Source organism: Blastococcus tunisiensis (assembly GCF_900112815.1).
Lineage (GTDB): Bacteria > Actinomycetota > Actinomycetes > Mycobacteriales > Geodermatophilaceae > Blastococcus_B > Blastococcus_B tunisiensis.
In genome coordinates, this window is sequence record NZ_FOND01000005.1 from 113062 (window position 1) to 228404 (window position 115343).

General features: G+C 74.1%; 97 protein-coding genes and 3 tRNA genes (2 of these 100 only partly in view). 68 read left to right on the forward strand and 32 right to left on the reverse strand.

Going from position 1 to position 115343, the window contains the following annotated elements:
- The 3 genes from BM142_RS08260 to BM142_RS08270 all read left to right on the forward strand — a co-directional run.
- On the forward strand, positions 1-329 hold the end of the coding sequence (locus BM142_RS08260) for a protein meaA (protein WP_092196302.1). 1687 nt of this gene lie to the left of the window's left edge; the window shows 329 of its 2016 coding nt (coding positions 1688-2016); its start codon lies off the left edge, out of view; its stop codon occupies positions 327-329.
- An 18-nt stretch (positions 330-347) separates the two neighbouring features.
- Positions 348-1130, forward strand: a complete 783-nt coding sequence (locus BM142_RS08265) for an enoyl-CoA hydratase-related protein (protein WP_092196303.1) — start codon at positions 348-350, stop codon at positions 1128-1130.
- A gap of 258 nt (positions 1131-1388) precedes the next feature.
- On the forward strand, positions 1389-2720 hold the full coding sequence (locus BM142_RS08270) for a dicarboxylate/amino acid:cation symporter (protein ID WP_254790663.1): 1332 nt from the start codon (positions 1389-1391) through the stop codon (positions 2718-2720).
- A gap of 52 nt (positions 2721-2772) precedes the next feature.
- Here the strand turns inward: BM142_RS08270 and BM142_RS08275 are convergent, their stop codons facing one another.
- Entirely contained in the window at positions 2773-3657 is an 885-nt protein-coding gene (locus tag BM142_RS08275) for a hypothetical protein (RefSeq protein ID WP_217640637.1), read from the reverse strand.
- 66 nt (positions 3658-3723) lie between these two features.
- Between BM142_RS08275 and nucS the strand changes: the two genes are divergently transcribed.
- The 3 genes from nucS to BM142_RS08290 all read left to right on the forward strand — a co-directional run bounded on the left by nucS (position 3724) and on the right by BM142_RS08290 (position 6632).
- A complete protein-coding gene (nucS, locus tag BM142_RS08280; RefSeq protein WP_092196306.1) occupies positions 3724-4395 on the forward strand; it encodes an endonuclease NucS in 672 nt (223 codons plus the stop codon).
- Positions 4396-4541: 146 nt separating this feature from the next.
- Positions 4542-6323 carry a 3-hydroxyacyl-CoA dehydrogenase family protein gene (locus BM142_RS08285; protein WP_092196307.1) on the forward strand — a complete coding sequence of 594 codons (1782 nt, stop codon included), beginning with the start codon at positions 4542-4544 and terminating at the stop codon, positions 6321-6323.
- Between the two features lie 99 nt (positions 6324-6422).
- The gene (locus tag BM142_RS08290; protein ID WP_254790665.1) at positions 6423-6632 is read left to right on the forward strand and encodes a hypothetical protein; all 210 of its coding nucleotides are present in this window, start codon (positions 6423-6425) and stop codon (positions 6630-6632) included.
- A 60-nt stretch (positions 6633-6692) separates the two neighbouring features.
- Here BM142_RS08290 and BM142_RS24455 read toward each other — a convergent pair whose 3' ends face one another.
- From BM142_RS24455 to mce, 4 genes are all read right to left on the reverse strand, one after another.
- The gene (locus BM142_RS24455) at positions 6693-8003 is read right to left on the reverse strand and encodes a class F sortase (RefSeq protein WP_175527162.1); all 1311 of its coding nucleotides are present in this window, start codon (positions 8001-8003) and stop codon (positions 6693-6695) included.
- Positions 8004-8050: 47 nt separating this feature from the next.
- A complete protein-coding gene (locus tag BM142_RS08305; RefSeq protein WP_092196309.1) occupies positions 8051-9418 on the reverse strand; it encodes a coiled-coil domain-containing protein in 1368 nt (455 codons plus the stop codon).
- Between the two features lie 197 nt (positions 9419-9615).
- The gene (ccrA, locus tag BM142_RS08310) at positions 9616-10947 is read right to left on the reverse strand and encodes a crotonyl-CoA carboxylase/reductase (protein WP_092196310.1); all 1332 of its coding nucleotides are present in this window, start codon (positions 10945-10947) and stop codon (positions 9616-9618) included.
- 81 nt (positions 10948-11028) lie between these two features.
- Positions 11029-11487, reverse strand: coding sequence for a methylmalonyl-CoA epimerase (gene mce / locus BM142_RS08315; RefSeq protein ID WP_092196311.1), 459 nt, complete (start codon positions 11485-11487; stop codon positions 11029-11031).
- A 196-nt stretch (positions 11488-11683) separates the two neighbouring features.
- On the opposite strand from mce, the gene BM142_RS08320 reads away from it, so the two are divergent.
- The 9 genes from BM142_RS08320 to BM142_RS08360 all read left to right on the forward strand — a co-directional run bounded on the left by BM142_RS08320 (position 11684) and on the right by BM142_RS08360 (position 23169).
- On the forward strand, positions 11684-12874 hold the full coding sequence (locus BM142_RS08320) for an acetyl-CoA C-acetyltransferase (RefSeq protein ID WP_092196312.1): 1191 nt from the start codon (positions 11684-11686) through the stop codon (positions 12872-12874).
- Positions 12875-12947: 73 nt separating this feature from the next.
- Positions 12948-13973 carry a methylmalonyl Co-A mutase-associated GTPase MeaB gene (meaB, locus tag BM142_RS08325; protein ID WP_092196313.1) on the forward strand — a complete coding sequence of 342 codons (1026 nt, stop codon included), beginning with the start codon at positions 12948-12950 and terminating at the stop codon, positions 13971-13973.
- Positions 13974-14043: 70 nt separating this feature from the next.
- Complete coding sequence (locus BM142_RS08330) at positions 14044-15513, forward strand: phytoene desaturase family protein (protein ID WP_092196314.1); 1470 nt, start codon at positions 14044-14046, stop codon at positions 15511-15513.
- 154 nt (positions 15514-15667) lie between these two features.
- On the forward strand, positions 15668-16555 hold the full coding sequence (locus tag BM142_RS08335) for a PDDEXK family nuclease (protein ID WP_092196315.1): 888 nt from the start codon (positions 15668-15670) through the stop codon (positions 16553-16555).
- A 98-nt stretch (positions 16556-16653) separates the two neighbouring features.
- On the forward strand, positions 16654-17175 hold the full coding sequence (locus BM142_RS08340) for a MarR family winged helix-turn-helix transcriptional regulator (RefSeq protein WP_092196316.1): 522 nt from the start codon (positions 16654-16656) through the stop codon (positions 17173-17175).
- A 36-nt stretch (positions 17176-17211) separates the two neighbouring features.
- Positions 17212-18891 carry an acyl-CoA mutase large subunit family protein gene (locus BM142_RS08345; RefSeq protein ID WP_092196317.1) on the forward strand — a complete coding sequence of 560 codons (1680 nt, stop codon included), beginning with the start codon at positions 17212-17214 and terminating at the stop codon, positions 18889-18891.
- Between the two features lie 26 nt (positions 18892-18917).
- Entirely contained in the window at positions 18918-19286 is a 369-nt protein-coding gene (locus tag BM142_RS08350) for a VOC family protein (RefSeq protein WP_092196465.1), read from the forward strand.
- Positions 19287-19388: 102 nt separating this feature from the next.
- A complete protein-coding gene (locus BM142_RS08355) occupies positions 19389-22163 on the forward strand; it encodes a penicillin acylase family protein (RefSeq protein WP_092196318.1) in 2775 nt (924 codons plus the stop codon).
- 34 nt (positions 22164-22197) lie between these two features.
- The gene (locus tag BM142_RS08360) at positions 22198-23169 is read left to right on the forward strand and encodes a tetratricopeptide repeat protein (RefSeq protein ID WP_254790666.1); all 972 of its coding nucleotides are present in this window, start codon (positions 22198-22200) and stop codon (positions 23167-23169) included.
- Between the two features lie 58 nt (positions 23170-23227).
- Here BM142_RS08360 and BM142_RS08365 read toward each other — a convergent pair whose 3' ends face one another.
- The 5 genes from BM142_RS08365 to BM142_RS08385 all read right to left on the reverse strand — a co-directional run bounded on the left by BM142_RS08365 (position 23228) and on the right by BM142_RS08385 (position 32873).
- Complete coding sequence (locus BM142_RS08365; protein WP_092196319.1) at positions 23228-24619, reverse strand: neutral zinc metallopeptidase; 1392 nt, start codon at positions 24617-24619, stop codon at positions 23228-23230.
- Positions 24620-24746: 127 nt separating this feature from the next.
- Positions 24747-27536, reverse strand: a complete 2790-nt coding sequence (glgB, locus tag BM142_RS08370; protein WP_217640639.1) for a 1,4-alpha-glucan branching protein GlgB — start codon at positions 27534-27536, stop codon at positions 24747-24749.
- 46 nt (positions 27537-27582) lie between these two features.
- Positions 27583-28953 (reverse strand): maltokinase N-terminal cap-like domain-containing protein, encoded by a 1371-nt coding sequence (locus BM142_RS08375; protein WP_092196320.1) that lies wholly within the window; start codon positions 28951-28953, stop codon positions 27583-27585.
- Complete coding sequence (gene treS / locus BM142_RS08380) at positions 28950-30797, reverse strand: maltose alpha-D-glucosyltransferase (RefSeq protein ID WP_175527163.1); 1848 nt, start codon at positions 30795-30797, stop codon at positions 28950-28952. The genes BM142_RS08375 and treS overlap by 4 nt, the downstream gene beginning before the upstream one ends.
- A 42-nt stretch (positions 30798-30839) precedes the next feature.
- Positions 30840-32873 (reverse strand): alpha-1,4-glucan--maltose-1-phosphate maltosyltransferase, encoded by a 2034-nt coding sequence (locus BM142_RS08385; protein ID WP_092196321.1) that lies wholly within the window; start codon positions 32871-32873, stop codon positions 30840-30842.
- Between the two features lie 149 nt (positions 32874-33022).
- Between BM142_RS08385 and glgP the strand changes: the two genes are divergently transcribed.
- The gene (gene glgP, locus BM142_RS08390; protein WP_092196322.1) at positions 33023-35572 is read left to right on the forward strand and encodes an alpha-glucan family phosphorylase; all 2550 of its coding nucleotides are present in this window, start codon (positions 33023-33025) and stop codon (positions 35570-35572) included.
- 122 nt (positions 35573-35694) lie between these two features.
- A complete protein-coding gene (locus BM142_RS08395; RefSeq protein ID WP_092196323.1) occupies positions 35695-36651 on the forward strand; it encodes an FHA domain-containing protein in 957 nt (318 codons plus the stop codon).
- A 69-nt stretch (positions 36652-36720) separates the two neighbouring features.
- On the opposite strand, the gene glgX is transcribed toward BM142_RS08395, so the two are convergent.
- Positions 36721-38880: a glycogen debranching protein GlgX gene (glgX, locus tag BM142_RS08400; protein ID WP_092196324.1), complete on the reverse strand. Its 2160-nt coding sequence runs from the start codon at positions 38878-38880 to the stop codon at positions 36721-36723.
- A gap of 62 nt (positions 38881-38942) precedes the next feature.
- On the opposite strand from glgX, the gene BM142_RS08405 reads away from it, so the two are divergent.
- The 14 genes from BM142_RS08405 (at position 38943) to ligA (ending at position 55054) form a co-directional block, all read left to right on the forward strand.
- The gene (locus BM142_RS08405) at positions 38943-39755 is read left to right on the forward strand and encodes an ABC transporter ATP-binding protein (protein ID WP_092196325.1); all 813 of its coding nucleotides are present in this window, start codon (positions 38943-38945) and stop codon (positions 39753-39755) included.
- A 73-nt stretch (positions 39756-39828) separates the two neighbouring features.
- Complete coding sequence (locus BM142_RS08410; protein ID WP_092196326.1) at positions 39829-40614, forward strand: enoyl-CoA hydratase/isomerase family protein; 786 nt, start codon at positions 39829-39831, stop codon at positions 40612-40614.
- Between the two features lie 137 nt (positions 40615-40751).
- Positions 40752-41897 carry an ABC transporter substrate-binding protein gene (locus tag BM142_RS08415; RefSeq protein ID WP_092196327.1) on the forward strand — a complete coding sequence of 382 codons (1146 nt, stop codon included), beginning with the start codon at positions 40752-40754 and terminating at the stop codon, positions 41895-41897.
- 80 nt (positions 41898-41977) lie between these two features.
- Complete coding sequence (locus BM142_RS08420) at positions 41978-42820, forward strand: ABC transporter permease (protein ID WP_175527164.1); 843 nt, start codon at positions 41978-41980, stop codon at positions 42818-42820.
- Complete coding sequence (locus BM142_RS08425; protein WP_217640640.1) at positions 42817-43695, forward strand: ABC transporter permease; 879 nt, start codon at positions 42817-42819, stop codon at positions 43693-43695. Before BM142_RS08420 ends, BM142_RS08425 begins: the two co-directional genes overlap by 4 nt.
- A complete protein-coding gene (locus BM142_RS08430; protein ID WP_092196328.1) occupies positions 43692-44786 on the forward strand; it encodes an ABC transporter ATP-binding protein in 1095 nt (364 codons plus the stop codon). The genes BM142_RS08425 and BM142_RS08430 overlap by 4 nt, the downstream gene beginning before the upstream one ends.
- Complete coding sequence (cds1, locus tag BM142_RS08435) at positions 44783-45889, forward strand: L-cysteine desulfhydrase Cds1 (protein ID WP_092196329.1); 1107 nt, start codon at positions 44783-44785, stop codon at positions 45887-45889. The genes BM142_RS08430 and cds1 overlap by 4 nt, the downstream gene beginning before the upstream one ends.
- A 129-nt stretch (positions 45890-46018) precedes the next feature.
- Positions 46019-46798, forward strand: coding sequence for an electron transfer flavoprotein subunit beta/FixA family protein (locus BM142_RS08440; protein WP_092196330.1), 780 nt, complete (start codon positions 46019-46021; stop codon positions 46796-46798).
- A 46-nt stretch (positions 46799-46844) separates the two neighbouring features.
- Complete coding sequence (locus BM142_RS08445; protein ID WP_092196331.1) at positions 46845-47807, forward strand: electron transfer flavoprotein subunit alpha/FixB family protein; 963 nt, start codon at positions 46845-46847, stop codon at positions 47805-47807.
- 205 nt (positions 47808-48012) lie between these two features.
- Positions 48013-49434: an MFS transporter gene (locus BM142_RS08450; protein ID WP_254790668.1), complete on the forward strand. Its 1422-nt coding sequence runs from the start codon at positions 48013-48015 to the stop codon at positions 49432-49434.
- A 38-nt stretch (positions 49435-49472) separates the two neighbouring features.
- Entirely contained in the window at positions 49473-50663 is a 1191-nt protein-coding gene (locus BM142_RS08455; protein ID WP_092196332.1) for a cysteine desulfurase family protein, read from the forward strand.
- Position 50664: 1 nt separating this feature from the next.
- Positions 50665-51762, forward strand: a complete 1098-nt coding sequence (gene mnmA / locus BM142_RS08460) for a tRNA 2-thiouridine(34) synthase MnmA (RefSeq protein WP_092196333.1) — start codon at positions 50665-50667, stop codon at positions 51760-51762.
- A gap of 48 nt (positions 51763-51810) precedes the next feature.
- On the forward strand, positions 51811-52848 hold the full coding sequence (locus BM142_RS08465) for a methionine synthase (protein WP_092196471.1): 1038 nt from the start codon (positions 51811-51813) through the stop codon (positions 52846-52848).
- Positions 52849-52903: 55 nt separating this feature from the next.
- Complete coding sequence (gene ligA / locus BM142_RS08470; protein WP_254790670.1) at positions 52904-55054, forward strand: NAD-dependent DNA ligase LigA; 2151 nt, start codon at positions 52904-52906, stop codon at positions 55052-55054.
- Between the two features lie 4 nt (positions 55055-55058).
- Here ligA and BM142_RS08475 read toward each other — a convergent pair whose 3' ends face one another.
- The 3 genes from BM142_RS08475 to BM142_RS08485 all read right to left on the reverse strand — a co-directional run bounded on the left by BM142_RS08475 (position 55059) and on the right by BM142_RS08485 (position 59382).
- Positions 55059-56477 (reverse strand): FAD-dependent oxidoreductase, encoded by a 1419-nt coding sequence (locus BM142_RS08475; RefSeq protein WP_092196335.1) that lies wholly within the window; start codon positions 56475-56477, stop codon positions 55059-55061.
- An 86-nt stretch (positions 56478-56563) separates the two neighbouring features.
- Positions 56564-58624 carry an AAA family ATPase gene (locus BM142_RS08480; protein ID WP_217640642.1) on the reverse strand — a complete coding sequence of 687 codons (2061 nt, stop codon included), beginning with the start codon at positions 58622-58624 and terminating at the stop codon, positions 56564-56566.
- A 74-nt stretch (positions 58625-58698) separates the two neighbouring features.
- Entirely contained in the window at positions 58699-59382 is a 684-nt protein-coding gene (locus tag BM142_RS08485) for an ACT domain-containing protein (protein WP_092196337.1), read from the reverse strand.
- Positions 59383-59611: 229 nt separating this feature from the next.
- Here BM142_RS08485 and gatC point away from each other — a divergent pair, with 229 nt between their 5' ends.
- The 4 genes from gatC to gatB are packed head-to-tail and all read left to right on the forward strand — an operon-like array spanning position 59612 to position 63127.
- Positions 59612-59911, forward strand: a complete 300-nt coding sequence (gene gatC / locus BM142_RS08490) for an Asp-tRNA(Asn)/Glu-tRNA(Gln) amidotransferase subunit GatC (protein WP_092196472.1) — start codon at positions 59612-59614, stop codon at positions 59909-59911.
- Positions 59908-61437, forward strand: a complete 1530-nt coding sequence (gatA, locus tag BM142_RS08495) for an Asp-tRNA(Asn)/Glu-tRNA(Gln) amidotransferase subunit GatA (RefSeq protein WP_092196338.1) — start codon at positions 59908-59910, stop codon at positions 61435-61437. The genes gatC and gatA overlap by 4 nt, the downstream gene beginning before the upstream one ends.
- Positions 61434-61628: a hypothetical protein gene (locus BM142_RS08500; protein ID WP_092196339.1), complete on the forward strand. Its 195-nt coding sequence runs from the start codon at positions 61434-61436 to the stop codon at positions 61626-61628. The genes gatA and BM142_RS08500 overlap by 4 nt, the downstream gene beginning before the upstream one ends.
- Positions 61625-63127, forward strand: coding sequence for an Asp-tRNA(Asn)/Glu-tRNA(Gln) amidotransferase subunit GatB (gatB, locus tag BM142_RS08505; protein ID WP_092196340.1), 1503 nt, complete (start codon positions 61625-61627; stop codon positions 63125-63127). Before BM142_RS08500 ends, gatB begins: the two co-directional genes overlap by 4 nt.
- 34 nt (positions 63128-63161) lie before the next feature.
- On the opposite strand, the gene BM142_RS08510 is transcribed toward gatB, so the two are convergent.
- Both BM142_RS08510 and BM142_RS08515 read right to left on the reverse strand, forming a co-directional pair.
- The gene (locus BM142_RS08510; RefSeq protein ID WP_175527165.1) at positions 63162-64823 is read right to left on the reverse strand and encodes an HNH endonuclease signature motif containing protein; all 1662 of its coding nucleotides are present in this window, start codon (positions 64821-64823) and stop codon (positions 63162-63164) included.
- 93 nt (positions 64824-64916) lie between these two features.
- Positions 64917-66086, reverse strand: a complete 1170-nt coding sequence (locus BM142_RS08515) for a PQQ-dependent sugar dehydrogenase (RefSeq protein ID WP_254790671.1) — start codon at positions 66084-66086, stop codon at positions 64917-64919.
- 48 nt (positions 66087-66134) lie between these two features.
- Between BM142_RS08515 and BM142_RS08520 the strand changes: the two genes are divergently transcribed.
- Positions 66135-67079 (forward strand): 2-hydroxyacid dehydrogenase, encoded by a 945-nt coding sequence (locus tag BM142_RS08520; protein WP_092196342.1) that lies wholly within the window; start codon positions 66135-66137, stop codon positions 67077-67079.
- Here the strand turns inward: BM142_RS08520 and BM142_RS08525 are convergent.
- Both BM142_RS08525 and BM142_RS08530 read right to left on the reverse strand, forming a co-directional pair.
- Positions 67073-67453, reverse strand: coding sequence for a PH domain-containing protein (locus tag BM142_RS08525; protein ID WP_254790672.1), 381 nt, complete (start codon positions 67451-67453; stop codon positions 67073-67075). The genes BM142_RS08520 and BM142_RS08525 overlap by 7 nt on opposite strands.
- Positions 67450-68295 (reverse strand): helix-turn-helix transcriptional regulator, encoded by an 846-nt coding sequence (locus BM142_RS08530; protein ID WP_092196343.1) that lies wholly within the window; start codon positions 68293-68295, stop codon positions 67450-67452. Before BM142_RS08530 ends, BM142_RS08525 begins: the two co-directional genes overlap by 4 nt.
- An 84-nt stretch (positions 68296-68379) precedes the next feature.
- Here BM142_RS08530 and ilvD point away from each other — a divergent pair, with 84 nt between their 5' ends.
- The 6 genes from ilvD to ilvC all read left to right on the forward strand — a co-directional run bounded on the left by ilvD (position 68380) and on the right by ilvC (position 79378).
- Positions 68380-70104, forward strand: a complete 1725-nt coding sequence (ilvD, locus tag BM142_RS08535) for a dihydroxy-acid dehydratase (protein WP_175527166.1) — start codon at positions 68380-68382, stop codon at positions 70102-70104.
- 116 nt (positions 70105-70220) lie between these two features.
- A complete protein-coding gene (locus tag BM142_RS08540) occupies positions 70221-72863 on the forward strand; it encodes a putative bifunctional diguanylate cyclase/phosphodiesterase (protein ID WP_092196344.1) in 2643 nt (880 codons plus the stop codon).
- A complete protein-coding gene (locus tag BM142_RS08545) occupies positions 72860-75568 on the forward strand; it encodes a putative bifunctional diguanylate cyclase/phosphodiesterase (protein WP_092196345.1) in 2709 nt (902 codons plus the stop codon). Before BM142_RS08540 ends, BM142_RS08545 begins: the two co-directional genes overlap by 4 nt.
- A 195-nt stretch (positions 75569-75763) precedes the next feature.
- Positions 75764-77719 (forward strand): acetolactate synthase large subunit, encoded by a 1956-nt coding sequence (locus BM142_RS08550; RefSeq protein WP_175527167.1) that lies wholly within the window; start codon positions 75764-75766, stop codon positions 77717-77719.
- Positions 77720-77721: 2 nt separating this feature from the next.
- Positions 77722-78249, forward strand: a complete 528-nt coding sequence (ilvN, locus tag BM142_RS08555; RefSeq protein ID WP_092196346.1) for an acetolactate synthase small subunit — start codon at positions 77722-77724, stop codon at positions 78247-78249.
- Positions 78250-78349: 100 nt separating this feature from the next.
- Entirely contained in the window at positions 78350-79378 is a 1029-nt protein-coding gene (ilvC, locus tag BM142_RS08560; protein WP_092196347.1) for a ketol-acid reductoisomerase, read from the forward strand.
- Positions 79379-79466: 88 nt separating this feature from the next.
- Here the strand turns inward: ilvC and BM142_RS08565 are convergent, their stop codons facing one another.
- Positions 79467-80048 carry a hypothetical protein gene (locus BM142_RS08565; RefSeq protein WP_092196348.1) on the reverse strand — a complete coding sequence of 194 codons (582 nt, stop codon included), beginning with the start codon at positions 80046-80048 and terminating at the stop codon, positions 79467-79469.
- 40 nt (positions 80049-80088) lie between these two features.
- Complete coding sequence (locus tag BM142_RS08570; RefSeq protein WP_092196349.1) at positions 80089-80895, reverse strand: ABC-2 transporter permease; 807 nt, start codon at positions 80893-80895, stop codon at positions 80089-80091.
- 157 nt (positions 80896-81052) lie between these two features.
- On the opposite strand from BM142_RS08570, the gene serA reads away from it, so the two are divergent.
- From serA to cimA, 3 genes are all read left to right on the forward strand, one after another.
- On the forward strand, positions 81053-82666 hold the full coding sequence (gene serA / locus BM142_RS08575) for a phosphoglycerate dehydrogenase (RefSeq protein ID WP_092196350.1): 1614 nt from the start codon (positions 81053-81055) through the stop codon (positions 82664-82666).
- 17 nt (positions 82667-82683) lie between these two features.
- Complete coding sequence (locus BM142_RS08580; RefSeq protein WP_092196351.1) at positions 82684-83706, forward strand: 3-isopropylmalate dehydrogenase; 1023 nt, start codon at positions 82684-82686, stop codon at positions 83704-83706.
- 212 nt (positions 83707-83918) lie between these two features.
- Positions 83919-85526 (forward strand): citramalate synthase, encoded by a 1608-nt coding sequence (cimA, locus tag BM142_RS08585; RefSeq protein WP_092196352.1) that lies wholly within the window; start codon positions 83919-83921, stop codon positions 85524-85526.
- A gap of 19 nt (positions 85527-85545) precedes the next feature.
- On the opposite strand, the gene BM142_RS08590 is transcribed toward cimA, so the two are convergent.
- Positions 85546-85926 (reverse strand): VOC family protein, encoded by a 381-nt coding sequence (locus BM142_RS08590; RefSeq protein WP_092196353.1) that lies wholly within the window; start codon positions 85924-85926, stop codon positions 85546-85548.
- A gap of 42 nt (positions 85927-85968) precedes the next feature.
- Here BM142_RS08590 and BM142_RS08595 point away from each other — a divergent pair, with 42 nt between their 5' ends.
- The 6 genes from BM142_RS08595 to BM142_RS08620 all read left to right on the forward strand — a co-directional run bounded on the left by BM142_RS08595 (position 85969) and on the right by BM142_RS08620 (position 90214).
- Positions 85969-86781 (forward strand): fumarylacetoacetate hydrolase family protein, encoded by an 813-nt coding sequence (locus BM142_RS08595; protein WP_092196354.1) that lies wholly within the window; start codon positions 85969-85971, stop codon positions 86779-86781.
- A complete protein-coding gene (gene gltX, locus BM142_RS08600; RefSeq protein ID WP_092196355.1) occupies positions 86778-88283 on the forward strand; it encodes a glutamate--tRNA ligase in 1506 nt (501 codons plus the stop codon). The genes BM142_RS08595 and gltX overlap by 4 nt, the downstream gene beginning before the upstream one ends.
- A gap of 314 nt (positions 88284-88597) precedes the next feature.
- On the forward strand, positions 88598-89515 hold the full coding sequence (locus BM142_RS08605) for a CPBP family intramembrane glutamic endopeptidase (RefSeq protein WP_092196356.1): 918 nt from the start codon (positions 88598-88600) through the stop codon (positions 89513-89515).
- Positions 89516-89659: 144 nt separating this feature from the next.
- Positions 89660-89731, forward strand: a tRNA-Gln gene (locus tag BM142_RS08610).
- Between the two features lie 48 nt (positions 89732-89779).
- Positions 89780-89852, forward strand: a tRNA-Glu gene (locus BM142_RS08615).
- 289 nt (positions 89853-90141) lie between these two features.
- Positions 90142-90214 (forward strand) — tRNA-Glu (locus tag BM142_RS08620).
- Between the two features lie 84 nt (positions 90215-90298).
- Here BM142_RS08620 and BM142_RS08625 read toward each other — a convergent pair.
- From BM142_RS08625 to BM142_RS08640, 4 genes are read right to left on the reverse strand one after another with little or no spacing between them, the layout of a single operon-like run.
- Positions 90299-91402, reverse strand: a complete 1104-nt coding sequence (locus tag BM142_RS08625; protein WP_092196357.1) for a sulfite oxidase — start codon at positions 91400-91402, stop codon at positions 90299-90301.
- A 3-nt stretch (positions 91403-91405) separates the two neighbouring features.
- Complete coding sequence (locus BM142_RS08630; protein WP_092196358.1) at positions 91406-92218, reverse strand: M23 family metallopeptidase; 813 nt, start codon at positions 92216-92218, stop codon at positions 91406-91408.
- Positions 92215-92727 carry an ArsR/SmtB family transcription factor gene (locus tag BM142_RS08635; protein WP_092196359.1) on the reverse strand — a complete coding sequence of 171 codons (513 nt, stop codon included), beginning with the start codon at positions 92725-92727 and terminating at the stop codon, positions 92215-92217. The genes BM142_RS08630 and BM142_RS08635 overlap by 4 nt, the downstream gene beginning before the upstream one ends.
- A 58-nt stretch (positions 92728-92785) precedes the next feature.
- Entirely contained in the window at positions 92786-93508 is a 723-nt protein-coding gene (locus BM142_RS08640) for an IclR family transcriptional regulator (RefSeq protein WP_470278184.1), read from the reverse strand.
- A 56-nt stretch (positions 93509-93564) separates the two neighbouring features.
- Here BM142_RS08640 and leuC point away from each other — a divergent pair, with 56 nt between their 5' ends.
- Together leuC and leuD are read left to right on the forward strand one after the other, a co-directional pair.
- Entirely contained in the window at positions 93565-94986 is a 1422-nt protein-coding gene (gene leuC / locus BM142_RS08645; RefSeq protein ID WP_092196361.1) for a 3-isopropylmalate dehydratase large subunit, read from the forward strand.
- 17 nt (positions 94987-95003) lie between these two features.
- Positions 95004-95603, forward strand: a complete 600-nt coding sequence (gene leuD / locus BM142_RS08650; protein WP_092196362.1) for a 3-isopropylmalate dehydratase small subunit — start codon at positions 95004-95006, stop codon at positions 95601-95603.
- A gap of 17 nt (positions 95604-95620) precedes the next feature.
- On the opposite strand, the gene BM142_RS08655 is transcribed toward leuD, so the two are convergent.
- From BM142_RS08655 to cofC, 3 genes are read right to left on the reverse strand one after another with little or no spacing between them, the layout of a single operon-like run.
- The gene (locus BM142_RS08655; RefSeq protein ID WP_092196363.1) at positions 95621-96550 is read right to left on the reverse strand and encodes an NUDIX hydrolase; all 930 of its coding nucleotides are present in this window, start codon (positions 96548-96550) and stop codon (positions 95621-95623) included.
- Positions 96534-98603: an RNA degradosome polyphosphate kinase gene (locus BM142_RS08660; protein ID WP_254790676.1), complete on the reverse strand. Its 2070-nt coding sequence runs from the start codon at positions 98601-98603 to the stop codon at positions 96534-96536. The genes BM142_RS08655 and BM142_RS08660 overlap by 17 nt, the downstream gene beginning before the upstream one ends.
- 60 nt (positions 98604-98663) lie before the next feature.
- On the reverse strand, positions 98664-99293 hold the full coding sequence (gene cofC / locus BM142_RS08665) for a 2-phospho-L-lactate guanylyltransferase (RefSeq protein WP_092196365.1): 630 nt from the start codon (positions 99291-99293) through the stop codon (positions 98664-98666).
- Positions 99294-99431: 138 nt separating this feature from the next.
- Between cofC and BM142_RS08670 the strand changes: the two genes are divergently transcribed.
- The 3 genes from BM142_RS08670 (at position 99432) to BM142_RS08680 (ending at position 102489) form a co-directional block, all read left to right on the forward strand.
- The gene (locus BM142_RS08670) at positions 99432-100256 is read left to right on the forward strand and encodes a lysophospholipid acyltransferase family protein (RefSeq protein WP_254790678.1); all 825 of its coding nucleotides are present in this window, start codon (positions 99432-99434) and stop codon (positions 100254-100256) included.
- Positions 100253-101248, forward strand: a complete 996-nt coding sequence (locus BM142_RS08675; RefSeq protein WP_092196367.1) for an NAD(P)H-dependent glycerol-3-phosphate dehydrogenase — start codon at positions 100253-100255, stop codon at positions 101246-101248. The genes BM142_RS08670 and BM142_RS08675 overlap by 4 nt, the downstream gene beginning before the upstream one ends.
- Before the next feature lie 74 nt (positions 101249-101322).
- A complete protein-coding gene (locus BM142_RS08680) occupies positions 101323-102489 on the forward strand; it encodes a cystathionine gamma-lyase (protein ID WP_092196368.1) in 1167 nt (388 codons plus the stop codon).
- On the opposite strand, the gene BM142_RS08685 is transcribed toward BM142_RS08680, so the two are convergent.
- Positions 102472-103236 carry a CDP-alcohol phosphatidyltransferase family protein gene (locus BM142_RS08685; RefSeq protein ID WP_217640643.1) on the reverse strand — a complete coding sequence of 255 codons (765 nt, stop codon included), beginning with the start codon at positions 103234-103236 and terminating at the stop codon, positions 102472-102474. The genes BM142_RS08680 and BM142_RS08685 overlap by 18 nt on opposite strands.
- A 40-nt stretch (positions 103237-103276) precedes the next feature.
- Between BM142_RS08685 and BM142_RS08690 the strand changes: the two genes are divergently transcribed.
- Together BM142_RS08690 and BM142_RS08695 are read left to right on the forward strand one after the other, a co-directional pair.
- Positions 103277-104425: a D-alanine--D-alanine ligase family protein gene (locus tag BM142_RS08690; RefSeq protein ID WP_092196370.1), complete on the forward strand. Its 1149-nt coding sequence runs from the start codon at positions 103277-103279 to the stop codon at positions 104423-104425.
- Complete coding sequence (locus tag BM142_RS08695) at positions 104422-105078, forward strand: DUF7373 family lipoprotein (RefSeq protein ID WP_092196371.1); 657 nt, start codon at positions 104422-104424, stop codon at positions 105076-105078. Before BM142_RS08690 ends, BM142_RS08695 begins: the two co-directional genes overlap by 4 nt.
- Positions 105079-105086: 8 nt before the next feature.
- Here BM142_RS08695 and BM142_RS08700 read toward each other — a convergent pair whose 3' ends face one another.
- Complete coding sequence (locus BM142_RS08700) at positions 105087-105707, reverse strand: DUF3515 domain-containing protein (RefSeq protein WP_092196372.1); 621 nt, start codon at positions 105705-105707, stop codon at positions 105087-105089.
- Positions 105708-105923: an Lrp/AsnC ligand binding domain-containing protein gene (locus tag BM142_RS08705; RefSeq protein WP_254790680.1), complete on the reverse strand. Its 216-nt coding sequence runs from the start codon at positions 105921-105923 to the stop codon at positions 105708-105710.
- A 125-nt stretch (positions 105924-106048) separates the two neighbouring features.
- On the opposite strand from BM142_RS08705, the gene BM142_RS08710 reads away from it, so the two are divergent.
- The 3 genes from BM142_RS08710 to BM142_RS08720 are packed head-to-tail and all read left to right on the forward strand — an operon-like array spanning position 106049 to position 108244.
- On the forward strand, positions 106049-107089 hold the full coding sequence (locus tag BM142_RS08710; protein ID WP_092196374.1) for a thiamine-phosphate kinase: 1041 nt from the start codon (positions 106049-106051) through the stop codon (positions 107087-107089).
- Positions 107073-107627 carry a GNAT family N-acetyltransferase gene (locus tag BM142_RS08715; RefSeq protein WP_092196375.1) on the forward strand — a complete coding sequence of 185 codons (555 nt, stop codon included), beginning with the start codon at positions 107073-107075 and terminating at the stop codon, positions 107625-107627. Before BM142_RS08710 ends, BM142_RS08715 begins: the two co-directional genes overlap by 17 nt.
- Positions 107615-108244, forward strand: coding sequence for a cytidylate kinase-like family protein (locus BM142_RS08720; RefSeq protein ID WP_092196376.1), 630 nt, complete (start codon positions 107615-107617; stop codon positions 108242-108244). The genes BM142_RS08715 and BM142_RS08720 overlap by 13 nt, the downstream gene beginning before the upstream one ends.
- 77 nt (positions 108245-108321) lie before the next feature.
- Here the strand turns inward: BM142_RS08720 and rpmB are convergent, their stop codons facing one another.
- Positions 108322-108597 carry a 50S ribosomal protein L28 gene (rpmB, locus tag BM142_RS08725; protein ID WP_470278204.1) on the reverse strand — a complete coding sequence of 92 codons (276 nt, stop codon included), beginning with the start codon at positions 108595-108597 and terminating at the stop codon, positions 108322-108324.
- 101 nt (positions 108598-108698) lie between these two features.
- Here rpmB and BM142_RS08730 point away from each other — a divergent pair, with 101 nt between their 5' ends.
- The 7 genes from BM142_RS08730 to rpmF all read left to right on the forward strand — a co-directional run.
- Entirely contained in the window at positions 108699-110315 is a 1617-nt protein-coding gene (locus BM142_RS08730; protein WP_092196377.1) for a DAK2 domain-containing protein, read from the forward strand.
- A gap of 19 nt (positions 110316-110334) precedes the next feature.
- On the forward strand, positions 110335-112524 hold the full coding sequence (gene recG, locus BM142_RS08735) for an ATP-dependent DNA helicase RecG (RefSeq protein WP_092196378.1): 2190 nt from the start codon (positions 110335-110337) through the stop codon (positions 112522-112524).
- 85 nt (positions 112525-112609) lie between these two features.
- Positions 112610-113164 carry a 16S rRNA (guanine(966)-N(2))-methyltransferase RsmD gene (gene rsmD / locus BM142_RS08740; RefSeq protein WP_092196379.1) on the forward strand — a complete coding sequence of 185 codons (555 nt, stop codon included), beginning with the start codon at positions 112610-112612 and terminating at the stop codon, positions 113162-113164.
- On the forward strand, positions 113161-113649 hold the full coding sequence (gene coaD / locus BM142_RS08745) for a pantetheine-phosphate adenylyltransferase (protein WP_092196380.1): 489 nt from the start codon (positions 113161-113163) through the stop codon (positions 113647-113649). Before rsmD ends, coaD begins: the two co-directional genes overlap by 4 nt.
- Before the next feature lie 73 nt (positions 113650-113722).
- Complete coding sequence (locus tag BM142_RS08750) at positions 113723-114409, forward strand: hypothetical protein (RefSeq protein ID WP_092196381.1); 687 nt, start codon at positions 113723-113725, stop codon at positions 114407-114409.
- A gap of 265 nt (positions 114410-114674) precedes the next feature.
- Positions 114675-115235 (forward strand): YceD family protein, encoded by a 561-nt coding sequence (locus BM142_RS08755; protein WP_254790682.1) that lies wholly within the window; start codon positions 114675-114677, stop codon positions 115233-115235.
- A 2-nt stretch (positions 115236-115237) separates the two neighbouring features.
- Positions 115238-115343, forward strand: partial view of a 50S ribosomal protein L32 gene (rpmF, locus tag BM142_RS08760; protein ID WP_092196382.1) — the 5' portion only. The gene runs 74 nt beyond the window's last position; only the first 106 of its 180 coding nucleotides appear in the window; the start codon lies at positions 115238-115240; its stop codon lies off the right edge, out of view.

The following is a 115343-nucleotide window of genomic DNA, read 5'->3' on the forward strand; positions in this document are numbered from 1 at the left end:
TCGTCTACCAGGGCATCCGGCTCACCCCGGCGCAGATCGTGTCCGCGGCGGTCGAGGAGGACGTGCACGTGGTCGGCCTGTCGGTGCTCTCCGGATCCCATCTCCAGGTCGTCCCCAGCGTGCTGCAGGGCCTCAAGGACGCCGGGCTCGACGACGTCCCGGTGGTCGTCGGCGGGATCATCCCCGACAGCGACGCCCGGCGGCTGCGCGAGCAGGGCGTCGCTCGCGTCTTCACGCCCAAGGACTTCGGGCTCACCGAGATCATGGGCGCCGTCGTCGACGTCATCCGAGATGCGAACGGCCTGCAGAAGGTGCCGGCTCCGGCCTGAGGCGGCTAGCGTCGGGGCATGGCTGACGGTGCACCCAGGGTCGAACGCGACGGCATGGACGGCGAGGGCGTCGTCCGCATCACCATGGTGCGGGCGGCCCGCCGCAACGCGCTGTCCCGGGAGCACCTGACCCAGCTGCTGGACGCCGTCACGGAGGTCGGCGACAGCGACGCCACCGGCATCGTGCTGGCAGCCGAGGGTCCGGTGTTCAGCGCCGGGCACGACTTCGCCGACGTGGCCGGGAAGCCGGTGGCCGAGGTGCGCAGCCTGCTGCGGCTGTGCACCGAGCTGATGCAGACCATCCAGGACGTGCCGCAGGTCGTCGTGGCGCGGGTGCACGCACTGGCGACGGCCGCCGGGTGCCAGCTGGTCGCCTCCTGCGATCTCGCCGTCGCCGCGGAATCGGCCGGCTTCGCCGCCCCCGGCGGGAAGGGCGGCTGGTTCTGCCACACCCCGATGGTGGCCATCGCCCGGAACGTCGGGCGCAAGCGGGCCATGGAGCTGGCGCTGACCGGGGACGTCATCGATGCCCGCACCGCGCTGGACTGGGGACTGGTCAACCGGGTGGTGCCCGACGCCGAACTGGACGCGGAGGTCGCCGACCTCATGTCCCGGGCCACCCGCGGTTCCCGGGCGAGCAAGGCCTGGGGGAAGCAGACGATGTACGCCCAGCTGGATCGTCCCGAGCGGGACGCGTACGCCACGGCGGTCGAGGTGATGGCCGCGGCGAGCCAGCTCGACGGCGCGCGCGAAGGGATGAGCGCGTTCCTGGAGAAGCGCCGGCCCGTCTGGACCGATTGAGGACCCCCGTTCCCCCCACCGCTCACAGGCTCGCGGCGGGACCCTGAACGGGGGCCTGGGTGACTCCGCGCACATGGGGGATGACTGCTGCCCCTCGCGGCATTGACCCTGCCGTGCAGAACCTGTGGGGCCTCACGCAGCGGCGTGCCCTGGACCTCGGACGGCGGACGACCACCGGCTGTTGACGCCGGCCGCGCCCGTCCTCCTCCGTCCGTTCCCCGAAAGGCCCTCCGTCCCGTGCTCTCCCGTCTCCGCCGCGTGCCGTTCGCGGCACAGGTCCTCTTCGCCCTCGTCGTCGGCGTCGCCCTCGGCTTCGTCGCCCGCGAGATGGGCACCGTCGCCGACGGCTCGCCCAACTGGCTCACCAGCACGCTGCAGACGATCGGCGGCACGTTCGTCACGCTGCTGAAGGCGCTGGTGCCGCCGCTGATCGTCACCGCCGTGATCGTCAGCATCGCCAACCTCAAGCAGGTCTCGAACGCCGCCCGCCTCGCGGGTCAGACCCTCCTGTGGTTCGCGATCACCGCGCTGATCGCCGTCGCGATCGGCATCGGCCTCGGCCTGCTCACCGAGCCCGGCCGCAACAGCTCGGTCGACGCCGCCGCGCAGACCGAGCCCGGCACCACGGGCTCGTGGTTCGGCTTCCTCGAGGGGCTGGTGCCGCAGAACATCCTCGGCCTGCAGGGCTCGGCCGAGGGCGCGCTCTCCTTCGACGTGCTGCAGCTGATCGTCATCGCGGTGGCCATCGGCATCGCCGCCCTGAAGGTCGGCGATGCGGCGGAGCCGTTCCTCGGGTTCGTCCGCTCGGCGCTGGCGATCGTCCAGAAGGTGCTGTGGTGGGTCATCCTGCTCGCGCCGCTGGGCACCGTCGGCCTGATCGGCAACGCGGTCGCCAGCTACGGCTGGGAGTCGCTGGGTTCGCTCGGGGTCTTCGCCGGTGCGGTGTACGCCGGGCTCGCCCTCGTGCTGTTCGTCGTCTACCCGGTGCTCCTGCGCCTGCACGGGCTCTCGCCGCTGCGGTACTTCGCGGGCGCCTGGCCGGCGATCCAGCTGGCCTTCGTGTCCCGGTCCTCCATCGGCACGCTCCCGGTCACCGAGCGGGTCACCGAGCAGAACCTGGGCGTCCCGCGGTCCTACGCCTCCTTCGCGGTCCCGCTCGGTGCGACGACCAAGATGGACGGCTGCGCGGCGATCTACCCGGCGCTGGCGGCGATCTTCGTGGCGCAGTTCTTCGGCGTCGACCTGGCGCTCACCGACTACCTGCTGATCGTCCTGGTCTCGGTCATCGGCTCGGCGGCCACCGCCGGGACGACGGGTGCGGTGGTCATGCTGACCCTGACGCTGTCGACGCTGGGCCTCCCGCTGGCCGGCGTCGGCCTGCTGCTGGCCGTCGACCCCATCCTCGACATGGGCCGCACCGCGGTGAACGTGGCCGGCCAGGCCCTCGTGCCGACCATCGTGGCCAAGCGGGAGGGGATCCTGGACGTCGACCGGTACCGGTCCACGTCCACCATCGACCCGCTGGCCCCGGTCGAGGAGCGCGACGGCGTCGACACCGACCTGCGGCGCCCCGAGCCCGCGACGGTCTGAGCGGACCGAACGACGACGGCCCGGTCCTCCCTGCGGAGGTCCGGGCCGTTCGTCACTCGAGGAGGTCGGCGCAGCCGGTCTCGTCGGGCAGCAGCGGCCGGAAGGACACCGACCAGCGCATGCCGTCGCTGGTGACCCACGGGGTGGCCGCGTTGCCCTCGCGGGCGGCCGCGAGCAGGGCCTGCGCCTCGGCGCCCGTGGCGGTCACGCAGCTGACGTCGCCGAGGCCGCCGACCGGCTCGCCCGGCAGCTCGGGGCCGGGCCAGGGCAGCTCCGGCTGCGTCAGGCCGTCCTCCGGATCCACCCAGGGAGACACGACGGCGGCGACCGCCTCGGGCTCGTAGGGCTCCGACGCCCTGCCGGGGTCGGTCACCGAGGCCAGGAACTCGCTGAGCTCCGCGCGGGCCGCGGCCTGCTCCGCGGTGATCCCGGCGCCGGCCGCATCGGCGGCTCCGGGCAGGCCGGCCGACATCCCGAGGGCGTAGATCTCGCGCACGTGGGTGTCGGTGGCGGTGACGAGCGTGAACCGGGTCGAGGGGGCGTCGGCGACCGGCGGACTGCCCAGGTCGCCGTCCTCGCCGACGCCGGCGGCCAGCGCCCGGTCGACGAGGTCCTGGACCTGCGCCGGACCGATCTCGGCCACCTGGACGTTGGGCAGGGCGGGGCCCGGGTAGATCGCCGGCACCGGGCCCTCGGTGATCACCCGGCCGTCGGCGTACACGCTGACCAGCGGCAGCCGCGCGGCCAGCATCGACGGCGTCACGTACCCGCCGGTGTGCTCGACCCGGAGCACCAGGCCCTCGGTCGCCGCGACGTCGGACGACGGGGCCGCGGTGGACGACGGTGCCGCCGAGGGGCTCCCGACGCCGGGGCTCTCGGCGCACGCCGACAGGGCCAGGACCAGGGCCAGGGCCGCGGCGGGCCTCGTCGCTCGCATGATCGTCATCTCCTGACGACGACGGGGCGGCGGCGAGGGTTCCCGCGCCCGGTAGCGTCGGCGCCCGTGCGTCTGGTCATCGCCCGCTGCTCCGTCGATTACATCGGGCGGCTCACCGCCCACCTGCCCATGGCGACCCGCCTGCTGCTGGTGAAGGCCGACGGCTCGGTCTCGATCCACGCCGACGACCGCGCCTACAAGCCGCTGAACTGGATGACGCCGCCGTGCCGGCTCGAGGACGAGCTGGCCGACGGGTCGGGCACGTGGACGGTGACGAACAAGGCCGGCGAGCAGCTGATCATCACGATCGAGGCCGTGGAGCACGACCACTCCCACGATCTCGGCGTCGACCCGGGCCTGCAGAAGGACGGCGTCGAGGCCGAGCTGCAGCGCCTGCTCGCCCTCCACGTGGAGACCTTCGGGGCCGGCTGGTCGCTGGTGCGCCGCGAGTACCCGACGGCGATCGGACCGGTCGACCTGCTGTGCCGCGATGCCTCGGGCACCACTGTCGCCGTGGAGATCAAGCGGCGCGGCGAGATCGACGGTGTCGAGCAGCTGACCCGCTACCTGGAGCTGCTCAACCGCGACCCGCTCCTCGCGCCGGTCAAGGGCGTGTTCGCCGCGCAGGAGATCAAGCCGCAGGCGCGGGTGCTCGCCGCCGATCGCGGCATCGACTGCCTGACCGTCGACTACGCCGTCCTCAAGGGCACCGACGACCCCACCCAGCGGCTGTTCTGAGTGCAGACCCCGTCCGCCCGCGAGCCGGGGGGGACCAGCCGCTCGGCCGGGCCGGGCGAAGTTACCGGGCGGTAGCCCGGCGCGGCGGCGGCGGCCGGGGAGTGAGAGACTGCCCGCGATCACCGGTGGTGGGAGGAGATGAGCTCGTGGCCAGGGAACTGAACGAGGTCGGCGTCGTGGGGCTGGGCACCATGGGTGCCGGCATCGCCGAGGTGCTCGCACGGGCGGGCCTGTCGGTCACCGCCGTCGAGATCAGCGAGGACGCGGTCGCCCGTGGGCGCGGGCACGTCGAGCAGTCCACCGACCGCGCCGTGGCCCGCGGCAAGCTCGACCCCGCCGACCGGGACAGCATCTTCGAGCGCATCCGGTTCAGCGACTCGCTGGAGGACCTCGCGCAGGCCGAGCTGGTCATCGAGGCCATCCCCGAGCGCATGGAGCTCAAGGCCGACGTCTTCGCGAAGCTGGACAAGATCTGCCCGCCGGACACCATCCTGGCGACCAACACCTCCAGCCTCTCGGTCACCGAGCTGTCGGTCGTGACCGGCCGGCCGAGCAAGGTCATCGGGATGCACTTCTTCAACCCGGCGCCGGTCATGAAGCTGGTCGAGGTCGTGCAGACGGTCGTCACCGAGCCGTCGGTGGTGGAGGACGTCGAGGCGCTGGCCGAGCGGCTGGGCAAGGTCGACGTCACGATCGGCGACCGCGCCGGCTTCATCGCCAACGCGCTGCTGTTCGGCTACCTCAACCACGCCGTCTCCATGTTCGAGAACCGCTACGCCAGCCGCGAGGACATCGACGCCGCCATGCGGCTGGGCTGCGGTCTGCCGATGGGCCCGCTGTCGCTGATGGACCTCATCGGCATCGACACCGCCTACGAGATCCTCGACACGATGTACAAGCAGTCGCGCAACCGGCTGCACGCCCCCAGCCCGATCATCAAGCAGATGATGACCGCGGGGCTGCTGGGCCGGAAGGTCGGGCGCGGCTTCTACACCTACGCCGAGCCCGGCTCCGCCCAGGTCGTCGACGACGCGCGGACCCCGGCCGCCGGCGGCGCCGCGGAGGGCGCCCGCGACGTCCGGACGGTCGGCGTCGTGGGGTCCGGCACGATGGCCACCGGCATCATCGAGGTCGTCGCCAAGGGCGGCTACGACGTGCGCTTCGTCGCCCGCTCGCCCGAGAAGGTGGAGGGTGTCACGACGGCGCTCACCAAGTCGCTCGACAAGCAGGTGGTCCGCGGCCGGCTCGAGGAGGCGGCGAAGGACGAGATCCTGGCCCGCGTCAGCGGCACGACGTCGCTCGACGAGCTCGCCGACCGCGACCTGATCATCGAGGCCGTCGTGGAGTCGCTCCCGGTCAAGGAGGCGCTGTTCGCCAACCTCGGGGAGATCGCCAAGCCCGGCGCCGTGCTGGCCACCACCACCTCCAGCCTGCCGGTCATCGAGTGCGCCAAGGCCAGCGGCCGCCCCGCCGACGTCGTCGGCATGCACTTCTTCAACCCCGCACAGGTCATGAAGCTGGTCGAGGTGGTCAGCACCATCTCCACCGCGCCCGACGTGGCCGCCACGGCACACGCGGTGAGCGCCCAGCTGGGGAAGCACGCGGTGTCCTGCACCGACCGGGCCGGCTTCATCGTCAACGCGCTGCTCTTCCCGTACCTGAACGACGCGGTGAAGATGCTCGAGGCGCACTACGCGACCGCGGACGACATCGACGCCGCGATGAAGGTCGGCTGCGGGTACCCGATGGGCCCGTTCGAGCTTCTGGACGTCGTGGGCCTCGACGTCTCGCTGGCGATCGAGAAGGAGCTCTACACCGAGTTCCGCGAGCCCGGCTTCGCCCCGGCACCGCTGCTCGAGCACCTGGTCACCGCCGGCTACCTGGGCCGCAAGTCCGGTCGCGGGTTCCGGGACTACGCCGGCCGCTGACCGGTGCCCCGTCGTCGGCCCCGGGCCGGGTCGAGGCCGTCGGGCCGTGAGCCGGCTCGCCGCGTCGATGCCGTCGAGGAGGCCGCGGACGGTGACTGGGTGGTCCGGCCGGTCACCGGCGCCACCACGGGCAAGAGCTACCGGTGCCCCGGCTGCGACCAGGAGATCCGGGTCGGGACGCCGCACGTGGTGACGTGGGCGGCGTACCCGCGGGACTCCGACCTCGACCCGTGGGACACCGAGTCGGCCGCCGACCTGCGCCGGCACTGGCACACCGCCTGCTGGCGGGCCCGCGACCGCCGTCGCTGACCGAGGACCTCCTGCCGCCGCTCGCTCGCGGCGGGCCGTGCAGGAGGCCGTTCCGTCCCGTCACCTGGCGAAGACGACGACGTTGTCGGTGTAGCTGCCGCGCGCGCGGTCGAAGGCGCCGCCGCAGGTGATCAGCCGCAGCTCGGCGCCCGGCGTCGGTGCGTAGACGTCGGTGGTGGGGAACGCGGCCTTGTCCGCGTGGACCACTCGCGTGACGGTGAACCGGACGGTGCTGCCGTCGGCCCGTGCCACCTCGACCTCCGCCCCCGGCTCGACGTCCGCGAGCCCGGCGAAGGCGCCCGGTGCGCCGGCCCAGTCGACGTGTGCGGTGATCACCCCGGGCCCGGGCGCACCCGGTAGCGGCCCGTCGGCGTACCAGCCTGCGAGGGCGGCGTCCGCGGGCGGGAGCAGGGCACCGGAGCCGTCCAGGCCGGTCCCGACCAGTGCGACGTCGATGCCGAGCGAGGGCACGGTGAGTCGGGTCGGCGCCGCCGGATCCGCGGGCGCGTCGGCCGGCGGGACCGGCCGCCCGGCCGGTGCGGCGGTGGCCGGTGCGGGCACGCCCGCGCCCAGCGCCACGAGCGCGATGGTCGTGAGCAGCACCCGTCCCCGCCGGCCGGCCAGGCCCAGCGCGGCCCCGGCCAGCGGCAGCAGCACCGAGACCGTGGGCAGGGGGCCGGAGCCGGCCTCGACCGGACCGGTGGGCACGACGGCCGGCCCGGCGGCGTCCACGACCGGCCGGACGACCAGGCCGCCGGCGGGATCGTCGAGCACCAGCAGCGTGACGACCGATCCGGCGGCGAACTCGACGGGCACCGCCGTCCGTGCGTCGCCGACCACGAGCGATGCGGGACCGGACGGCACCACCCGCGCCTGGCCACCGGCCCCGAACGGCAGCGCCGTGGCCAGCGACGGCCCGCCGCGGACGGCCACGTCCAGCGTCCCCGCCTCCGCGGCCGCGGCGACGACCCGCACCCGCGCCGACCCGGCCGGGGGAGCGGAGAGGTCGTCGGTCAGCGTGTGCAGGGCGAGGTCGGCGAACCGGCCGTCCAGGGTCACGGTCCGGGCGGCACCCGCCGGCAGCTCGACGCGCGTGGAGAGGACCGGCGCGGTGCCGGTGTCGGCACCGGCCGGCCGCAAGCTCACGGCGTAGCTGCCCGGAGCGAGATCGGCGAACCGGCTCAGCTCGCCGTACCCCAGCCCCGCGGCGAGGTCGGGGCCCGGATCGGTCACCGTCCCCCGGTCACCGGGCGGGAGCGGAGCGACGGCGACGTCGACGGCGGGCGTGTCGGGGGAGAGGTGGGCGACCCGGAGCCTGCCCGTCTCGTCGGCGATCGCGGTCGGTACCCCGAGAGAGCAGAGGACCGCCACCAGCAGGACGACGAGCAGCCCCCGCCGGCGCCGGGAGTGGTGCTCCGTCAGGAACGTCCCTGCCCGACCGGCTGGTCGATGGCCTGGGTCGGCGGGCCCTGGACCGGTGCCGGGCCGGCTCCGGGCCGCGGGGGCATCGGAAGCTGGCGGGTCGCCGGTTCGGGCCGGGCGGCCGGGCGGGCGCCCGTGTCGTCGTCGTCGCGGGACGCCGCCGGTTCCGCCGGTGCCGCCGCCGGTGCCGTGGTGGTGGAGTGCGGGGTGGGGGACGGACGGCGCTCGGTCTCCCGGGCGGGGTCGGTCTGCGGTGCGGTGCTCCGGCTCGCCGTCGCCGTGGTCGACGACGCGGCGGCGGGAGCGTCCGCCGGGGCGTGCCGGGGACCGGACTGCTGCGGCTGGTTCGGCTGCGGGGACGCGGACTGCGCCCTCTGCGGCGCGGCCTGCTGCGGGGCCGTGGACTGCTGCGGCGTCGACTGCTGGGGCGCGGACTGCTGGGGCGCGGACTGCTGGGGCGCGGACTGCTGCGGCGCGGACTGCTGCGGCGCGGACTGCTGGGCGGCGGGCCGCTGCGGCGTCGACTGCTGGGCGGCGGGCCGCTGCGGCGTCGACTGCTGGGGCCGGTCGCCCAGGTCCGGCAGGCTGCTGAGCAGCTGGCGGGCCTGGAGCAGCCGGCCGGTGAGCTCGTCGCGCACGTCGCGGATCGCCTCGGCCCGGGCCTCGGCCTCGGCGACGAGCTGGGCGGCGTGCTGCTCCGCGGCGGCGATGCGCTGGCGCGCGGCCTGGGTGGAGACGCGCTCGCGCTCGTCCTCCGCTGCGGCGGCCTCGGCGCGGCGGGCGCGCTGGGCGATGTCGAAGTCCTCCTCGACCTTGGCGCGGCGGGCCTGCGACTCGGCGTCGAGACGGGCCACCCGCTCCTGTGCCTTGGCGACCAGCTCGTCGGCGCGCTGCTGGGCCTTCTGCGCGATCTGCTCGGCGTTCTGCCGGGCCTCGGCCAGCATCCGCTCGACCTCGGCCTGCCCGGCGGCGTGCCGCTCGAGCAGGGCGCGCTCCTCGGCGGCGGTCTGCTCGCGGACGGCCTGGGCGTCCAGCTCGGCCGCGTGCCGGATCTCCCCGGCCTCCTCCTCGGCGAGCTGCAGCATGTGCTGGATGCGCTCGCTGATGTTCTCGAACGTCGGCGCCGACGCCGTCGCTGCCTTCCGGCGCAGCGACTCGATCTCGGCGTGCAGGGCCGAGAGCTGGCTCGCGAGGTCGGCCGACCGGCCCGCGGCGGCGTCCCGGTCGGCGAAGGCGACCCGCAGGTCCGCCTCGAGCCGCTCGATCGCCTCGGCCACCTGGTTGCGGTCGTAACCCCGCAGCTGTACGTCGAACGAGTGCTGGGCCTCGTGGTTCGGCAGCTGTTCGCGGCGGGGATCGTTCATGGGGTCCATCCTCGCAGAAGGTCCGAGGCTCGTCAGCGTGTCGGACGCACATCCGGTACCAGTGGGACAACTGAGCCGCAACCGGGAGCCCGGCTGGATCAGCAGCCCGGGCCCCCGGCGCCGGGCCCCCTGCGCCAGGCCCCCTCGCAGGGGCCCGGCGCGAGCCTGCGAGTGCTGGGGGGCGAGGGGGTCCTTGTTCAGACCCCGCGGAAGCGGTTGATCGCCTCGAGGTGCTGCGCGCGCTTCTCGGCGTTCCGCACTCCGAGCCCCTCCTCCGGGGCCAGGGTGAGCACGCCGACCTTCCCCTGGTGGGCGTTGCGGTGGACGTCGAGGGCGGCCTGGCCGACCTCGGCCATCGGGTAGACCTTCGACAGGGTGGGGTGGATGAGGCCCTTGTCGATGAGCCGGTTGGCCTCCCACGCCTCCTTGTAGTTGGCGAAGTGCGAGCTGACGATCCGCTTCAGGTTCATCCAGAGGTAGCGGTTGTCGTAGGAGTGCATGTAGCCGGTGGTCGAGGCGCAGGTGACGATCGTGCCGCCCTTCTTGGCGACGTAGACGCTCGCCCCGAAGGTCTCGCGGCCGGGGTGCTCGAAGACGATGTCGACGTCCTCGCCGCCGGTCAGCTCCCGGATCTTCTTGCCCAGGCGCTGCCATTCCTTCGGGTCCTGGGTGTTCTCGTCCTTCCAGAACGCGTACTGCTCGGCGGAGCGGTCGATGACCAGCTCGGCCCCCATCTTGCGGACGATCTCGGCCTTCTCCGGGCTGCTGACGACGCACACCGGGATGGCGCCGCCGTTGAGCGCCATCTGGGTGGCGTAGGAGCCGAGCCCGCCCGAGGCGCCCCAGATCAAGACCGTGTCGCCCTGCTTCATGTTCGCGCCGTGGTGGCTGACCAGCTGCCGGTAGGCGGTGGAGTTCACCAGTCCCGGCGCCGCGGCCTCCTCCCAGGAGAGGTGGCCGGGCTTGGGCATCAGCTGGTTGCTCTTGACCAGGGCCAGCTCGGCCAGGCCGCCGAAGTTGGTCTCGAAGCCCCAGATCCGCTGCTGCGGGTCCATCATCGTGTCGTCGTGGCCGGCCGGGTCCTCCAGCTCCACCGAGAGGCAGTGCGCGACGACCTCGTCGCCGGCCTTCCACTTGTTCACGCCCGGGCCCACCCGGAGCACGACGCCGGCGAGGTCGGAGCCGACCACGTGGTAGGGCAGGTCGTGCTTCTTGGTCAGCTCGGACACCCGGCCGTAGCGCTCCAGGAACCCGAAGGTGGAGACCGGCTCGAAGATCGACGTCCAGACGGTGTTGTAGTTCACCGACGACGCCATGACGGCGACGATCGCCTCGCCGGGGCCGAGCTCGGGGGTGGCCACCTCCTCGACGTGCAGCGACTTGCGCGGGTCCTTCTCCCTGGTTGCGAGGCCCTCGAACATGTCCTGCTCGTCCTTGCGGACGACGACGGCGCGGTAGGACTCGGGCACGGCCAGCCCTCCCACGGCGTCCAGCTCGTCGCTGAGGATGGCGTCCCTGATCTCGTTCACGCGTTCTCCCGGGTCTTCGTCGGCTCGGAGCAGTGCGGGTGGGGCGATGTTACCGGCGGGTAACCGTGCGGTCGAGCCCGGTCAGTGAGCGGGGCCGGCCGCGGGCTGGACGAGCTCGACCAGGACGCCGCCGGCGTCCTTCGGGTGGACGAAGTTGACGCGGCTGCCCGCGGTGCCGCGCCGCGGCTCGTCGTAGAGCAGCCGCAGCCCGCGCTCGCGCAGCGTCGCGCTCACCGCCTCGACGTCGTCGACCCGGAAGGCCAGCTGCTGCAGTCCGGGGCCGGAGCGGCCGATGAACTTCGCGATGGTCGACTCGGGGGTCAGCGGCGCGAGCAGCTGGATCCGGGTGTCCCCGTCGCCGACGGCGAGCATCGCCTCGCGGACGCCCTGCTCCTCGTTGGTCTCCTCGTGCACCGAGTGCACGCCGAACGCCTGCGCGTAGAAGGCGATCGCCTCGTCCAGGTCGGGGACGGCGATGCCCACGTGGTCGATCGTGGTGAACAGGCCGTCGGGGAGGCCCGTCTGCGTCTCGTTGGTCACGCGGGCATCCTGCCGTGCAGACGTCTCAGACGTCACATCGATGTGGCAGGCTTCACGGCCGGGTGACGAGAGCCGCCCGCTCGTCGCACCGCTGGAACTGCGCAGTCCTATCCTGAGGGCAGTCCGACCCGCTCCCTCGCGGGTTCTGTCCTGTTGACACGGTCGCCCGCGTCGGCGGCCCGGCACTGGAGGCCCCATGTCCCGCTCCGTCATCGTCAGCGGCGCCCGCACGCCGATGGGCCGCCTGCTCGGCTCGCTCAAGGACTTCTCCGCAGCCGACCTCGGCGGCATCGCCATCAAGGCGGCGCTCGAGCGGGCCGGCATCTCCGGCGAGCAGGTCGACTACGTGATCATGGGCCAGGTCATCCAGGCCGGCGCCGGCCAGAACCCGGCCCGCCCGGCCGCGGTCGCCGGCGGCATCCCGATGTCGGTGCCGTCGTTCACGCTGAACAAGGTCTGCCTGTCCGGCCTCGACGCCATCGCCTTGGCCGACCAGCTCATCCGCGCCGGGGAGTTCGACGTCGTGGTCGCCGGCGGCATGGAGTCGATGACCCAGGCGCCGCACCTGCTGGCCAACTCCCGCACCGGCACGAAGTACGGCGACACGACGCTCGTCGACTCCATGGCGCACGACGGCCTGTCCGACACCTTCGACCAGGTGGCGATGGGCGTGCTCACCGAGCAGGCCAACTCCCGCTACGACCTGACCCGCGAGGAGCAGGACCAGTTCGCCGCGGAGAGCCACCAGAAGGCCGCCCGCGCGGCGAAGAACGGCATCTTCGACGAGGAGATCACCCCGGTCCTCATCCCGCAGCGCAAGGGCGACCCGATCGAGTTCCGCGAGGACGAGGGCATCCGCCCCGACACGACGGCCGAGAGCCTGTCGAAGCTCAAGCCGGCCTTCGGCAAGGACGGGACGATCACCGCGGGCACCGCCTCGCAGATCTCCGACGGCGCCTGCGCGGTCGTGGTCATGAGCGCGGAGAAGGCCGCCGAGCTGGGCTGCACCGTGCTCGCCGAGATCGGCGCGCACGGCGTCGTCGCCGGCCCGGACGCGACCCTGCAGAGCCAGCCGTCGCGGGCCATCGAGAAGGCCTGCGCACGCGAGGGCATCGACCCGAAGGACCTCGACCTGGTCGAGCTCAACGAGGCGTTCGCCGCCGTGGGGATCGTCTCCACCCACGAACTCGGCATCGACCCCGAGAAGGTCAACCCCAACGGCGGGGCGATCGCGCTGGGCCACCCGGTCGGCATGAGCGGCGCCCGCATCGTGCTGGACCTGGCGCTCGAGCTGCGCCGCCGTGGCGGTGGCGTTGGTGCCGCGGCCCTGTGCGGTGGCGGCGGGCAGGGTGACGCCCTGGTCCTCCACGTGCCCGCCAAGAGTTGAGCGAGCGTGCGAGCTCGACCGGAGACGGAGCAGCTCAGCGCACGTGGCTGACGAGCGCCAGCGAGGAAGTCACGTGAGCCCGGAGGGGACCGCAGTCCAGACGCCGGCCCCCGCCGCCCCGACCGGGAGGCGGGGCCGGCGCGCTGCCGACGTCCCGGCGCTCGTCGAGCGGGCCCGCGAGGGGGACGCGCGCTCCGTGGCGCGGCTCATCTCGCTGGTCGAGGACGCCAGCCCCGCCCTGCGCGAGGTCGCGGCCGCCCTGGCCCCGCACACCGGACGGGCCCAGGTCCTGGGCCTGACCGGCTCCCCGGGGGTCGGCAAGTCGACGACCACGACCGCCCTGGTGCGGGCACTGCGCGCGCGCGAGCTGCGGGTCGGCGTGCTCGCCGTCGACCCGTCGTCCCCCTTCTCCGGTGGCGCGCTGCTGGGCGACCGGGTCCGGATGCAGGACCACGCCGGCGACAGCGGTGTCTACATCCGTTCCATGGCCTCCCGCGGGCACCTCGGCGGGCTGTCCTGGGCGACCCCGCAGGCGCTGCGCGTGCTCGACGCCGCCGGGTGCGACGTGGTGCTGATCGAGACCGTCGGCGTGGGGCAGTCGGAGCTGGAGATCGCGTCGCTGGCCGACACCACCCTGGTCCTCGTCGCGCCGGGGATGGGCGACGGCATCCAGGCGGCGAAGGCCGGGATCCTCGAGGTGGCCGACGTCTTCGTCGTCAACAAGGCCGACCGGGACGGCGCGGACACCACCGTCCGCGACCTCCGCTACATGCTGTCGCTGGGCGGCCGGCACTCCGAGGCCGGGCACTGGCGCCCGCCGATCGTGAAGACGGTGGCCAGCCGGGACGCCGACAACGGCATGGAGCAGGTGCTCGGGAAGATCGAGGAGCACCGCGCGTGGCTGGAGTCCTCCGGCGAGGCGCACCGGCGGCGCACCGAGCGGGCGGCCCGCGAGATCGAGGCGATCGCGCTGGCCTCGCTGCGCGAGCGGATGGGCGACGTGCACGGCTCGGCGGCGCTGGGCACCCTGGCCGACCGGGTCGTGGCGGGGGAGTCCGACCCGTTCACCGCCGCGGACGAGCTGCTCGAGCAGCTCTGACCTGCGCCGCCGTCGTCCGCCCCTGAGGATGGACGGATGAACGGGCCGGCGCAGTGAACGGGCTACGACAGTGAACGGCACACCGGACGCCGTCGTCGTCGGCGCCGGGCCGAACGGTCTGGCGGCCGCCCTGCGGCTGTCCGCGGCCGGCCTCCGCGTCCGTGTCGTGGAAGCGGCCGAACGGCCCGGCGGCGGGATGCGCACCGAGGAGCTGATGCGCCCCGGGTACCGCCACGACGTCTGCTCGATCGTGCAGCCGATGGCGGCGGCAGCGCCGTTCTTCCGGGAGTTCGACGCGGAGAGCCGCGGCGTACGGCTCGTGCACCCCGAGATCAACTTCGCCCATCCGCTGGACGGCGGGCGGGCGGCGCTGTCCCACCGGTCGCTCGACCGGACGGCCGACGGCCTCGGGGAGGACGCGGCCGCCTACCGCCGGCTGTTCGGCCCCCTGGTCGAGCACGGCACCGACGTCGTCGACTTCTTCCTCACCAGCAGGCTGCGCCGGCTGCCCACCCGCAGCGTGCCGCAGATCGCGTACTTCCTGCTCAACGGGCTGCCCGACGTGGGTTGGCTGGCGCACCGCTACTTCGACACGGAGGAGGCGCAGGCGCTCCTCGGGGGTGCCGCCGCGCACGGCATGCTCGACCTGCGCCAGCCCCTGACCTCGGCGCTGGGGATGCTGCTGACGATGCTGTCGCACCACGCCGGGTGGCCGTTGATCGAGGGCGGCTCGCAGCGGCTGGCCGACGCGATGGTCGCCGCGCTCGAGGAGCAGGGCGGGGAGGTCGTGACCGGCCACCGCGTCACGGACCTGCGCGAGTTCGACGGCGTCCCCGCCGTGCTGCTGGACACCACGCCCGAGGCGTTCGTGTCGATGGCCGGCGAGCGGGTGCACGAGGGCTACCGGCGCTGGGTGTCGCGGTACCGGCACGGCGCGGGGGTGTTCAAGATCGACTGGATCCTGTCCGAGCCGGTGCCGTGGACCAACCCCGACGTCCGCCGGGCGGGGACCGTGCACGTCGCTGGTGACCTGGACGAGACGATCGCCGGCGAGCGGGCGCCCAACGAGGGGCGGATCACCGACCGCCCGTACGTCCTCGCCGTCCAGCCGACGGTCCCCGACCCGACCCGCGCGCCCGACGGCGGGCACATCTTCTGGGCGTACGTGCACGTGCCGCACGGTTCCTACGTCGACATGACCGACGCCATCGAGAACCAGGTCGAGCGGTTCGCGCCCGGCTTCCGGGACACGGTGCTCGAGCGCAGCACGAAGACCGCCGTCGCCATGGAGGCGTGGAACCCGAGCTACGTCGGGGGGGACATCTCGAACGGGCAGGCGACGCTGCGCCAGATGCTGGCCCGGCCCGTACCGCGCTGGAACACCTACAAGACCCCGGTGCGAGGCGTCTACCTGGCCTCGGCCGCCACCCCGCCCGGACCGGCGGTGCACGGCGCCTGTGGTGACAACGCCGCCCAGGTGGCCCTGCGCGAGGTCTTCGGCGTCCGGCAGGTCCCCCCGCTGCGCCCCGCCCTCCACTGACCCGTCGCCTACTCGCCGATATGCGTACGAACGTGGTTGTCCGGCCCGCACAACCGCGCTCATGCGTATCGGCGCGCCGCCGCCCATCGGTGGAGCTGGTCCCGCCTGTGGAGAACGCCCGCACGGCGCCGGCCGGGCGCGGCAGAGTGCCCCGATGGCTCGAACCCCCGTACGACCGACGGCCCTGCGCGGCACGATCTTCCGTGGCTCCGAGCAGGTGGAACTGGGGCGCCTGACACCCGCGCAGCTGCGCAGCTCGGCGTGGCGGCGTCTCTTCCCCGACGTGTACGCCTGCGCATCCCTGCCCGTCACCCACCTGCGGCGGGCGAGAGCCGTTGCTGCCCTGCTGCTCCCGGGCGCCGTGCTGTGCGGGCGCAGCGCCGCGGTGGTGTGGGGAGTCGAGCTGGCCGAACCCGACGACCCCGTCGAGTGCACGCTGGCAGCGGGCCGGCGGGCGGGCGCGGTGCGAGGCATCCACGTGACCCGGCGCCGCCTGCCGGACGAGGGCGTCGTGCGGCGGGACGGCGTCCACGTCACGACCCCGCTGCGGACGGCGTTGGACCTGGCGCGCATCCATCCTCCGGACGAGGCGGTGGTGGCCCTCGACCGCTTCCTCCGCGCGCGCCTCCTCACCCTCGCCCAGCTGCGCGCCGCGGCCGCCGCGACGACCGGTCCGGGATGCCGGGCGATCCGGGTGGCGGCCGCGCGTGCCGACGGGCTCGCCCAGTCGCCGCCGGAGACCCGGCTGCGGCTGCTGGTGCACCGGTCCGCGCTGCCCCGGCCGGTCGCCCAGTACGAGGTCCGCGATGCAGCGGGTTTCGTCGCCGCCGTCGACTTCGGCTGGCCGGAGCACAAGGTCGCCGTCGAGTACGAGGGAATCTGGCACGGCGAGGCGCAACAGGTCGGAAAGGACCGGCGACGGCTCAACCGGCTGACCGCGGTGGGGTGGACGGTCATCTTCGTCACCGCCGCGGATCTCCGCGATCCCGTCGCGCTGATCGCCCGCATCGCGGCGGCGCTGAGTGCGTCGCGATACGTCTGAGCGTCGTCATTCCGGCAGGCATGACCGCATCGAGGCGCTTGGCGGCGGTATCCGCGGCGCAACGGGGCACGGAATGCGGCCCCGGTAGCGTTCGGTGCATGGTCCGACCGCTGGGGCTCCCCTTCGACCCCATCGAGCGGGCCGGGCAGACGTGGGAGAAGCGCTTCGGCCCCGCGTCGTCGATGCGTGCCGCGACGAGCGTCTTCCGGGTGCAGCAGATCCTGCTGGCCCGGTTCGACGACGCCCTCCGGCCGCACGCGCTGACCTTCGCCCGCTACGAGGTGCTCGTGCTGCTCACCTTCAGCCGGACCGGCGAGCTGCCGCTCAAGGTGATCGGCAGCCGGCTGATGGTGCACCCGACCAGCGTCACCAACGCGATCGACCGGCTCGTCGCGGCCGGGTACGTCCGCCGCCGGCCCAACCCGGACGACGGCCGGGGGGTGCTCGCCTGCATCACCGAGGACGGCCGGCAGGTCGTGACGGCCGCGACGTCGGCGCTCACCGACCTCGACTTCGGGCTCGCCGACGTGCCCGAGGACGAGCGCACCGCGCTGTTCGACATCCTCCGGCGGGTGCGCATGGGCGCGGGGGACGTCGACGAGAACACCGGCCCCGACTGATCGACGCCAGATAGTTGGACGTCCTACTATCGGACGATGGGACAGGACGCACGGCAGCGGTGGCAGCAGCGGTACGAGGCGGCTCTGGCGGGTGGCAAGGTCCGCGACGCGGACTTCACCACGCTGTCCGGCGTCGAGGTCGACCCGGTCTACGGCCCCGCTGACGAGGCGAGCGTCGAGAACTTCGAGCGGATCGGCTACCCGGGGGAGTTCCCGTTCACCCGCGGCCTGCACGCCACCGGCTACCGCGGCCGGGCCTGGACCATCCGGCAGTTCGCCGGCTTCGGCAACGCCCGGCAGACCAACGAGCGCTACAAGATGATCCTCGCCGAGGGCGGTGGCGGCCTGAGCGTCGCGTTCGACATGCCCACCCTCATGGGGCGCGACTCCGACGACCCGCGGGCGCTGGGCGAGGTCGGGCACTGCGGCGTCGCCATCGACACCGCGGCCGACATGGACGTCCTCTTCGACGGCATCGACCTCGAGGCGACGACGACGTCGATGACCATCAGCGGCCCCGCCGTCCCGGTGTTCTGCATGTACCTGGTGGCCGCCGAACGCCAGGGCGCCGACCTCGGGAAGCTCAACGGCACCCTGCAGACCGACATCTTCAAGGAGTACATCGCGCAGAAGGAGTGGCTCTTCGCCCCCGAGCCGCACCTGCGGCTGATCGGCGACCTCATGGAGTACTGCGCCGCGAACATCCCGGCGTACAAGCCGATCAGCGTCTCGGGCTACCACATCCGCGAGGCGGGCTCGACCGCCGCGCAGGAGCTCGCCTACACGCTGGCCGACGGGTTCGCGTACGTCGAGCTCGGCCTCTCGAGGGGCCTCGACATCGAGGCGTTCGCCCCCGGGCTGTCGTTCTTCTTCGACGCGCACGTGGACTTCTTCGAGGAGATCGCCAAGTTCCGGGCCGCCCGCCGGATCTGGGCCCGCTGGCTGCGCGACGTCTACGGCGCGCAGACGGAGAAGGCGCAGCAGCTGCGCTTCCACACCCAGACGGCCGGGGTCAGCCTCACCGCCCAGCAGCCGGACAACAACATCACCAGGACGGCGGTCGAGGCACTCGCCGCCATCCTCGGCGGCACCCAGAGCCTGCACACCAACGCCCTCGACGAGGTCCTCGCCCTGCCCAGCGCCAAGGCCGCCCACATCGCCCTGCGCACCCAGCAGGTGATCGCCGAGGAGACCGGCGTGCTGAACGTGGCCGACCCGCTGGGCGGTTCCTGGTACGTCGAGGCACTCACCGACGAGATGGAGCGGCAGGCGGAGGAGATCTTCACTCGCATCAAGGACATGAGCGCCGACGGGACCATGACCGCGGGGATCCTGCGCGGCATCGAGGACGGCTGGTTCACCGGCGAGATCGCCGAGGCGGCGTTCGTCTACCAGCGGGCGCTGGAGAAGGGCGACAAGAAGGTCGTCGGCGTCAACACCCTCACGGGCTCGGTCGAGGGCGAGGAGCCGCTCGAGATCCTGCGGGTGAGCCACGAGGTCGAGCGCGAGCAGAAGGCCGAGCTCACCGGGCGCCGGCAGGACCGGGACGACGAGGCCGCACGGGCGGCGGTGCAGCGGATGGTCGAGGTGGGGCGCACCGAGGCGAACATGCTCCCCGCCATGCTCGACGCCGTCCGCGCGGAGGCCACCCTGGGCGAGATCTGCGACGCGCTGCGCGCCGAGTGGGGCCAGTACACCGAGCCCGCCCGTTTCTGACGTACCTCCCGGGCACCATGCCCGGCATGGCCGACCACACGCACCACGCCATCGACTACGTCGAGCTGACCGTGCCCGACCTCGCCGCGGCGAGGCACTTCTACGCCGACGCCTTCGGCTGGGAGTTCACCGACTACGGGCCGCAGTACGCCGGCATCCGGAACACCGGGAGCTCCGGGCCGCCCGAGGTCGGTGGGCTGGCCCTGGGCGAGTCCCCGCCGGCTGCCGGCGGCCCGCTGGTCCTGCTCTTCTCCGCCGACCTCGACGCCACCGCGGCGGCGGTGCAGGCCGCCGGTGGTGAGGTCGTGCGGGGCCCGTACGCGTTCCCGGGGGGACGCCGGTTCCACTTCCACGACCCCGGTGGCAACGAGCTCGGGGTCTGGGCCGAGGCCTGACGAGGGTTCCGGCCTCTCTCGTTCCATCGTCCGCCGGTGACGTAACTCACCGGTAACTTCGCTCGTTCCGCACGACACCACTCCCCGAACCCGGAGGTCGTCGTGCGGTTGCCCGCCCTGCCCACTGCAGTCGTCCTGGTCACCGGCATGGCGGTCGCCGGGCTGTCGACGCCGGCGGGCGCCGCCCCCGTGGACCCGCCGGTGCACGCGGAGTACGGCGGCGTCATGAACGTCCTGCCGCCCGGGCAGCGCGGCTCGATGAACCTGCCGGGCACCGTGGGCGCGGTACTGGGGGACCCGCTGGGCCGCGCCGCGGTCGACGGGCGGAACGCGCCGGAGAACCTCGCCGACCAGCTCGAGATGTACGACGCGCTCAACGCGGCCGACCTCTCCGCACTGACCGAGGAGAACCTGCCCGCCTACTACAAGGACGCACCGCTTACGATCGGCGACGACGAGGCGGTCAGCGTCGAGCGGCCGAAGGACGGCGTGGTGATCCGCCGCGACGGGTTCGGGGTTCCCTACATCGAGGGGGAGACCCGGGAGGACGCCGCCTGGGGCTCGGGCTACGCGGGCACGCAGGACCGGATGTTCCTCATGGACGTCCTCCGCCACGTCGGTGCCGCCCGCGCCGCGGAGTTCCTCGGGCCCAGCCCCGAGAACGTCGCGATGGACCAGGAGCAGCTGCGCTCGGCCTTCTACACCGAGGAGGAGGCCGCCGCCCAGGTCCAGGAGGTCGCCGCCCGCTTCGGCGCGGAGGGGCAGCGGCTGCTCGCCGCCGCCGACGCGTTCATCGCCGGGATCAACGCCGCCCAGGAGCAGATGTGCCCGGGCCTGGTGCTGGGCCCCGACTGCCCGGCGGAGTACCTCGCGCTGCAGCGGGTCCCCGAGCCGTGGGACCGCGCCGACGTCGTCTCCATCGCCTCCCTGGTCGGCGGCATCTTCGGCAAGGGCGGGGGAGCGGAGTTCGCCAACGCCCGCTGGCTCCAGCAGCTCGAGGCCGAGTTCGGACCGGAGGAGGGCCGCCGGGTCTTCGACGACCTGCGCTCCGCCGACGACGCGCACGCCCCGACGACCTCCTCGATCGCCACCCCTTACGGGGGCGGACCGGTGGACCCGACCCGGCCCGGGGTGGCGCTGCCCGACCTGGACGGCGAGACCGCGCCCGGCACGGGGTCGGACGCCGGGGGTGGCGCGCTGCCCCTGCCGTCCCTCGGCTCGCTGTCCGGACGCCTGGACCCGGCGCCGATGGCGGTGACCACGCCCTTCGGCACCATCGACCTGGCCGCCGTCGCCGACGGGATGAGCAACGCGGCGCTGGTGTCGGGTGACCGCACCGCCGACGGCCACCCGGTGACCGTGTTCGGCCCGCAGACCGGCTACTACGCCCCGCAGCTGCTCACCGAGCAGGCCGTGGTCGCCCCCGGGATCCGCGCCCGTGGCGTGTCCTTCGCCGGCACCAACCTGGTCGTCCAGCTCGGTCGCGGCGTCGACTACGCCTGGTCGGCGACCAGCTCCAACAGCGACAACGTGGACACCGTCGTCGTCGAGCTGTGCGATCCGGACGGCGGGCCGGCCACCGTGGAGTCGGAGGGCTACGTCCGGACGTCGAGCGCTGACGGCGAGCGCTGCGTGCCGATGGACCGCCACGTGCACGAGGAGATCGCCACGCCGACCCTGGGCGGGGCGGGGGCACCGCAGGTGCTGCGCTTCCTGGTGCTGCGGACCGACCACGGCATCGTCCAGCTGCGGACCACCGTGGACGGCGAGCCGGTCGGCATCGTGACCCAGCGGTCCACCTACCACCGCGAGCTGGACTCGGTGATCGGCTTCGAGCGGTTCGGCAACCCGGACGCCGTGCACGACGCGGCGAGCTTCCAGGAGGCCGCCGCGGCCATCGACTACACGTTCAACTGGTTCTACGCCGACGACCGCGACATCGCCTACTACTCCTCCGGCCGCCTCCCGGTCCGGGCGGAGGGCACCGACCCGCACCTGCCGCGCTGGGCCGACGAGGCCTACGACTGGCAGGGCTGGCTGGGCGCCGACGAGCACCCGCAGGAGGTCAACCCGCCGTCGGGCTACCTCGTCTCCTGGAACAACAAGCCGGCGCCCGGCTGGGCCGCGGCCGACGACGGCTGGGGCTGGGGGCCGGTGCACCGCAGCCTGGCGCTGTCCGACCGGCTCGACGCGCTGACGGCACCCGGCGAGGTCACCACCGTGGACCTGGTCGCCGCCGTGCAGGACGCCGCCACCGTGGACTCCCGCGCGGTCCACACGCTGCCGCACCTGCTCGCCACGATCGGGGACGACCCGGCGCTGGCCGAGGCGACGGCGCTGCTGTCGGACTGGGTGGCCCGCGGTGGGCACCGGATCGACGCCGACCGCGACGGCGCCTACGAGGACCAGGCCGCGATCGCGCTCTTCGACGCCTGGTGGGAGTCTGCCGCCGCCGACGGGTCCGTGCGGTCGGTGGCCCACGAGCTGCTCCGGGGCACCCTGGGCGATCTGGTGACCGAGCTGCCGCAGCGGCTGGACGACCACCCGCGGCAGGGGCTGGGCTCGGCCTGGAACAACGTGGCCTGGTACGGGTACGTCGCCGAGGACCTCGGGAGCGAGGGCGACTGGTCGCGCTCCTACTGCGGGGGCGGGGATGCCACGCGGTGCCGGGCGGACCTGCGGGCCTCGCTGGCGACGACCGTCGAGCGGGTCCTGGAGCAGCAGGGGGTGTCCTCGGTGGGGGAGCTCGGCTACGACAAGCACCTCGACGACATCCGCGCGGTGGCCACCGGTGTGGTGGGCGTGCGACCCATCGACTGGCAGAACCGGCCGACCTTCCAGCAGGTCGTCGCGTTCGACGGACATCGTCCCCGCTGACCGCCCCGGACGCGGCGGACGGCGCGGTGGGATCATGGCTCCCATGCAGCCCACCCGTCCCGGACGTCCCGACCCGCGGCAGGCCCAGCTGGCGGCCGCCATGTCCGGCGCCGTCGACCTCGCCGCCGTCAAGGCGCGCTCCGAGGCCGCCGCCCGCGCCGCCACCGCCCCGCCGCCGAGCACCGAGGTACCGGTCGGTGCCCCGGGGGCGGCCGTCGTCGACGTCACCGAGGCGACGTTCCAGTCCGAGGTGCTCGACCGGTCGTTCCAGGTGCCCGTCGTGCTCGACCTGTGGGCCGAGTGGTGCCAGCCGTGCAAGCAGCTGTCCCCGGTGCTGGAGCGGCTGGCCGCCGAGGGCGCGGGCTCCTGGGTGCTGGCCAAGGTGGACGTCGACGCCAACCCGGCGCTCGCCCAGGGCCTGCGGGTCCAGGGCATCCCGGCGGTCAAGGCCGTCTGGCAGGGGCAGCTGGTGGCGGAGTTCAGCGGCGCGATCCCCGAGGAGCAGGCGCGGCAGTTCGTCACGGAGCTGGTCAAGGCCACGACCGGCGACGCGCTGCCCGGCGGTGAGCCCGGCGAGGCCGGCGAGGCAGGGCTGGAGGACCCGCGGCTGGACGCCGCGGAGGCGGCCCTCGAGCGGGGTGACCTGGCGGCGGCCGAGGCCGCCTACCGGTCGATCCTCGAGGCCGAACCGGAGCACCCGGAGGCGGCCCTGGCGCTGCGCCAGGTGCAGCTCTTCCGCCGCGCGGAGGAGGCCGGGCCGGATGCGCTGGCCACCGCCGACGCCGCCCCCGACGACGTCGCCGCGCAGACCCGCGCCGCCGACTTCCTGCTCGGCACCGGCAACATCGAGGCCGCCTTCGAGCGGCTGCTCGACGTCGTCCGTCGTACCGCCGGCGAGGAGCGCGACCAGGCGCGGACCCACCTGGTGGAGCTGTTCGCGGTCGTCGGTGACGAGGACCCGCGGGTGGGAGTGGCCCGGCGACAGCTCATGGCCGCGCTGTTCTGACGAAGGACCCCGTCCTCCCCACCCTTCGCAGGCTCAGGGCGGTGCCCGGGACGGGGCCTCAGCGCTGCAGCTCGCAGGCGGCGCCACCCTCGAGGAACCCGGTGCGGAAGGCGCCCACGAGCTCGAAGCCCGAGGCGTCGAGGTTCGGGAAGACCCGGTCCTCGACGCCGTAGGTGAGCAGGAACTGCACGGACTCGTCGATGTCCCCGGGGCTGATGGCGGCGTCGGGGAGGACGTCGGTGAAGGCGTCGTTGAACCACTGGGCCTGGTACCACCCGGTCAGGCAGACGGCGGAGCGGGTGGCCGCCCCGTCGTCGGTCGAGAGCCCCGCCTGGTCGCGGACGGCCAGCGAGTAGGGCAGCGAGATCGCCGTCGCGAGGGCGAAGTCGCCGATGTCGTCGTAGGCGGGGGTGGCCAGGTCGGTCTCGTCCACGTAGACGGTGTTGTCCTCGGGGCAGTAGCCCAGGTCGCGGTCCGACAGCCCCTCGCAGTCCGGGGAGCCCTCGAAGCCCTGGATCGTCGGCGGATCGAACTCGGCGCCGAAGGCGGCCGGGAAGACCTCGCCCCAGAAGTCCGGCAGCGTCACGTCCACGATCGTCACCAGGTCCTCGAACGGCGCGTTGCCCTGGTTGAGGTAGTCGACGTCGTCGGCGAACGCGGCGGCGGTGAAGAGGCGGTCGGGGCCGAAGTCGTCCCGGCACGGCGCCAGGCCGCCGTCGAAGCCCTCGTAGAAGGCCGACACCCGGTCGAAGTAGGAGCCGTGCGCCTGGGTGTCCTCGGGGTCGCTGCCGACGTCATCGCGGAGGAGCAGGAACCCGCGGACCACGTCGTCGAGCTCCGGCGTCCGGATGGACACGTGCTCGGCCTCGCCGGCGGCCACCCACGCCGTCCACGCGCCGGCCAGGCAGTCGGCCTGGGTCTCGTCCTGGATGCCGCGCTCGGCGAATCCGAACCGGCCCTGCATGGCGTGGCCGAACTCGTGCGCCATGACCACCGGCACGAGGAAGCGGCCGTAGTCCACGGCGAGCTCCTCCAGGAGGGCGCGGTCGTAGGCGATCAGGTCGCACGTCGGGTCGTAGAACGCGTTCCCGGCGACCGAGTCGGGGGAGGTGGGCGAGCCGGGGCAGCCGATGCCGTCCGCCGGGTAGGCGTCCTCGTCGATCGCCTCGGCGTCGACGGAGAAGTAGCCGCCCGCCAACGGCGCGTACTCCTCGCCGAAGAACTCGGGGTACGCGGAGGTCCAGAACGTCTCGATGTCGGCCAGCGCGTTGCGGGCGAACTGGTCGATGGGCTCGTCGCCCGCCCCGGTGATGGGGAACGCGTCCGCCGCGACGTCGACCGGCCCACCCGGACCGGGTGAGGCCTGGCCGCGCACCGTCTCCGTGCTGCAGCCCACCAGCAGCAGACCGACGACGGCAGCGGGCAGCGCACCGCGCAGGACCGACCTCATCGCAGACCCGTTCCCCCTGTGACTGGCCGGCCCCACCCGGAGCGGCCCGGTACGACCGCACCAGGATGCCTGGTCGGAGGATCCTGCGGGGCTCTCCGGCGCGCCGGAGAGCCCCCGATCCGGTGGGTCAGCCTTCGTGCACCAGCCAGACGGTGCCCAGCGGAGGCGCGGCCACGACGGCGGAGTACGGCTGGCCGTGCCAGGGCTCCGGCTCGGCCTCGACACCGCCCAGGTTGCCGACCCCGGACCCGCCGTAGCCCTCGGCGTCGGTGTTGAGCACCTCCCGCCAGTGCCCGCCGCGCGGCAGCCCGATCCGGTAGCCGTGGTGCGGGGACCCGGCGAAGTTGGCCACGCAGGCCAGCGCCGAGCCCTCGGCGTCGCCGTCCGGGTCGGTGCCGGCCGGCTTCCCGTAGCGGAGGAAGGACAGCACGTTCCCGGTGGCGTCGTTGGCGTCGATCCACTGGAACCCGGCCGGGTCGACGTCCTGCGACCAGAGGGCGTCGAGCTCCTTGTAGCGGCCGTTCAGGTCGGTCACCAGCTGGAGGATGCCGCGGTGCGCCGGGTCGTCGAGGTGCCACCAGTCCAGCGAGCGGCTCTCGGCCCACTCGGCGTCCTGCGCGAACTCCGACCCCATGAACAGCAGCTGCTTGCCGGGGTGCGCCCACATGTAGGCCAGGTACGCCCGCAGGTTGGCCAGCTGCTGCCAGCGGTCGCCGGGCATCTTCCGCAGCATCGAGCCCTTGCCGTAGACGACCTCGTCGTGGCTGATCGGCAGGACGTAGTTCTCCGAGTAGGCGTACATCATCGAGAACGTCAGCTGCCCGTGGTGGTAGCTGCGGTACACCGGCTCGCGCTCCACGTAGGCCAGCGAGTCGTGCATCCAGCCCATGTTCCACTTGAAGCCGAAGCCCAGGCCGCCCAGGTGCGTCGGGCGCGTGACACCCGGCCACGCGGTCGACTCCTCGGCGATCGTCACCACGCCGGGCACCTCGCGGTAGACGGTCGCGTTCATCTCCTGCAGGAACGCGACGGCCTCCAGGTTCTCGCGGCCGCCGTACTGGTTGGGCAGCCACTCCTCCCGCGAGTAGTCCAGGTAGAGCATCGAGGCCACCGCGTCCACCCGGACGCCGTCGACGTGGAACTCCTTGCACCAGTAGAGCGCGTTGGCGACGAGGAAGTTGCGCACCTCGGAGCGGCCGAAGTCGAAGACGTAGGTGCCCCAGTCGAGCTGCTCGCCGCGGCGGGGGTCGGCGTGCTCGTACAGCGGGGTGCCGTCGAAGCGGGCCAGGGCCCAGTCGTCCTTGGGGAAGTGCGCGGGCACCCAGTCGACGATGACCCCGATGCCCGCCTGGTGGGCGCGGTCGATCAGGTACCGCAGGTCGTCCGGGCTGCCGAAGCGCGAGGTCGGCGCGTAGTAGGAGGTGACCTGGTAGCCCCAGGACCCGCCGAAGGGGTGCTCGGCCAGGGGCATGAACTCGATGTGCGTGAAGCCCGCGGCCACCACGTAGTCGACGAGCTCGTCGGCGAGCTCGCGGTAGGACAGGCCCAGGCGCCACGAGCCGGCGTGCACCTCGTAGACGCTCATGGGCCGCTCGTGCCAGCCGGCCGTGGCCCGCTCGCTCAGCCAGGCGTCGTCGTTCCACTCGTAGCTGGACTCGGTGACCACCGAGGCGTTGAGCGGCGGGACCTCGGTGGCGAAGGCCATCGGGTCGGACTTCTCCCGCCAGGTGCCGTCGGCGCCCAGGATGTGGAAGCGGTAGCGGCTGCCCACCTGCACGCCCGGGACGAAGATCTCCCAGACGCCGGAGGAGCCGAGCGACCGCATGGGGTAGGCGCGGGCCTCCCAGTAGTCGAAGTCGCCGGTGACCTTCACGGCGCGGGCGGCGGGGGCCCACACGGCGAACGAGACGCCCTCGACCGTGCCGCGGGGGGTGTCGTAGCGGCGGACGTGGGCGCCGAGGACGTCGTACAGCCGCTCGTGCCGGCCCTCGCGGATGAGGTGCTCGTCCAGCGGCCCCAGCGTGGGCAGCCAGCGGAACGGGTCGTCGACGGTGAAGGTGTTCTGCCCGCCGTCGCCGTCGGGGTAGACGACCTCGATCCGGTAGTCGCCGGGCTGCCGGGGCAGGGACGCCTCGAAGATGCCGCCGTCGTGCAGCCGGCGGGCCTCGTAGCGGCTGCCGTCCTCGTCCAGGACGGCGACCGAGGCGGCGTCCGGGCGCAGCGTCCGGACCACCCAGCCGGTGCCGTCCTCGTGGGCACCGAGGATGCCGTGCGGGTCGTAGGACCAGCCCTCGACGATGGCGCGCAGCTCCTCCTCGGTGACCTCCCGGGTGGTGGCCGCGGGACCCTGGCCCCCCTCGACGGCGGTGCCCTCCGGCGCCCCCGAGGCCTCCGCGGCCGCGGGGACGACGATCGGCGCCGCGCCGGCGGTGCCGGCGGCGTCCCGGCTCTCGCCCTCGCCCGGGGCCTGCGGGGTGTCCGGCTCGGCCGGGTCCGGGCTCGGCGCCTCGGGCTGCGGCGCGGGGGCGCCCGTGCCGTCACCGGGCTCGGCGACCGGCGCCGGGGCGACCACCGGGTTCGCGGTGACCGGGCTCTCCTCGGAGCCGGGCTCCGGGGTCGCCTTCGACGCCGCGCGCTTGGCCGGTGCCCGCTTGGCCGGGGCCTTCGCGGCCGGGGCCTTCGCGGCCGCCTTCTTCGCCGGGGCCTTGGCCGGCGTCTTCGCCGGCGCGGCCTTCTTCGTCGTGGCGCGCTTGGCCGCCTTCGCGGGCGGTGCGGCGTTCACGACGTCGTCGGTGCCGGCGGCCGCCTCGACCGCGGCGACGCGCTCCTCGACGGCTCGCTGCAGGTCGTCCTTGTCGGCCACGCCGTCGGTACCGGGGCCGTTGTCGGGGCTGCTTGCTCGGTCGTCGGTCGTCATCGTCTCGCCGTCCTCTTCGCTGCTCGGGTCTCGTGCGGCGGGCGCATCACTCGGGGCTGGTCAACCGGCTCAGGGAGTTCAGCGGGATCATCAGCCAGTGCGGACGGTTCCGTGCCTCGTAGACGCACTCGTAAACCGCTTTGTCGGCCTCGAACGCCCGAAGGAGTGGTGATCCACCGCACGGGTCGAGGCCGCTGGCCGCGGAGTACCCGTCGCAGTACGCCGCCCGGTTGCGGGCTGCCCACTCCTGCGCCCGGTAGGCCCGCTGGGCGTCGTCGGGCTGCTCGACCAGCATGTGGCGGGCCGCGTAGTCGAAGCTGCGCAGCATGCCGGCGACGTCGCGGAGCGGGCTGTCGAGCTCGCGGCGGGAGGCCAGCGGCCGGGCCGGTTCCCCCTCGAAGTCCAGCACGATCCAGCCGGTGGCGGTGCGCAGCACCTGCCCCAGGTGCAGGTCGCCGTGGATCCGCTGGCGGACCACGGGCTCACGGCTGCGCGCCACCTCGGCGTACAGCGACCGCAGCCCGTCGGCCTGCTCTGCCAGCTGGGGAACGATCTCGATGGCGGCCGTCAGCCGCTCGTCCATCTGGGCGGCTGCCGCGGCGTACCAGTCGTCCCCGGCCGGCTCGGTCGGCAGCACCTGCGCCATGTCGGCGTGCACCGAGGCGGTGGCCGCGCCGAGCCGCTCGCTGTCGGCGGCGAAGTCGCCCCCGACCTCGTCGGCGTGCAGGTCGCCTTCCATGTAGAGGTCCCGCACGCTCGCGGTGGCCAGCCGCCACCCGTCGCTGGCGTTGGGCACGAAGGTCTGCAGCATCGCCACGGTCGCCGGCGGGTTGGCCGGGTCGGGGTCGTCGATCTCGATGTGGCCGAGCAGCGGCGCGATGTGCGGGTTCTCGGTGCGGCGCAGCGCGTCGTGGACCTCGACGTCGGGGTTGAGCCCGGGCTCCAGCCGGCGGAACAGTTTGAGGATCGCCTCGGAGCCGTAGATGAGCGACGTGTTGCTCTGCTCGCCGGAGACGATGTCGCCGGGCAGCCCCTCGGGGATGTAGGCCACCCCGGCCGGGTGGAAGTGCATGGGGCCGACGGTGGAGGCGTTGACCAGGTGGATCAGCCACGACGCCGTCGCGTCGCGGTCGCGCATGGCGTCGTAGGCGTAGGTCTCCCGGCCGTCACCGGCCACCGCGCCGACGAAGGCGGACTCCAGGTCCTCGGCCGGGTGGTCGCGCCACGACAGCGGGACGAGGTAGGTCTCGGAGGGGCCGTCGGCGTAGGTGACCCGGACCCGGTGCACCGACAGCACCGGGTCGCTCCGGTCGAGGAGGAAGCCGTCCTCGCTGATGTCGGTCCACTCCCGGCCCTTGCTGCCGAACCACCGCTGGTGCGGCATCCAGTCGCGGAGCAGGTCGGTCAGGGCGCTCATGAGGTCTCTCCCTGGTCGCGGGTGTCGCTGTCGCCCGGGATCTCCCTGCCCTCGGAGACCGGGGCGGCGCTGACCACGCCGGCGGCCAGCAGCGAGTCGGCGACCGAGCTGGACGTGGCGCTCTCCCAGTCCTCGTGCTCGTCGGCGGGTGCCTCGGCCGGCTTGGCCAGCTCGAACCAGTAGAAGCCGTGCCCGGCGAGCGTGAGCATGTAGGGCAGGACGCCGATCTGCGGGAACTCCACCCGCCCGGTGAGCTCGATCGGCGTGTAGCCCTCGAACTGGCGCAGGTCGAGCTCCACCGGCTGCGGGAAGCGGGACAGGTTGTTGACGCAGAGCACCACGTCGTCGCCGAACCGGCGCACGAAGGACAGCACCGTCGGGTTGCGCGAACCGATCTCCTCGAACGAGCCGAGGCCGAAGGTGGGGTGCTCGTTGCGGACCTGGATCATCCGGCGCAGCCACTGCAGCAGCGAGTTGCTGTTGCGCAGCTGCGACTCCACGTTGGTGACCTGGTAGCCGTACACCGGGTCCTGGTTCAGCGGGAGGTACATCCGCTGGGGGTCGGCGGTGGAGAAGCCGCCGTTGCGGTCCGGCGTCCACTGCATCGGCGTGCGGACGCCGTCCCGGTCACCGAGCCAGATGTTGTCGCCCATGCCGATCTCGTCGCCGTAGTAGAGGACCGGCGACCCCGGCAGGGACAGGAGCAGGGCGTTGAACAGCTCCAGGGTGTTGGTGTCGTTGTCCAGCAGCGGGGCCAGCCGCCGGCGGATGCCGATGTTGGCCTTCATGCGGGGGTCCTTGGCGTACTCGTCCCACATGTAGTCGCGCTCTTCGTCGGTGACCATCTCGAGCGTGAGCTCGTCGTGGTTGCGCAGGAAGACGCCCCACTGGCAGTTGTCGGGGATGTCCGGCGTCTGGGCCATGATCTCCGAGATGGGGAAGCGCTGCTCCCGGCGCACGGCCATGAACAGGCGCGGCATCACCGGGAAGTGGAAGGCCATCTGGCACTCGTCGCCGTTCTCGCCGAAGTACTCGACGACGTCGGCCGGCCACTGGTTGGCCTCGCAGAGCAGCACGCGGTCGGGGTAGTCGGCGTCGACCACCTTGCGCACGTGCTTGAGGAACTCGTGGGTGCGCGGCAGGTTCTCGCAGTTGGTGCCCTCCTCCTCGAAGAGGTAGGGCACGGCGTCGAGGCGGAAGCCGTCGATGCCCAGGTCCAGCCAGAAGCGCAGGGCGTCGATGATCGCCTCCTGCACCTTCGGGTTCTCGAAGTTGAGATCCGGCTGGTGGGAGAAGAAGCGGTGCCAGAAGTACTGCTTGCGCACCGGGTCGAAGGTCCAGTTCGAGCTCTCGGTGTCGACGAAGATGATGCGGGCGTCGGCGTAGCCGGTGTCGTCGTCGGCCCAGACGTAGAAGTCCCCGTAGGGGCCGTCCGGATCGCTGCGGCTGGCCTGGAACCAGGGGTGCTGGTCCGAGGTGTGGTTCATGACGAAGTCGATGATCACGCGCATGCCGCGGGCGTGGGCCTCGGTGAGGAACTCGCGGAAGTCGTGGATGTCGCCGAACTCGGGCAGGACGGCGGTGTAGTCGCTGACGTCGTAGCCGCCGTCGCGCAGCGGTGAGGCGAAGAACGGGGGCAGCCAGAGGCAGTCCACGCCGAGCCACTGCAGGTAGTCCAGCCGGTCGATCATGCCGCGGATGTCGCCGACGCCGTCGGCGTTGCTGTCGGCGAAGCCGCGCACGAGGACTTCGTAGAAGACGGCGCGCTTGAACCACTCCGGGTCCGTGCCGGGCGGCGGGAGCGCGGAGCGGCTGTCGGGGAAGTCAGGGACGGGAACGGTCATCGGGAGAGACAGACCTCGATCGGTTCGCGGGCGGTCGGCGGGCTAGGAGACGGGCGGCGGGAACTGGACCTGCCGCGGGAAGGAGACCGCGAAGACGTGGGCCGGCTCCCGGTAGGGATCGAGCTCCAGGTAGTTGAACTGGCCCCAGTCGTAGTGGGCGCCGGTGAGCTCGTCGGTGACCCCGAACCGCTCGTGCCAGTCCAGCCCGAGAGCCGGGAGGTCCAGCGACGTCGTCCCGATCTGGGTGTTGTGGCTGGACAGGTTGACCACGACCAGGACCGCGTCCTGCGACCCCGGGTCCGTCTTGGAGAAGCACAGCAGGTTCGGGTTGTCGACGGCGTGGAAGTGCAGCGTGCGCAGCTGCTGCAGCGCCGGGTGCGCGCGGCGGACCTCGTTGAGCCGGCGCAGGTAGGGCGCGAGGCTCCTGCCGGAGGCCTCGGCGGCGTCCCAGTCGCGCGGGCGCAGCCGGTACTTCTCGCTGTCGAGGTACTCCTCGCTGCCCGGCTTCACCGCCACGTGCTCGAAGAGCTCGAAGCCGGAGTAGACGCCCCACGTCGGGCTCATCATCGAGGCCAGCACGGCGCGGATCTTGAACATCGGCGGGCCGCCGAACTGCAGCGACTCGTGCAGGATGTCCGGGGTGTTCACGAAGAAGTTGGGCCGCATGTAGTGGCTGTTGGTGGCCAGCTCGCGGCCGTACTCCTCGAGCTCGCCGCGCTCGGTCCGCCAGGTGAAGTACGTGTAGGACTGGGTGAAGCCGATGCGGGCCAGCTGGTGCATCATCGCCGGCCGGGTGAAGGCCTCGGCGAGGAACAGCACGTCGGGGTGGCTCTGCTTGACGTCCCAGATGATCCAGTGCCAGAAGTTCAGCGGCTTGGTGTGCGGGTTGTCGACCCGGAAGATCTTCACGCCCGCGTCGATCCACACCTGGAGCACCCGGCGGCACTCGGCGTAGATGCCCTCGGGGTCGTTGTCGAAGTTGACCGGGTAGATGTCCTGGTACTTCTTCGGCGGGTTCTCCGCGTAGGCGATCGTGCCGTCGGGCTTGGTGGTGAACCACTCCGGGTGGGCCTGCACCCACGGGTGGTCGGGCGCGGCCTGCAGCGCGAAGTCCAGCGCCACCTCCATGCCGAGCTCGCGGGTGCGGTCGACGAACGCCCGGAAGTCCTCCATGGTGCCCAGCTGGGGGTGCACGGCGTCGTGCCCGCCCTCGGCGCTGCCGATCGCCCACGGGGAGCCGACGTCGTCCGGGCCGATCTCGTGCGGGTTGCCGCCGGGGAACTCCCGGGAGTTCGGGCCCTTGCGGTTGACGGTGCCGATGGGGTGGATCGGCGGCAGGTAGACGACGTCGAACCCCATCTCGGCCACCGCGGGCAGCCGGTCGGCGGCCGTGGCGAAGGTGCCGTGGGTGGGCTGCCCGCCGACGACGGGGCCCTCCGACCGGGGGAAGAACTCGTACCAGGACCCGTACAGGGCCTCCCGGCGGTCCACCCACACCTCGTAGCGGGGCGACCGGGTGACCAGCTCGCGGACCGGGTGCTCGTGCAGGTAGCGCTGCAGCCCCGCCGCGAGGGCCGGGGCGATGCGGACGGTCAGCTCCTGCGAGGTGTCGCGGAGGGCCGCTGCGGCGGCCGTGACCCGGCCGCGCCACTCCTCGTCGGCGACCTCCGCCACGCGGTCGAGCAGCCGGGCACCCTCCTCGAGGTCGTTGGCGAGCTCCTCGGGACCCTGGCCGGCCTCGACCTTCACCTCGACGGCGTGCCGCCAGGTGGCCAGCGGGTCGCTCCACGCCTCGACGCAGTAGGACCAGCGGCCCTCGCGGTCGGGCACCACGGTGGCGAGCCAGCGGTCGGGCTCCGGCGGGAGCTTCGCCATCCGGACGAAGGGGGCGGTGGCGTCGTCCTCGCCCGGCGCGGTCCACACCACGTTGGCGGCGACGGCGTCGTGGCCCTCGCGGAAGACGGTGGCCGTGACGGGCAGGTGTTCTCCCACCACCGCTCGGGCGGAGAACGTCCCGCAGGACACGACGGGGGCGACATCGGAGATGCCGAGGCGGAGGTCAGCGCGGCCAGTCATCGGCGACCACGCTATCGAGGTCACGCCCCACCAGCACCTCGACCACGATCGTGCCCCGTGCGCCTCACCCGTCGGGGCGGGAGGGCAGGTCGGCGGGAAGTTTCCGTCGTGGCCCTGTCGGGGCGCCGTCTGCTGGTTAGTCTCGGCCGGTGCGTGCTCTTCGTCGGTTCACCGTCCGTGCGGCGCTGCCCGAACCCCTGACCCCCCTGTCCCAGCTCGTGATGAACCTCCGGTGGTCCTGGCACCCGGAGACGCGCGATCTCTTCGAGACCCTCGACCCCGAGCTCTGGGACCGCTGCGGCGGCGACCCGGTCCGGGCGCTGGGGGAGGTGTCGGCGGAGCGGCTCGCCGAGCTGGCCAAGGATCGCCGGTTCGTCCGGCGCCTGCAGGACGCGGTCGACGACCTCGACGAGTACCTGGCGACGCCGCGCTGGTACCAGTCGCTCGGCGCGGAGGCGCCGAAGAGCATCGCGTACTTCTCGGCGGAGTTCGGCATCACCGAGGTGCTGCCGCAGTACTCCGGTGGCCTGGGCATCCTCGCCGGCGACCACCTCAAGGCGGCCTCCGACCTCGGCGTCCCGCTGATCGGCGTCGGGCTGCTCTACCGGGCCGGCTACTTCACGCAGGGCCTGTCCGCCGACGGCTGGCAGCTCGAGCACTACCCCTCCCTCGATCCGCACGGGCTGCCCGTGAAGCTGCTCCGCGAGCCCGACGGCTCCGCCGCGGTGATCACCGTCCCGCTGCCGGAGGGCCGCACGCTGCACGCCCACGTCTGGCGGGCCCAGATCGGCCGGGTGTCGCTGCTCCTGCTCGACACCGACATCGAGGAGAACGCGCCGGCGGAGCGGCTGGTCACCGACCGGCTGTACGGCGGGGACGAGGACCACCGGCTCCGCCAGGAGATGCTGCTGGGGATCGGCGGCGTCCGCGCCGTGCGCACCTACTGCGGGCTCAGCGGCACCCCGCTGCCCGAGGTGTTCCACGCCAACGAGGGGCACGCCGGGTTCCAGGGCATCGAGCGGATCCGCGAGCTGACCGAGGCGCACGGGCTGTCGTTCGGGGAGGCGCTGCAGGCGGTGCGCGCCGGCACCGTGTTCACCACCCACACCCCGGTGCCCGCGGGGATCGACCGCTTCCCCAAGGCCCTGATCGAGCGCTACTTCGCCGGCTTCGGCGTGCCGCTGCACGACCTGCTCGTGCTGGGCGCCGAGGAGGACCCGGCGAAGTTCAACATGGCGCACATGGGCCTGCGCCTGGGTCAGCGCGCCAACGGCGTCAGCGAGCTGCACGGCCACGTCAGCCGCGGCATGTTCAGCGACCTCTGGCCGGGCTTCGACGAGGGGGACGTGCCGATCGGCTCGATCACCAACGGCGTGCACGCCCCGACGTGGACCGCGCGCGAGCTGGTCGAGATGGGTACCCAGACCTCGAGCCAGGGGGACCCGGTCACGGTCGACGGGCCGGTGCACTTCGACGGGGTCGACAAGATCCCCGCCGACGCGCTGTGGAGCATCCGGCGGACGCTGCGCTCGAGGCTGGTCGAGGAGGTGCGCCGGCGGGTCCGGGAGACGGCGCTGTCCCGCGGGGCCACCGAGGCCGAGGTGGGCTGGACCGACAGCGCCTTCGACCCCGACGTCCTCACCATCGGCTTCGCCCGCCGGGTGCCCTCCTACAAGCGGCTGACCCTGATGCTCCGCGACCCCGCGCGGCTCAAGGCGCTGCTGCTGGACCCCGAACGGCCGATCCAGCTGGTCATCGCGGGCAAGAGCCACCCGGCCGACGACGGCGGCAAGAAGCTGATCCAGCAGATGGTGGAGTTCGCCGACGACCCGGAGATCCGGCATCGCATCGCCTTCCTCCCCGGCTACGACATCGGCATGGCCCGGTACCTCTACTGGGGCTGCGACGTCTGGCTGAACAACCCGCTGCGCCCGCTGGAGGCGTGCGGCACGTCCGGCATGAAGGCCGCGCTCAACGGCGGGCTCAACCTGTCCATCCGCGACGGCTGGTGGGACGAGTGGTTCGACGGCCAGAACGGCTGGGCGATCCCGACCGCCGACGGCGTGACCGACGCCGATCGCCGCGACGAGGTGGAGGCGCGGGCGATCTACGACCTGCTGGACAACCAGGTGCTGCCCCGGTTCTACGAGCGCGACCGGTCCGGCGTCCCCGGCCGCTGGGTGGAGATGGTCCGGCACACCCTCCGGGAGACCGGGCCCAAGGTGCTGGCCACCCGGATGGTGCGTGACTACGTGCAGGCCCTCTACGTGCCCGCGGCGGGCTCCGCGCGCGACATGGCCGGCGACGGCTACGCCCCGGCGCGCGAGGAGGCGGCCTGGCGCTCGCACCTGCTGGCGAACTGGCAGCACGTCCGCGTGGCGCACGTCGAGGCGACCGGCGCCGGCGACACCCCGGAGATCGGGTCGACGCTCGCGCTGCGCGCCGAGGTGGAGCTGCCGGGGCTCACCCCGGGGGACGTCGAGGTCCAGGCGGCCTACGGGCGGGTGGACGACGCCGACGGGCTGCACGACGTGACCAGCATCCCGATGGAGCACGAGCACACCGACGGCTCGCGGCACTGGTTCACCGCCACCGTCCCGCTGGAGCGGACCGGTGCATTCGGTTACACCGTGCGAGTGCTGCCGCACTCCGGGCGGATGGCCGATCCGGCCGAGCTCGGTGTGGTGAGCAGCGCATGAACGGTGTGCAGCAGGCACGTGCACCACGCGAGTCCCATGCACCTCGCGGAACGTGGTGATCGTCCGGCGTGGCGGGGTCGCGGGGAGGGCGAGAGGCCGTACCGATCAGTAGGCTGGAGGCCATGCCTGACCGCTGCGAAGTGCTCCCCGGAGATTCTGTCGTCGCCCGCCGCGGCGGCGGGCTGCTGTGGGTCGACGCTCCCGGCTCGCCCGCTCTCGTCGCCGCCCTGCACGCCTGCCTCGGCGTCTCGGGTCCCGGCGCCGACCGCGTGCTCGCCGCCGTTGCCGGCCAGGTGGGTTCGCTCGCCCACGGCGCCGCCTCGTTCGCCCTGGTGATCGCCGACACCCAGGGGGGCGCCGGCACCGGGGTCGCCCTGTGGTCGGGGAAGGGTCAGCCCGCCGTCGACGGCGTGCCGGTCTCCGGCTCCGCGGTCGAGGGCGGCACCCTCGCCTCCGGCTTCCAGCTCGGCCAGACGCTCTACGTCGGTCCGGGGCAGGCCGCGCCGCAGATGCCCCCGGGGGTCGCCTTCGACCTCGTCGAGGGCACCGTCCCGGGGTCGGGCGCCATGTTGCAGCTGGCCGCGCACGCCCCGTCGTCGTCCTCGGCCGTGCCCGCGTCCACCCCGTCGGCCTTCACGGCGGGCTCCGACGCCGGCTTCGGGTCGGGTGCCGGCCGGGAGAGCGCCGCGCCGGACTCCGGCGAGCAGACGGCCTTCTGGCGCCCGGACAAGGCGTCGGCTCCCGTGCTGCGCTTCGACGACGGCATGGTCGTCACCGTCGACGAGGACATCGTGCTCGGCCGCCGCCCGGACAACCACGAGATGGTGACCAACGGTGGCGCCCGGCCGGTGCCGATCGCCGACACCCAGAACGTGCTGTCCTCCGCGCACGCCGCCCTGCAGCGCTCGGGCAGCGAGGTCTCGCTGGTCGACCTCGGCTCGCTCAACGGCACGCACGTCGCCGGCCCCGAGGCCACCGAGTGGACCCAGCTCGAGCCCGGGGTTGCCCACCCGCTCTCCGACGGTGACCGCCTCCTGCTCGGCTGGACCGTCATCACGTTCGAGCAGCCCACCGACTAGCAGGTCGAGCTCTGCACCACAGAGGCCCAGAACCCGCCGGGTTCTGGGCCTCTGTGGTTCGACCCCGCGTCATGGCCGGCGCAGGACTCGCAGCAGCCAGACGCACCGGCCGGGGAGCTCGACCTGGCCGGGCGCGACGATCGTCGTCTCCGGCGGGGCGCCGGTGGCGTACTCCGTCGACACCACGAGCTCGTAGCCGTCGGCCCACGGCGGCCCCGGGAGCCGCACGGTGACCGGCTCCGGCCCGGCGTGCAGCTGCACCAGGTAGGAGTCGTCGACCACCGGCCGGCCGTGCGCGTCGCGGTGCCGGATGCCGCGGCCGTCGAGGTACATGCCGAGCGTCTGCAGACCGGTGTCGAACCAGGCCTGGGTGGACAGCTGACCGCCGTCGGGGGCGAACCAGGCGAGGTCCCGGGTGCCGCCGGTGCCGGGGATCTCGTGCCCCTCGAAGAACGCCTCCTGCCGGAGCACGGGCGCCGAGCGCCGCAGCCGGACCAGGCGGCTGACGAACGCGCGCAGGTCACCGTCGACCTCCGCCCAGTCGATCCAGGAGAGCTCGTTGTCCTGGCAGTAGGCGTTGTTGTTGCCCCGCTGGGTGCGGCCCAGCTCGTCGCCGGCGGTGAGCATCGGCACGCCGGTCGAGACCAGCAGCGTCGTCAGCAGGTTGCGCACCTGCCGGTCGCGCAGTGCGCGCACCTCCGGGTCGTCGGTGGGCCCCTCGACGCCGCAGTTCCAGCCGCGGTTGTGGCTCTCGCCGTCCCGGTTGTCCTCGCCGTTGGCCTCGTTGAGCTTCTGCTCGTAGGTGACCAGGTCGCGCATCGGGAAGCCGTCGTGCGCGGTCACGAAGTTGACCGACGCGAACGGGCGACGGCCGTCGGAGCGGTAGAGGTCCGACGAGCCGGTCAGCCGGTAGGCGAGATCCCGGACGCCGACGTGCGCCCCGGACCAGACGTCGCGCACGGTGTCGCGGTACTGCCCGTTCCACTCCGTCCAGGGCGGGGGGAAGTTGCCCACCTGGTAGCCGCCCGGGCCGACGTCCCAGGGCTCGGCGATGAGCTTGACGGTGCTGACCACCGGGTCCTGGTGGACGACGTCGAAGAAGGCCGACAGCCGGTCGACGTCGTGCATGGAGCGGGCCAGCGCGGAGGCGAGGTCGAACCGGAAGCCGTCGACGTGCATCTCGGTGACCCAGTAGCGCAGCGAGTCCATGAGCAGCGCCAGGACGGCCGGACGGCGCACGTCGAGGGTGTTCCCGCAGCCGGTGTAGTCGGTGTAGCGGGACCGGTTGCCGCCGTCGAGCCGGTAGTAGCCGCCGTTGTCGATGCCCTTGAACGACAGCGTCGGGCCGGTGTGGTCACCCTCCGCGGTGTGGTTGTAGACGACGTCGAGGATCACCTCGATGCCGGCGGCGTGCAGCTCCTTGACCATCGTCTTGAACTCGGTGACCTGGCCGCCGCCGCTGCCCGAGGAGCTGTAGGCCGCGTGCGGGGCGAAGTAGCCGAGGGTGTTGTAGCCCCAGTAGTTGGTCAGCCCGCGGCGCAGCAGGTGCGGCTCGCTGACGAAGTGGTGCACCGGCAGCAGCTCGACGGCGGACACCCCGAGGGCCTGCAGGTGCTCGACGAACGCCGGGTGGGCGAGGCCGGCGTAGGTGCCCCGCAGGTGCGGCGGCACGTCCGGATGGGTCGCCGTCGCCCCCTTGACGTGCACCTCGTAGATCACCGTGTCCGACCAGGGGGTGCGCAGCGGGCGGTCGCCGTCCCAGGGGAACGGGTCGTGCACGACGACGCCGCGCGGCACGTACGGCGCGGAGTCGCGGTCGTCGCGGGTCGTGCTGTCGACCGCGTCGCCCGGGTAGCCGAACAACGCCGGGTCCAGCGAGAGCTCGCCGTCGACGGCGCGGGCGTAGGGGTCGAGCAGCAGCTTGGCCGGGTTGTGCCGCAGCCCCGCCGCCGGGTCGTACGGGCCGTGCACCCGGTAGCCGTAGCGCTGCCCGGGCCCGACGCCGGGGACCCGGCCGTGCCACACCTGGTGGGTCGTCTCCTCCAGCCGGGAGCGGTGCTCGGTGCCGTCGGTGTCGAAGAGGCAGAGGTCCACCGCGTGCGCCCCGGCCGACCACAGGGCGAAGTTCGTGCCGGTGCCGTCCCAGACCGCGCCGAGCGGCGTGGGGCTGCCCGGGAGCACCTCGCGGCCGCGCTCGGTGCCGGTGCGGTCGGTCGCTGGTCGGCTCATGGCGCGATCGTGCCAAGGAAGCGGGCGATGCACGCGCAGGTGGCCGCCACGATGTTGGTTGGATGGGGGGCGTGTCGAACACAACCGCCGGTGAGGCCGTCGTCGGGATGACCGGGGTCGACGTCGTCCGGGGTGACAACCACCTCCTGCGCGGCGTCGACTGGACCGTCGAGGCCGATCACCGGTGGGTGGTCCTCGGCCCCAACGGGGCGGGGAAGACGACGCTCCTGCAGCTGGTTGCGGCCCAGCTGCACCCCACCCGGGGCGAGGTGCGGCTGCTGGGCGAGACCCTCGGTGCGGTCGACGTCTTCGAGCTGCGCCCGCGCATCGGGCTGACCAGCGCCGCGCTCGCCATGCGGATCGCGCCGTCGGAGAAGACCGGGGACATCGTCGTCTCGGCCGGTTACGCCGTGGTCGGCCGCTGGCGGGAGCAGTACGACGTCCACGACCTGACCCGTGCCGGGATGCTCATGGAGCAGTGGGGCGTGGCGCAGTACGCGCACCGGCCCTTCGGCACGCTGAGCGAGGGCGAGCGCAAGCGCACCCAGATCGCCCGGGCGCTCATGCCCAACCCCGAGCTGCTGCTCCTGGACGAGCCCGGCGCCGGCCTCGACCTCGGCGGCCGGGAGGACCTCGTCGCCCGGCTGTCGGACCTGGCGAGGTACCACTACGCGCCGGCGCAGGTGCTGGTCACCCACCACGTCGAGGAGATCCCGCCCGGGTACACCCACGCGCTGCTGCTGCGCGGGGGAGAGGTGGTGGCCTCCGGTGCCGCGGGCGACGTCCTCACCGCCGAGGCGCTGTCGGAGACGTTCGGCCTCTCCCTCTCGCTCAGCCGGACCGACGGCCGCTTCACCGCCCGCCGCGCGACCTGAGACACGATCCCGTCCCCTCTCACCGCTCGCACACTGGCGACGAGCCGCTGGCCGGGGCCTTAGGGTGCCTCCCATGGCTGATCCGGAATTCGTGACCCTGCAGGTGGAGGACGGGGTCGGCACCATCCGCCTCGACCGGCCCAAGATGAACGCGATCGACGAGCAGCTGCACCGGGAGGTGCGGGCCGCGGCCACCGAGGCGGGCGAGCGTGCCGACGTGCGGGCCGTGGTGATCTACGGCGGTGAGCGGGTCTTCGCCGCGGGCGCCGACATCAAGGCGATGTCCCGGCTCGACGCCGCCGGCATGGCCGAGTGGGGCGCCGAGCTGCAGACCTCGTTCCGGACGGTCGCGCAGATCCCCAAGCCGGTCATCGCGGCGATCACCGGCTACGCCCTCGGCGGCGGCTACGAGCTGGCGCTGTGCGCCGACTTCCGGGTCCTCGGCGCCGGCGCCAAGATCGGCCAGCCGGAGATCCAGCTGGGCATCATCCCGGGCGCCGGCGGCACCCAGCGCCTCGCGCGGCTGGTGGGCCCGGCCAAGGCCAAGGACCTCGTCTTCACCGGGCGCCACGTCGGTGCCGAGGAGGCGCTGGAGATCGGCCTGGCCGACGCCGTGGTCCCCGACGACGAGGTGCACCCCACCTCGGTGGCCATGGCGCGGAAGTTCGCCGCCGGCCCGCCGCTGGCCCTCGCGGCGGCCAAGCGGGCGATCGACGGCGGGCTCGACGGCTCCCTCGACGAGGGGCTGGCCCTGGAGACCCGGCTGTTCGCCGGGCTGTTCGACACCGAGGACCAGAAGACCGGGATGAGCTCCTTCCTCGAGAACGGCCCGGGGAAGGCCCAGTTCACCGGCCGCTGAGGCGCGCACCGAGCCTTCATCCGACGTTCGTGTGCCGTAACCGCCCCTGACCGGGTCGGGTCGGCCACAATCGCGACGCCGGCCGCCCGGCGCCGGCTCCGGCGCCGGGCAGGTACGGCACCACTTCAGGAGGACACGTGCGACGAACCACCCTGCGGACCGCGGTCGCGGTCGTCACCGCCGGGCTCACCCTCACCGCGTGCGGTTCCGACGACGGCGGCGGTTCGGGCGGCGGCAGCGGGTCGGACGCCGCCACCGCCACCTCGGCCGAGGACTTCGGCGGGATGGATGCGCTGATCGAGGCCGCGCAGGAGGAGGGCGAGCTCAACGTCATCGCCCTGCCCCCGGACTGGGCGAACTACGGCGAGATGCTCGAGACCTTCAGCGAGAAGTACGGCATCGAGATCAACAGCGCCAGCCCGGACGGGTCCAGCCAGGACGAGCTCAACGCCGTCGAGAGCCAGCGGGGCCAGGACCGCGCACCCGACGTGCTCGACCTCGGCACCGCCTTCGCCCGGCAGGCGCAGGCACAGGACCTGCTCGCGCCGTACAAGGTGGAGACCTGGGAGGAGATCCCGGAGAACCAGAAGGACCCCGAGGGGCACTGGTTCAACGACTACGGCGGCTTCATCTCCATCGGCTGCAACGCCTCGGTGGTCGAGACGTGCCCGACCACCTTCGCCGAGCTGCTCGACCCGCAGTACGCCGGTCAGGTGGCGCTCAACGGCGACCCGACGCAGGCCGCGGCGGCGTTCAGCGGCGTCTGGGCGGCGTCCCTCGCCAACGGCGGCAGCCTGGACGACATCGGGCCGGGGATCGACTTCTTCACGCAGATCAAGGACGCGGGCAACTTCAACCCGGTCGAGATCACCCCGGCCACCATCCAGAGCGGCGAGACCCCGATCTCGATCGACTGGGACTACCTCAACGCGTCGTTCACCGAGACCTTCGCCGAGGAGGGCGTCGAGTGGCAGGTCGCCGTCCCCTCCGACGGTGTCTTCGGCAGCTACTACAGCCAGGCCATCAGCAAGTTCGCGCCGCACCCGGCCGCGGCCCGGCTGTGGCAGGAGTTCCTCTACAGCGACGAGGGCCAGAACATCTGGCTGGCGGGCGGCTCCCGCCCGGTCCGGCTGCCGGACATGGAGGAGGCGGGCACCGCCGACGCCGAGGCCCTGGCGGCACTGCCGGAGGTCGAGGGGGACGTCGAGTTCCCGACCGACGAGCAGCAGACGGCGGCGCAGGCCGTCGTGGCCGAGCGCTGGAACGCGGAGATGTCCGGCTGAGCACCGCATCCCAGGACGCCAGCACCGGGTCGCCCGCCGCGCCGGTCCCTCGCAGGAGGGGCCGGCGCGGCCGCGCGCTCGTGCTCCTCGGCGCGCTCCCGTTCTTCCTGTACGTCGCGGTGTTCCTGCTGCTGCCGATCGGCGTGCTCGCGGTCGAGGCGTTCCGCGCTACCGATCCGGTCACCTTCGAGGAGACCTGGTCGACCGACTCCGTCCGGGCGATCACCGAGGGCCCGTACCGGCGCGCGTACGTCGGCAGTCTGCAGCTGTCGCTGATCACGGCGGTCCTCGGCGCCGTGCTGGGTCTGGCGCTGGCGGTGGCCATCCTCCGCGCGCGGCGGGGCCGGCTGCTGCGCCGGCTCGTGCTCACCGCGTCCGGCGTCCTGGCCAACTTCGGCGGGATCCCGTTGGCGTTCGCGTTCATCGCCACGATCGGCACCAGCGGGGTGGTCACCGCCCTGCTGACCGACACCCTCGGGCTCGGGCTCGGCGGGTTCACGCTGTACTCCATGGCCGGCCTCGCGCTGGTCTACCTGTACTTCCTCATCCCGCTGATGGTGCTCACGATCATCCCGGCGCTCGAGGCCCTGCGGCCCCAGTGGCGGGAGGCGTCGGACAACCTCGGGGCCACCGGCTGGCAGTACTGGCGGCACGTCGGCGGACCGGTGCTCGCACCACCGGTCATCGGCGCCACGATGCTGCTGTTCGCCTCGGCCTTCGCCGCCTACGCCACCGCGGACGCGCTGGTCGGCAGCACCGTCCCGCTGGCTCCGCTGCAGATCGCCAACGCGCTCTCCGGCGACGTCCTCGTCGGCTCGGAGAACCGGGGCAAGGCCCTGGCGCTGGGCATGGTCGTCCTCGTCGGCCTGGTGATGGTGTTCTACGCCTGGGTCCAGCGCCGCACCCAGCGGTGGCTGGCATGACCGCCCTCGCGGAGGCCGTCGCCGGCGCCGGCGGGGTGGCCCCGGGGACCCCGGCCCGGCGCGGGCGACGGGGCGCGGGGGCCTGGCGCTACGCCGTCCTGATCGTCCTGGGCGTGTACTTCCTCGTGCCGATCGCCGCGTCGGTGTGGTTCACCATCCGGGAGCGCGACGGCGTCTCGCTGGAGACCTACGCCGAGATCCCCGGCGCCGAGGGCTTCGCCGAGGCCTTCACGCGGTCCCTGGCGCTCGCCGGCCTGACGGTCGTCATCGCCCTGGTCCTCATGGTCCCGACCGTGGTGCTGGTGAACCTGCGGCTGCCCCGGCTGCGGACGACGGTCGAGCTGCTGACCCTCATGCCGCTGATCCTGCCGCCCATCGCGCTGGTCGTCGGGGTGCGCAGCGTGCTGGCGTGGGCGCCGGACTACTTCTTCGGGACGCCGCTGGCCGAGGCGTTCTTCGCGCTCCAGGAGCCGGCGCTGCCCTGGATCCTGGTGTTCGTCTACGTCGTCCTGGCGCTGCCCTTCGTCTACCGCGCCCTCGACGCCGGCGTCCGGGGGGCCGACCTGCGCACCCTCACGGAGGCCGCGCGCAACCTGGGGGCGTCGTGGCCGCGGGTGCTGGTGTCCGTCGTGCTGCCGGTCCTGCGGACGTCGGTGCTCAACGCCTCGTTCCTCACCCTCGCCCTCGTGATGGGGGAGTACACGATCGCCGTGATCCTGGGCTTCGAGACCTTCCCGACGTGGATCGTGCGGATCTCGGGGTCGCAGCCGCAGCTGTCGGTCGCCGTCTCGGTGCTGTCGCTCGTCGTCACCTGGCTGCTGCTGCTGATGATCTCCGCGCTGGACCGCCGGCGCGGCACGAAGGAGAGCACATGACCGCCGTGTCCGCCCCGGCCACGGGGCCGGCCGACCTGCGCGGGCGTCCCGGCGTGCCCATCCGGCTCGACGGGCTGACCCGCCGGTACGGGTCGGTCGTCGCCCTCGACGGCCTCGACCTCGACATCGCCGGTGGCGAGTTCCTCGCCCTGCTCGGCCCCTCCGGCTGCGGCAAGACGACGGCGCTGCGGGCGATCGCAGGGTTCGACGTCCCGGACGCCGGCCGGGTGCTGGTCGACGGCCGCGACGTCACCGGCGTACCGCCCAGCAAGCGGGACATGGGGATGGTGTTCCAGGCCTACAGCCTGTTCCCCAACCTGACGGTCGCGGAGAACGTCGCGTTCGGGCTGCGGGTCCGGCGGCGGCCGCGGGCGGACCAGACCGCCCGGGCGGCCGAGCTGCTGGAGCTCGTGGGCCTGGCCGACCGCGCCACCCGCTACCCGCACCAGCTCTCCGGTGGTCAGCAGCAGCGCGTGGCGCTGGCCCGCGCGCTCGCGGTGGCCCCGCAGGTGCTGCTGCTCGACGAGCCGCTGTCGGCGCTCGACGCCCAGGTCCGGGTGCAGCTGCGCGAGGAGATCCGCCGGATCCAGCTCGAGCTCGGCATCACCACCGTGTTCGTCACCCACGACCAGGCCGAGGCGCTGTCGGTCGCCGACCGCGTGGGCGTGATGCGCGACGGCCGGCTCGAACAGGTCGACACCCCCGACGAGCTGTACGAGCGGCCGGCGACGGCGTTCGTGGCGGAGTTCGTCGGCACGATGAACCGCATCCCGGCGCGGCGCTCCGGCGGCGAGGTGGAGCTCCTCGGGGTGCGTCGCCCCGCCGCCGGGGCGGCCCCGCCGGCGGAGGACCTGGTGGCGCTGGTCCGCCCCGAGGCGCTGGTGGTGACGGCGGACCAGGCCGGCGCCGCGCGGGTCGTGACGCGGACCTTCTCCGGTGCGGTCACCCGGGTGCTCGTCGCCCTCGCCGGCGGCGTGGAGGTGCGGGTGGACGTCGCCAGCGCGACCAGCGGCGACCTCACGCCCGGGAAGGCGGTCACCGTCGTCCCGGCCGAGCGGCCCGTGCTCGTCGTCCCGGAGGAGCCGGCATGACGGCGGCCGGTGACGTCGACCGCTCGGACCCGGCGGGCCGGGCCTGGGTGGACCGGGCCGTCGCCCTCGTCGAGGCCGATGCCCGGCGCAGCGCCGACACGCACCTGCTGGTGTACCCGCTGCCGCCCGAGTGGGGGGTCCAGCTCTACCTCAAGGACGAGTCGACCCACCCCACCGGCAGCCTCAAGCACCGGCTGGCCCGCTCGCTGTTCCTGTACGGGCTGTGCTCCGGGCAGATCACCGAGGGCAACACGGTGGTCGAGGCCTCCAGCGGGTCGACGGCGGTCAGCGAGGCGTACTTCGCGCGGATGCTCGGGCTGCCGTTCGTCGCGGTGATGCCCGCCTCCACCAGCCCGGAGAAGGTCGAGCTCATCGAGTTCCACGGTGGGCGCTGCCACTTCGTCGACCGGGCGCCGGACATCTACGAGGAGGCCCGCAGGCTGGCGGCCGAGTGCGGTGGCCACTACCTCGACCAGTTCACCAACGCGGAGCGGGCCACCGACTGGCGGGGCAACAACAACATCGCCGAGTCGATCTTCGACCAGCTCCGGCTGGAGCGGCACCCGCTGCCGGAGTGGGTCGTCGTCGGGGCCGGGACCGGGGGGACGAGCGCGACGATCGGCCGGTACCTGCGCTACCGGCGGCTGCCCACCCGCCTGGCCGTCGTCGACCCGGAGGGGTCCTCCTTCTTCCCGGGCTGGCGGGACGGCGACCCGGGGACGGCGACCGGGCGGTCCTCGCGCATCGAGGGGATCGGCCGGCCGCGGGTGGAGCCGTCGTTCGTGCCGACCATCGTCGACCGGATGATCTGCGTCCCCGATGCGGCCTCCCTGGCGGCGATCCGCGAACTGGAGCGGACGACCGGACGGCGGGCGGGCGGATCCACCGGCACGAACCTCTGGGGCGCCTTCCGGCTGGTCGCGGAGATGATCGCCGCGGGCCGCACCGGCAGTGTGGTCACCCTGCTGTGCGACGGCGGGGAGCGGTACGCCCACACCTACTACTCCGACGCGTGGGTCGCCGACCAGGGCCTCGACCTGGCCCCGCACGCCGGCACACTGGCCCGCTTCGCGACGACGGGGGAGTGGCGGCACCCCACCTGACGGGGTCGGGTGATGCGCGTCACCGGCCCCTCGGCCCGCTCCCGCGTTACCAGCCAGTAACCTCCATGATCGGAGCCAGGCGGGCCCTCGTGCCCGCGTCCTGAACGCGTCCTGAGGAAGGTCAGCGCGATGAACATCGTCGTTCTTGTGAAGCAGGTCCCGGACTCCGGCAGCGAGCGCAAGCTGGACCCGGCGGACAACACCGTCGCCCGCGCCGCGGCCGACAACGTCATCAACGAGATGGACGAGTACGCCATCGAGGAAGCGCTGCTGGTGCGCGACCGGGAGGGCGGCGAGGTCACCGTGCTCACCGTCGGCCCGGACTCGGCCACCGACGCCATCCGCAAGGCGCTGTCCATGGGTGCCGACAAGGCCGTGCACGTCGTCGACGAGGCGATCCACGGGTCGTGCGCCGTGCAGACCTCGGCGGTCATCGCCGCGGCCCTGCAGCAGCTGGAGTACGACCTCGTCCTGTGCGGTGCGGAGGCCACCGACGCCCAGCTGTCGGTGATGCCGGCGCTGCTGGCCGAGCGGCTGAACATCCCGCAGCTGTCCGGTGCCCGCAAGCTCACCATCGAGGGCGGCATGGCGAAGATCGAGCGGCAGACCGACGGCGGCTACTGGGCCGTCGAGGCGCCGCTGCCCGCGATCGTCTCCACCTGGGACACCATCAACGAGCCGCGCTACCCCTCCTTCAAGGGGATCATGGCCGCGAAGAAGAAGCCGGTGGAGACCAAGTCGCTCGCCGACCTGGGCCTGGACGCCGGCAGCGTGGGCCTGGCGAACGCCACCAGCAAGGTGCTCGACTTCGCCGGCCGCCCGCCGAAGGGCGAGGGCGTGAAGGTCACCGACGAGGGCGACGGCGCGCAGAAGTTCGTCGACTTCCTCGCCAGCCAGAAGATCGTCTGAGTAAGGCCCGGGTCCGCAGACCGATTGCAGAGGAGACGAACTAGTTATGGCAGAGGTACTGGTTCTGGCCGAGCTCGACCCGGCCGGCGGCGGCGTCCGCAAGACGACCCTGGAGGCCCTGACCGCGGCCCGCGCGCTCGGTGAGCCGTCGGCCGTCGTCCTGGGCGCGCCCGGCACCGCGGCCGGCGTCAAGGACGCCCTGGCCGAGTACGGCGCGGCGAAGGTCTACGTCGCCGAGTCCGACGACGTCGAGGGCTACCTCGTCGCCCCCAAGGCCGAGGTCCTGGCGCAGCTGGTCGCCGACAAGTCCCCGGCCGCCGTCATCATCCCGTCCTCCCCGGAGGGCAAGGAGATCGCCGGCCGGCTGGCCATCAAGACCGGCAGCGGCTTCCTGACCGACGTCACCGAGATCGCCGCCGACGGCACCGCCACCCAGGTGGCGTTCGCCGGGGCGACGATCGTGCACTCGCAGGTGACGGTCGGCACCCCGATCTACACCCTGCGCGGCAACTCGGTCACCGCGGAGCCGGCCCCGGCCGCCGCCGCCGAGGAGCCGGTGTCGGTGTCGGTGTCCGACGCCGCCAAGCTGGCCACGGTCACCGACCGCGTCGTCGAGCAGAAGTCCAGCCGGCCCGAGCTCACCGAGGCCTCGATCGTGGTCTCCGGCGGCCGCGGTGTGGCCAGCGCGGAGAACTTCGCGATCATCGAGGGCCTGGCCGACTCCCTCGGCGCGGCCGTCGGTGCCTCCCGCGCCGCGGTGGACTCCGGCTTCTACCCGCACAGCTTCCAGGTCGGGCAGACCGGCAAGACCGTCTCGCCGCAGCTCTACGTGGCCGTCGGCATCTCCGGGGCGATCCAGCACCGCGCCGGCATGCAGACCTCGAAGACGATCGTGGCCATCAACAAGGACCCCGAGGCCCCGATCTTCGAGCTGGCCGACTTCGGCGTCGTCGGCGACCTGAACACCGTCGTCCCCGCCGCGACGGAGCAGATCACCGCCCGTAAGTGAAGGACCCCGTCCTCCTCACCGCTCGCGAGCTCGCGGTGAGCCTCTGGACGGGGCCGTTCCGGCACGTCACCTGAGCGCCGGTCCCCGGAAGGGGGCCGGCGCTCGACGCGTCGCCGGCCCCGGTCGCCGCGACCCATCCGAGCGGACCCGTGAAAACGCCGGCCGCCCGGGAAGCCGACGGGCGCGGCCGGAGTTGTGCCCCGACGTGCGGAGGAGCGGGCGCCCCACGGTCTTCGACCGGTCGCACCGGCTGACCACCGCCGGTCTGCTCATGCTGATCACGTTCGTGGCCTTCGAGTCGATGGCGGTGGCGACGGCGATGCCGACCGCGGTCGGTGAGCTCGACGGTCTGGCGTGGTACGGCTGGCCGTTCAGCGCCTTCCTCGTCGCATCCGTGGTCGGCATGGTGCTGGGCGGAGACCTCGACGACCGCCGCGGGTCGCGCATCGCGCTGCTCGCCGGAGTGTCCACCTTCGCGGCCGGCCTGCTGCTCGCCGGGCTCTCCGGTCACATGGCCCTCTTCGTCGCCGCACGGGCGGTCCAGGGCGTCGGGGCCGGCATCATCGCCGTCTCCATGTACGTCGTCGCCGGACGGGCCTACCGCCCCGAGCTGCGCCCGAAGCTCTTCGCCGCCTTCTCCGCCGCCTGGGTGCTGCCCGCGCTGGTCGGCCCCCTGCTCGCCGGGCTCATCACCACGCACGTCGGCTGGCGCTGGGTGTTCCTCGGCATGCTTCCCCTGATCCTCCTCGGGCTGGCGCTGCTCCTGCCCGCCCTCCGGAGGTTCGGCGCGTCCGGGGACGGGGCCGCGCCCACGTCCGCCCGCCGGTGGTGGGCCCTCCTGGCCGGCGTCGGCATCGCCGCGCTGCAGTACGCGGGCCAGCGGCTGGACCTGTTCGCCGTCGGCATCGCCGTGGTGGGGGTGGCCGCCCTCGTGGCGGGCATCCGCCCGCTCGTCCCCGCGGGTGCCGCCCGGCTGCGACCGGGGCTGCCCGCGGTCATCGGCGCACGCGGCCTGCTGGCCGGCGCCTTCTTCGGCATGGACGCGTTGCTGCCCCTGTCGCTGACCCACCTGCACGGCTACGGGCCCACCGCGGCCGGCATCCCGCTGACCGCCGGGGCGCTCGGATGGGCGATCGCCTCCCAGCTGCAGGGGCGTCGGCCCGACGTCGCCCGCGTCGTGCTGCTGAGGCTCGGCTTCCTGCTCCTGGCGGCCGGGCTCGCGGGCACGGCGCTCGTCGTCGTCCCCGCGCTGGAGGGCTGGCCCACCTACCTGACCTGGGCCGTCGCCGGCCTCGGCATGGGTCTGGGCATGCCGAGCCTCAGCGTGCTTCTCCTGGAGCAGTCGCGGGAGGAGCGCCGCGGTGCCGACTCGGCCGCGTTCCAGATCGCCGACGTCACCATGTCCGCCGTGTGCGTCGGCGTTGTCGGGGTGCTCGTGGCCGCGGCGGCCGCCGGAGCGCTGACCTTCCCGACGGCGGTGCTGCTGGCCGTCGCCGTGCTCACCGCACCCGCCCTCGTGGGCGGGTGGCTGGCGCCCCGGGCCGGAGCACCCCGGGGCGCCCCGGCGTCCGCGTCTACGCTCGTTCCGGTGACCGAGCCTGCGAGGTCACGCGGAGACAGAGCATGACGGTCACAGGGCCGACGAGCGCCAGCGAGGAGAACCGTGTGAGCTATCTCGACCACGCGGCGACGACGCCGGTGCTGCCCGAGGTGCTGGCTGCGATGACCGAGCAGCTGGGCCGGGTCGGCAACGCCTCCTCGCTGCACGCCAGCGGCCGCGCCGCCCGTCGCGCCGCCGAGCAGTCCCGCGAGCGGCTCGCCGAGGCCGTGGGGGCCCGCCCGTCCGAGGTGCTCTTCACCGGCGGTGGCACCGAGAGCGACAACCTGGCCGTCAAGGGGCTGTTCTGGGCCCGCCGGCAGGCCGACTCCCGCCGCCGGCGGATCGTGGTCAGCCCCGCCGAGCACCACGCCGTCCTCGACAGCGTGGAGTGGCTGGCCAAGCACGACGGCGCGGAGATCACCTGGCTGCCGGTCGAGTCCACCGGCCGGGTGCTCCCGCACGCCCTGGCCGAGGCCCTCGGGGACGGCGAGGACGTCGCCCTCGCCAGCGTGATGTGGGCCAACAACGAGATCGGCACGGTCAGCGACATCCCGGCGCTGGCCGCCGTCGCGCGCGAGGTCGGCGTCCCGCTGCACACCGACGCGGTGCAGGCGGTGGGCCAGGTGCCGGTCGACTTCGAGGCGAGCGGGGTCGACGCGCTCACCATGACCGGGCACAAGCTGGGCGGCCCGATGGGTGCCGGCGTGCTGCTGCTGCGCCGCGACGCCGAGTGCACGCCGCTGCTGCACGGTGGCGGGCAGGAGCGCGACGTGCGGTCGGGCACGCTGGACGTCGCCGCGATCGTCGGACTGGCCGTCGCCACGGTCGCGGCCGTCGGCTCCCGCGAGGAACGCGCCGCCCGCCTGGCCGGGCTGCGGGACAGGCTGGTCGAGGGCGTGGTGGAGCAGGTCCCCGACGCCCAGCTGAACGGCGCCCCGCTCGGCGACCGGGTGGACGGCGGTCCGGGCCGGCTGCCGGGCAACGCGCACCTGTCGTTCCCCGGGGCCGAGGGCGACGCCCTGCTCATGCTGCTCGACGCCCGCGGCATCGAGTGCTCGACGGGTTCCGCGTGCAGCGCCGGGGTGGCCCGCCCCAGTCACGTCCTGCTGGCCACCGGCGCCGACGCCGACCGCGCCCGGAGCTCCCTGCGTTTCTCCCTGGGCCACACCTCGACCGGCGCCGACGTCGACGCGGTGCTCGACGTGATCGCCCCGGTGGTGGAGCGCGCCCGCCGCGCCGGCCTGGGACGGCGCTGACATGCGCGTGCTGGCCGCCATGAGCGGGGGAGTGGACTCGGCGGTGGCCGCTGCCCTGGCCGTGGACGCGGGGCACGACGTCACGGGCGTCCACCTGGCGCTCTCGCAGAACCGGCAGACGCTGCGCAGCGGATCGCGCGGCTGCTGCAGCGTCGAGGACTCCCACGACGCGCGGCGCGTGGCCGACGAACTGGGCATCCCGTTCTACGTCTGGGACCTCGCCGACCGGTTCACCGAGGACGTCGTCGACGACTTCGTGGCGGAGTACGCCGCCGGCCGCACGCCGAACCCGTGCCTGCGCTGCAACGAGAAGATCAAGTTCACCGCGGTGCTGGACCGGGCCCTGGGGCTGGGCTTCGACGCCGTCGTCACCGGTCACCACGCGCGGCTCGACGGCACGGAGCTGCGGCGTTCGGTCGACGCCGCCAAGGACCAGTCCTACGTGCTGGGCGTCCTCACGCCGGAGCAGCTGGCCGCGGCGATGTTCCCGCTCGGCGGGATGACCAAGGACCGGGTGCGCGAGATCGCGGCCGAGCGCGGCTTCGGCGTCGCGGCCAAGCCCGACTCGCACGACATCTGCTTCATCCCCGACGGCGACACCCGCGGGTTCCTCTCCCGGCGGCTGGGGAGCCAGCCCGGCCCGGTCGTCGACGCGGCCACCGGGCGACAGGTCGGCGAGCACGACGGGACGTACGGCTTCACCGTCGGGCAGCGCCGCGGTCTGGGCATCGCGGCGGGGGACCAGCGCCCCCGGTACGTCCTCGGCATCGAGCCGGTGACGCGCACGGTGACCGTCGGGACGGCCGACCTCGCCGGGGTGCCGGCCGTGCGCACCGGCGCGCCCACCTGGACCGGCCGTGCGCCGCAGCTGCCCTTCGCGGCCCAGGTGCAGGTGCGCGCCCACGGCGCACCGGTGGCCTGCCGCGTGCGCCCGGACGACGGCGGCGGCCTGCTGGTCGAGTTCGCCGACCAGCAGCGGGGCGTCGCCCCCGGGCAGTCCGCGGTGTTCTACGAGCCCGACCCGGACCGCGGGGACCGCGTCCTCGGGCAGGCGGCCGTGACGGCCGCGGTCGAGCGGGAGGCCGGCGTCCGCCGCTGACCGGTGCGCCCGGCCGCGGGCCCGGACCGGCGGACTAGCGTCGCCGTCGTGACCACCCCGACCGATCCCGCCCGCGGGGACGACGCCGCCGCCGACGCGACCCCGGTCCCGACCGCGTGGGGGCCGGCCACCGGCGTCGGCTCCCTGCCCGGCGCGGACCCGGCCGAGGCGCTCCGGCAGGTCGTGGGGGAGCTGCCCGACTTCGCCCACCTGCCGGAGCTGCCCGCCCGGGGCCCGGGCGCCGACCTGATCGGCCGCAGCGCCGCCCTGCTGGTCGACCTCGCGTTCGACCTGACGCCCGCCGGCTGGCGGCTGGTCCCCCGCGCCGGGATCGACCAGCGGCGCGCGGAGGAGCTCCTCGCGCGCGACCTCGACGCACTGCACGACGTCGCCGATCGCTGGACCGGCCCGTTCAAGGTGCAGGCCGCGGGCCCGTGGACGCTGGCCGCCGGTCTCGAGCGGACCCGGGGCGACCGGGCCGTCGTCGATGCCGGAGCCCGCCGCGACCTCGCGCAGTCACTGGCGGAAGGGCTCACCGCCCACGTCGCCGCCGTCGCCGCGCGGGTGCCCGGCGCCGCGGTCGTCGTCCAGCTCGACGAACCCTCGCTCCCCGCCGTCCTGCAGGGCGGGCTGCCGACGGTGAGCGGCTTCGGCAAGCTCGCGGCGATCGAGGCGGCCGTCGTCGAACAGGAGCTGGCCGACCTCGTCTCCCGACTGCCGGTCCCGGTCGTCGCGCACTGCTGCGCACCCCGGGCGCCGCTGGGACTGTTCCGTGCCGCGGGAGCAGCCGCCCTCTCCTTCGACCTCGGCCTCGTGCAGGACCTGGACGCCCTCGGCACCGCCGTCGAGGCGGGCACCCGGCTGTTCCCGGGAGTCGTCCCGGGCACGGACGCCACGCTGCCGACGGCGAAGGCGACGGCGTCCCGCGTGCAGGCGTGGTGGCGGGAACTGGGCTTCCCGGGCGACGACCTGGCCGGGGCGGTGACGCTCACCCCGTCCTGCGGCCTGGCCGGCGCGACACCGGCGTACGCACGCGCGGCCATGGCGCACGTCCGCGAGGCCGCGAGGTACCTCCTCCCCGGGTGAGCCACGACCGGGGGAACCCCGGTTGACCGTCGTACCCCCCGGATACCGTTCGCCCGTGACAACGGATGCCACCGACATGGATGCCCCCGCGGTAGGCGCCGCCGTCGACCGCCAGGACGTCACCGAGGTCCCCGACGACGCCCGCACCCGGCACCGCGACCTGGCCGAGGAGCTGGACCGGTACGCCTTCGCCTACTACGTGCGCGACGAGCCGCTGGTCAGCGACGGTCAGTACGACGAGCTGATGGCGGAGCTGAAGGCCGTCGAGGCGGCCCACCCGGCGCTGGTCACCCCGGACTCACCCAGCCAGAAGGTCAACGGCGGGTTCACCGCGACGTTCGCGCCCGTGCAGCACCTCGAACGCATGCAGAGCCTGGACAACGCCTTCTCCGGCGACGAGCTCTCCGCGTGGGCCGCCCGCGTGGAGCGCGAGGGCGCGGCCGGGGCGAGCTACCTGTGCGAGCTGAAGGTCGACGGCGTCGCCGTCGCCATCGTCTACGAGCAGGGCCGCATGGTCCGGGCAGCCACCCGGGGCGACGGGACGACCGGCGAGGACGTCACCGCGAACGTCCGCACGATGGCGAACGTCCCCCAGCAGCTGACCGGCGACGCCGTCCCGGAACTGCTCGAGGTGCGCGGCGAGATCTACTTCCCGGTGGCCGCCTTCGCCGACGTCAACGCCGGCATGGTGGAGCAGGGCAAGGCGCCGTTCGCCAATCCCCGCAACGCCGCGGCCGGCTCCCTCCGGCAAAAGGACCCGAAGGTCACCGCCTCCCGGCCGCTGCGCCTGGTGGTGCACGGCGTCGGGGCGCACCGCGGCTTCGACGCCGACCGCCAGTCGGTGGCCTACGCACGGCTGCGCGACCTCGGCCTCCCGGTGAGCGACCGGTACCGGGTGGTCGACGACCTCGAGGCGGTGTGGGCGTTCATCGAGCAGACCAAGGAGCAGCGGCACTCGGTCGAGCACGAGATCGACGGCGTCGTCGTCAAGGTCGACCAGTACGCCCTGCAGCGCCGGCTCGGGTCGACCTCGCGTGCCCCCCGGTGGGCCATCGCCTTCAAGTACCCGCCGGAGGAGGCGACGACGAAGCTCCTCGACATCCGGGTGAACGTGGGCCGCACCGGACGGGTCACCCCGTTCGCCTACATGGAGCCGGTCAAGGTCGCCGGGTCCACCGTGCAGCTGGCCACGCTGCACAACGCGAGCGAGGTCCGGCGCAAGGGCGTGCTGATCGGCGACACGGTGGTCATCCGCAAGGCCGGCGACGTCATCCCCGAGGTGCTCGGCCCGGTGGTCGCCGCGCGCACCGGCGACGAGCGCGAGTTCGTCATGCCCACGCACTGCCCCGAGTGCGGCACGGAGCTGCGTCCGGAGAAGGAGGGCGACGCCGACATCCGCTGCCCCAACGCCCGGTCGTGCCCCGCACAGCTGCGGGAGCGGGTGTTCCACGTCGCGGGCCGCGGCGCCTTCGACATCGAGAACCTGGGCTACGAGGCCGCGACGGCGCTGCTGCAGAGCGGGCTGCTGCAGGACGAGGGCGACGTCTTCTTCCTCGACGCCGAGCAGCTGCAGCGGTCGGGGTTCTTCACGAAGAAGGACGGCACCCTGTCGGCGAACGGGAGCAAGCTGCTCGCCAACCTGCAGAGCCGCAAGGACGTCCCGCTGTGGCGGGTGCTCGTGGCGCTGTCCATCCGGCACGTGGGCCCGACGGCCGCGCAGGCGCTGGCCCGCGACTTCCGGTCGCTGGACCGGATCCGGGATGCGTCGGAGGAGGAGCTCGCGGCCGCCGACGGGGTCGGCCCCACCATCGCGCGCTCGGTGCGGGACTGGTTCGACGTCGACTGGCACCGCGACGTGGTCGAGAAGTGGCGCCAGGCGGGCGTCCGCATGGTGGACGAGGGCAGCGACGCAGGCCCGGGGCCGCTGACCGGCGTCACCGTGGTCGTCACCGGGTCGCTGCGCGACCACAGCCGGGACCAGGCGATCGCCGCCATCCAGGAGCGGGGTGGCAAGGTCACCGGCTCGGTCTCGAAGAAGACCGGCTTCGTCGTGGTGGGTGCGGACCCGGGCAGCAAGTACGACAAGGCCGTGCAGGTGAAGGCGCCGATCCTCGACGACGACGGCTTCGCGGTGCTCCTGGCCGACGGCCCCGAGGCCGCGCATGCCGTCGCCACGATCGGCGACGGGAGCGACCCCGGGGCCTGAGCGGTCACCCGTCCATCGCGGCGAGCAGGCCCGCGCGGTCCGGCCCCGGCATCGGGTACCGCGGGGCGCCCGCCCCCAGCGCCATGATCCGTCCGGCCACGGCCGGGTCGGCGAAGAGCTGGCCCGGGGTCGCCAGCAGGGAGCCGATGCTCGTGCCCATCCGGACGGCGTCGGTGTCCACCGCGGCAGCCGCCGTCAGGGCCCGCGTCATCGCCCACCCCGGGTCGTCGGTCTCGTAGGGGACCCCGCTGAGATCCCCGGCCAGCTCCGCCAGACGGTGCCGGTCGGAGGCCACCGTCATGCGGTGCAGCGGTTCGACCTCCGCCGCCGTGACCTCGTCGAAACGGCGGGCGAGCTTCTCCGCGTCCACCGGGTCCACCTCGCGCAGCAGCTGCTGGAGGACCCGCGCGTGCACCAGGCCGATCGACAGCCCCCGGCCCAGCGCCGGATTGGTGGTTCCCCAGGCGTCGCCGACCGCGACGAGGCCCGTGGCGACGGGGTCGCCGTCGACGACCAGCCGCAGGGAGCGGTCCTGCAGACCGGCGATCACGTCGACCCCGGTGATCGGCTCGGCCCCGTGCGTGGTCGACCCCCAGTGCGCGGCGAGGGGATAGCGGGCGAGCACCGACTGCCAGACGGCGGGATCCCGCAGTGCCCGCAGCCGCCGATCGGCCGAACTGGTGACGATCGCGACGGCCCAGGTGCCGTGGTCGGCCGGCAGCGTGAGCAGGGACAGGGAGTCGTAGTGCTGCAGCGGGCGGGTGAGGACGGCCGGTTGCCGGTCGGCCGGCGCGCGGAAGTGGCGGGCGTAGTAGACGAACCCTGCGGTGTCCCGTTCTCCCGCCGGCCGGCGCGCGCCGACCGCGGTCAGCCAGCTCCCCAGGCGGGACCTGCCGCCGGTGCAGTCGACGACCAGGTCGGCCGGGACCGTCCCGCCGTCGGTCAGCCGCACGCCGGTGACGTGCGGCACCCCCGGCAGCTCGCCGGTCCCGGTGGACACACCGGCGACGCCGGCCCCGCGTCGGACCGTCAGGCCGGCCGTCCGCCCGGCCACCGCGGCGACCGCCGCCTCCAGCACCGGCCGCCGGGCCGTCACCGTGTCGAACTGCCGGTCGCTGTCCCGCAGCGGCCCGCGCACCCGCTCCGGCAGCATCGCGATCAGGTTGAGCGGCCGCCCGCCCGACGCCACGAGCTCGTCGACGACCTCGGGCAGCGCCTCCTCCATCTCCCGGTGCCACCGGGGCAGCACGAGGTGCGGGTGCCGGAACTGGCTCACCCCCGGTCGCTGCCACGCCGTCCAGACCGCGTCTCCCGGAGGAGCAGGGTCGCGCTCCAGGACCGTGACCCGGTTCCCGTCCCTCGCCAGCAGCATCGCCGTGGTCAGGCCGGTCATGCCGGCGCCGAGCACCACCACTGTCGCCATCTCGCGTCCCCTTCCTCGTGACTGATGCCGGGAGGGTGGCGGCGGCGGGTGCCCGGTCTCCAGACCGGACGCTGGTCGATCGGTGCTCAGTTCCTGCCCGCACCCGGCGGCGGGCGATCCTCGGGCAGGGTGATCGCGCCGATCTCCGCGGCCCACAGCAGCTCGGTCAGCTCGGCGAGGGCGGTGGCCAGGTGCCTCCGGTAGGTGCTGAACGGCAGTCCGAGCACCTCGGCCGCCGTCTCCTGGGTCGGTGCCGGCCGGACGAAGGTGCGGTCCAGCACCCGCCGCAGCTCCGCTCCGCGCGGCTGCCCGGCCAGGGCGGCGATTCCCCGCTCCAGGGCCGAGCGCAGCCGGACGGGGCTCGGTCCGTCGGGGCCGACCGCCAGCCGGGAGCCGAAGAGCGGGCCGGAGCCGAGCCGGTCGTCGCGGTGCAGGTCGCGCAGCGCCGTGCGGACAGCCGTGGCGAAGGCGTCGCGACCGAGCGGCGCGGGCCGCAGGAGGTGGGCCGGCGGCGGACCGGAGGCGCCGGTCCGCTCCCGGTCGTTCATCATCTCCATCCAGCTGTCCACGGGCAGTCGTCGCCAGTCCATCCCGTAGAGGACGGGCGGCCGCGCGCCGACCGGGACCTCGCTGATCCGGCTCATGCCCAGGTAGTCGAAGAACGGGGCCCAGAACTCCGGGTCCGTCGTCGCCGTGAACGACCACGCGAGCGGCCGGGTGAGCCAGGTGGTCAGCGCCACCACCGACGCCACGAGCGTGGCGTAGACGTCGCGCTCGTGCTCCTGGGTGCCACCCATGAACCGGATGACGTGGATCTCCTCGCCCGGCCGGGCGGGACCGCTCCGCTCGACGTGCTCGAGCGCCGCGCGCACGGCCGGGTCGCTGCGCTCGAGGGGTGATCCGGTGGGCAGCAGCAGACTGAGTGCGAACGCGGACAAGCCGTCCGACTGCCGGACGACCTGCAGGGCCTCCGGCGCGTCGCGCAGCCAGCCGCGGGCCAGATCGGCGTCGCCCGGGCCGAGGAACCGCTCGATGATCGCCAGCACGGCCGGGTGGTCGGCAGGGGAGCCCGCGGCGACGGCGGCCGATCCGCGACTGCGCAGTGTCCCGAGCGTGCTGGTCAGCGGGCTGTGCCGGTGCAGGAAGAGGAGTTGCTGTGCCGGGTGCTGCCGGTCGGGGCCGACGTCGGACCGGATCTCGGCCACGACACGGTCGTGCACGATGCGGTGCAGTCGCTGCTGCCGCTCGGGGGACCGCCGTTCGAGCTCCGCCGTCAGCACGTCGCGGGCGAGGTCGTGGAGGACCAGGCCGCGCGCACCCCGGGCGACGAAGGGCTGGCGGGCCAGCCAGTCCCAGACCCGAGGGGCGGCGTCGCCGACGGTGGCACCGAGCAGGTCCTCCGTCGTCGACCACGCCACCGTGCACGTCGCCAGGCCCGTCGCGTGCACCTCGTCCGGGACCTGGCTCACGACGCACTCGAGCAGCGCGGACACCAGGTCCGGAGCATCAGCGAGCACCTCGGGGAGCGGCCCGTCGGCGGCCGCCTCCGCGAGCAGGGCGAGGGCGAGCGGGTGCCCCCGGGACAGCGCCACCAGGGCGGCCCGCCGCTCGCCGGGCACCCCGGCGCGGAGGAGCAGCTCGGCGCTCTCGGCCGCGGTCAGGCCGTCGAGCCGGACCGCCGTGCCGAGTTCGGACCACCCGGGCAGTCGTCGCCAGGCGGGATCGGGGACGTCCCGGCCGGCCAGCACCGCCACCGCGTCGTCCGGGAGCTCGCGCAGCAGCTCCCGCCGCAGCCACGCGTCGGCGGCGGTCAGCTGCTCGTAGTGGTCCACGAGCAGGGCCAGCCCGCGCAGGGCGTCGAGCGGCAGCGACGGGTCGGACAGCGCCTGGCCCAGGGCGGCCCGGATCCCGTCGGGGGAGGGGTCGACCTCGCGGCCGTCGATCAGCACGGCGGGCCGGCCGGCCCTGGTGGCGTCCGCGCGGAACCGGCCCAGCAGGGTGGACTTGCCGATGCCACCGACCCCGTGGACCAGGAACAGCCGGCGGGGCGAGCGTCCGGCCAGCGCGTCGGAGAACGCGGCCAGCTCCCGGGCGCGGCCGACGAAGGCGCGGCTCCCCGCCGCGTCGAGCACATCGCCGAGTCGCATCGTCGCCACCCACTCGCTCGCGTCGCAGCGATTGCACCGCATCCCGGCCGGGAGCGGAACCGCCCGGCGCGGGGTCAGGCCGGGGGAAGCGATGCCACGGTGGTGGCGATACCCGTCAGGTGGGCGAGCCGGAGCAGCTCCGAACGGCGGAACGGGGGGCCGCCGGAACGGCCGAGCACGACCGCGCACCCGGGCCGGCCGTAGGGCGCGGCCATCATCTCGATGGCCATCTCCTGCCAGCGCTCGGGCACCCACGGGTCCTCGCTGGGCAGCAGGCAGGGACCGGTCAGCGGCATCCACGGCAGGGTGAGCCCGTCGAAGGTGGGCGCCGCGTCCGAGGCCGCCGACACCACCCAGGGCCGGCCGCCGTCCGTCGGGTCCTGAGCCGGGGACAGCACGGCGGCCCAGCCGCTGTGCAGGACGCGGGGCAGCTCCGCCGCGAGCAGCTTGGCCGAGGTGCCCTCGGCCGCGCGGGCCAGCCCGTCGAGCAGCTCCAGCTCCCGGTGGGTGTCCAGCGGCCCGGCGAAGGGGCGCAGCGACTCGACCGACACCCCGGGCACCGCCTGCGCCGCGGTGATCAGCCTGTCCGGCAGCCGGCCGGGTGGGAGGTCCACGACGACGTCGTCGACCGCCACCCCGTTGCCGCGCTCCAGGACGTCGAGGGACAGGATGTCGATCCCGGCGGTGCCGAGCGCCGTGGCGACGGCGCCCAGGATGCCGGGCCGGTCGGGTACCACCAGGCGCAGGAGATAGGACACGGCTTCCTCCGGGTCGTGGGCTTCCGGCCCCGTCCAGGGCCCGCCGCGAGCCTGCGGGCGGTGGGGAGGAGGGGGTCCTTGCTCGATCTCCGTCGATCGCGTCCGGTGCAGCCTCTCACGCCGGTTCCGCGGCGCAGGCCGGCGGAACCGCCCACGTAGAGTGGCCCGGTCACGTACCCGGCCGAGACCCGAGCCGAGACAGCACGGCGAAGTGGAGTTCCACCCCAGCATGAGCACGCTCTCCCGCAAGGATGTCGCCCACCTGGCGCGCCTGGCCCGGCTGGCGGTGACCGACGAGGAGCTCGACCTCTTCGCCGGTCAGCTCGCCGCGGTGCTGGACGCCGTCGCCCAGGTCGGCAGGGCCGGCGTCGAGGACGTGCCCCCGACCACCCACGCGGTGCCCATGACCAACGTCTTCCGTGCCGACGTCGTCCGGCCCAGCCTCGCCCCCGAGGTCGTGCTCGCCGGAGCACCCGCAGCGGAGGACGGTCGCTTCCGCGTACCGCGCATCCTGGGGGAGGAGGCGTGAGCCGCGACCTGACCACGTCCGACGCGGCGACCCTGCAGGCCGTCCTGCTCGAGGGCGGCACGACCAGCGTCGAGCTGACGCAGGCGTACCTGGACCGCATCGCGGCCGAGGACGCGGAGCTCGGGTCCTACCTGCACGTCGACCCGGAGGCCGCCCTGGGCCGGGCCACCGCGATCGACGAGGCGGGCACGGCCGGCACCGGCCTGGCCGGCATCCCCGTCGCGCTCAAGGACGTCGTCGTCACCCAGGGGGTCCCGACCACCAGCGGCTCGCGGATCCTCGAGGGCTGGGAGCCGCCCTACGACGGCACGGTCGCCGCGCGCCTCAAGGCCGCCGACACCGTGCTCCTGGGCAAGACCAACATGGACGAGTTCGCCATGGGCTCCTCCACGGAGAACTCGGCCTATCGCGTCACCCGCAACCCCTGGGACCCCGAGCGGATCCCCGGTGGCTCCTCCGGCGGTTCGTCGGCGGCAGTCGCGGCCGGCCTGGCCCCGTGGGCGATCGGCACCGACACCGGCGGCTCCATCCGCCAGCCGGCGGCCCTGACCGGGCTGGTGGGGCACAAGCCGACCTACGGGTCGGTCTCCCGCTACGGGCTCATCGCCTTCTCCTCGAGCCTGGACCAGGCCGGCCCGATGGCCCGCACGGTCCTGGACGCCGCCCTGCTCCACGAGGCGATCGGCGGGCACGACCCGCTGGACTCCACGAGCATCGACGCCCCCGTGCCGGTGCTCGCCGAGTCGGCGCGCCGCGGCGCCGGGGGCGACCTCTCCGGACTGCGGGTCGGGATCGTCCGGGAACTGGGGGGCGAGGGGCACACCGACGGCTACGAGGAGGGCGTGCTGGCCCGCGTGGCCGAGGCCGTCGCGCTGCTGGAGGGGATGGGTGCGGAGGTCCGCGAGGTCTCCTGCCCCGCGTTCGACCTGGCGCTGCCGGCCTACTACCTGATCGCCCCGAGCGAGGCGTCGTCCAACCTCTCCCGGTTCGACGGCGTCCGGTACGGGCTCCGCGTTGGCGACGACGGCGACCGCGACCTCGACGAGGTCATGGCGCTCACCCGCGAGCAGGGCTTCGGCGCCGAGGTGAAGCGCCGGATCATCCTGGGCACCTACGCGCTGTCCAGCGGCTACTACGAGGCCTACTACGGCCAGGCGCAGAAGGTCCGCACGCTCATCTCGCGCGACTTCACGGCCGGTTTCGACCAGGTGGACGTCCTGGTCAGCCCCACGACGCCGACGGTCGCCTTCCCGCTCGGCTCGCGGGTCGACGACCCGGTGGCCATGTACGCCGCGGACCTCTGCACGCTGCCGGCCAGCCTGGCGGGGGTGCCGGCCATCTCGGTCCCGTGCGGGCTGTCCGACGGACTCCCCGTCGGGTTCCAGATCATGGCGCCGGCGCTGGCCGACGACCGCTGCTACCAGGTGGCCGCCGCGCTGGAGGCCGCGCAGGACGCCGCCCGCGGATCCCGTTTCCTCGACCAGCTGCCCCGCCGGGACGCCCAGCCGGCCGGTGGTGTCGCGTGAACGGCGCGCTCAAGGCCGCCTGGGGCCTCACCGCCTTCGTCATCGTGGCCGGGATCGTCGGCTGGATCGTCACCGGCCGCCCCGTCTTCGCCGTCTTCATCGTCCTGGGCGTCGTGACGGCCGTGGGTGCGGTGTTCGCCCTCCGCACCCCGCCGGACCGCCCCACCTCCGAGAAGGGCCCCACCCCGTGACCACCGACAAGCTGGTCGACTTCGACGAGGTCCTCACCCGCTACGAGCCGGTGATCGGCCTGGAGACCCACGTCGAGCTCGGCACCGCGTCGAAGATGTTCTGCGGCTGCTCGACGACCTTCGGTGCGGAGCCGAACACCCAGACCTGCCCGGTCTGCCTGGGCCTGCCCGGCTCGCTGCCGGTGGCCAACGAGATGGCGATCGAGTCGACGATCCGGATCGGCCTGGCGCTGGGCTGCCGGATCGCCACCTGGGCGCGGTTCTCGCGGAAGAACTACTTCTACCCGGACATCCCCAAGGGCTTCCAGACCACCCAGTACGACGAGCCGTTGTGCACCGCCGGGCACCTCGACGTCGAGGTCGACGGGGAGACCTACCGCGTGGAGGTCGAGCGGGTGCACCTGGAGGAGGACACCGGCAAGAACCTGCACGTCGGAGGGTCCACCGGGCGCATCCACGGCGCCGACCACTCGCTGATCGACTACAACCGCGCGGGCATTCCGCTGGTGGAGATCGTCACCCGGCCCATCCCGGGCGCCGGGGCGAAGGCCCCCGAGGTGGCCAAGGCCTACGTGACCGAGCTGCGCGAGATCCTGCTCGCCCTGGGGGTCTCCGAGGTCCGCATGGAGCAGGGGAACCTGCGCTGCGACGTGAACACCTCCCTCGCGCCGATCGGCAGCCTGGAGTGGGGCACCCGCACCGAGACCAAGAACGTGAACTCGCTCCGGTCGGTGGAGCGCGCCGTCCGGTTCGAGATGCGCCGCCAGGCCGCCGTCCTGGACACCGACGGGCGGGTGCTGCAGGAGACCCGGCACTTCCACGAGGACACGGGGACCACCTCGCCCGGTCGCAGCAAGGAGGAGGCCACCGACTACCGGTACTTCCCCGAGCCCGACCTCGTGCCCGTCGCTCCCGACGAGGAGTGGGTCGGCAAGCTGAAGGCCGGCCTGCCGGAGCTGCCCGCGGCCCGCCGGGCACGGCTCTCCGACGAGTGGGGGATCTCGCCGACCGAGATGGCCTGGCTGGTCAACGCTGGTGCCGTCGAGCTGGTCAGCGACACCGTGGCCGCCGGTGCCGCGCCCTCCGACGCCCGCAAGTGGTGGCTGGGTGAGCTCGCCCGGCGGGCGAACGACGCCGGCACGGAGCTGGCCGAGCTGGCCGTCACCCCACCGCAGGTCGCCGAGCTGATCGGCCTCATCTCCGCCGGCACCATCAACGACCAGCTGGCCCGGCAGGCGCTCGACGGCGTGCTGGCCGGCGAGGGGAGCCCCGCGCAGGTCGTGGAGGCCCGCGGGCTGGCCGTGATGGGCGAGTCCGACGAGCTCGTCGCCGCCGTCGACGCCGCGATCGAGGCCAACCCCGACGTCGCGGACAAGGTGCGCGGCGGCAAGGTGCAGGCCATCGGTGCCCTGGTCGGCGCGGTCATGAAGACCACCCGCGGCCAGGCCGACGCCGCCACCGTGAAGCGGATGCTCGAGGAGCGGCTCACCGTCTCCTGACACCGTGCTGGCTCGACCGGACCCCGGCATGGCCTCAGAAGGGGGCCGGTTCGTCGTGGTCGACCGGGTCGTCGGGTCCGGCGAGGCCGGGTGGTCGGGTGGTGCGGGTGACGCCGCTGGGTGTGGTGACGGTGAGGGTGCCGTCGTCGGTCATGGTGAAGGTCCAGCCGGTGGCGTGGGTCTTGAGCCGGTGGTGCCGGCGGCACAGGCAGCAGAGGTTCTCGCAGGCGGTGGCGCCGCCGTCGGCGTGGGCGAGGACGTGGTCCAGGTCGGCCCAGGCGGCCCGGTTGTGGCAGCCGGGGTGGCGGCAGGTGCGGTCACGGGTGGTGACGAAGCGTTCCTGGGCGGGGGTGTGCCGGTAGCGGTCGACCGGGGATGGGCGGTCCAGGACCGGGCAGTCGCAGGTCTCGGTGCCGTTCCTAGTGGCGCCGTCGGGGTGCTCGGGGCAGCCGCGGCGGGCCAGGCGCTCGAGTTCGGCGTGGGTGACGGTCGCCCGCAACCGGCCGCTGACCGGGTCGGTGAGGGCGAGGTGCAGGGCGCCGCCGGCCGGGGCCTGCAGACCACCCGGGCACAGGGCGTCGAGCTGTTCGAGCAGGTCGCGCAGGTGGGCGGCGGTGATCGGCTGCCCGTCCGCCTCCGCCGGTTCCGCCCGTCCGCACCCCCCGGCGCAGCCGTCGGCAGGCGTCTCCCCGGTGCCGGTGCGGTGGTCGGCAGGGAGGTGGCCGAAGGCGCAGGCGTCGTGGCCGGCCGCGCCCGTGCGCAGGGTGCCCAGCGGGGCCAGCACGGTGAGGGTGGCGGTGACCGGCGCGCGGCTGGTGTCCCAGGGGCGGGTGATGAGGTCGTAGAGCACGCCGACCCGCAGCTGCCCGATCCGGTGCTCGTCCCCGTCGGCCTTGGCCATCCGGGCGTAGCGATCCAGGGTCTGGTGGATCGTCGTCGCCATCGGATGCGGCAGGAACACCGACAGCTCGGCCATCCCGTCGGGCAGCGGGCGGACGGTGACGTCGGCGTCGCGGGTGGCCCGCTTCCGGCGCCGGTCGGCCGCGGCCGGGTCCAGGCGCAGCAGTTCGGTGCGGGCGGCGGCCTGCAACCCGCGGATGCTCAGCCGGTGCGCGCGGGGCAGCACCGCGGCCTCGACCTGGGCCAGCAGGCCGGGCTCGACCTCCCGGGCGGCGGCAGCCAGCTCAGCGGCCAGGGCCCGGGCCCGCGGCCAGTCCAGCCGGCCATCGGCCAGCGCCGCCCAGGTGGCGGTCAGCACACGGGTGAGCAGCAGGCAGTGCTCGGCCAGCGTGGTGGCCGCGGTGCGGGAGCAGTTGCCGATCATGGCCAGCTCGTCGGCGAAGAACTCGCTCACCCCCGGGACCTGCTCCCCGCCCGGGCCCGGCGCCCAGCCGGGGGAGGCGGCGCCGGGCTCCCCGGGTTGCCGGTCGGCGGCATCGGGGCGGCGCACGGCCAGTTCGGTGACCAGTTCCGCCCGGTAGGCGGCCAGCTGGGCCTCCAGCCGGGTGATCCGCTGCAGCTCGACCGCGATCGAGGAGTCCTCGCGGGAAGTCACCGGCAGCATCTCGCCCAGTCGGCTCGGTCGGGCCACCACCCCGGCCGGCAGCACGTCCGCCGGTGGCAGGTCGCCGCCCCAGGGCAGGGCGCCGACCGGGATGACCGTCATCCCGACCCCGAACCCACCGCCGTCGAACACATGATCGAGCGTAGGCGAGTGGTCCGACATTTCCGGTCCACGGTTGGGGTTGCGGGCGGCTCCGTCGCCGTCCGGCCCAGCGCGCTGCCGCGGTCAGAGCGGGGAGGTGCCGGCCGCGGACGGCGGCAGGATCCGGAGCACCCGGTCGTCGGCCTCGACCGGCGTGCCGATGCCGTCGCGGTTGGAGGTGGTGATCCACAGCGCGCCCTCGGGATCGGGGACGACCGTGCGCAGCCGGCCGTACTGCCCGACCAGGAACTCCTCCGGCTCGCCGACCACCGCGCCGGTGCCGTCGAGGGCGAAGGCGTGCACCCGCTGGCCGTCCAGCGTGCCGACGAAGATCGCGCCACCGGCCGCGGCGCACCCGCCCGGGCCGCCCTCCTCGGCGGGGATCTCGACCAGGGGTGGCACCACGGAGTAGTCGGCACCGGCGGTCACCAGGTCCACCGCATCCGGGCCCTGCGCGGCGTCGTCGGTCGCGTAGAGGGTCGTCGCGGGAGCGCTCTCCTCGCCGGGGGCGCCGGTGCCGCCGGACTGCACCGACTGGCACAGCGCCGTCACGTCGCGGTGGCCGACGGTGTGCACCGGTGTCCCGCCCACCGCGCGGCCGAAGACGTCGATGTGCAGGACCTTCCCCGCCAGCGAGTTCGGGTCACGGGCCAGCGCGGGGTCCCCGACGTCCCCGGTGCCGACGAACAGCGTGCCGTCGGGGGCGAACACCAGGCCGCCGCCGTTGTGCCGCTCGCCGCGGGGGATGCCGGTCAGCACCGGGTTCGGCGTGCCCCCGAGCGGGAAGCGCACCACCCGGTTGTCGGTCGCGGTGGACACGTAGGCGTAGAACAGGCCGTCCTCGAGGAACGTGGGCGAGACCGCCAGGCCGAGGAGGCCGCCGTCGCCGGACGGGTCGATCCCCGGGACCGTCATCAGCTCCCGGGCGGGGGAGCGGTCGGCGAACACCTGGACCAGCCGGCCGGTGTCGCGCTCACCGACCACCGCGCTCCCGTCCGGCAGCAGGACCAGCCCGGTCGGGACGGCCAGCCCGGAGGCGACCACGTTCGGGTCGCCGCCGTCCTCACCGGCCCCCGGCTGCGCGGGGTCGCGCGGCATCGGCGCGCTCGACGAGGGCGGGCCCACCTCCGGCGGGGCGCCCTCGGGCACCGGGCGGAACGGGCCGGCCGGTCGGTAGCCGTCGCTCCCGCACGCGGTGAGCAGGCCGACGGTCATCGCCGTGGCGATCAGCCGTGCCGCGGTCCGTCGTCCCACGACCACGACAGTACGTGCGCCGGACCCCCGGCCGCCTAGAGTCCGGGCGTGCCGCACCTGCCGCTCGGGGCCGACGAGATCCTGCACGTCCTCGTCCCGTCCCGGGCCGTCGGGACGGCCGTGGAGTCCGTCTCCCCCCGCGTCCGTGCCCACCGCGTCGACCCCGCGGACGGCCCACCGAGCGGGGACGCCGCCCTGGCCAGGATCTGGGTGCCGCGCGCGGGTGGGCCCGGGGCGCCGCCGGACGCCTTCGTGGGGCTGCCCCGCCTCGGCCTCGTCCAACTGCTCACGGCGGGGGCGGAGCGGTTCGTCGGCCGGCTCCCGGCGGGGGTCCTGCTCTGCAACGCCCGTGGCGCGCACACCCCGTCGACTGCGGAGTGGGCGGTCGCCGCGATGCTGGCCGCCCAGCGCGGCCTCCCGTTCTTCGTCCGCGAGCAGGGCGCCGGACGCTGGTCGCCCGGCACCCACCGCTCCCTGGTCGGCGCCCGCGTCCTGGTCGTCGGTGCCGGGGACATCGGCCGGGCGATCGGGCGGATGCTGGCCGGGTTCGACGTCGAGCTCGACTACGTCGGACGGACCGCCCGGGACGGCGTGCACGGGATGGCGGAGCTCCCCGGCCTGCTCCCGCACGCCGATGTCGTCGTCCTCGTCGTGCCCGTGACGCCCGAGACGACGGGCATGGTGGACGCCGGCTTCCTGGCCGCGATGGCCGACGACGCGCTGCTGGTCAACGCCGCCCGCGGCGTGGTCGTCGACACCGACGCCCTCCTCGCCGAGCTGTCCCGGGGCCGGCTCCGCGCGGCCCTGGACGTGACCGACCCCGAGCCGCTGCCCGAGGGGCACCCGCTCTGGTCGGCGCCGGGGCTGCTGCTCACCCCGCACGTCGGTGGCGCCGTCCCGCAGACCGCCGCCCGGGCGACGGCCGCGGTCACCGACCAGGTCGCGCGGGTGCTCGCCGGCGAGGAGCTGGCGAACGTCGTCGGCAGCTACTGAGCGGGCGGCGCCGGGACGGCGATCCGCCCGCCGGAGACCTCGGCCAGGCGGGGCAGGTCGCGGGCCCGCACGACGGGCAGCCGGATCTCCGTGGCCGACGTGGTCACCAGCCGCAGATCGCCGCGCGGGGCGACGCGGATCCCCGCGACGTCGTGCCAGGGGACGTGCCGCTGGCCGAACGTCGAGCGCGCGGTCACGCCCTCCTCGGAGACGTCCACCCCGACGCGGAGCACCCACAGCGCCACGGCGATCGGGATCAGCAGCAGGACGGGGGTCCAGCCGGCCGCGAAGGCCAGCGGCACGGTGCACAGCGCCAGCAGGGCGACCGGCACCAGCGCCGTCCGGTTCATCCGCAGGCGGGCAGGGGAGCTCACGGCGACCGATCCTCCCAGACGGCGTCCCCGGCCAGCCGTGCCAGCTTGGCCGCGCTGTCGCCGTCGGCGGCGGTGTAGACGACCAGCTGGAGGCCGGGGGCGTCCGCCGGCGTCAGCTGGTGGTGTTCCAGCACAAGCGTGCCCACCACCGGGTGCTCGAAGCGCCGTTCGGTGGAGCTGAACCGGTCGACGTCGTGGCTGGCCCACCCCTCGCCGAACGCCGGGCTGACCGACTGCAGCCGGGTGACCAGGTCGACCACGTCCGGATCGGCCAGCCGGGGGCCCACCTCGGCGCGGAACTGGGTGAGGAAGCGCCGGCTGTCGGTCGGCCAGTCGCCCAGCAGGTCGCGGACGGCCGGATCGGTGAAGACCACCCACAGCAGGTTCCGGTCCGCGGCCGGAACCGTCGCCACCCCCGGGTAGAGCCGCTCGTAGGCGCGGTTCCAGCCCACGATGGACCAGCTCGAGGTGATCGCGTAGGCGGGGGAGGAGCCCAGGGCGTCCATCAACCGCTGCAGGTGCACCGGCAGCGCCTCGACCGCGCCGGCCGGGAGCCCCCCGCCGTGACCGGACAGCCGCAACAGGTACTCGTGCTCGGCCGCCGAGAGCTGCAGGGTGCGGGCCAGTGCGTCCATCACCTGGCGCGACGGCCGGATGTCGCGACCCTGCTCGAGCCACGTGTACCAGGTGTGGCTCACGCCGGCGAGCAGCGCGACCTCCTCGCGGCGCAGCCCCGGCGTCCGGCGGTTGCCACCCGGGGCGAGGCCGACGGCCGCCGGGGTCAGCTGGCGACGGCGGGAGCCCAGGAACTCGGCCAGCTCGCGGCGGGCGGTGGCGGTCACGTCCTCGTCCTCCCGGTGGTGGTACCGGTACCAGTATCAGCCCGCCTCCGGCGGACCCGGCGAACGGGCCTAGCATTCCCTCCCGTGACGATCGGCGAGGACCTCATCCCGGGCAACGACTCCGCCAGCGCGACGCGCAGTCCGCTCAAGCCGCGCAGCTACGAGGTGACCGACGGGGACGCCAAGGCCCCGGCCCGCGCCATGCTGCGCGCGGTGGGCATGGGCGACGAGGACATGGTCAAGCCGCAGATCGGCGTCGCCTCGTCCTGGAACGAGATCACCCCCTGCAACCTGTCACTGGACCGGCTCGCGAAGCGCGCCAAGGACGGCGTCCGTGCCGCGGGCGGCTTCCCGATGGAGTTCGGCACCATCTCCGTCTCCGACGGCATCTCCATGGGTCACGAAGGCATGCGCGCCTCGCTGGTGTCCCGCGAGGTCATCGCCGACTCCGTGGAGACGGTCATGTTCGCCGAGCGGCTCGACGGCTCGGTCCTGCTGGCCGGCTGCGACAAGTCGCTGCCCGGGATGCTGATGGCCGCGGCCCGCCTCGACCTGGCCAGCGTCTTCCTCTACTCCGGCTCGACGATGCCGGGGAAGCTGGGCGATCGCGACCTCACCATCATCGACGTCTTCGAGGCCGTCGGCGCGTGCGCGCGCGGGCTGATCAGCCGTGACGAGCTGACCGCGATCGAGAAGGCAGCCTGCCCCGGTCAGGGGTCCTGCGGCGGCATGTACACGGCCAACACCATGGCCAGCGTCGCCGAGGCCCTGGGCATGGCCCTGCCCGGGAGCGCCGCCCCGCCGGCTCCCGACAGCCGCCGCGACGCCTTCGCCGTCGCCTCGGGCGAGGCGGTCGTGAACCTGCTCCGCCAGGGCATCACCGCGCGCCAGATCATGACGAGGAAGGCGTTCGAGAACGCGATCACCGTCGTCATGGCCCTGGGCGGGTCGACGAACGCCGTCCTGCACCTGATGGCGATCGCGCACGAGGCGCAGGTGGACCTCGAGCTGGAGGACTTCAACCGGATCGGGGACCGGACGCCGCTCCTGGCCGACGTCAAGCCCTTCGGCCGCTTCGTCATGACCGACGTCGACCGGATCGGCGGCGTCCCCGTCGTCCTGCGGGCGCTGCTCGACGCCGGGCTGCTGCACGGCGACGTGCTCACCGTGACCGGGAAGACCATGGCCGAGAACCTGGCCGAGATCGCCCCGCCGGACGCCGACGGCGCGATCATCCACGCGATGAAGGACCCGATCCACGCGACCGGTGGGCTCTCGATCCTCCGTGGGTCGCTGGCGCCCGACGGCGCGGTCGTGAAGTCGGCCGGGTTCGACTCGGCGACCTTCGAGGGCACCGCCCGGGTCTTCGACGGCGAGCAGGGCGCGATGGACGCCGTCACCGAGGGCACCCTCCGGCCCGGCGACGTCGTGGTCATCCGGTACGAGGGCCCCCGCGGCGGGCCGGGGATGCGCGAGATGCTGGCCGTGACCGGGGCGATCAAGGGGGCGGGGCTGGGCAAGGACGTCCTGCTGCTCACCGACGGCCGGTTCTCGGGCGGCACGACCGGTCTGTGCATCGGTCACGTCGCGCCGGAGGCCACCGACGGCGGCCCCATCGCCTTCGTCCGCGACGGGGACCCCATCCGGCTCGACCTCGCCGCGCGCACCCTCGACCTGCTGGTCGACGAGGCGGAACTCGCGCGCCGCCGGGAGGGCTGGGAGCCGCTCCCGCCCCGCTACACCACCGGGGTGCTGGGCAAGTACGCCAAGCTCGTCGGGTCCGCGGCCCAGGGCGCCATCTGCGGCTGAGCGCGGCCGGGGACCCGGTGACCGCACGTCACCGGGCTCCGGGAGGGCGTCACCCCGACGGGTGACGCCGGCGCCGCACGGCTCGTCCGGTCCCGCCGGGGTGCCGAGAGGACCGTGTGGACTCTCGTCGATGGTGGCTGCTCGCCGCCGCGGTTCCGGTCGCCCTCGGGTGCGCACTGGCCGCGGCGCGCCCGGCGCTGCACGTCGCCGGAGAGCTCGCGGTGGTGGGTGCCGGTCTGATCGCCGCGGTGGTGCTGTGGACCAGCGCCCCGCGCACCGCCCGCCCGCGTGCCTGGCGGCTGTTCGCGGTCGCACCCCTGTTCCCGGTCGCGGGCGCGCTGGCCGCGGCGCTCGCGGGCTCGGTCCACCCCGTCCAGCTGGCCGTCGTCCGCTGGCTGCCGACCGTGCCCGGCTACCTCGTCGCCATCATCGCGATCCTCGCGCTCGCCGACTGCCGGGGCCTGCGCGCCCGGCCCCGGGTGGTCGTCGAGGTCGCCCTCTTCCTCTTCGCCTCGCTGATCATGGTCAGCCTGCTCGTCGTCGGCCCCGCCGCCCGCTGGGCGCAGCTGGCCCTGGACGAGCGGGTGGTCCTGGGTGCCGCCGTGCTCATCACCTCGGCCACGATGGCCTCGGCACTGACGGCGCTCAGCGCGGTCGAGCCGCGCCGGCGGACGATGGCGGTGGTCCTGCTGGCCGGCACCGTGCTGCTCACCACCGGTCGCGGCCTCAGCACGTCGGCGATGCTGTCGTGGTCCCCGGTCCCGCTGGGCGTCGCCCGGTTCCCCGTCGCCGCCGGACTGCTGCTGCTCGCCCTCGCCGTCCTGCTGGACACGCGACCGGCCGCGGGGGCCGAGACCCCGCAGGCCCGGCGATCGGCCGACCTCGGGCAGCTCCTGCCGCACCTCACCCTGCTGGCGGCCGTCGTCTCCGTCGGCGCCGTCGGGATGACCGGCGAGCGGCCCACGCGGGGCATGATCGCCGGCCTGGTGTTCTGCGTCGCCCTGGCCGCGGTGCACCGCTGGCTGACCGCCCGCGCGGAGCACCGGCTGACCCGCCGGCTCCGCCGCAGCGAGGCCTACTTCCGGTCGGTGGTCCGCTCCGGGAGCGACGCGGTGGTCATCCTCGACGACGACCTGCGGATCACCTGGGCCTCCCCGGCCCTCGACCGCGCCCTCGGCGCGGCCGCGGCCGACCTCGTCGGCGAGCCGCTGCTCCGGTGCGCGCACCCCGACGACCGCGCCGGCCTGATGTCGGCCCTCCCGGTGGGCGGGTCCGTCCCGTCCCGCGTCCCGCCCGAGAGCGGTCTGCTCACGCTGCGGCTGCAGGACGCCGAAGGGGAGTGGCGCTGCCTGGAGGCCGGCGTCTCCGACCTGCGCACGGACCCCGACGTCGGTGCCGTCGTGCTGCACTGCCGCGACATGACCGAGCGGCACGCCCGCGAGCAGGCGCTGCAGGCCGTCGCCTACACCGACCCCATGACCGGTCTGCCCAACCGGGCGGGGCTGCTGCGCGTGGTGCAGGAGGCCATGACCGGTCCGGGGACGGACGGCACCACACTGCTCATGATCGAGCTGGACGGGCTGGCCGGCGTCCGCGAGAACGCCGGCCGCGACGCCGTCACCGCGTCGGTGGCCGAGGTGGGTCGCCGGCTGCGCGCCACCGTCCGCGGCGAGGACACCGTGGCGCGCCTCGGTGGCGGGGCCTTCGCCGTCCTCGCGCACGGCGACGAGGCCGACGTCGACCGGCTCGCCAACCGCTGCCTGTTCGTGGTGGAGCAGCCGATCATGGCCTCGGCCGGCCTCGTCGAGCTGACGTCGGCCATCGGGGTCGTCCCCATCGAACGCGACGCGGGGCTGGAGACCGTCCTCGGGCGGGCCGACCTCGCCGTGCGCGCCGCCCACGAGGCGGGACCCGGTTCCGCCCGTCGCTACGACACCGCCCTCGGCGAGGCCGCGGCGCGGCGCGACCGGCTGCGGCACGACCTGCAGGGCGCCCGCGCCCGCGGCGAGCTCCACCTGCTGTTCCAGCCCATCGCCTCGCTGGGGGAGAGCAGGATCACCGGGGTCGAGGCCGACCTCCGGTGGCGGCACGGCGCGCTCGGCGAGATCCCGGCGTCGGAGTTCATCCCCCTGGCCGAGCGGGCCGGGCTCATCGGCGAGCTGGTCCGCTGGAGCCTGGAGGCGGCGGCGACCGCGGCCAGCGGCCTGCCCGAGTCCGGCGCCCCGCTGCGGATCGGCATCACGGTGCCCGGCCGGTACCTGGCCGGCGGCACGCTGGTCACCGACGTCGAGTCCGCCCTCCGCGTCTCCGGCCTCGCGCCGGAACGCCTGGTCCTGCAGATCGGCGCCGCGTCGGTCGTGGCCGACGACGAGCGGCTCGGCCTCGACGTCGCCAGCCTCCGGCTCATGGGCGTGCACGTCGCGCTGCACGGATTCGGCAGCGGCTCCTCGGCGCTGGCCGACCTGACCCGCCTGCCCATCGACATCGTCAAGCTCGACCGGTCCCTGATCACCCGCATCGACCGCGACCCGCAGAGCCGCGCGCTGTGCGAGTCGGTCGTCGGCATCGGCCGGGCGCTGGGCCTGGACGTCGTCGCCGAGGGGGTCGAGACCCCGGCGCAGCTGGCGGCGCTGAGCACCTTCGGCTGCGGCTTCGCCCAGGGCTTCGCGATCGCCCGTCCGATGTCCCTGGCCGGGTTCACCGGACTGCTCGGAGGCGGGGACCGGGTGGTCCTACCCGGCCTGGTCGGGACGCCGTGACCGGTGCCGCCCGCAGGGAGTCCCAGGCCACGTTCCTGCTGCTCGCCGTGATCGCCGTGGCCATGGCGGTCCTCCGCCTGGGGATGCCCGCGGTCGCGGCGACGGCGACGCCGGCCCTCCTCGCCGTGGCCTCCGGGGTGACCGCGACGATCGTGTTCCGGCACGCCGCCCGGCTCCCCTGCCGTTCGGCCCGGCCCTGGCGGGCGCTCGGCGTCGCCGGAGCCCTGCTGGCCGTCGGCCAGACGGTCGCGACGTTCACCTGGGGCGGCCCCGAACGCGCGAACTGGGGCGACGTCCCGACGGTGCTCGCGGTCCCCGCGGTCGTGGCGGCCTGCCTCCTGCTCCTGCCACCGCGCACCGGCAGGCGCATCGGCTCCCGGGTCGTGCTCGACGGGGCGGTCGTGCTGGTGGCCGTGGCGCTCGTGGGCGCGGTGCTGCTCCGCGACGTGATGGCCCGGACCGACGGCCCCGCCTCGGCGCTCATCACCATCGGCTACCCGGCGGTGGGGGCGCTGCTGTGCGGGGTCGGGCTCGTCGCACTCGCCCGCGTCCACGACGGGCGGCGGCCGGCGGCCGCCTGGCTGCTGCTCGCCGTCGTGGCGATGACCGTCGTGGCCGTCTCCGGCGCACTCGGCCGGTACCTGGGCAGCGACGCCACCGCCGTGCTCACGCAGACCGCCTGGACCGCGATGCTCGCGGCCGGGATCCGTGCCGTCGACCGCGACCCGGGGGAGCCGGCGGACGTGCTGGAGCCGGCCGCGGGCCTGCCGCTGCTGGGGTTCTTCCTGAGCACGGTGTCGGCATACGCCGCCGGGGGCCTCGTGCTCCTGCAGGTGTGGTCCGGGCCGTCGGCGTCCCTGGTCGAGGTGGTCGGCCTCGGCGCGCTCTTGGGGCTGACCTTCGTCCGGCAGCTGCTCTGGGCCCGGGACGGGGCCCGCCTCACCGGCCGGCTGCAGCGGACCGAGGCCTACTTCCGGGCGCTGGTCAGCAGCGCCGAGGACGTGACCGCCGTCGTCGACGCACGGGGGACGGTCACCTGGTTGTCCGGGGCCGTCCGCACCCAGCTGGGGTGGACCGCCCAGGACCTGACGGGGCGCAGCCTGACCGAACTGCTCCACCCCGACGACCGCGACATGGTGGAACGGGCCGCGGCGGTGCTCTCCGGCGGACGGGCCGCCGGTCTGCCGGCCACCGTCCGGCTGCGCACCCAGGACGGCGGCTGGCGGGACGTCGAGATCACCGGAGCCGCGCGCGCCGGGGTGCCCGGCACCGCCCTGCGCGACGGCCTCGTGCTGCACCTGCGCGACGTCACCGAGCGACGCTCCTCCCAACGCGAGCTCGAGCGGCTGGCCTACACCGACTTCCTGACCGGTCTGCCCAACCGCGCCCAGCTGATGGCCGCGCTGACCCGGGCCCGTTCGCGGGCCGCGAACGGGGAGGCCGCCACCCTCCTGCTGCTGGACCTGGACGGGTTCAAGCCCGTGAACGACATCGCTGGGCACGAGGCGGGCGACCACCTGCTGGTGCAGGTGGCCGACCGGCTCCGGGCCAACGTCCGCGACGGCGACCTCGTCGGCCGACTGGGGGGCGACGAGTTCGCCGTCCTCGTGGCCGACGGGATCGAGGAGGCGACCGCCCTCGCCGAGCGGATCATCGCCGACCTGCAGACGGTCCGGCCCGCCGCGGGCGTCGGCGGCTACACCGACGGCCTCGTCCTCGACATCTCCGGCAGCATCGGCGTCACCGAGCTGCACCCCACCGACGAGGTGTCCGCGACCATCCGGCGCGCCGACCTCGCCCTGCGCGCGGCCAAGGCCGCCGGCAAGAGCTGCGTCCGCACGGCCGGCCACGCCATCGACAGCGCCATGGGCCGCCGGGCCCAGCTGGCCGCCGACCTGCCCGCCGCGATCGAGCAGGAGCAGTTCCGGGTGGTCTACCAGCCGGTGGCCGGCGTCGAGGAACGCCGGATCCTGGGTCTGGAGGCCCTGGTCCGCTGGGACCACCCCGTCCTCGGCACCGTGCCCCCCGACGAGTTCATCGAGCTGGCCGAGGCAGACGGCCTGATCGTCCCGCTCCAGCAGTGGGTCCTCCGGACGGCGACGGCGGACTTCGCCGACCTGCTGGCCGGGGGCCGCGACCTCAAGCTGGGGGTGAACGTCTCGGTGCGGCACGTGCAGGCCGGCTGCCTCGCCCCCGACGTGGCCCAGGCGCTCGCCGACTCGGGAGTGCCGCCGGACCGGCTGATGATCGAGGTGACGGAGTCGATCATGCTCGACGCCGAGGACCGGCTGCAGAGCGACCTGTCCACGCTCCGGGACATGGGCTGCATCATCTCGCTGGACGACTTCGGCCGCGGCTACTCCTCGCTGGCCTACCTCGCCCGCCTGCCGGTGGACGTCCTCAAGATGGACCGCGAGTTCATCGGCGGCATCGAGACCGATCCGCGGGGGGCCGCGCTCGTGGCCGCGGTGGTCGAGCTCGGCCGGACGCTCGGCATGGACGTCGTCGCGGAGGGCGTCGAGACCGCCGGCCAGCTGCACGCCCTGCGGGACATGAAGTGCCGCTACGTCCAGGGCTGGCTGCTCGGCCGGCCCATGGCGGCGCAGGACCTGCCGGCGTTCATGGCCGCGTTCGACCCTGCGGTCTTCGACACACGGCTGCCGAATCTGGACACCGGAGTCCACCTGGTGGGACACGCTGGTTGACGCGCCCCGCCCGCGAGGCGCACAGTGTGCGCGTGCCTAGCGCCTGCTTTCTCGACGGCTGCCCGCTCAGCCTCGTAATCGCCTAGCGCGCCGGTCCTCCGACCGACGCGCTGACCCCTCCGTGCCTGTGGCACGAGGGGTTTTTTGTTGCCCGGAGCTCGATCCACCCGCCTGCAAGCCAGGAGAAACGCCGAGATGACCACCACCCCGAGCGAGCACGCCGCCCGCACCGGCCCCGGGGAGCCCGACTCCCGGGACCGCGTCTCCCAGGACCGCGACTCCCAGGACCGCGATTCCCAGGACCGGGCCACCCGGGAGGCCGCGGCCTCCCTGACCGGCGTCGAGACCACCGCCCGGTCGATCGCCGAGGCCGCCGCCGAGCCGGTCACCGGCATCACCGGCGCGCAGAGCCTCGTCCGCTCGCTCGAGGCCGTCGGCGTCGAGGTCATCTTCGGCATCCCGGGCGGGGCGATCCTGCCCGCGTACGACCCGCTGTTCGACAGCGCCGTCCGCCACGTCCTGGTCCGTCACGAGCAGGGTGCCGGGCACGCCGCCACGGGGTACGCCCAGGCGACCGGCAAGGTGGGCGTCTGCATGGCCACCTCCGGGCCGGGGGCCACCAACCTGGTGACGCCGCTGGCCGACGCGCACATGGACTCCGTGCCGATCGTCGCGATCACCGGGCAGGTCCCCAGCGCCGCGATCGGCACCGACGCCTTCCAGGAAGCCGACATCCGCGGCATCACGATGCCGGTGACCAAGCACAACTTCCTGGTCACCGACGCCGCCGAGATCCCGCAGCGGATCGCCGAGGCGTTCCACCTCGCCTCGACCGGCCGGCCGGGCCCCGTCCTGGTCGACATCCCGAAGGACGTCCTCCAGGCCACCACCGACTTCGCCTGGCCGCCCCGGCTGGACCTGCCCGGCTACAAGCCGACCACCCGGCCGCACGGCAAGCAGGTGCGCGAGGCGGCGGCACTGATCGCCGGCGCGCGCCGGCCGGTCCTCTACGTGGGCGGCGGTGTGCTCAAGGCCGCCGCGACCGAGGAGCTGGCCGCGCTCGCCGCGCTCACCGGCGCGCCGGTCATCACCACCCTGATGGCGCGCGGCGCCTTCCCCGACAGCCATCCGCAGAACCTCGGCATGCCGGGCATGCACGGCAACGTCACCGCGGTCACGGCGCTGCAGAAGTCCGACGTCATCGTCGCCCTCGGCGCGCGGTTCGACGACCGGGTCACCGGCAACCTCGCCAGCTTCGCGCCGCACGCGCAGGTCGTGCACGCCGACATCGACCCGGCCGAGATCGGCAAGAACCGCAAGGCCGACGTCCCGATCGTGGGCGACGCCAAGGAGACCATCGCGCAGCTGACCGAGGCGCTGCGCGCCGAGCACGAGGCCGGCCGGACCCCGGACCTCGCCGCCTGGTGGACCCAGCTCGACGACTGGCGCGCGCGCTACCCGCTCGGCTACGACTGGCCCGAGGACGGCTCGCTGTCGCCGCAGTACGTCATCGAGCGGCTCGGTGCGATCGCCGGGCCGGACGCGATCTACGCCGCCGGCGTGGGCCAGCACCAGATGTGGGCCGCGCAGTTCGTGAAGTACGAGAAGCCGGGCACCTGGCTCAACAGCGGCGGGCTGGGGACCATGGGCTACGCCGTCCCCGCCGCCATGGGCGCCAAGTACGGCCGCCCGGACACCACGGTGTGGGCCATCGACGGCGACGGCTGCTTCCAGATGACCAACCAGGAGCTGGCCACCTGCGCCATGGAGGGCATCCCGGTCAAGATCGCCGTCATCAACAACGGCAACCTCGGGATGGTCCGGCAGTGGCAGACCCTGTTCTACGAGGGCCGCTACTCCAACACCCGGCTGCACGCGCGCAACGCCGACGGCACGCCCAAGGCCGTGCGGATCCCCGACTTCGTCCTCCTGGCCGAGGCGCTGGGATGCGTGGGGCTGCGTTGCGAGTCCAAGGACGACGTGGACGCGGTGATCGAGAAGGCCATGGCGATCAACGACGCCCCCGTCGTCATCGACTTCGTCGTCGGCCACGACGCCCAGGTGTGGCCGATGGTCGCCGCCGGCGCCAGCAACGACGACATCCTCGCCGCGCGCGACGTGCGGCCGGTCTTCGGCGAAGGGCAGGTCTGATCATGTCGCGCCACACCTTGTCCGTGCTGGTCGAGAACAAGTCCGGTGTCCTGGCCCGGGTCGCGGCGCTGTTCAGCCGCCGCGGGTTCAACATCGAGTCCCTCGCCGTCGGGCCGACGGAGAACCCCGACCTGTCCCGCATGACGATCGTGGTGGACGCCGACACCCAGCCGCTGGAGCAGATCACCAAGCAGCTGAACAAGCTGATCGAGATCATCAAGATCGTCGAGCTGGACTCCGCCGCCGCCGTCCAGCGGGAGCTGCTGCTGGTCAAGGTGCGCGCACCCATGGCCGAGCGCACCCAGGTGCTGCAGACCGCCGAGCTGTTCCGCGCCCGGGTGGTGGACGTCAACCCGGACACCGTCACCCTCGAGGCGACGGGGACACCCGACAAGCTCCAGGCGCTGCTGGCCGTCCTCGCCCCCCTGGGCATCAAGGAGATGGCGCAGTCCGGCACCGTCGCGCTGGGCCGGGGTCCGCGGTCGATGTCGGGCGCCGGTACCTTGCGCCCCGTCGAGCGCAGCGCCTAGTCAGAGGACCCCGTCGCCCCCCACGACGCGCTCCGCACGCCGTGGGACCCCTGCGACGGGGCCGTTCCAGCAAGTTCACAACAGAAGGAGCACCGACCGCATGGCCGCCGAGATCTTCTACGACGACGACGCCGACCTGTCGATCATCCAGGGGCGCACCGTCGCCGTCCTGGGGTACGGCAGCCAGGGGCACGCGCACGCGCTGTCCCTCCGCGACTCGGGGGTCGACGTCCGCGTCGGCCTGCCGGAGGGCAGCAAGAGCCGCCCCAAGGCCGAGGCCGAGGGCCTCCGGGTGGTGACCCCGGCCGAGGCGGCCGCCGAGGCCGACCTGATCATGATCCTGGCGCCGGACCACGTGCAGCGGACCCTGTACGCGGAGTCCGTCGAGCCCAACCTCCAGGACGGCGACGCGCTGTTCTTCGGTCACGGCTTCAACATCCGGTTCGGCTACATCAAGCCGCCCGCCGGGGTCGACGTCGCCATGGTCGCCCCGAAGGGCCCCGGTCACCTCGTGCGCCGGGAGTTCGAGAACGGCAAGGGCGTGCCCTGCCTGATCGCCGTCGAGCAGGACGCCAGCGGCACCGCGCAGGCGCTGGCGCTCTCCTACGCCAAGGGCATCGGCGGCAGCCGGGCCGGGGTCATCAAGACGACCTTCGCCGAGGAGACCGAGACCGACCTGTTCGGCGAGCAGGCCGTCCTCTGCGGCGGCGCCAGCGCGCTGATCACCGCCGGGTTCGAGACCCTCACCGAGGCCGGCTACCAGCCCGAGGTCGCGTACTTCGAGTGCCTGCACGAGCTGAAGCTGATCGTCGACCTGATGTACGAGGGCGGCATCGCCAAGCAGCGCTGGTCGGTGTCGGACACCGCCGAGTACGGCGACTACACCTCCGGTCCGAAGATCATCGACGCCCGTGTGAAGGAGTCGATGAAGGAGGTGCTCGGCGCGATCAAGGACGGGTCCTGGGCCGCGGCCTTCATCGCCGACCAGGACGCCGGCGCGCCGGACTTCACGCGTCGTCGTGCCGAGGCGGAGGCGCACCCGATCGAGGAGACCGGGCGCAAGCTGCGCGGCCTCATGAGCTGGGTGTCCGCCTCGGACGACTACACCGGGACCGCTGCCCGCAGCTGAGCCCACGGCACGCAGAGGCCCCCGCCACCGTCCCGGTGGCGGGGGCCTCTGCGTCTCCGGCCCCGTCGCGAGGGGGACGCCGGTCCTCCTAGTAGCTGATGCCCCGCGCGGCGTAGTACTCCCGGGACCGCGGCTGCATCAGCAGGAACACGGTGAGGATCGGCAGCACGAACGACAGCAGACCGGAGAACCACGGCTCGCCGTACGACATCGCGAAGACCGTGTAGAGCAGCTGGACGCCGATCGAGGCGTAGCTGCCCAGCAGCAGGAGCCGCGGGGACCGGCCCTGGATCGCCTGGATGCCGCCGTACAGGAGCACCACGGAGGTGCCGACCGACAGCAGGAACAGCAGGCCGAGCAGCGCGCTCACCTCGAAGAGCACGCCCAGCGCGAAGAGCCCGAGCAGCCCGAACAGCGAGCCGATGCCGCCGATCACGATGCCGATGATCGCCGCCGCCGTCACCTGGCCCGGCCGCTGGCCGGCGCCGTAGCCGCCCGGAGCCGCCGACCACGGACCCGGCGCGCCGTACCCCGGGCCCGGCGGCGGGGCGGCCACCCACCCGGGCCCCCCGGTCGGCGGCGGCGGTGGCGGTGCACCCCATCCGGGCTGGTCCTCCGGACCGACCGGACGTGACTGCTCCGGATCCGGACCGGACGTGGAACTGGACATGGGCGGGTCCTCCTCGTGGTGGTGGGCGGCGGGCGGCCGGTCAGCGGCCGCGGCGGGCCCGGTGCGCGGCGAAGAAGTCGGCGGACGGCTTGCGCGCGAGCAGGATCACGATCGCCAGCGCGGCGCCGAGCAGCAGCAGGCTCCAGAAGACCCCGCCCGCGCCCGAGTTGCCCGCGTCGCCGACGCTGCCGAGGAACCCGAGCAGGGTGAAGGCCAGGGCGATCGACCCGCCCACCAGCAGCAGCACCCGGCTGCGCCCGGTCAGCGCCCACACCGATCCCCAGATGACGAGCACGGTCCACACGGCCATCAGCACCCCGATCAGGGCGAAGATCGCGAACAGGCCCGTCGTGAGGTCGTCGTCCTCCGCCAGATCCCCGAAGATCGAGGCGGTGGCCGTGCCCGCCACGAAGGTCAGCAGCGTGACGACCACCCCCAGGGCGCCGAAGACGAACCCCAGGACCGCCGCGGTGACCACCGAGGCGGGCTTCGCCGGCTGGCCCGAGCCGTACTGGCCGTACGCGGGTGGCTGGCCGTACTGCTGGCCGTAGGCCCCGGGGTACTGCTGCTGGCCGTACTGCTGCTGGCCGTACGGGGGCTGCTCGTGACCCGGCTGACCGTAGGCCGGCTGCCCGTACGGTGCCGGCGTCCCGTACTGCCCGGGCTGCCCGTACGGCGGCTGGCCGTACTGGCCCGGCTGCCCGTACTGCTGGGTCCCGTACTGCTCCTGCCCGTACTGCTGCTCCCCGTACGGCTGTGCCCCGTACTGCTGCTGCTCCCCGTGCTGGGGGGAGCTGCCCGATCCCGGGGTGGACCCGGAACGACCCTGGTCGTCGGACTGGCTCATGATCTCCTCCGTCGGGACCGGTGCTGCCCGGCCTCCCCGGTCAGCATGTCCGGGCCCCCGGAACGGCACAAGGACGGCGCCCCGCACGGGTGGACGCGTCGTCGTCCTACCGGTGCGGTGTCATCCCACTGTGCGGACGCTCCTAGGCTGTGCGCCTGTGACCGCCTCCGCGCCCGGGACCAGGCCCGTCGTCCTGATCGCCGAGGAGCTCGCGCCCAGCGTGCTGGAGGTGCTCGGCGGCGAGGTCGAGATCCGGCACGTCGACGGTGCCGACCGCGGCGCGCTCCTGCCGGCCCTGGCCGACGCGGCCGCGGTGATGATCCGCAGCGCCACCCGGATCGACGCCGAGGCACTCTCGGCCGCGCCCGCCCTCAAGGTCGTGGCCCGGGCCGGGATCGGCCTGGACAACGTCGACGTCGCCGCCGCCACGGAGCGCGGCGTCATGGTGGTGAACGCGCCGACGTCGAACATCGTCAGCGCCGCCGAGCACGCGGTGGCACTGCTGCTCGCGGCGGCACGGCAGATCCCGGCCGCCGACGCCTCGCTGCGCGAGGGCGCCTGGAAGCGGTCGACGTTCATGGGCGTCGAGGTCACCGAGAAGACCGTCGGGGTCGTCGGCCTCGGGCGGATCGGCGTCCTGGTGGCCCAGCGGCTGGCCGCCTTCGGCGTCACGCTGATCGCCTACGACCCCTACATCCAGCCCGGCCGGGCCGCCCAGCTCGGGGTCCGGCTGGTCCCGCTGGAGGAGCTGCTCCGGGAGTCGGACTTCATCACCATCCACCTGCCGAAGACCCCCGAGACCCTGGGGCTCATCGGCGCTGCGGAGCTGGCCACCACCAGGCGGGGCGTGATCATCGTCAACGCCGCCCGCGGTGGGCTGGTCGACGAGGCCGCGCTCGCCGAGGCCCTCGCGTCGGGGCAGGTGGGCGCCGCCGGTCTCGACGTCTACGCCACCGAGCCGTGCACCGACAGCCCGCTCTTCGGGCTGCCCAACACCGTCGTCACCCCGCACCTGGGGGCCTCCACCACCGAGGCCCAGGACAAGGCCGGCTCCGCGGTGGCCCGCTCCGTCCGGCTGGCCCTCATGGGCGAGTTCGTGCCCGACGCGGTCAACGTGCAGGCCGGCGGCGTGGTCGCGGAGGACGTGCGACCGGGACTGCCGCTGGGCGAGAAGCTCGGCCGGGTGTTCACCGCCGTCGCCGGCGGCCTGGCGCAGTCGGTCACCGTCGAGGTGCGGGGCAAGCTCGCCGAGTTCGACGTCTCGGTCGTGCAGCTCGCCGTCCTCAAGGGCGTGTTCTCCGATGTCGTCGAGGAGCAGGTCACCTACGTGAACGCGCCGCTGCTGGCCGAGCAGCGCGGTCTGGAGGTGGCGCTGTCCAGCGACGTCGAGAGCCCGGACTACCGCAACCTGATCACCGTGCGCGGTGCCATGGCCGACGGCACCCAGGTCACGGTCTCGGGCACCCTGTTCGGCAAGAACCAGGTACCCAAGATCACCGAGGTCGACGGGTTCGACATCGACCTGGACCTGTCGGGCTACCTGCTCTTCTTCGTCTACACCGACCGGCCGGGCGTCGTCGGCACCGTGGGCGCCGCCCTCGGCGAGGCCGGCGTCAACATCGCCGGGGCCCAGGTCAGCCGGACCACCCGGGGCGGTGAGGCCCTCATGGCCGTCACCGTCGACAGCCGGGTGCCCACCGACCTGCTCGCCGACATCGCCGACCGGATCGGCGCCCGCCAGGCCCGTGCGGCCGACCTCAACCCCAACTGACCCAGGAGACGTCCCCCATGCGTTTGGCAGTCATCGCCGGAGACGGGATCGGCCCCGAGGTCGTGACCGAAGGACTGAAGGTCCTGCGGGAGGTCGCTCCCGACGTGGAGCCGACCCACTACGACCTCGGCGCCATGCGCTGGCAGCGGACGGGGGAGCTGCTGCCCGACACGGTGCTCGACGAGCTCCGCGGGCACGACGCGATCCTGCTCGGTGCCATCGGCGACCCCAGCGTGCCGCCCGGGATCCTCGAGCGCGGGCTGCTGCTGCGGCTGCGCTTCGAGCTCGACCACCACGTCAACCTCCGCCCGGCGAAGCTGTTCGACGGCGTCACCGGCCCGCTGCTGGACCCGGGGCCGATCGACATGCTCTGCGTGCGGGAGGGCACCGAGGGGCCCTACGTCGGCAACGGGGGAGTGCTCCGGAAGGACACCCCGCAGGAGATCGCCACCGAGGTCAGCCTCAACACCGCGTTCGGTGTCGAGCGGGTGGTGCGCTACGCCTTCGAGCGAGCCGTCGCCCGGCCGCGCAAGCACCTGACCCTCATCCACAAGACCAACGTGCTCACCCACGCCGGTGGGCTGTGGTCGCGGGTGGTGGAGGAGGTGTCGGCCGAGTTCCCCGAGGTCACCGTCGCCTACCAGCACGTCGACGCGGCGTCGATGTTCTTCATCACCGACCCGGCCCGCTACGACGTCATCGTCACCGACAACCTCTTCGGCGACATCGTCACCGACATCGCCGCGGCGGTCACCGGCGGCATCGGGCTGGCCGCCAGCGGCAACCTCGACGCGTCGGGGACCAACCCCAGCATGTTCGAGCCGGTGCACGGCTCGGCGCCGGACATCGCCGGCCAGGGGATCGCCGACCCCACCGCCACCGTGCTCTCCGTCGGGCTGCTGCTGGAGCACCTCGGCCGGACCGAGCAGGCCAGGAAGGTCAACGCCGCGGTGGCCTTCGACCTCTCCACCCGTGCGCCGCAGGGGCCGGTGCGCACCACCGACGTCGGCGACCGGCTCGCCGCCCTCGCCTCGGGCTGACCCGCCGGCGGGGAGAGCGTGCCGGCACCCACGTCCGCGCGCTCTCCCCGCCGGCCGGGGTGCCGGTGCGTGGTTTACTCGACGCGATGCACACCAGCGGCACGATCATCATCGCCTAGCGCGCAGTCACCTCCCCGACTGCGCGCAGACCTCCCGTACCCGGGGGGTCTTTTTCGTGTTCGGGCCAGGCAGCCACCCCGGGAGACAGCACCGTGACCACCAGCGAGACCGACTTCCACGTCTTCGACACCACCCTGCGCGACGGCGCCCAGCGCGAGGGCGTCAGCTACTCGGTCGCCGACAAGCTGGCCGTGGCCCGGCTGCTCGACGAGATCGGCGTCGGCTACATCGAGGGCGGCTGGCCCGGCGCGCTGCCCAAGGACACGGAGTTCTTCGCGCGGGCCCGCACCGAGCTCAAGCTCCGGCACGCCCAGCTCGTCGCGTTCGGCGCCACCCGCAAGGCCGGAGTCCGCGTCGAGGACGACCGGCAGGTCCAGGCCCTGCTGGACGCCGGGACGCCGGTCGTCTGCCTGGTCGCCAAGTCCGACGTCCGGCACGTCCGGGAGGCGCTCCGGACGACGCTGGAGGAGAACCTGGCCATGGTCGCCGACACGGTGGCCTTCCTGGTCGGGCACGGCCGGCGGGTGTTCCTGGACTGCGAGCACTTCTTCGACGGCTACGCGGCCGACCCCGACTACGGGGTGCAGGTCCTGCAGGCGGCGTTCGGGGCCGGCGCCGAGGTGGGGGTGCTGTGCGACACCAACGGCGGGATGCTGCCGATGGGCGTCGGCCGGGTGGTCGCCGACGTGCGCGCGCGCACGACGGGGAGGCTGGGCATCCACTGCCAGGACGACACCGGCTGCGCCGTCGCCAACACCCTCGCCGCCGTCGAGGCCGGCGTCACCCACGTGCAGGGCACGGCCAACGGCTACGGCGAGCGGGCCGGCAACGCCGACACGTTCGCCCTGATCGGCAACCTGGTGACCAAGATGGGTCTGCCCGTCGTCCCCGCGGAGTGCCTGCCGGAGCTGCAGCGGGTCAGCCACGCCATCGCGGAGCTGGCCAACATCGCCCCCGACGAGCACCAGCCCTTCGTCGGGGCGTCCGCCTTCGCGCACAAGGCCGGGCTGCACGCCAGCGCCATCAAGGTGCGCCCGGAGCTCTACAACCACCTCGACCCGGCGGCCGTCGGCAACGACATGCGCATCCTCGTCACCGAGATGGCCGGCCGGGCGTCCATCGAGCTCAAGGGGCGCGAGCTCGGCGTCGACCTCGCTGGCCAGGGCGACGCCATCGGCCGGGTCGTCGACCAGGTGAAGGTGCTCGAGGCCGACGGCTGGTCCTTCGAGGCCGCCGACGCCTCCTTCGAGCTGCTGCTGCGCGGCCAGCTGCCGGACGCGCCCCCGCCGCTGTTCGAGCTGGAGAGCTACCGCACGTCGGTGGAGCACTGGGGCAACGGCGTCGTGGTCAGCGAGGCGACGGTGAAGGTGCACCTGCTGAACGAGGACGGCACCCGCGAGCGGGTCATCAGCACCGGCGAGGGCAACGGGCCGGTCAACGCGCTGGACAACGCCCTCCGGCAGGCGCTGGTGAGCCGGCACCCGCAGCTCGCCGACGTGTCGCTGGCCGACTACAAGGTCCGCATCCTCGGCTGGAAGGGCGGCACCAGCGCCACGACCCGCGTGCTGATCAGCACGACCGACGGGGTGGGGGAGTGGACCACCGTGGGGGTGCACGACAACATCGTGGAGGCCTCCTGGCACGCCCTCGTGGACGCGCTCACCTACGCGGTGGTGCGCCGCCCGGGGGCCGCGGGCTGAGGTCGGGGCGCCGTCCCCGTCACACGGCTGGGACCCGGCTGCGGAGGAGGCAGAACTCGTTGTCCTCCGGGTCGGCCAGCACGTGCCAGCTCTCGTCGCCGCGCTGGCCGACGTCGGCGCGGGTGGCGCCCAGGCCCAGCAGCCGCGCCAGCTCCTCGTCCTGGTCGCGGTCGGTGGGGCTGACGTCGATGTGCAGCCGCACCTTGCCCGGCGTGGGACCGGCCACGGGCGCGAACACCAGCGTCGGTGCCGGGCCGCCGAAGCCGGCCTCCGGGCCGATCTCCACCGCCCCGTCGTCGTCCCGGCCGAGGACCCGGTAGTCCAGGACGGCGGCCCAGAAGGCGGCGAGCGACTCGGGGTCGCGGCTGTCGACGACGAGCTCGGAGAAGCGGCAGGCCATGGGCGGACGGTAGGCAGGAAGCGGTCCGACTAACCTCGGTCCGTGCGCATCGTTCGTTTCGCCTCCCCCCAGGGCATGTCCTTCGGCGTCCTCGACGGAGACGGCCAGGTGGCCCAGATCGAGGGGCACCCCTTCGGCCGGATCTCCTTCACCGGGGCCCGCTACGCCCAGGCCGACATCCGGCTGCTCTCGCCGATCCTCCCGAGCAAGGTGGTCTGCGTGGGCAAGAACTACGCGGCGCACGTCGCGGAGATGAACACCGGGGACGCCCCGAAGGAGCCCCTGCTGTTCCTCAAGCCCTCGACGGCGGTGATCGGCCCCGGCGACGCGATCCGCATCCCCCCGGGCAGCACGAACGTGCACCACGAGGCCGAGCTCGGCGTCGTCATCGGCGCCCGCGGGGCCCGGAACGTGACCCCGGATCAGGCGGCCGCCAGCATCTTCGGCTACACGATCGGCAACGACGTCACCGAGCGGGACATGCAGAAGAGCGACGGGCAGTGGACCCGCGCCAAGGGCTTCGACTCCTTCTGCCCGATCGGCCCCTGGATCGAGACCGACCTCGGCGGGCTGGGGCTGGACCCGGCCGACCTCGAGGTCACCTGCACGGTGGACGGCGAGCCGCGGCAGCAGGGCCGCACCAGCCAGCTCATCTTCGACGTGTCGACGCTCGTCTCCTACATCTCGCAGGTGATGACGTTGCTGCCCGGTGACGTCGTCCTCACCGGCACCCCGTCGGGGGTGGGCCCGATCCGCCCGGGCCAGCAGGTCGAGGTCACGATCCAGGGCCTGGGCTCGCTGACCAACACCGTGACCGAGGCGGAGGGCGTCTCCACCGCCGGCGGCGCCCCGTGACCCCTCCCGCGGGCGAGGTCCGGACGCGTTTCTGCCCGTCGCCCACCGGGATGGTGCACGTCGGGCTGATGCGCACGGCGCTGTTCAACTGGGCGCACGCCCGGCACACCGGCGGCACGTTCGTCGTCCGGATCGAGGACACCGACGCCTCGCGGGACTCCGAGGAGTCCTACCGGCACCTGCTCGACTGCCTGCGCTGGCTCGGGCTGGACTGGGACGAGGGGCCGGAGGTCGGGGGACCCCACGGGCCGTACCGGCAGTCCGAGCGGCGCGAGGTCTACGCCGACGTGGCGGCGAAGCTGCTCGCCGCCGGGCACGCCTACGAGTCCTTCTCGACCAACGAGGAGGTCGACGCCCGCCGCCGGACCGCGGGCCAGGACCCCAAGCTCGGGTACGACAACGCCGACCGGTTCCTCACCGATGCGCAGAAGGCGGCCTTCCGGGACGAGGGGCGGAGCCCGGTCCTGCGGCTGCGGATGCCCGACGAGGACCTGGTGTGGACCGACCTGGTGCGCGGCGAGGTGCGGTTCGGCGCCGGTTCGGTGCCGGACTTCGTCCTGGTCCGGGGCAACGGCGCGCCGCTCTACCCCTTCGTCAACCCCGTCGACGACGCGCTGATGGGCATCACCGACGTGCTGCGCGGCGAGGACCTCCTGCCGTCCACCCCGCGGCAGCTGGCGCTGTACGCGGCGCTCACCGACATCGGCGTCGCGACCGGCACCCCCCGCTTCGGGCACCTGCCCTACGTGACCGGTGACGGCAACAAGAAGCTCTCCAAGCGCGATCCGCAGTCCAACCTCGACGTCTACCGCGAGCGCGGTTTCCTGCCCGAGGGATTCGCCAACTACCTGGCTCTGCTCGGCTGGTCGATCGCCGAGGACCGCGACATCTTCTCCATGGCGGAGATGGTCGAGGCCTTCGACGTCACCCGGGTGAGCGCCAACCCGGCCCGCTTCGACCTCAAGAAGGCGGAGGCGATCAACGCCACGCACCTGCGGGCACTGCCGGTCGATGAGTTCGTCGAGCGGGTCACCCCCCATCTCGCCGGCGCCGGGCTGGTCGCACAGCCGCCGACCGCGGAGCAGCAGCGCATCCTCGAGGTCATCGCGCCGATGGCCCAGGAGCGGATGATCGTGCTCTCGGAGGCCGTGGGGCTGCTGCGGTTCCTCTTCGTGACCGACGTGGAGATCGAGCCCGCGGCCGCCGAGAAGCAGTTGGGCCCCGACGCCGCGGAGGTGCTGGACGCCGCGACCGCCGCGCTGAGCTCGCTGCCCGAGTGGTCCACCGCGCGGATCGAGGAGGCGCTGAGGACGGCGTTGGTCGACGGGCTCGGACGCAAGCCGCGCCAGGCCTTCGGGCCGGTGCGCGTGGCCGTGAGCGGGCGCACCGTGTCCCCGCCGCTCTACGAGTCCATCGAGCTGCTGGGCCGCGAGCGCACGCTCGCCCGCCTCGCCGCCGCCCGCGCCGTTCCCGCGGACGGCGGCGGACCGACCGCCGGATGACCGGACCGGGGAGGGACCCCGCGCCCGAGGTGTACGAGGGGCCGCCGCCGACGCGACGTCCCGAACCGTGGCAGCTGGCGCCGCCGTGGGCCGCGCCGCCGGCTCCCGGACCGTGGGGAGTCCCGCCCCAGGGGCCGCCACCGTGGCCGCAGCCCGAGCCGCCGCCGTGGGCTCTCGCCCGCTGGGGTCCCGGTGCCGTGGGCCCGGGCCCGGCCCCGGGGCCGTGGTCCCCGGTCCCGCCGCCGCCCGTGCTCCGGTGGGCGCCCCCGCCCGGCACTCCGCCGCACGACGAGCCGAGGACGTTCCTGCGGGCCATGCGCTCCCGTGACTGGGCCTGGTGGCGGCCGCTGCTGGGGCTGCTGCTGCTCGCCGTGGTGTACCTCGCCCTGAGCGTGGTGACCGCCGTCGCCGGGCTGTTCGGCGCCCTGGCGTCCGGCGCCGAGGTCGGCACGCTCCCGGACATCGACCTCGTGGAGTTCAGCAACCCCTGGGTCCTGCTGTTCCTCAACGCCTCGCTGATCGTCGCCATCCCCGCGGTCTGGATGGCCTGGGCCGTGGCGCACGGGATGCCCCGAGGCTGGTCCTCCTCGGTGCTGGCCCGGTTGCGCCGGCGCCTGCTGCTGCCGTACACCCTGCGCGCCCTGGCCACCCTCGGCGTCGGCATCGGCGTCTCGGTGCTGCTCGGCTTCACGGTGGGCGGCGAGGAGGTGACCGGGCCGGTGTCCTCGTTCGGCTGGTTGCTGGTCGTCGTCCTGCTGACGACGCCGTTGCAGTCGGCAGCCGAGGAGTACGTGTTCCGCGGCTACCTCAGCCAGACGATCGCCGGCTGGATCCGCGCACCCCAGGTCGGCGCGGTGGTGGCCGCACTGCTCACCGCCGCGCTGTTCGCGCTGGCGCACGGCCCTCAGGACCCGCTGACGTTCCTCGACCGCTTCGCCTTCGGGCTGGCCGCCTCGGCCGTCGTCTGGCTGACCGGCGGGCTGGAGGCGGCGATCGTGCTGCACGCGGTGAACAACGTGCTCGTGTTCGTGCTGGCCGGCAGCCTCGGGGAGGGGGTGGCGACCGACGAGGTCCCCGCCGGGATCGGCCTCGCGTTCGCCGTGGTCAGCCTCGCGTCGATGGGCGGCTACGTCGTCCTGGTCGCGCGGTCCCGCCGCCGGCTGCTGCCCGAGACGTGGACCGCGGCCGTCGACCTCCGGGTGCCGCAGCCCGCCCTCGTCCCGGCGCGCTGACCGAGGACCGGACGTCCCCCCACGCCCCGCGAGCTCGGCGCGGGCCCCTGGGGGACGGTCGTTCCCGTCGGTCACCGGGGGGTGGTGCCACCCCGGCCCGGCCGGTCGGGTATCGTCTTCTGCGGCGCCGCGAGGTGCCACCCATGGGGTATGGGGTAATTGGCAGCCCGACGGTTTCTGGTTCCGTTAGTCTAGGTTCGAGTCCTGGTACCCCAGCGAGGAAGCATCGGTTCCTGGCGATGCAGCTCCTCCGCACCACCGCACGGCCCCGTCGTCTAGCGGCCCAGGACGCCGCCCTCTCACGGCGGTAGCGAGGGTTCGAATCCCTTCGGGGCTACAGCGATCGAGAGCCCCCGGCCTTCCCGGCCGGGGGCTCTCGGCGTCTGTCGGGACAGCCACGGTCGCGGTTCCGGTCCTGGCTCCGGACGCGAGTCGGGGGACGGCCACGGATCCGGTTCCGGTCGTGGGTCCGGTCGTGGCTCCGGGCGCGTCCTCCCTCAGCTCCGAGCGTCCTCCCGCACCGCCCACGCCGAGGGAGGACGCTCCATGATCAGGTTCCCTGATCATGGCGGGGGCCGGGGGTGTGCGTCGCGGCGTCCGCGGCGCGTGGCAGAATGTGCGAGCACGGCCCCGTCGTCTAGCGGCCTAGGACGCCGCCCTCTCACGGCGGTAGCGAGGGTTCGAATCCCTTCGGGGCTACACCGTGCGAGAGCCCCCGACCGGCAGGTCGGGGGCTCTCGCCGTTCCCGGGAGTGCCCGGCTCCGCGGTCGGGATCCGGCGGCTCAGCCCGGCAGTACCGTGACCGGCACCCGCTGCACGAGGTTGTTCGCCATGCCCTGCCGGTTCCACTCCGGCTCGACCGGCTGGGTGCCCTGCTCGTCGGTGGCCCGCACCAGCAGCTCGTGCGCCCCGGGGGCCGCGGTCCACGCGCAGGTCCAGCCGCGCCAGGCGAACGGGTGGTCGGGGTCGGCCGGTCCGAGCGCGGCGTCCTCCCAGGTGCGGCCGCCGTCGGTGCTCACCTCCACCCGCGTGACCGGGGCGCGCCCGGACCACGCCCGCCCCGACAGCGGCACGGCGCCGGCGCGGACGAACCGCTCCCGGGTCATGAAGTCCGGCCAGCCGGGCGGGGCCATCAGCGCGCGCGGCCGGATGCGGGTGACCGGGTCGCCGGCCTCCTCCGCGTCCACCTTCAGCCGGTAGGCCGTGGCGTTCTGGTAGCCGGTGAAGGGCTCGGTCAGCACGTCGATGCGGGTCAGCCACTTCACGTGGGCCATCCCGTACCAGCCGGGGACCAGCAGCCGCAGCGGCGCACCGTGCTGCGGCGGGAGCGGCTGCCCGTTCATCGCCCAGACCAGCAGCGCCTCCGGGTGCAGCGCGTCGGCCAGCGGCAGCCCCCGGGCGTAGTCCTGCTCGACGCCGCGCTCCACGCCGTGGTCGGCACCGGTGAAGGCGACGTCGACGGCGGCGGGGGAGATCCCGGCCTCCTCCAGCAGCGGGGCCAGCGGCGTGCCGGTCCACTCCGCCGTCCCGACGGCCTCCAGCAGCCAGGGCTGGCTGACCGGCCGCGGCTCGAGTCGGGCCCGGCCGTTGCCGGCGCACTCGAGCAGCACGCGGGAGGTGACCGCAGGCCGCCGCACCAGGTCGTCGAGGCGGAGGGCGAGCGGACGGTCGACGGCGCCACCGATGCGGAGCTGCCAGGAGGCCGGGTCGACGGCGGGGATGTCGAAGTGGGTGAGCACGTAGTGCAACCCGGGCGGGGTCACGTCGTACCGGAGGGCCTCCAGGGGCAGGCCGTGGTTGCGGGTGGCCAGGGCGAGCTCGTCGAGGCCGATGCCCTCGCCGGGCTCGGCGATCCGGGCCATCCCGCGGTTCTCGGTGGCGGTCATGGGTCAGTGTCCGGCCGGGCGGGCGGCGGCGTCCAGTACTTCGTCGTCCGCCGGCAGGCCGTCGCCGCCGTCGGCCGCGCCGCCCCGGAACGCCATCGGCCGGCCGCAGGCGCCGGCGATCCACGGCGAGTCGGTCAGCTGCACGTGCAGGTGCGGCTCGCTGCTGTTGCCCGAGTTGCCGCACTCGGCCACCTGCCGGCCGGCGTCGACGGCGTCCCCGACGGCCACCCGCACGGAGCCGCGGCGCAGGTGCGCCAGCACCGCGTACGTGCCGTCGCCGGCGTCCACGACGACGTGGTTGCCGAGCAGCCACCGGCTGCCGGCCACCTGGCGCACGAAGCCCTCGACGACCACCAGGAACACGAGGGACAGCCAGCCGCTGCGGGCCCGGTGGTCGCGGCGCCGGTCGTGCACCCGGACGACCGTGCCGGGAACGGGGGAGCGGATCGGCAGCCCGAAGGCCGGGTAGTCGGTGACCGGCCGCCACTGGCCGCCGGACCCGAACGCCGGCCGCCCACCGTCGGCCGGCTCGGCCGCCAGGTCGATCGCCCAGGTCTGCCCGAGGCCGTGGGTGCCGTGCGAGGGCACCTTCGTCGCGGGGGAGTTCAGCGCCCGCCAGGGGCCGTCCACGGGCGGCTCGACGACGCGCACCGGCGCGTCCGGGGGCCCGACCCGGTCCAGGACGATGAACGCGACCAGCAGCAGGAAGCCGATCAGCGGGCCCAGGGTCACGCCGATCTCACCCGCGGCGATGAGCAGCACGCCGGGGACCAGCAGCAGCGGACGGGTCCGGGCGGCGGCACGGCGCGGGTTCATGCCGTCACCGCCGCGAGGACGACGTGCAGCGGGACGACCCGCTCGGCCGGCACGGCGTAGGCGCCACGGGCCGTGGTGCGCAGCCAGCCCGCCGCGGTCAGCTGCCGGAGGTGGTGGTGCAGCTGGCCGCTGGTGCCCAGGCCCGGTAGCGCGGCGAGGGCCGCCGTGCTCGTGCAGCCGGACAGCACCTCCCGCAGCAGCCGCAGGCGCACCGGGTGGGCCAGGGCGGCGAGCACCGGTGCGGTGGCCGCGTCGGCCGCGTCGTCCCCGCGCGCCTGGTCGGCGGCGTGGGTGCGCTGCCAGGCGTACTCCTCGCCGGTGGGCAGGGCGACCCGCCCGGCGTAGACGACCGCCCCGCCGGGCAGCGCGCCGGCGTCGGCGTCCAGCCCGTCGAGGACCCAGAAGCGGGCGCCGGCGCCCTCCGGTCCGTCGGCAGGGGCGCGGTGCGGTGCGGCACGCTCGAGGGCGGCCAGCCGCTCCTCGATGGCGCGCAGGCGGGCGTCGTCCATGCGCGGATGCTACGGAACTACGTATAACCGTCGCAAGCGACGTACCGGCGACGCAGCGTCAGCGGACCGCGCGGGAGATCGCGGCGGCCGCGTCCAGGACCGCCCCGACGATCGCCGGGCTGGGCCGGCGGCCGAGGCGCTCGACCGGGCCGGAGATGGACACCGCGCCCAGGACCGTCCCCGAGCCGTCGCGCACCGGCGCGGACAGCGAGGCGACCCCCGGTTCCCGCTCGGCCACGCTGTGCGCCCACCCGCGCCGGCGGACGTCGAGGAGGGTGCGGGCGGTGAAGCTCGCGGACGGCAGCAACCGGGTGACCTCGTCGGCCGGCGTGAACGCGAGCAGGGCGTGCGCCGCCGAGCCGGCCGTCATGGGCAACCGGGCGCCGACCGGCACGGTGTCGCGCAGCCCGCTGGCGCGCTCGGCCGCGGCCACGCAGACGCGCGTGGCGCCGTCGCGCACGTAGAACTGGGCGCTCTCCCCGCTCGCGTCGCGCAGGGTGGCCAGGTGTCGGGCGGCCAGGTCGGCGAGGTCGGCGCCGCCGCGACCGAGCTCGGCCAGCGCCGGGCCGGGGGCCCAGGCGCCCTCCTGCGTCCGCCGGACGAGGCGGTGACCCTCGAGCGCGACGGCCAGCCGGTGGGCGGTCGCGCGGGGCAGTCCGGTGCGGCTGACCAGCTCGGCGAGGGTGGCCGGCTCGTCGGCCACGGCGCGGAGAATGGTCACCGCTTTGTCCAAGACGGCGACGGGGTTAGGCTGTCCCATACAGCAATACTTGCATCCCATACCGTGAGATCGCTACCGCGACCGCGCGGAGGGGGCCCCCGGTGAGAGGACGGACCGTGCCGAAGACCCTGGCCGAGAAGGTCTACGAGGCCCACGTGGTGCGCAGCACCGCGGGCGAGCCCGACCTGCTCTACATCGACCTGCACCTCGTGCACGAGGTGACCAGCCCGCAGGCCTTCGACGGGCTCCGGTCCGCCGGGCGCACGGTCCGCCGGCCGGACCTGACCATGGCGACCGAGGACCACAACGTCCCGACCCTCGACATCCTCAGCCCCATCGCCGACCCGGTGAGCCGGGCCCAGATCGAGGCCCTGCGGAGCAACGCCGCGGAGTTCGGCATCCGGCTGGCCCCGATGGGCGACCGCGACCAGGGCATCGTGCACGTCATCGGCCCGCAGCTGGGCCTCACGCAGCCGGGCATGACCATCGTGTGCGGCGACAGTCACACCTCCACCCACGGGGCGTTCGGAGCGCTGGCGTTCGGCATCGGCACCAGCGAGGTCGAGCACGTGCTCGCCACCCAGACCCTGCCGCAGTACGCGCCCAAGCAGATGGCCGTCACGGTGGAGGGCGAGCTCCCCGCGGGGGTCTCGTCCAAGGACGTCATCCTGGCGGTCATCGCCGAGATCGGGACCAACGGCGCCCAGGGTCACGTCATCGAGTACCGCGGCAGCGCCATCGAGGCGCTGTCGATGGAGGCCCGGATGACCATCTGCAACATGTCGATCGAGGCCGGCGCCAAGGCCGGCCTCATCGCGCCGGACCGCACCACCTTCGACTTCCTCCAGGGCCGTCCGCACGCGCCGCAGGGCGCCGACTGGGACGCCGCGGTCGAGCACTGGCAGACCCTGCGCACCGACGAGGGCGCCGTCTTCGACCGCGAGGTGGTGCTCGACGCATCGACGCTCACCCCCTTCGTCACGTGGGGCACCAACCCCGGGCAGGGCCTGCCGATCGACGGCATCGTCCCCGACCCGGCCGACTTCGCCGACGAGGGCGAACGCCGCGCCGCCGAGCAGGCGCTGGCCTACATGGGCCTCGAGCCGGGCACGCCGCTGCGCGAGATCGAGGTCGACACCGTCTTCCTCGGCTCCTGCACCAACGGCCGGATCGAGGACCTGCGGATCGCCGCCGAGCTGCTGCGCGGCAAGCGGATCGACGCCGACACCCGGATGCTCGTCGTCCCCGGTTCGGTCGGCGTCAAGGCGCAGGCCGAGGCCGAGGGCCTCGACCGGGTGTTCCTGGACGCCGGCGCCGAGTGGCGCGGCGCGGGCTGCTCCATGTGCCTCGGGATGAACCCCGACCAGCTCAAGCCCGGCGAGCGGTCGGCCTCCACCAGCAACCGCAACTTCCAGGGCCGGCAGGGCAAGGGTGGGCGCACCCACCTGGTGTCGCCGTCCGTCGCCGCCGCGACGGCCCTCACCGGGAAGCTCACCGCCCCGGCCGACCTGACCCCCGCCGCACCGGCCGTCGTCTGAGACTGGAGCCAACGACCATGGACGCCTTCACCACCCACACCGGTACCGCGGCGCCGCTGCGCCGGTCGAACGTCGACACCGACCAGATCATCCCGGCCGAGTACCTCAAGCGGATCACCCGCACCGGCTTCGCCGACGGCCTGTTCAAGGCCTGGCGGACCAACGAGCCGGACTTCGTGCTCAACCAGCCGCAGTACGCCGACGCCTCCGTCCTGGTCGCCGGCCCCGACTTCGGCACCGGCTCCTCCCGCGAGCACGCGGTGTGGGCGCTCAAGGACGGCGGCTTCCGGGTCGTCATCAGCTCGCGGTTCGCCGACATCTTCCGCAACAACTCGACCAAGGACGGGCTGCTGACCGTCGTCCTGCCGCAGGCCGACGTCGAGGCGCTGTGGGCCCGGATCGAGGCCGACCCGGCCACGCCGGTGACCGTGGACCTGCAGGCCAAGCTGGTGAGCTACGCCGACGTGACGGTGCCGTTCGACGTCGACGACTACACCCGCTGGCGGCTGCTCGAGGGGCTGGACGACGTCGGGCTCACCGAGCGCAACCTCGACGACATCGCGGCCTTCGAGGCGACCCGCCCGGCCTGGCTGCCCACGGCGCTCCCCGCCATCTGAGGCGACGGGGCCGTCCACTAGGACAGCGCGTCGGGGTCGGCGTCGAAGTCCCGGTAGTAGTCCGCGGACAACTCCCCGGGCCGGCCGCCGAGCACCCAGACGCTGCCCTTGGCGCACGGCGGGTACAGCCGGACTCCCTCGACCCGCACGCCGAGGGCCATGAGGACCGACGGGATCGCGCCGCCCTGGCTGCAGACGACGGTGACACCCGGGGCGGGCCGTGGCGCGAGCAGCCGCTCCACGACGGCCAGCCCCGCCTCCGGGTCGGCGGCGAACTCCTCCTCCCCGAGCTCGGCGAGCGGCTCGACGGGAACCCCCAGTCGCTCGGCCAGCGGGGCGACGGTCTCCTCGCAGCGCGCCCGCCGGGCCGACAGGACCGCGGTGGGGGCGAACGCGGGGAGGACCTCGGCCAGGCGTGCGGCTTCCCGCCGGCCCCGGGCGTCGAGCGGCCGGAGGTCGTCGGGACCGTCCCAGTCGCTCTTGCTGCCCGCGTGCCCGTGGCGGACGAGCACCAGCGTCGGCATGCGGGGGACGTCGTCCCGGAGCAGGTCGGCCACCACGGCCCGGTCGTGCTCGTGCGTGCACAGGGCGGCGGCCTCGGCGGGCGGCAGCCAGCGCAGTTCGTCGACCTCGGCATTGGGTTCGAAGTCGCCCCCGACCGCCTGCATCGCCCAGTAGTCGACCCGCTTGAGCCCCTCGAGCACCGGATAGCTGGTCCGGATGCTGCGCCGGCCGACCACCGCCGCGAGGCCGGTCTCCTCGCCCACCTCGCGGACGGCGGCGGTCAGCGGGTGCTCGCCGCGGTCGAGCTTGCCCTTGGGCAGCGACCAGTCGTCGTAGCGCGGCCGATGGGCGATCGCGACCTCGATCCCGCCGTCCTCCTGCGGGCGCCACACGACCCCTCCGGCGGCGACGACCGTGCGGGGCGGCTCAGCCAGCGTGCTCACCGACCTGGGCCAGGCGCTGCGCCTGGTAGTCGATCTCCCCGGTGCGGGTCCAGCCCCCGTCCCCACCGAGCTGCCAGCTGCGGACGTCGGGCCCCATGGCCTCGTCGAACATCCGCGCCAGCTGGCGCCGCGCCGTCTCGTCGCACACCCGCAGCAGCACCTCGACGCGACGGTCGAGGTTGCGGTGCATCAGGTCGCTGCTGCCGATCCACCACTCGTGGTCGCCGTCGTTCTCGAAGGACATGACCCGCGAGTGCTCCAGGAAGCGGCCGACGATGGAGCGGACCCGGATCGTCTCCGACATCCCGGGTACTCCCGGGCGCAGGGCGCAGATGCCGCGGATGAACAGCTCGACCGGCACGCCGGCGGCCGACGCCTCGTACAGGGCGTCGATGATCCGCTCGTCCACCAGCGAGTTGAGCTTGAAGCGGATGCCCGCCGGCTTGCCCTCGGCGGCGTGCCGGGCCTCGCGGCGGATCTTCTCCAGCAGGCCGGCGCGGATGCCGTGCGGGGCGACCATGAGCATCCGGTAGTTGGTCTGCCGCGAGTAGCCGGTGAGCGTGTTGAACAGGTCGGTGAGGTCGGCCCCGACCCGCGGGTCGGCGGTCAGGATGCCGAGGTCCTCGTAGATGCGCGCGGTCTTCGGGTTGTAGTTGCCGGTGCCGATGTGGCAGTAGCGGCGGAGCACGCCGTGCTCGCGGCGGACGACCAGCGCCGTCTTGCAGTGGGTCTTGAGCCCGACCAGGCCGTAGACGACGTGACAGCCGGCGCGCTCCAGCGAGCGGGCCCAGGTGATGTTGGCCTCCTCGTCGAACCGGGCCTTGATCTCCACCAGGACGACGACCTGCTTGCCCGCCTCGGCCGCGTCGATGAGGGCGTTCACGATCGGGGAGTCGCCCGAGGTGCGGTAGAGCGTCTGCTTGATCGCCAGCACGTTCGGGTCCGCGGCCGCCTGCTCGATGAAGCGCTGCACGCTGGTGGCGAACGAGTCGTAGGGGTGGTGCACCAGCACGTCGCCCTCGCGCAGCGTGGCGAAGACGCTCATCGGGGTCTCGCCCTCGGACAGGCGCGGGTGGGTGGCCGGGACGAACGGCTCGTCCTTGAGCTCCGGTCGGTCCAGGTCGTAGAGGGCCATCAGCGCCGCGAGGTCCAGCGGGCCCGGCACGGTGACGACGTCGGCGGGACTGATCTCCAGCTCGGAGACCAGCACCTCGAGGATCTGCGGATCCATGGAGTCGGTGACCTCCAGCCGCACCGCGGGGCCGAACCGGCGCCGGGCCAGTTCCCGCTCCAGGGCCTGCAGCAGGTCCTCGTCCCGGTCCTCCTCGACCTCCATGTCCGCGTTGCGGGTGACCCGGAACAGGTGGTGGTCGAGCACGTCCAGCCCCGGGAACAGCTGGGTGAGGTGCGCGGAGATGAGGTCCTCGAGGAGCAGGAACGTCGTGGTCCCGGCCGGGCCCACGGGGATGAACCGGGGGACGTTGTTGGGCACCTTCAGCCGGGCGAACCGTGGGTTGCCGGTGTCGGGGTCGCGCACCGAGACGGCGAGGTTGAGCGAGAGCCCGCTGATGTAGGGGAAGGGGTGCGCCGGGTCGACGGCCAGCGGGGTGAGCACCGGGAAGACCTGGTCGCGGAAGTACTCGCGCAGCCGGCGGGTGTCCTCGTCGGGCAGGTCCGACCAGTGCACGATCCGGATGCCCACGTCCTCCAGCCGGGGGGAGACGTCCTTGATGAAGACGTCGGCGTGCCGCTGGACGAGCTCCTGCGTGCGGGCGGTGACCAGCTCCAGCTGCTCGCGGATGGTCAGGCCGTCGGCGGAGCGCACGGTGAGGCCGGTCGTCTGCCGCCGCTTGAGCCCGGCGATGCGGACCATGAAGAACTCGTCGAGGTTGCTGGCGAAGATGGCGAGGAACTTCACCCGCTCCAGCAGCGGCAGCCCCTCGTCCTCGGCGAGCTCGAGGACACGGGCGTTGAAGTCCAGCCACGACAGCTCCCGGTTGAGGAACCGGTCGGAGGGCAGGGTCCTGGTGCGGGACGGGCTCTCGGAGGGCACGACGCCATCGTGCCGCACCGGGGTGAACGGTGAGTGATCAACTCCGCCGGACCGCCGTGCTCAGCGCGCCAGACGCCGCGCGACCGCCGTCGTCCGCGGTCCGGTGCCGAGCTCGAGCGCGGCCCGCAGGTCGGCCTCGGTGTCGACGTCCCGCACCAGCCCCGGCCAGGTCCCGGTCAGCGCGGCCGCGCCGCTGCGCAGGTGCGCCGCGGCCGACCCGGGGCCGAACTCGGGCAGCAGCGCGGTGCCGACCGCGGCCAGCAGCGTCGTCCCGGTGCCCTGCGCGTCCGCGACGAACGCGCGGGTCGCACCGGCGACGGCGGCGAGGGCCGCGCCGAGCTCGGCGGGCCGCAACGCCGGCAGGTCGGAGGAGAGCGCGGCCACCGCCGGTCCCGGGACGCTGTGCGCGCCGTGCTCGAGCGCGGGGTTCAGGCCCCGGTCGGGCTCGTCGCCGACGGTGGTGGCACCGAGGGCGCGGACGACACCGGCCGCGTCCGGGTCGTCGGTGACCACCAACACCGATCCGACGAGGGGGCACGCGACGGCCGCGGCGACCGTGTCGGCCAGCAGGGCCAGGACCAGTTCGCGGTGCGTCGCCCCCGCGTCGTCGCGGTCGGCGGTGAGCGGTCGGAGCCGCGTCTTGGCGACGTCCAGCCGCTTGGCGGGGACGACGACGGACCAGCGGGGCACGTGCCCATGTCAGCACACCCGCGGCCGCACCCGGCCCGCGCGGGGGACACCGGCCACGGACGGGGGACCCGGTGCGCGTCGCGGCGGGGCCGAGGGTCGATCATGGGCAGGATCACAGCGACGACGGGAGGAGGGCCGGTGGCGGAGCAGTCGCCTGCGGGAGCGGGGCGCTCGGCGGTCCTGCGGCGCGTCCGGTCGCGGCCGCGGAAGTGGCGCACCCGTGGCCGGGTGTCCTACGGCATGGCCGCGGCGATCGTCGTCGTCTACCCCGTGTCGGCGCTCATGTTCCGGCTGCGGTACCAGCACGGGGACCGGCTGCCCCCGACCGGCCCGGTCCTGCTCGTCGCCAACCACATCTCGATCCTCGATCCGCTGGCCTGTGCCCGGCTGGTCTTCGACAACGGCCGGTTGCCGCACTTCCTGGCCAAGGAGTCGGTGTTCCGCGGCTTCGCCGGGACGCTGCTGCGCAGCGCCGGCCAGATCCCCGTGGCCCGCTTCTCCGACTCCGCGCACGAGGCGCTCGACGCGGCGAAGGCCGATCTCGACGCGGGCAACGTCGTGGTGATCTACCCGGAGGGGTCGGTCACCCGGGACCCGGCCTGGTGGCCCATGCAGTCGCGCACCGGGGTGGCCCGGCTCGCGCTCACGACGGACGCCGTCGTCCTGCCGGTGGCCCAGTGGGGCCCGCAGGACGTGCACGACTACCACCGCAGGAAGCTGCGCCTGCGCCTGCGGGCGCCCGCCGGCTACCGGGTCGGGGAGCCGGTGGACCTCGCCGACCAGCGCGCCCGCGTGCGGGAAGGGCAGCCGTTGACCGCCGCACTGCTGAGGGAGACGACGGACCTGATCATGACCCGCGTACGCGACGAACTGGCCGAGCTCCGGGGGGAACCGGCGCCGCAGACCTTCTTCGCCCGCCCGCGCCGCGAGCTGCCCGGCGACGTCGCGGGCAGCGTCGCGTGACGCGCGCCGCGGTCCTCGGGGCCGGTTCGTGGGGCACCACGTTCGCGAAGGTCCTGGCCGACGCCGGGTGCGACGTGATGCTGCACGCCCGCCGCCCCGAGCTGGCGAAGGCCATCACCGACGACAGGGAGAACCGCGACTACCTGCCCGGGGTGCGGCTCCCGGGAGCGGTCCGGGCCACGGCCGAGGCGGGCGAGGCGCTGCTGGACGCCGACGTCGTCGTCCTGGCCGTCCCGTCGCAGTCGCTGCGCACCAACCTCACCGAGTGGACCCCGCTGCTGCCCGGCGACGCCACCCTGCTCTCGCTCATGAAGGGCATCGAGCTGGGGACGACGAAGCGGATGAGCGAGGTCATCTGCGAGGTCACCGGCGCCGGCATCGATCGCGTCGCCGTGCTCTCCGGGCCCAACCTCGCCCGCGAGATCGCCGAGGAGCAGCCCGCCGCCACCGTGATCGCCTGCCCCGACACCGAGCGCGCCGGCCGGCTGCAGGTCGCCTGCCACACGCCCTACTTCCGGCCCTACACCAACCCCGACATGGTCGGCTGCGAGCTGGGCGGCGCCGTCAAGAACGTCATCGCCCTGGCCTGCGGGATCGCCGAGGGGCTCGGCTTCGGCGACAACACCCGGGCCTCGCTGATCACCCGCGGGCTGGCCGAGACCGCCCGGCTGGGCATGGCCCTGGGGGCGGAGCTCACCACGTTCGCCGGGCTGGCCGGGCTGGGCGACCTGGTGGCCACCTGCAGCTCGCCGCTGTCCCGCAACCGCACCTTCGGCGAGAAGCTGGGCCGCGGGATGTCGGTGGCGGAGGTGCAGGAGAGCACCCGGCAGACGGCGGAGGGCGTGAAGAGCTGCCGCTCGGTGCTCGACCTCGCCCGTGCCCACGGCATCGACGTGCCGATCACCGAGGCCGTCGTGCGGGTCTGCCACGAGGGCGAGTCCCCGGCGCGGATGGTGCGCGAGATCATGTCCCGCGAGGCGAAGCCGGAGTGAGCGGACAGGGGCGTGAGCATCGCAGCGAGGAACGAGCGAGGAGCGGAGCGCCCCGCGGGAGCGAACCAGGGGTGATGAGCGGAGCGCCCCGCGGGAGCGACCCGGGAGCAGTGCGCGGGTGGGGGGACGGCACCCGGTCGGTGCGGGCGGGGGAGGGCCCCGCCGTCGCGGGGGCACCGCTGCGCCCCTCACCGGTGTTCGCCGCCCCGTTCCACCTGGCCGACCTCCCGCCCCGGGCGGGTGGCGCGGACGCCTACGCCCGCACGGAGCACCCCACGCTGCGCGAGTTCGAGTCCGCCGTCGGTGAGCTGGACGGCGGGCACTGCCTGTCCTTCGCCACCGGCATGGCCGCCCTGACCGCCGCCGTGCTCTCCTGCGCCGGCTCCGGGGACCGGGTGGTCCTGCCGTCGGACGGTTACTACACGACCCGGCTCCTGGCGGCGGAGGAGCTCGCCCGGTTCGGGATCGACGTCGAGTACGTCCCGACGCCCGGCATCGATGCCTTCGCCGCGGAGGGCGGGCTGGACGGCGTCCGGCTGGTCCTCCTGGAGACCCCCAGCAACCCGCAGCTCGACGTCTGCGACATCGCCGCGGTGGCCCGCGCCGCCCGCGCCGCCGGCGCCCTGGTGGCGGTGGACAACACCACCGCCACGCCCCTCGGCCAGCGGCCGCTGGAGCTGGGGGCGCACATGACCGTCGGCAGCGACACCAAGGCGCTCACCGGGCACAGCGACCTGCTGCTCGGCCACGTGAGCACCACCGACGACGCGCTGCTCGCCCGGCTCACCGGCTTCCGCAACCGGACGGGGAGCACCCCCGGGCCGTTCGAGGCGTGGCTGGGGCACCGGTCCATGAGCACGCTGGACCTCCGGCTGGCCCGCCAGGCCACCAACGCCGCCGCCGTGGCGGCGCTGCTCGCGTCCACGCCGTCGGTCGGCGGGGTGCGGTGGCCGTGGCTGCCGGGGGACCCCTCCTCGGCCCTCGCCGCGGTGCAGATGCTGCGGCCCAACGGCGTCGTCTCCGCCGAGCTCCCGGACGCCGATGCGGTGGCCCGCCTGCTGGCCGCGACCCGGCTGTGGACGGCGGCCACCAGTTTCGGCGGCGTGCACAGCTCGATCGACCGGCGCGCCCAGTGGGGCGCGGACGCCGTGGCCCCCGGCTTCGTGCGGCTCTCCTGCGGCATCGAGGACACCGACGACCTGGTCGAGGACCTCGAGCGCGGGCTATCCGCCGCGGCGTGAGCGGGCCGGGGCGCCGACCGTCAGCCAGACGCTGACGACCACGTAGTAGACGACGTAGGCCAGGCTCAGCGCCGCCACGACCGGGTGCGGGTCGGGGTACTGGGCCAGCAGCACGGCGTAGGTGACCAGCCAGGCGCCGGCCAGCGCCAGGTTGAGCCGGGGCAGGTGCCGGGTGCGCGAGGGGTACACGTACTTGACCGGCACGAAGACCAGCACGGGGAGGACGACGAGGACGAAGGCCGTGGCGCCCGGGCCGACGTCGAACACGATCAGGTAGAACGCGGCGATGTTCCAGTAGCTCGGGAAGCCGAGGAAGAAGTGGTCCTCGGTCTTCGCGTCGACCCGGCAGAACTGGTAGCACGAGGCCAGCAGCGGCAGTGCGGCCACCACCCAGCCGAGCGCCCCTCCGGGCAGCCGGTCGGCCGCCCACAGCAGGACGACCGGCGCGAAGGTGAAGGTGAGGTAGTCGACGATGTCGTCCATGCGGGCGCCGTCGAGCCAGGGGATCGTCTCCTTGACCCGGAACCGGCGGGCGAGCATCCCGTCCGTGCCGTCGACGACCAGCGTCGCCAGCACCAGCCAGAGGGCCCTCTCCACGGCTCCCTCGAGGGCGGCCAGGACGATCAGCAGGCCGAGGACCGCGCCGCTCGCGGTGTAGAGGTGGACGGCCGCACCGGCCAGGCGCAGCCGGAGCGGGAACGCGGCCGGCGCCGGGCCCACTGCACGGGGGGCCGGGTTCTCGCGCACGCGACGAGGTTGTCACACCCGCTCCACTAGGGTCGCGGTGATGAGCGGGATGGCGGCCGGGCGGTCGGAGAAGGTGCGGATCGCGGTCGTGTTCGGCGGGCGCAGCGCCGAGCACGCCATCTCCTGCGTCTCGGCGGGCAGCGTGATCGCCGCCCTCGATCCCGACCGCTACGAGGTCGTGCGGGTCGGGATCACGCGCGACGGCGGCTGGGTTCTGGCGGACGCCGGGCAGCCGCTGGCGATCACCGACGGGGCGCTGCCCGAGGTCACCGGCGGCACCGCCGTCTCCCTGGTCGGCGATCCGGCCGGCCGGGGCCTCGCGGTGCTGGAGCCCGGCGCCGCGATCGGTCCGGCGCTGACCGGCGTCGACGTCGTGTTCCCCGTGCTGCACGGGGCCTACGGCGAGGACGGGACCATCCAGGGGCTGCTGGAGATGGCCGGCCTGCCCTACGTGGGCTCCGGGGTGTTCGCCAGCGCCGCCTCGATGGACAAGGAGTTCACGAAGAAGCTGCTGGCCGCCGCCGGGCTCCCGCAGGGCGACCACGTCGTCCTGCGCGACGCCACGGGGGCCGTCTGCCCCGACCCCGGGCTGCTGGACGAGTCGGCGCGGGAGCGGCTGGGCCTGCCGGTGTTCGTCAAGCCCTCGCGGGCCGGGTCCAGCATCGGCATCACCAAGGTCACCGACTGGGCGCAGTTCCCCGAGGCGGTCGCCACCGCCGCGGCCGTCGACCCGAAGGTGGTCGTCGAGGCCTCCGTGCCCGGCCGCGAGATCGAATGCGGCGTCCTCGCCGGCGTCGACGGCGGCCTGCCGCAGGCCAGCCTGCCGGCCGAGATCCGGCTGCGTCCCGGCGTGGACTGGTACGACTTCTCGGCCAAGTACCTCGACGACTCCGTGGACTTCGACGTCCCGGCCGACCTCACCCCGGAGCAGACCGCGGCGGTGCAGGCGGCCTCGCTGCGGGCCTACCAGGCGATGGACTGCCGGGGGCTGGCCCGCGTCGACTTCTTCCTGGGCACCGGCCCCGACGGCAGCGACCGCCTGGTCATCAACGAGGTGAACACGATGCCGGGCTTCACCCCGATCTCGATGTTCCCCCGCATGTGGGCGGCCAGCGGGGTCGCCTACCCCGAGCTCGTGGATCGGCTGGTGCGGTCCGCGGTGGACGGCGGCTCCCGGACCGCTCGGTGATCCGCGGGCGGCCCCGGCCCAGCCGGGGTGCCGTCCTGCTCGCCGTCCTGCCCTGCCTCCTGGTGCTGACCGGGTGCACCCGGGCGGTCGACGGCGTGCCGACGGCGGCGCCCCGCGGGCCCCTGCCCGCCTCCGCGGAGCAGCTGGAGGCCCGGCTCGTCACGATGGTGCCCTCAGGGCTGCCCCGGCTGGCCGACGACGCCCTGGAGCCGCCCGCCGGCGCCAAGCGCGCGGCCGACGTCGCCGGCTACGCCGACGACCCGGCGCGCGAGCGGGAGGTGCTCGAGGACTACGGCTACCGGTTCGGCTGGGAGCGGTTCTGGGGGACCGGACCGGCCCGGATGACGGGCGTCTTCGTCGACCAGTTCGAGACCCGGGCCGGGGCCGCCGCCTACGCCGAGGACCTCGCCCGCAACGACGCCGCGCACTACGCGGGCGTGCTCCAGGACGACCCGATCGACCTGCCCGGGGGATGCCGGCTGCTGTCGGTCGACCAACCGGGTCCGGACCTCCCCGGACCGGCGGTGTTCGCCTGGTGCGGTCAGGGCGTCTTCAGCGTGGGGGTGACCGCCGTGGCGGACTCCGTCGACGCCGCCGAGGAGGAGGTCCGCGCCGTCCTGGCCGCCCAGCTGGACCGGCTGCCGCCGCGGTGATCCCCGCCTCAGCTGCCGGGGTCGGGCTCCCGGTACTCCAGCGCGGCGGAGATCTGCGGCGTGAGGGCGGTGACCGGTGCGCTGTCGACCTCGGCCGGCAGGGTGACCTCGACGTCGACCGGCCGGTCCACCGTCGTCCACACCGTGGCGTCGGGGTCGGAGGTGTCCACGTACCACTGCACGCCGTTGATCTGGATCGTCGAGGCCCCGGGGACGAACCCGGCCGGGCGGTCCACCCCGCAGATCAGGACGACCGGCGGATCCCCCCAGGCGTAGGCGTACGGGGTGTCGGAGTCCACCCGCCGGGACGGCTCACCGGCCAGCTCCAGCGGGAGCGTGCCCATGAGGGCGGGGCAGGAGGCGTCGGCCTCCGGGGTGGCCGGCGGCACCTCGACGGGGAGCACCGGGAGGTCCTCGCGCTGGGCCGGGGTCCGGCCGTCGATCGTGGCCGGTCCGCCGCCGTCGCTGCGCTCCTCGGCGTCCCCGCCGAGGACGTTCGCCAGCACCAGCAGCGCGACGACGACGGGCACCAGGACGGCCGTCGCGATCAGGGCGACCCGCCGCAGCGGGTCCTCCGGCGCCGCGGCCGGTCCCGGGACCTCCGGGGTGGGGGAGTCGTCCTCAGGCACTCAGATGTTCACGACCGGGCAGGTGAGCGTCCGGGTGATCCCGTCGACCGACTGGACGCGGGCCACGACCAGTCGGCCGAGCTCGTCGACCGAGTCGGCCTCGGCCCGGACGATGACGTCGTAAGGGCCGGTGACATCCTCGGCCCTGGTCACCCCGTCGATCTCGCTGATCGTCGCTGCTACCTGGGCGGCCTTGCCGACTTCGGTCTGGATCAAGATGTAGGCGTGGACCACGGGAGACCCCTTCTCGGGCAACACTGCCTCGGGCAACACTGCCGGTTCGTCGTCCCCGCCGGGTGGCGGACAGTTCGGCAACCTACCTCAGCACCGGAAGAGAACCGATGACTCGTCCCCGCCCGCTCGTCCCCCGGGGCGATCCCGCCGACACCGTGAAGGTGGTGGGGGAGTTCGGGGTGATCGACCGCGTGCTCGCCCAGGCCGGTACCGCGAGGGTGGCCCAGGTCGGGCCCGGGGACGACGCAGCGGTCCTGCGCACCCCCGACCGCCGGGTGGTCGCGACCACCGACGTCCTGGTGGAGGGGCGGCACTTCCGGCGCGACTGGTCCTCGGCCGAGGACATCGGCCACAAGGCGGCGGCCGCCAACCTGGCCGACGTGGCCGCCATGGGCGGGGTGGCGACCGCGCTGCTGGTCGGTCTCGCCTGCCCGTCGTCGACCCAGACGGCCTGGCTGGAGGGCGTGGCGGCCGGCCTGGCCGCCGAGTGCGGCCCGCTGGGCGCGGCGGTCGTGGGCGGGGACCTCGTGGCGTCGGCGGCCGACAGCACGTCGGTCGTCCTCTCGGTGACCGCGCTGGGCGACCTCGCCGGGCGGGCACCGGTCCTGCGGTCGGGGGCCCGGCCCGGCGACGTCCTCGCGCTGGCCGGCCGGCTGGGCTGGTCGGCCTGTGGCCTGGCCGTCCTCCGCCGGGGGTTCAGCAGCCCGATCGCGGTGGTGGCCGCGCACCGGCGGCCCACGCCTCCGTACGCGGCCGGTCCGGGGGCCGCGGAGGCCGGGGCCACGTCGATGTGCGACGTCAGCGACGGCCTGCTCGCCGACCTCGGCCACATCGCCGCCGCCAGCTCCGTCGTCATCGACGTGGACCGGGCGGCGCTGGTGCGGGCCTGCCTGGAGCCGGACGGGCCCCTCCAGCAGGTGGGCTCCGCCCTGGGCGTGGACCCGCTGGCCTGGGTCCTCACCGGCGGCGAGGACCACGCCCTCGTGGCCACCTTCCCGGCGCGCACGCCCCTCCCGGTGGGCTGGACGCCGATCGGTGTGGTGCGCGGTGGGCGGCGGGCGCAGGGTGTGCTGGTCGACGGGACGCCGGCCGCGGACGTCGTCCGGGCCGTCGGTGCGGAGGGAGCCGGGCATGTGCACTTCGGTTGACGGCGGCCGGCAGGGGCAGGCCGGCGGGGTGCTCCGGGACGGGGCGGTGGCGACGCTGCGGGCGCTGCCCTACGACGACCCGCTGGCGCAGTACCTGGTGGAGGCCGTCCAGCAGGAGTACGTGCGGCGCTACGGCGGCCGCGACGCCGCCGCGGTGGACCCCGCCGAGTTCGTCCCGCCGCGCGGGATCTTCCTGGTCGCCGAGGTGGACGGCGTCCCGGCCGGCTGCGGCGCCTGGCGGGCGCTGCCCTCCGGGGAGGCCGAGATCAAGCGGGTCTACGTCGAGCCCGCCTTCCGGCGGCGCGGGATCGCCCGCATGGTCGTAGCGGCGCTGGAGGAGGGCGCGGCCGCGGCGGGGCACGCGCAGGTGGTGCTCAACTCCGGCCGGGAGCAGCCCGAGGCGCTCACGCTCTACGCCGAGCTGGGCTACCGGCCGGTGCCCGGATACGGCACCTACGCCTGCGCGCCCGACGCGGTCTTCCTCGGCAGGTCGCTGCCGGGGACCGGCGAGGAACAGGAGCCGTCGTGGGCGTCGTGACGATCTCGGCCGCCTACGGCGCGGCGGGCGCCGAGGTGGCGCCGGCCGTGGCGGAGCTGCTCGGGCTGCCCTTCCACGACCGGGCGATCCCCGCCCAGGTCGCCGGGCGGCTCGGCGTGCCGGTCGAGGAGGCCGAGGCCAACGACGAGACGGTGGTCCGCGGGCTCTGGCGGCTGGTCGCCTCGCTGGGGACCATGCCCGACCCCGTCGGGGGAGTCCTGCCGACGTCGGCGCTGCCCGACGCGCGGGCCTACCGGCAGCAGACCGAGCGGGTGCTCGCCGACATCGCCTCCGGCGCCGGCGGAGTGGTCCTGGGCCGGGCCGGCGCGATGGTGCTCCGCGACCGGCCCGACGTCCTGCACGTGCGCCTCGACGGCCCGCCCGAGCGCCGGTTCGAGGCGGCCGTCGCCCGGTCCGGCCGGCCCGCCGAGGAGGTGCGTCGGCAGATGGAGGCCAACGACCGCTCGCGCGAGGCCTACGTGCGGCACTTCTACCGCTGCGACCCGGCCGCGCCCCAGCACTACCACCTGGTCGTCGACGGGACGGCCTTCCCGGTGGAGACGGTGGTCGACCTCGTGGTGACCGCCGCCCGGGCGAGAGGGATCGTCGGGGCCTGAGGCGAGAAGGCAGCCGGAACGCGAAGAACCCCGGAGGTCGGGGACCTCCGGGGTTCCAGCGACGAGCCGGCGCGCTGCTAGGCGCGCACGACCTTGCCGGCGCGGATGCACGAGGTGCACGCGTTGATCCGGCGACGGTTGCCGGGGGCGATCAGCGCCCGCACGGACTGGATGTTCGGGTTCCACCGGCGCGGCGTGCGGCGGTGCGAGTGCGACACCGACATACCGAAACCGGGGCCCTTGCCACACACATCGCACACGGCAGCCACGGTTGAATCACTCCCAGAGAATCGTTCACAGACGGCGGGGCAAGGCAGCACCCGCAGCAAGACCGTCCAGCAGTCTAACCGCACCCGGCCGGTCGTGCCGCCGGCGCCCTCCCGGAGCCCCGGTCGCGGGCGCCCCGGTCGCGACGACAGCGGGTCCTGTCGGCTCCCGCGGGTACCCTCCGGCCGTGGTGGAGGCGCTGGACGACGAGGCGGTCGCGCGGTGGCACCGGGCCGCCGTCGAGGTCCTGTCCGAAGCCCGGGGCCGGCTGGACGACCTCAACGTCTTCCCCGTGCCCGACGGTGACACCGGCACCAACCTGCTGCTCACCGCCCAGGCGGCGGTGGCCGCGCTCGACACCGAGAGCCGGCGGACGACCGAGTCCGCGTGGTCCATCCTCGCCCGCGGCGCCGTCCTCGGCGCCCGGGGCAACTCCGGCACGATCCTCGCCCAGCTGATGCGTGGCCTGTCCGACCAGCTCGCCGGCCAGGCGCCGGCCGACGGTCCGGCCTTCGCGGGCGCGCTGCAGAAGGCCGCCGACACCGCCTACGGCGCGGTGGCCGACCCGGAGGAGGGCACCTTCCTCACCGTGGCCCGCGCGGGAGGGGAGGCCGCCGTCGCCTCCGTCGACGCCGGCCGGACGGAGCTGGCCGACGTGGTCCGGGCCGCGGCCGACGGCGCGCGGGTCGCCCTCGAGGCCACCCCCGGCCAGCTCGCCGCGCTGCGCGAGGCCGGTGTGGTCGACGCCGGGGGCGCCGGCCTCTGCCTCGTCCTCGACGCCCTGGTGACGACGGTGACCGGCATCGAGCCGGCGCGGCCGCCGCTGGCCCGGCGCGACGCCGGGGCGCGGGGCCACGGGCACTCCGGGGAGCACCTCCCCCATGCACCGCCGGCCGGCCCGGGCAGCGAGGTGCAGTTCCTGCTGGCCGACGCCGACGAGGCGTCGGTGGCCCGCCTGCAGGAGCGGCTCGCCGGCCTCGGCGACAGCCTGGTCGTCGTCGGCGTCGACACCCCGACCGGCCGGGAGTGGAACGTCCACGTCCACGTCGCCGACATCGGCGCCGCGATCGAGGCCGGCATCGAGGCCGGCCGGCCGTACCGCATCTCGGTGTCCCCGCTGGCGCCCGTCCAGCCCGCCGCCCCCGTCCCGGGCACCCGCGCGGTGGTCGCCGTCGTGTCCAGTGACGGGCTGGCCGACCTGTTCGCCGGCGAGGGGGTGCGGGTGGTGACCTGCGGCCCCGAGGGGGTGACCGAGGACGACGTGCTGGCCGAGGTGCTGGGCTCGGCGGCCCACGAGGTCGTCGTACTGCCCAACGACGCCGCGCTCCTGCCCGTCGCCGCGCGGGCGGCCACCCGCGCCCGGGAGGCGGGGCGGGAGATCGGCGTGGTGCCCACCCGGTCGCCGGTGCAGGGTCTGGCCGCGATCGCCGTGTCCGACCCCGCGCGCCGGTTCGGCGACGACGTGATCGCCATGGCGGAGGCCGCGGCCGCCACCCGCTGGGCGGAGGTCGTCGTCGCCGACCAGGAGGCGCTGACTTCGGCGGGCCGGTGCCAGCCCGGGGACGCGCTCGGCTCCGCCGAGGGCGACGTCGTGGTCGTCGGCGGCGACCTGGCCACCGTGGCGTGCGAGCTGCTCGACCGCCTGCTGTCGGCCGGCGGGGAGATGGCGACGCTGCTGGTCGGTGAGGACGCCGGGCTCGGCGACACGGTCTGCCGCCACCTCGCCACCGCGCACCCGACCATCGAGGTGAGCCGGTTCGGGGGCGGCCCCGGTCACATCCCGCTGCAGGTCGGCGTCGAGTGACGGGCAGGAGGCCGAGCAGGTGGCGGTGACCCTGGAGACGCCGCTGTCCCGGGTCCTGGGCCCCAAGACGGCGACGGGCATGGCCGAGCAGCTCGACCTGTACACCGTGCGGGACCTGCTGCGCCACTACCCGCGGCGCTACGCCAGCCGGGGCGAGCAGGCCGACCTCGCCGACGTCCAGGTCGGTGACCGGGTCACCGTCCTGGCCCAGGTGCGCAGCGTCTCCACCCGCCCGATGCGCAACCGCCGGGGCAGCCTCACCGAGGTCGTCGTGGGCGACGGGCGGGGCCAGATGAAGCTGGTCTTCTTCAACCACCGGCATGGCGCGCTGAAGGTGAACGCCTGGGGGATGTTCGCCGGGACGGTGGGGGAGTACCGCGGCGAGAAGCAGTTCGCCCACCCGGACATGCACCTGCTCGACGGCGACAGCGGCGACGACGACTGGGCCCGCGCGCTGATCCCGATCTACCCGGCGAGCAAGGACGTCTCCAGCTGGGTCATCCAGAAGTCGGTCAAGCTGCTGCTCGGCCCGCAGGCCGACCTCACCGGCCTGGTCGAGGACCCGCTGCCCGAGGACGTGCGGGCGCGGCACGGCATCCTGCCGCTCGCGGCGGCCCTCCTGGACATCCACCGGCCCACGACGGCGGACGACGTCGACCGCGCCGTCCACCGGCTGAAGTGGGACGAGGCGCTGATCCTGCAGCTCACGCTGGCCGCCCGTCGCCGGGCCGCGGCGCTGGAACCGGGGCTGGCCCGGCCGCGGCGCCGGGGCGGGCTGCTCGACGCCGTCGACGCCGCGCTGCCCTTCGACCTCACCGACGGCCAGCGGGCCGTCGGCGAGGAGCTGGCCGCCGAGCTCGACCGCGCCCAGCCGATGCACCGGCTGCTGCAGGGCGAGGTGGGCTCCGGGAAGACCGTCGTCGCCCTGCGTGCCATGGCGCAGGTGGTGGACGCGGGCGGCCAGGCCGCGCTGCTGGCGCCCACCGAGGTGCTGGCCGCCCAGCACGCCCGCGGGATCCGGCAGCTGCTGGGACCGCTGGGCCGGGCGGGGGAGATCGACGGCGACCCCTCCGGCACCCGGGTCACGCTGCTCACCGGCTCGCTCCGGACGGCGGCGAAGCGGGAGGCGCGGGCCGAGGTCGCGGAGGGCCGCGCCGGCATCGTCATCGGGACGCATGCGCTGCTGCAGGAGGGCGTCGAGTTCGCCGACCTCGGCCTGGTCGTGGTGGACGAGCAGCACCGGTTCGGCGTCGAGCAGCGCGACGCCCTGCGGGCCAAGGGCAGCCGGCCGCCGCACGTCCTCGTCATGACCGCCACGCCCATCCCGCGCACCGTCGCCATGACCGTCTACGGCGACCTCGAGATCTCCACCCTGCGCCAGCTGCCGAGCGGCCGTGGCGGGGTGTCGAGCTCGGTCGTGCCGGTCAGGGAGCGGCGGGCCTGGCTCGACCGCGCCTGGGAGCGGCTGCGCGAGGAGGTCGCCGCCGGCCGCCAGGCCTACGTGGTCTGCCCGCGGATCGGTGAGGAGGAGGGCGCCGACGACGAGCCCGAGGACGTCGACGGCGCCCCCGAGGACGAGCCGACGAGCGACCGGCGCCCCCCGCTGGCCGTCCTCGACATCGCCGAGATGCTGCGCAGCGGCCCGCTGGCCGGGCTGCGGCTCGACGTGCTGCACGGCCGGCTGACCCCGGAGGAGAAGGACGCCCGGATGCGCGCCTTCGCCGACCGCGAGCTCGACGTGCTGGTGGCCACGACGGTGGTCGAGGTCGGCGTCGACGTGCCGAACGCGACGGTCATGGTGGTCATGGACGCCGACCGGTTCGGTGTCAGCCAGCTGCACCAGCTGCGCGGCCGGGTCGCCCGGGGGGCCCACGCCGGCCTCTGCCTGTTGGTCACCGAGGCGCCGTCGGGGTCGCCCACCGGCCAGCGCCTGGCGGCGGTCGCGGCCACCTCCGACGGCTTCGAGCTGGCCCGGCTGGACCTGGAGACCCGCCGCGAGGGCGACATCCTCGGCGCGGCGCAGTCCGGCCGGCGGTCGGGGGTGCGGCTGCTGTCGCTGCTGGCCGACGAGGAGCTGATCGCCGCCGCCCGCGTCGAGGCCACGGCGCTGCTGGAGACCGAGCGCGGGCTGGCCGACCACCCGGGGCTGGCCGCCGAGGTGGCCCGGCTGGCCACCGACGAGCGCGCCGACTACCTGGAGAAGGCATGACGAAGGACCCCCTCCTCCCCACCCTCCGCCGGCTCAGGGCGGGATCCCTGGAGGGGGCCGTGCGTCGCAGGCTCGGGGTGGGGTCATGACGCGGCTGATCAGCGGGACGGCGGGTGGGCGCCGGCTCAAGGTGCCGAGGGCCGGCGTGCGGCCCACCGGCGACAGGGCCCGCGAGGCGCTGTTCAACGCGCTCTCCCACCTCACCGATCTCCGGGGCGCCGCCGTCCTCGACCTGTACGCGGGCACCGGCGCGCTGGGGCTCGAGGCGCTGTCCCGGGGGGCGGGCTCCGCCGTGTTCGTGGAGTCCTCGCCCGCCGTCCTCCCCGTGCTGAAGGAGAACCTCGCCGCCGTGGGGCTGCCCGGCGGCCGCGTGGTCAAGGGCTCGGTGCCCACCGTGGTCGGGGGCGCGCCGCCCGCGCGCTTCGACGTCGTCCTCGCCGATCCGCCGTACACCACGCCGGTGGACGAGGTGCTCACCGTGCTGGGGGCGCTGGCCGGCGGCGGCTGGCTGGCCCCGGAGGCGGTGGTCGTCGTCGAGCGCAGCAGCCGCGAGCCCCTCTGGGAGTGGCCGACACCCTTCGTCGGGTTGCGCGACCGCCGCTACGGGGAGGCCCAGCTCCGGTACGGTCGCTCCCCGTGAGGCGAGCTGTCTGCCCGGGATCCTTCGACCCGGTGACCAACGGGCACGTCGACGTCATCACCCGGGCCGCGGGGCTCTACGACGAGCTCGTCGTCGCGGTGCTGGTCAACCCCGGCAAGGCCGGCCTGTTCTCCGTCGAGGAGCGCATGGACCTGCTCCGCGAGGCGGTCACGGACCTCCCGAACGTCACCGTGGACAGCTTCCAGGGGCTCCTCGTCGACTACTGCCGCAGCCACGAGATCCCGGTCATCGTCAAGGGCCTGCGCGCCGTGAGCGACTTCGAGTACGAGCTGCAGATGGCCCAGATGAACCGCGAGCTGGCGGCCGTCGAGACGCTGTTCGTCCCGACCGCGCCGCAGGTCGGGCATCTCTCCTCGAGCCTGGTCAAGCAGGTCGCGAAGTTCGGCGGCGACGTGTCCCGGCTGGTGCCGAAGGCCGTCGACGACCGGCTCCGCGAGCGCGCCCGGCGCGAGGGGTCCTCGTGACCGAGCTCGCGAGGGCACGCGAGAACACGGCACCGTCGGGCACGCGGTCGCCGAGCGCCGGCGAGGTGAGCGCGTGACCGAGGTCGTCTACCGGCTCTACGAGACCGTCGACGAGCTGACGACCGTCATCGAGAACGCCCGGAGCGTCCCGATGTCGGGTTCCTGCATGGTGCCCCGGGACCACCTGCTCGACCTGCTCGACGACCTGCGCGAGTCGCTGCCCGAGGACGTGCAGGCGGCCGGCGCGATCGTGGAGCAGCGCACCGAGATCCTGCAGCAGGCCCAGGCCGAGGCCGAGCGCCTCACCGGGCGCACCCGCGGCGAGAGCGAGCAGCTGCTCGGCGCCGCCCGCCGGCAGCGCGACGAGCTGCTGGGCACCGCCCGCCGCCAGCGCGACGAGCTGCTCGCGGCTGCCCAGGCCGACGCGGAGGACATGATCGCCGAGGCCGAGGCCGAGGCCGAACGGCTGGTGGCCGAGGGGATGGCCCACCGCGAGGCGCTGCTCGCCGACGCCCAGGCGCAGCACGCCGAGATCATCGGAGCGGCGCACGCGGAGCACGAGCGGCTGATCACCGAGACCGAGGTCTACCGCGGTGCGGTGTCCCGGGCCGACGAGCTCGGCGCCCAGGCGCACGCCGACGCCGCGCGCACCCGTGCCGAGGTCGACCAGTACGTCGACGGACGGCTCGCGGACTTCGAGACGACCCTGGAGCACATGCTGCACTCGGTGGAGAAGGCGCGGACGACGCTGCGGGAGTAAGCGAAAGGACCACCCTGCCCCCCACGCCTCGCTCCGCTCGCCGCGGGCCCCTGCAGGGTGGCCGCTCCAGTTTCTCACCGTCGGGTAGTCTCGTCTCCTGGTCCGACCGTCGGTGGTGCCCCTGCACGGGGTCGTCCCGGCCGGCCATCCCCCACTGCCTACCGCGAGTACTGACATGTCTGCCGCTTCTCCGCTCCACTCAGGCGCCCCGACCTCCGGCCCCCGGCCGCAGGACGCGCGGCGCCCCGCAGCCAACCCGTGGCGCGTGGACCTCCGGGAACTCGGCCGTCGCGCGGGCTCGATGCAGGAGCTCGACCGCTCCGCCCCGACGCCCGAGGACTGGCGCGTGGAGCTGATCGGCGTCCCGGCCGGTGCCGAGGTGCGGCTGCGGCTTCGGCTGGAGTCGGTCATGGAGGGCGTGCTCGTCACCGGCGAGATCGACGCCCCGGTCACCGGCTCGTGCGCCCGGTGCCTGGAGCCCATCGAGGACACGCTGTCCCTGGACGTCCAGGAGCTCTACGCCTACGAGGGCAGCACCACCGAGGCGACCAGCGAGGAGGACGAGGTCCGCCGCATCGAGGGCGACTACCTCGACCTCGAGCCGCTGGCGCGGGACACCGTCGTCCTGGCGCTGCCGCTGGCCCCGGTCTGCACCGAGGACTGCGCGGGGCTGTGCGCCGGCTGCGGGCAGCGCCTCGACGACCTGCCCGCCGACCACGCGCACGAGATCGTCGACGCCCGCTGGGCCGGTCTCGCCGCCAAGTTCGGCACCCCTTCTTCCTCGCCGGGCGCCCCCGGCGAGAGCCCCACCACTGAGGAGAACTGACCGTGGCTGTCCCGAAGCGGAAGATGTCCCGCGCCAACACCCGTTCGCGCCGCTCGATGTGGAAGGCGACGGCGCCGACCCTCTCGCCGTGCCCGAACCGCGCCTGCG

Bases quoted from the DNA above. Each gene is read 5' to 3' on its own strand.
- BM142_RS08265 (WP_092196303.1), top strand. From the start codon at position 348: ATGGCTGACGGTGCACCCAGGGTCGAACGCGACGGCATGGACGGCGAG.
- BM142_RS08275 (WP_217640637.1), bottom strand. From the start codon at position 3,657: ATGCGAGCGACGAGGCCCGCCGCGGCCCTGGCCCTGGTCCTGGCCCTG.
- BM142_RS08305 (WP_092196309.1), bottom strand. From the start codon at position 9,418: ATGAACGATCCCCGCCGCGAACAGCTGCCGAACCACGAGGCCCAGCAC.
- BM142_RS08320 (WP_092196312.1), top strand. From the start codon at position 11,684: ATGTCCCGCTCCGTCATCGTCAGCGGCGCCCGCACGCCGATGGGCCGC.
- BM142_RS08335 (WP_092196315.1), top strand. From the start codon at position 15,668: ATGGCTCGAACCCCCGTACGACCGACGGCCCTGCGCGGCACGATCTTC.
- BM142_RS08340 (WP_092196316.1), top strand. From the start codon at position 16,654: ATGGTCCGACCGCTGGGGCTCCCCTTCGACCCCATCGAGCGGGCCGGG.
- BM142_RS08345 (WP_092196317.1), top strand. From the start codon at position 17,212: ATGGGACAGGACGCACGGCAGCGGTGGCAGCAGCGGTACGAGGCGGCT.
- BM142_RS08350 (WP_092196465.1), top strand. From the start codon at position 18,918: ATGGCCGACCACACGCACCACGCCATCGACTACGTCGAGCTGACCGTG.
- BM142_RS08360 (WP_254790666.1), top strand. From the start codon at position 22,198: ATGGCTCCCATGCAGCCCACCCGTCCCGGACGTCCCGACCCGCGGCAG.
- BM142_RS08365 (WP_092196319.1), bottom strand. From the start codon at position 24,619: ATGAGGTCGGTCCTGCGCGGTGCGCTGCCCGCTGCCGTCGTCGGTCTG.
- glgB (WP_217640639.1), bottom strand. From the start codon at position 27,536: ATGACGACCGACGACCGAGCAAGCAGCCCCGACAACGGCCCCGGTACC.
- BM142_RS08375 (WP_092196320.1), bottom strand. From the start codon at position 28,953: ATGAGCGCCCTGACCGACCTGCTCCGCGACTGGATGCCGCACCAGCGG.
- treS (WP_175527163.1), bottom strand. From the start codon at position 30,797: ATGACCGTTCCCGTCCCTGACTTCCCCGACAGCCGCTCCGCGCTCCCG.
- BM142_RS08385 (WP_092196321.1), bottom strand. From the start codon at position 32,873: ATGACTGGCCGCGCTGACCTCCGCCTCGGCATCTCCGATGTCGCCCCC.
- BM142_RS08395 (WP_092196323.1), top strand. From the start codon at position 35,695: ATGCCTGACCGCTGCGAAGTGCTCCCCGGAGATTCTGTCGTCGCCCGC.
- glgX (WP_092196324.1), bottom strand. From the start codon at position 38,880: ATGAGCCGACCAGCGACCGACCGCACCGGCACCGAGCGCGGCCGCGAG.
- BM142_RS08405 (WP_092196325.1), top strand. From the start codon at position 38,943: ATGGGGGGCGTGTCGAACACAACCGCCGGTGAGGCCGTCGTCGGGATG.
- BM142_RS08410 (WP_092196326.1), top strand. From the start codon at position 39,829: ATGGCTGATCCGGAATTCGTGACCCTGCAGGTGGAGGACGGGGTCGGC.
- BM142_RS08425 (WP_217640640.1), top strand. From the start codon at position 42,817: ATGACCGCCCTCGCGGAGGCCGTCGCCGGCGCCGGCGGGGTGGCCCCG.
- BM142_RS08430 (WP_092196328.1), top strand. From the start codon at position 43,692: ATGACCGCCGTGTCCGCCCCGGCCACGGGGCCGGCCGACCTGCGCGGG.
- cds1 (WP_092196329.1), top strand. From the start codon at position 44,783: ATGACGGCGGCCGGTGACGTCGACCGCTCGGACCCGGCGGGCCGGGCC.
- BM142_RS08440 (WP_092196330.1), top strand. From the start codon at position 46,019: ATGAACATCGTCGTTCTTGTGAAGCAGGTCCCGGACTCCGGCAGCGAG.
- BM142_RS08445 (WP_092196331.1), top strand. From the start codon at position 46,845: ATGGCAGAGGTACTGGTTCTGGCCGAGCTCGACCCGGCCGGCGGCGGC.
- mnmA (WP_092196333.1), top strand. From the start codon at position 50,665: ATGCGCGTGCTGGCCGCCATGAGCGGGGGAGTGGACTCGGCGGTGGCC.
- BM142_RS08475 (WP_092196335.1), bottom strand. From the start codon at position 56,477: ATGGCGACAGTGGTGGTGCTCGGCGCCGGCATGACCGGCCTGACCACG.
- BM142_RS08480 (WP_217640642.1), bottom strand. From the start codon at position 58,624: ATGCGACTCGGCGATGTGCTCGACGCGGCGGGGAGCCGCGCCTTCGTC.
- gatC (WP_092196472.1), top strand. From the start codon at position 59,612: ATGAGCACGCTCTCCCGCAAGGATGTCGCCCACCTGGCGCGCCTGGCC.
- BM142_RS08550 (WP_175527167.1), top strand. From the start codon at position 75,764: ATGACCACCACCCCGAGCGAGCACGCCGCCCGCACCGGCCCCGGGGAG.
- ilvN (WP_092196346.1), top strand. From the start codon at position 77,722: ATGTCGCGCCACACCTTGTCCGTGCTGGTCGAGAACAAGTCCGGTGTC.
- ilvC (WP_092196347.1), top strand. From the start codon at position 78,350: ATGGCCGCCGAGATCTTCTACGACGACGACGCCGACCTGTCGATCATC.
- BM142_RS08565 (WP_092196348.1), bottom strand. From the start codon at position 80,048: ATGTCCAGTTCCACGTCCGGTCCGGATCCGGAGCAGTCACGTCCGGTC.
- BM142_RS08570 (WP_092196349.1), bottom strand. From the start codon at position 80,895: ATGAGCCAGTCCGACGACCAGGGTCGTTCCGGGTCCACCCCGGGATCG.
- BM142_RS08580 (WP_092196351.1), top strand. From the start codon at position 82,684: ATGCGTTTGGCAGTCATCGCCGGAGACGGGATCGGCCCCGAGGTCGTG.
- BM142_RS08590 (WP_092196353.1), bottom strand. From the start codon at position 85,926: ATGGCCTGCCGCTTCTCCGAGCTCGTCGTCGACAGCCGCGACCCCGAG.
- BM142_RS08605 (WP_092196356.1), top strand. From the start codon at position 88,598: ATGCGCTCCCGTGACTGGGCCTGGTGGCGGCCGCTGCTGGGGCTGCTG.
- BM142_RS08625 (WP_092196357.1), bottom strand. From the start codon at position 91,402: ATGACCGCCACCGAGAACCGCGGGATGGCCCGGATCGCCGAGCCCGGC.
- BM142_RS08630 (WP_092196358.1), bottom strand. From the start codon at position 92,218: ATGAACCCGCGCCGTGCCGCCGCCCGGACCCGTCCGCTGCTGCTGGTC.
- BM142_RS08635 (WP_092196359.1), bottom strand. From the start codon at position 92,727: ATGGACGACGCCCGCCTGCGCGCCATCGAGGAGCGGCTGGCCGCCCTC.
- BM142_RS08640 (WP_470278184.1), bottom strand. From the start codon at position 93,508: ATGGGATGCAAGTATTGCTGTATGGGACAGCCTAACCCCGTCGCCGTC.
- leuD (WP_092196362.1), top strand. From the start codon at position 95,004: ATGGACGCCTTCACCACCCACACCGGTACCGCGGCGCCGCTGCGCCGG.
- BM142_RS08680 (WP_092196368.1), top strand. From the start codon at position 101,323: ATGAGCGGAGCGCCCCGCGGGAGCGACCCGGGAGCAGTGCGCGGGTGG.
- BM142_RS08690 (WP_092196370.1), top strand. From the start codon at position 103,277: ATGAGCGGGATGGCGGCCGGGCGGTCGGAGAAGGTGCGGATCGCGGTC.
- BM142_RS08710 (WP_092196374.1), top strand. From the start codon at position 106,049: ATGACTCGTCCCCGCCCGCTCGTCCCCCGGGGCGATCCCGCCGACACC.
- BM142_RS08715 (WP_092196375.1), top strand. From the start codon at position 107,073: ATGTGCACTTCGGTTGACGGCGGCCGGCAGGGGCAGGCCGGCGGGGTG.
- rsmD (WP_092196379.1), top strand. From the start codon at position 112,610: ATGACGCGGCTGATCAGCGGGACGGCGGGTGGGCGCCGGCTCAAGGTG.